This is a genomic window from Nocardioides yefusunii (genome assembly GCF_004014875.1).
Taxonomy (GTDB): domain Bacteria; phylum Actinomycetota; class Actinomycetes; order Propionibacteriales; family Nocardioidaceae; genus Nocardioides; species Nocardioides yefusunii.
Genome location: NZ_CP034929.1, coordinates 1,718,208 through 1,833,550, shown reverse-complemented (window position 1 = coordinate 1,833,550; position 115,343 = coordinate 1,718,208). Strand labels below are relative to the sequence as shown.

Here is a 115,343-nt window from a genome sequence, read left to right as displayed (position 1 = left end):
CTACGACTACTCGTGGTTCGTGCTGACCCAGAAGGTGATCGAGAAGGAGTTCGCACTCTCGGGCTCGGAGCAGAACCCCGACCTGACGGGCAAGGACGTCAAGCTCCTGCTGTCCCGGGTCGCAGGAGACGGGGCACCGGGGCCGGTCCAGGCGTTCGTCGACCACGGCGCCGACTTCGTGACTGCCAGCACTGTCGAAGAACTCGTCGAGGGGATGAACCGTGTCGGCACCGACGCGGTCGTCGACGCGGCGGACCTGCGCCGGATGTTGGAGGCCCGGGACCGTCAGCTCGACAACGCCTACGGCAAGGACACCCAGTTCACGTTCGTCCGTTCGCACCGCCAGCACCGCGGCGACAAGATTGTCCGCACCGCCAGGCCGCACAAGTTCCTCGCCCCCGAGAACGGACCTCTGATCGCGGTCCGCCTCAACATCCTGACCCGCAAGACGCTGGGCGGGCTGGAGACGGACCTCGAGGGTCGGTGCCTGCGCAGTGACGGAACGCCGCTCCCGGGGCTCTACGCGGCCGGTGAGGTCAACGGCTTCGGTGGGGGCGGGATGATGGGTTACAACGCGCTGGAGGGCACTTTCCTCGGAGGGTGCCTGTTCTCCGGGCGGGTGGCCGGCCGTGCCGCTGCTGCGGCGGTCGTCTAGACCCGCGGGCGCGCCCTTCCACTGGTGCGAGGACTCTCGCTCTGCCTCTGCAGACGTGGTGGACTGAACGGGTGGAGACAGCCCTGACCCGCGTCTGGCGACCCGGATGGCCGTGCCAGGTGGCTGCGGCGATGGTGCAGCACCGGCGCGGTGCGGCCGATCCGTCGTGGCGGCGCACCACCCGTGGGTGGTTCCGTTGTGCTGCGACGCCGCAGGGGCCGAGCACGCTCTTCGTCCGGCCTCTGTCCGGGGAAGGAGTCGTCGAGGCCAGCGCCTGGGGCCGGGGAGGGGAATGGGCGTTGGACCAGTTGCCCGAACTTCTCGGTGCCCTCGACCGCCCACCCCGGGACTGGGCACCGCACCCGGTCGTGGACGCCGCGCTCCGGGCCCGCCCGCACTGGCGCCGCGCGGGTTCCCGCCTCGTCCTCCAGGACCTCGTGCCGACCGTGATCGAGCAGAAGGTCACCGGGCAGGAGGCCTTCGGTTCGTACCGGACACTGGTGCTGCGCCACGGTAGCCCTGCGCCGGGGCCCGCGGGGGAGCGCGGCATGAAGGTGCCCCCGAGCAACGTGGAGTGGTCGCTGCTGCCGTCCTGGGCATGGCTGGGGGCCTCGGTCGACCATGCACGCGCTGGCGCGCTCACGCAGGTGTTGGCACGCGGGGACGCGCTGGAGCGCACCCTGGTGCAGCACCCCGAGCGGGCCGAGGAAATGTTGTGCGCCGTGCCGGGCATCGGGCGGTGGACGGCGGGCGAGGTGCGGCAACGAGCGTTGGGTGACGCTGACGCTGTTTCCTGGTTCGACTACCACGTCGCGAAGGACTTCGGCTGGGCGGTGAGCGGACGGGAGTTCGACGACGCGGAGATGGAGGAGTTCCTGACGCCGTGGGCTGGGTTCCGCGGCCGGGTGGTGACGCTCGTCCGTGCGGAGTTCGGTGGGCGCCCACGCCATGGAGCCCGGATGGCGCCGCGGCGTCACCTGCCTGACGCCCGACGCTGGTGAGTCAGCTCAGAGCAGCGGGCGCAGCGGCGCGAGCACGTACTCGGTGAACTTGCGGTGCAGGTCCCGGGCCTCCCACTCCTCGCTGCTGAGCGCGAGGGAGTTGGACTCGTCGACGGCGAAGATCCGCTCCATCAGGGCGGCGAGTTCGTCGTCGACGATCTCGAGGTTGATCTCGTAGTTGCCGCTCAGACTGAGCCGGTCGATGTTCGCGGTGCCCACGGTGGTCCAGCGCCCGTCCACGGTGGCGGTCTTGGCGTGCACCATCGCGCCCTGGTAGCGCAGGATCCGGATCCCGGCGTCGAGCATCTGGGAGTAGTAGCCCCGTGAGATCCAGTCAGTGACGATGTGGTTGGACTTCAACGGCACCAGCAGACGGACGTCCACGCCGCGACGGGCGGCGAGCACCAGAGCGTCGACGAAGTCCTGGTCGGGCAGGAAGTAGGCCTGGGTGAGCCAGATGCGCTCGCCGGCGCGGTCGATCACGTCGAGGTACATCGACCGGATCGGGAACATCATCAGCCGCGGCACGTTGCGGACCACGCGCACCGGCAGGTCCCAGTTCTCGGGGGGAGCGACGGTGAGGGCCTGGGCCGAGGGCCGCAGGCGGTTGCGTCGGTGCAGGTTCCAGAAGTCGGCGAAGGCCCGGCGCAGCTCACGGACCGCAGGACCGGTGACGGCGACGTGGGTGTCGCGCCACTGCGTCGCGTACTCACCGCCGATGTTGTAGCCGCCCACGAAGGCGACCTGTTCGTCGACGGTGAGGATCTTGCGGTGGTCGCGACCGTAGTGGCGGAAGTCGAGCATCCGCCAGCCGGCGGTGTAGATCGGGAACCTCAGGACCTGGATGTTCGAGGGGAACTTCTTGAACCTGGGGGAGACCACGAGGTTGGCGAAGACGTCGTAGATGACGTGCACCCGGACGCCGCGCTCGGCGGCGTTGACCAGGGCGCGCTTGAACACGTCACCGACCTCGTCGGCCTTCCAGATGTAGGTCTCGAAGAAGATCTCCTCGCGCGCGGAGTCGATCGCGGCGAGCATCGCGTCGTACAGGTCCTGACCGTAGGTGTAGACGGTCACGGAGCCGTCGTGGGTGCCGAGGTCGACCGTCTCGGGCTCGACCGTCGGGAAGGGGCGTGAGCGCTTGCCGCGGCGTCGGTAGGAGTCGACGACCGTCATCCAGATCGCGACCAGGAACGGCGTGAGGACGATGGTCAGGAACAACCGCTTGAAGAAGCGCACGTGCTCGTCTGGCGTCTGGTCCACGCCGTCACCCTAGCGGGGGCAGGTCCTTCAGCCGGTGGTGCGGAGCCCACGCAGGGTGCGCTCGAGCAGTTCCCGGCGGTCGTCGACCGAGGTGGAGGCGGTGATCGTGCGCTCGACGGCGAGGTGGCCTTCGGAGACGAGGTCGCCCAGGAGGACCCGGACGACGCCGATCGGGCGCTTCACCGCGGCGGACACCTCGGCCACGGACTTGCCGTCGCAGACGGCGACGATCTCGGCCTTGGGGCCGACGGGCCACATGCGGTGCCGCCCGGAGCTCTGGACCCGGACGACGGCTTCGAAGCCCAGATCGACGACCGGAGTGGCTCGGCCACCCGTCAGAGTGAAGGAACGCACCACCGAAGGGGCAGGCGTGTCGCCTTGACCGTGGCCGAAGTTGTGATGCATGGGCACATGATTACCCAAACTGGGGTAGTGCATTCAAGGGCTTGAGCAAAAAAGAAAGAGATGTGAGCCACAATCGCACTCAAGTGTGCTTAGAACTGACCCAACATGGGTAGGGCGCGGTCTGGTCCACTCCGGCGTCGACGTGTGAGATCCGCCGAACGGGGCCACGGTGAACGAACGAGGCCCCCGACCGATGGCGGGTTCTAGCGGTCCTCGCAACACCCAGTGATGGGAGTTGCGAGGACCGTGGTCATTTCGCAGGAGTTGAAGCAGGCGTTCTTTGATCGGCTGGACGTGGTGGGCAGTGTGACGGTCGCTGCGCGTGATGTCGGGCTGAACCGGCACACAGCGGCTGGCCTGGCTCGTCGCGCGGGTCGGCGTTCGGTGGCGGTGCGGCCGGGGCATCCGGGGCGCGTGTTGTACGAGGAGTTGCGGCGTTCCGGGGTGTCGCGCCGGGAGGCCGCTTCCCGAGTCGGGGTGCACGTGCGCACCGCGCAGGACTGGGATCACGGTGTCCGCCACAGCGGTGGGGCCAACGTGCGGATCTATCCCGATGGACGCCGTGTGGACTACACGAGCCGGCGGACCACTATGGGATGTGTGGCCCCTGTGTTGAGTGTTGTCGAGAAGCCGTTACACCCGCGGTTTCTGTCGCTGGCTGATCGCGAGCGGATCCGTGACCTGTTGAGCGAGGGGCGTTCACGTCGCGAGGTCGCTCGCCGGTTGGGGCGTGCACCGTCGACCATCACCCGGGAGATCGCGGCCAACACGGTGTCGGGTGTGTATCGGCCGTACGCTGCCCAACGGGCGTCGGCTGCACGCCGGCCGAGACCCAAGACTCGCAAACTGTTGCTCGACGGTCCGCTGCGTGAATTCGTGTCCCAGGGACTGCGCCAGGAGTGGTCGCCTGAGCAGATCAGTAACGCCCTTCGCAAGGAGCATCCCGATGACCAGGCCATGCGCGTGAGCCACGAAACGATCTACCAGGCGCTGTACTTCCAGGCCCGTGGCGGGCTCAAGAAGGAAGTCCAAGCCGCCATCCGGACCGGACGCACGCGCCGCAAACCGCACCGCGATCCGAACCAACGCACGAGCAGGTTTGTTGATCCGATGGTCATGATCAGTGAGCGTCCTGCTGAGGTTGCTGATCGTGCGGTCCCGGGACACTGGGAGGGCGATCTGATCACGGGCGCGTTTAACAAGACCGCGATCGGGACCCTGGTCGAACGCACCACCCGCTACGTCATGTTGCTGCACCTGCCGAACGGGCACACCGCTGAAGAGGTCAGGGACGCGTTGACGGCCCAGATCGAGACGTTGCCGGCGCACCTGCGGGGATCGTTGACCTGGGACCAGGGCGCGGAAATGGCAGGCCACAAGCAGTTCACGATTGCCACGGGTGTGCCGGTGTACTTCTGTGACCCCGCGTCACCGTGGCAGCGCGGGAGCAACGAGAACACCAACGGGCTCCTGCGTCAGTACTTCCCCAAGGGAACCGATCTGTCGATGTACGGGCCAGAGGATCTGGAGCACGTCGCGCAGAAACTCAATGGCCGTCCACGCAAAACGCTCGGCTGGGATACCCCAGCCGAGCGTCTGCGTGTTCTACTCACCAGCTAAGAAACCGGTCGGTGTTGCGATGACCCCTTGAAACCGCCGATCCGGTCGGGGGCCTCGTTCGTCACGGAGGTGAAGTCCGTGGTCACGCAGGTGTGATCAGCTCACGGGCACCTGGGCGGCGAGGCGCTCGAGGGCGTACTCGGTGACCCGGATGAGGGCACTCTTTGCGGAGTCGCGGTCGCGGGCGTCGATCCGCATCATCGGCACGTGCGGGGCCAGGGCGAGGGCCTCGCGGACCTGCTCGAGCTCGTACTGCGGGCCGGAGTCGAACTGGTTCAGCGCGACGATGAAGGGCAGCCCCTTCTCCTCGAAGTAGTCCAGCGGCGAGAACGCCTCGTCCAGACGGTTGGTGTCGACCAACACGATGGCGCCGATGGCGCCCAGGCACAGGTCGTCCCACATGAACCAGAACCGCTTCTGGCCCGGCGTGCCGAACAGGTAGAGGATCAGGTCCTCGCCGAGGGTGATGCGACCGAAGTCCATGGCGACCGTGGTGGTCGCCTTGGAGGGTACTGCCGACAGGTCGTCGATGCCTTCGGACTCGCCGGTGACGAGTGCCTCGGTTCGCAGTGGGTCGATCTCGGAGACGGAGCCGACCAAGGTGGTCTTGCCGACGCCGAAGCCGCCGGCGACGACGATCTTGGTCGACGCGGCGCCGCGGGTGTTAGAAGGCGCGAAGTCCACGGAGGGTCCTTTCGATCAGATCCCGACGCTCGTCACTGGAGGACTTGTCGGTGAGAGTGTTCTGGACGGCCACGTGGCCGGCTTCGACGAGGTCGGCGAGGAGCACACGGACCACGCCGATGGGCATGGAGACGAGGGCTGAGACCTCGGCCACGGAGCGGAGGTGGCACACGTCGACGACGTGGGCCACGGCCGCGCTGGGCCAGGCTCGGTCCTTGGCGTGCTCCTCCAGGCGGAGGGTCGCCTCGACCGGCAGATCGACCTTGGGACGGGTACGTCCTGCGGTGATCGTGAAGGGACGGACGATCCGCGGGGCCGGAGCGTCCTCCCAGTCTGGGTCATGGGTGGGCACGGGGGACATCTCAGACGGTGGGGAGGGGGACGCGGGCCTGTGCCTGGACCATGCGACCCACGCGGTCCACCAGGAGCGCCATCTCGTAGCCGACCTGACCGATGTCGGCGGAGTCCTGGGTGAGGACGGCCAGGTTGGAACCGTCGCCCACGCTCATGAGCAGCAGGTAGCCCAGCTCCATCTCGATGACGGTCTGCAGGACCGGTCCGCCCTCGAAGAGCCGCGAGGCGCCCACGGCCAGGGAGGCCAGACCGGACGAGACGGCCGCGACCTGCTCGGCGCGGTCGGCGGGGAGTCGGTCGCTGGCGGCCATCAGCAGGCCGTCGGCCGAGACCAGGACCGCGTGTGCGGTACCGGGGACCTCGGCGATGAACTTGCTGACGATCCAGTTCAGGCCCGAATCCGCGTTGGAGGTGTCGGTGGTCATGACTGGCCTTCTTCCTGTGCAGGGGTGGTGGGAGTGACGGTGGCGGTCCGTCCGCGGGAGACGCCGGCTGCGTGGGACGCGAGTCGGCGACGAATTGCTTCGGGGTCGCGCGGCGGCGTGGTCCGGGTGGGAGCGACTGCTCCCGGGACCAGTCGCTGACCGGGGCGACGCTGGGGGAGGCCGGCCTCGGTCCTGCGGGTCTCAACGTGCTTGGCGACCTGCTCCGCTGCGGCCCAGCCGGCGTCGGCGGAGCTGTTCACGAAACCGGTTCCCTGGCCGCTGAGCCAGGACGACGGGGCCTCCCCGTCGTGCTCCTCGCCCTGAGTGCCGTCGCCAGCCGGGGCTGCGGCGGACTGCGGGGAGGCGGTCGTGTCGGTCAAGGACGAACGCTCGGCGCGTGCGGAGCCCTTGGCGAGTGCGTTGAACATGCCCATCCGGGCGGCCGCGACGGGGTTGTCCTGGGGGTCACGGACCGGCAGGGTGCGGGTGTCGGCGCCAACGTCACCGAACATGCTCACGCTGTTGTCGGTGGTGGCCGGGGTGACCGGCTCGTCGACGTCGGCATGGGTGGCGCGCAACGCCAGGGGCGGAAGCTCCAGCGACGAGACGGACGCCCGGGTGGCCGGGGTCTCCGGCTCCACGACCCGCTCCTCGTCGCCCCGCTGCTCAGCGGCTTCCTCGGCCACCGGGGTGGCCTCGTGGTTGAAGTGGCCCGTGGCCGGGGTCAGGTCCTCGGTGAGCGTGGACGGGGTCCAGGCGACGAGCGGGACGATCTCTGCCTCAGGCACCGCCGTTTCCTCGACAGCCGGCTCGGCGACCTGCTCGACAGCCGGCTCGGCGACCTGCTCGACGATCGGGTCCGAGAGCGGGTCGGCGGCAGGAGCCGGGGAGGCGGGGGCGTTCTCGCTGCGGGAGAACAGTCCACCGCTCGGCTTGTCGCCTCCACCGAAGAGCGAGTCGCCCATCGGGTTCACAGCAGCCGTACGGTCGGGCACAGTCGCGCCGGGACGGCGCTTGGGCAGCAGCCCACCGAACGGTGACGGGGCAGGAGCCTTGTCGGCTACGGGGAGCGGTGGCAGCGGGTCCGTCAGCGGGTCCGTCAGCGGGTCACTGAGCGGGTCCGGTGCGGTGCGTGCGGCTGGCGCCCTGACCGGCTGGGCCTTGAACGGCTCGGCCTGGACCGGAGCAGAGGCCTTGGCCTCGTCGGCGAGCGGGGCGAACATGTCGACCGATGCCAGCGGGGCCACCGCGGCGGCCTCGTCGGCAACAGGGGCGCTCAGCGCGTCCGGAGCGTCGAAGACGGGGGCGTCGTTCACGGGGGCGTTGAGCACGGGTGCGGGCAGCCCGGCCGCGGGGGCCGCGTTCGGCGTGGTGAGCGTCGGCGTGGCACCCACGATCAGGGCGGCAGGGATCACCACGGTGGCGGTGACGCCGCCGCGGCCGTTCTCGCTGAGGGAGACGCCGAGATCGTGGCGGCGCGCGAGACGCGAGACCACGAAGAGACCCATCCGACGTGCGGCGTCAGGGGTGACGCCGACCTGCTGGGCGAGCATCTCGTTGAGCTGGCGCAGCATGTCGGCCGGCATGCCGAGACCGCCGTCGGAGATGGCGATCGTGACGGAGCTGCCGTCGGTGGTGGTGCTCACCTGGACCGGAGCGGTCGGCGGGGAGAACGAGAGAGCGTTGTCGATGAGCTCGGTGAGCAGGTGGACCACGTCGTTCGCGGCAGCGCCGACGATCTGTGTGGTGGTGGCACCACGGAGCTCGACTCGCTGGTACTCCTGCACGCCAGCGGTGGCTGCCTGCAGGGAGTCGGTGACCGAGAGCGGAGCGGCGTCACGCAGACGCACCGGGGCGTCGGACAGGATGACGAGCGACTCGGCGGTACGACGCATGCGGGCCGCGAGGTGGTCGAGACGGAACAGGCTCTCGAGACGACGCGGGTCCTGCTCGTCGCGCTCCAGCTCCTCGATCAGGCCGAGCTGCTGGTTGATGAGCGAGGTGTTGCGGCGCGAGAGCGTCACGAACATCTCGCCGACCTGGGAGCGCAGTCGTGCTTCACCCGAGGCGAGGCCGACGGCGGCGCGGTGCAGGTCGTCCACGGCGCGGGCCAGCTGGCCCATCTCCTCGTCGGTGGTGACGTCGATCGGGATGATCGCGTCCGGCTCCTCGCCGGCACGGATCTGGGCGACCGCTCGGGGGAGGGCGTCGTTGGCGACGTTCAGCGCGCCGTCGCGCACCCGGCGGACCGGGTTGACGATGAGGCGGGCGATCAGCCAGGCGAGCAGCATCGTGACGGCCAGTGAGCCGAGCAGGATGGCCATGTTGAGGAGCGCCTTGGCACGGGCCTCGGCAGCGTTCTCGTCGAGAGCCGCGAGGGCCTCGTCGACGGCGACGCGGTTGATGGAATTGTAGAGGTCGAGTGCCGGGGTGTAGCGCAACTCGCCGTTGCCCTGAGCCACGACGGGCGGGCGCTGGACGTTCTGCGAGGTGAGGCTGGTGGCGTCGGGGTCACCGGCGGGGCGGGCGTCGACGAGGGAGTCGATCGCGCCGCGTTCGATGCCGATCCACTGCAGCAACTCGGTCTGGTTGCGGATCTTGGTGCTGTCAGGCTCGGTGTAGATGCGCTGCATGGTCAGGCCGAAGTGGCCGTCCATCACGAACGCGATCTGTTGCAGCGACGCCTCGGGGACGACCTGGCCGGCGACGATGGTCTGGTAGTAGTCCTGGACCGCGTTGTGGAGCTGGGTCGCCTGCGACGTGGTCGCGGTGGTGACACGGCGGGCTGCGGGGTCCTGCAACTGCTCGGACCAGGCCAGCAGGGTGTTGATCTTCGAGCGCTGGTTCTCGTCGAGGGCGTCGCTGCCCTGGACCGCGGCGAGTGCCTGGGCGGTCTGGGTGACCTCGTCGACGGCAGCGAGACGCTCGGGCGAGCCGACCTCGGTGTGCAGCGTCTGGACGTAGGAGTTCTCGGCCGCGTAGAGGAAGTCGAGAGCGGGCGCGAGGACTCGGACCTGCTCGGCGGTCGCCTCGTGGGACTGCTGGACGAGGTAGGACTCGATCGCCTTGTCGGTGGCGAACCAGGACGCGGCGATCATCGGGAAGGCCAGGGAGAGCGCAATCTTGTTGCGCAGTCGCCAGCCGGAGATCTGGTACCAAGGGGCGCGGGAGGGGGAGTCCCCCGGGGACGCGAGGTCCTGGAGGACGTCCGCGGAGCCGTCGGGCTCGGACGGCGAGACGTCGGACGCGGACGACGGTTCGTCGTGCTTCTTCCTTGCCATGGGCTCTCCGGTTGTGATGTCTGGGGCGCCGTGCGCGGTGAGGCGCGGCGTGGGCCCGTTCGGTGGACCCGACCGACAACATAAGGAGAACGTGACGCGATTGTTCACGGAATCGAGGTTCTCACCTGCTGAATGTTGGGTACACCGTGCCACCTCACGTGCGGCGCCGCGACGCCGTTGGACCACTCCGCACCGGAGACGGGTGTCGGAGGGGCGACGTAGGCTCGATCCATGCGCCCTGTGACCGACCTCGAGCGCCGCGTCGCTCCCTTCGACGTGGTGTCGGAGTACCAGCCCTCCGGCGACCAGCCGACCGCGATCGCCGAGATCACCCGGCGGATCAACGACGGCGAGAAGGACGTGGTGCTCCTGGGTGCCACCGGTACCGGAAAGACGGCCACGGTCGCGTGGGTCGCCGAGCAGCTGCAGCGCCCGATGCTGGTGCTCCAGCCGAACAAGACCCTCGCCGCCCAGTTCGCCAACGAACTGCGTCATCTCTTCCCCGAGAACGCGGTCGAGTACTTCGTCTCCTACTACGACTACTACCAACCTGAGGCGTACGTCCCCCAGACCGACACCTACATCGAGAAGGACTCCTCCATCAACGAGGAGGTCGAGCGACTGCGACACTCCGCGACCAACTCGCTGCTGACGCGTCGCGACGTCATCGTGGTCTCCACCGTCTCCTGCATCTACGGCCTGGGCACGCCGCAGGAGTACGTCGACCGGATGGTGCGGCTCAAGGTCGGACAGGAACAGGACCGTGACCTGCTGCTGCGCCAGCTCGTCGACAACCAGTACGTCCGCAACGACCTCGCCTTCACCCGCGGCACCTTCCGGGTGCGCGGGGACACCTTGGAGGTGTTCCCGGTGTACGAGGAGATGGCGATCCGGATCGAGTTCTTCGGCGACGAGATCGAACGTCTGATGACGCTGCACCCAGTGACCGGCGACGTCATCACCACCGACGAGGAGATCCACATCTTCCCCGCCACCCACTACGTCGCAGGTCCCGAACGCATGGAACGGGCGATCGCCACGATCGAGGCCGAACTCGTCGAGCGGTTGGGAGAGTTCGAGCGCCAGGGCAAGTTGCTCGAGGCCCAGCGTCTGAGGATGCGCACCACCTACGACGTCGAGATGATGCGTCAGGTCGGGTCCTGCTCGGGGATCGAGAACTACTCCCTGCACATGGACGGACGCCCGCGCGGGTCCGCCCCCAACACCCTCATCGACTACTTCCCCGAAGACTTCGTCCTCGTCGTCGACGAGTCGCACGTCGCGGTGCCCCAGATCGGCGGCATGTACGAGGGCGACATGTCCCGCAAGCGCAACCTGGTCGACCACGGGTTCCGGCTCCCCTCCGCGATGGACAACCGCCCCCTGCGTTGGGAGGAGTTCCTGGAACGCATCGGCCAGACGATCTACCTCTCCGCGACGCCGGGCAACTACGAACTCGACCGGATCGGTGGCGCCGAGAACGCCGTCCAGCAGATCATCCGACCCACCGGACTCATCGACCCCGAGGTGATCGTCAAGCCCACCCAGGGCCAGATCGACGACCTCATCGGCGAGATCCGGCTCCGCGTCGAGAAGGACGAACGCGTCCTGGTCACCACCCTGACCAAGAAGATGTCCGAGGACCTCACCGACTACCTCCTCGACGCAGGCATCCGGACCCGTTACCTGCACTCCGAGGTCGACACCCTCAAGCGCATCGACCTGCTGCGCGAACTGCGGATGGGCGAGTACGACGTGCTCGTCGGCATCAACCTGCTCCGGGAAGGTCTCGACCTGCCGGAGGTGTCGCTGGTGGCGATCCTCGACGCCGACAAGGAAGGATTCCTGCGCTCGGACAAGTCCCTGATCCAGACGATCGGACGTGCGGCCCGCAACGTCTCGGGACAGGTGCACATGTACGCGGACAAGATCACCCGCTCCATGGAGAACGCGATCAACGAGACCAACCGTCGTCGTGAGATCCAGGTGGCCTACAACCTCGAGCACGGCATCGACCCGCAGCCGCTGCGCAAGAAGATCGCAGACATCACCGAGATGCTCGCCCGCGAGGACGAGACCACCCAGGAACTGCTCCAGACCTGGGCCGACGTCGGGCAGAAGGGTCGGGCCGGGGGTGTGAAGCCGAAGGTGGCCCCCACGCCGCAACTGGGCACCCTGCACGAGCGAAACCCCGACACCGCGGGCATCCCCAGCAGCGATCTGGCCGAACTGATCCAGCAGCTCACCGACCAGATGAAATCGGCCGCCGCTGAACTCCAGTTCGAGGTCGCGGCCCGTCTGCGCGACGAGATCGGAGACCTCAAGAAGGAGCTCCGCCAAATGATGGAAGCGACCCGCTGACGGATGTTTTGCTTCCGTACGAGAGGGTTGCTCGCGAGTCCGTTCGGCGGTTCCTCGTCGCCACCACCGTGTGACGCGTGATACAAACCGGTACCACTTCGTCAGGAAGGCATGCCTGTGCGCATCGCTCTGCTCTCCTACCGCAGCAAGCCTCATTGCGGCGGTCAGGGGATCTACGTCCGGCACCTCAGTCGGGAGCTCGTCGCTCTCGGCCACGAGGTGGAGGTGTTCTCCGGACAGCCCTACCCCGAGCTCGACGAGGGCGTGAAGCTCACCAAGGTGCCGTCCCTCGACCTCTATCGCGAACCTGACCCGTTCCGGGTGCCGAAGTTGCGCGAGTTCCGTGACCTGACCGACGTCCGTGAATTCCTCACGATGTGCGTCGGCGCGTTCCCCGAACCCCGCACCTTCTCCACCCGTGTCGCCAAGCTGTTGAAGGACCGCCGCGACGACTTCGACGTCGTCCACGACAACCAGGTCCTGGGCTACGGCATGCTCGACATAGAGAAGAACGGGCTGCCGCTGCTCACGACGCTGCACCACCCGATCACCTTCGACCGCCGCATCGACCTCGCTGCCGCGCCGAACTGGCGCAAGCGCCTTTCGCTGCGTCGGTGGTACTCGTTCCTGCACATGCAGGGCAAGGTCGCCCGCGCGGCCCGCAAGGTGATCACGCCTTCGGAGTCCTCCAAGCGCGACATCGTCACCGACTTCGGTGTCGACGCCTCCCGGATCGAGGTCGTGCTGCTCGGTGCCGACGAAGCGTTCGTGCCGCCCACCGAGCCGCGTGTGCCCGGACGCCTGCTCGCGATGGCCAGCGCCGATGCGCCCCTCAAGGGCATCAACACCCTGCTCGCCGCGTTCGCGAAGTTGCGCACCGAGCGCGACCTCGAGTTGGTGCTGGTCACCAAGCCCAAGGAGGGCGGCGTCACCGAACAGCTCATCGACGAGCTCGGCATCGGCGACCACGTCCGGTTCGTGCACGGCGTCAGCGACGCCGAACTGGTGAAGATCATGGGATCGGCCGAACTCGGTGTCGTGCCCTCGCTCTACGAAGGCTTCTCGTTGCCGACGGCTGAACTGATGGCGTGTGCGACCCCGCTGGTCGTCTCCCGGGCCGGGGCCATCCCCGAGGTCGTGGGTACCGACGGCAGTTGTGCGACGTTGGTGACTCCCGGAGACGTCGAGGAGCTCACCGCCGCGATCGCGGAACTCCTCGACGACCCCGACCGACGCGCCGCCATGGGAGCAGCGGGACGTCAGCGGGTGATCGACAAGTTCAGTTGGCGTGCCGTGGCCGAGGCCACCGCCGCCGCCTACGCCGAAGTGATTGACCAGTACCGGGCCGAGAAGGCCTGAGGGGGAGAACAGTTGTGCTGACCGTTGACTTCGACCGCCTGGGCATGAAGCCCGGAGACCGCGTCCTCGACATGGGCTGCGGCGCCGGACGCCACGCGTTCGAGATGTACCGCCGCGGCGGAGACGTCGTCGCCTTCGACATGGACGTCGACGAGCTCGCCGGCGTCAAGGACCTCTTCGTCGCGATGAAGGAGGCCGGCGAGGTGCCCGAGGGCGCCGAGGCCGACGTCAAGGAGGGCGACGCCCTGGCGCTGCCCTTCGGAGACGGGGAGTTCGACCGGATCGTGTGTGCCGAGGTGCTCGAGCACATCTGGAACGACGTCGACGCGATCAAGGAACTCGTCCGCGTGCTCCGCCCCGGCGGCACGATGGCCATCACCGTTCCCCGCTGGCTGCCCGAGGTCGTCAACTGGAAGCTGTCGCAGGAGTACCACAACGCTCCCGGCGGACACATCCGGATCTACACCGACCACGAGCTCATCGACAAGGTCACCAAGGCAGGCACCCCCAACGACGGCACGCCCGGTGACGTCATGGAGTTCACCGGCAAGGGCTACGCCCACGGCCTGCACACGCCCTACTGGTGGATCAAGTGCGCCGTCGGCGTGAACAAGGACGACCACCCCCTCGCCAAGGCGTACCACAAGCTCCTGGTCTGGGAGATCATGAAGCAGCCCAAGGCGTTGCAGCTCGCCGGCAAGGTGCTCGACCCGATGATCGGCAAGTCGATGGTGCTCTACTTCCGCAAGCCCGAGACCCCGGCGGTCGACGCGTGAACCTGCCCACCGCCGCGTGCCCGGTGCCCGCTGTCGAGGGAGTCCTCAGCGCCGACGACGTGCGGGCCACGGCTCGCTCCATCGTCGCCATGCAGGAACCCTCGGGAGCGATCCCGTGGACTCCCGGCGACAAGACCGACGTCTGGAACCACGTCGAGGCTGCGATGGCACTGCTGGTGGCCGGCGAGGTCGAGGCAGCCGAGAAGGCGTACGCCTGGACCCTGGGCCTGCAACGCCCCGACGGTTCCTGGCCGATGAAGATCGTCGAGGGAGTCGTCGAGGACGAATCCGCCGAGACCAACATGTCCGCCTACTTGGCCGTCGGCATCTGGCATCACTGGCTGGTACGGGGCGACCGCGACTTCGTCGAGACCTACTGGCCCGCGGTCAGCCGTGGACTGGACTGGGTGGTCGGGATGCAGCTGCCGTTCGGTGGGATCGCCTGGTCCCAGGAGTGGCGCGAGGGTCGGGCCGGGAGCGTGAACGCGGAGGCGTTGGTGGCGGGGTCGTCCTCGATCCACCATGCCTTCAAGGCAGGCCTCGCACTGGCCGGACTGCTCGACGACTCGCGTCCGGAGTGGGAGTTCGCCGCGGCCCGTCTGGCGCACGCGCTCCGTTTCCACCGCGACCTCTTCCTGGACAAGAAGCAGTTCTCGATGGACTGGTACTACCCGGTGCTCGGGGGCGCCGTCCGCGGCCCTGAGGCCGAGGTGCTGCTGGCCAGCACCTCGCCCGGCTGGGACACGTTCGTCGAGGAGGGTCTCGGTATTCGCTGCGTCTCGGAGAACCCCTGGGTCACCGGAGCAGAGACCTGCGAACTGGTGATGTCGTTGGAGGCCAACGGCGACCGGGAACGGGCGCTGCAGCTCTTCGCCGACATGCAGCACCTGCGTCATGAGAACGGTTCGTACTGGACCGGGTACGTCTTCCCCGACGAGGTCAACTGGCCCGGCGAGCAGACCACCTACACCGCTGCTGCGGTGATCCTGGCCGCCGACCAGCTCTCCCGCACGACGCCGGGCGCCGACATCATGCGCGGGGAGACCATGCCGCGCGTCGGCGATCTCGACTGCGGCTGCGAGGCTTCGCGAGCCGCGCAGTCCACCCAGTCCTGAGCCTCAGGCGACGCCGGTCAGGCTTCCGGCCTGACCGGCGGTCCGCTCCAGGACCCGGAGTGAACCGACGGCGTCGATCTCGGTGAACTCGCCGCTCTCCAGGGCGCGCAGGTAGACGTGGTACGGGGCCTGGCCGCCGTCCTCGGGGTGCTGGAACACGTCGTGGATCACCAGGATTCCGCCGGGCTGGACCCACGTGGCCCACCCTTCGTAGTCGGCCTGAGCGTGCTCCTCGGCGTGGCCGCCGTCGATGAAGACCAGAGCCAGCGGGGTGCGCCAGTGTCGTGCGACGACGGGGGAGTACCCCACGACGGCGACGACGTGCTCCTCGAGCCCGGCGTCCTCCAGTGTGCGCCGCAGGAACGGCAGCGTGTCCATCCGGCCGGTGCGCGGGTCGACGACGTCGGTGTCGTGGTGTTCCCACCCGGCCTGGTTCTCCTCGGACCCGTGGTGGTGGTCGACGGTGAAGAACGTGCTGCCGCACGTGCGGGCGGCGTCGCCGAAGTAGAGCGCAGACTTGCCGCAATACGAGCCGATCTCCAGGCCGGGTCCGTGGGGGAGTCGGGCCAGGGCGTGGCGGTGGATCGCAGCGCCCTCGTCCTCGGGCATGAAACCCTTGGTGGCGCGGACGAGGTCCATGAGCCCTGCCGGGACGGTGCTGGCGATCGCAGTCATGGCCCAGATTGTGCAGGACCGGTGACCCACGAGGGGCCACCGGTCCGCGGTGCGTCGTGACCTTTTCAGGTCAGGTGCAGAACGTGGTTCAGCGGTCGAGGGGCCAGCCGCGCTGCGCCCAACCCATGGTGCCCTCGAGGACGTTGACGGCGTCGCGGCCCTGGGCACGAAGGAGTTCGGTGATGCGGGCGGAGCGGTTGCCCGAGCGGCAGATGACGAGGACGCGACCCGCGGGGATCTCGTCGAGTCGCTGACCGACGAAGTTCATCGGGATGTGCACTGCACCGGGAACGTGACCAGCGGCGAACTCGTCGTCCTCGCGGACGTCGAGCACGTAGGCGCCCGCCTCGAGCTCCTCCTTGAACGCCTCGATGGAGATCTCGTCCTCGGCACCGGCCTGGGCCTGGTTCTCGGCCTCGGCGATCTGGCGGCGGACGTCGTCCATGTCGATGGCCTTGATGTTGCCCAGGAGCTCCTCGAGCGCCGGGGCGGGGAGGGCGCCTGCCTGGGAGAACAGCAGGACGCCGTCGCGGAACGCCATGATCGTGGGGATCGACTGGATCTGCGCCATGGCTGCGATCTCGCGCTGGGCCTCGGTGTCCACCTTGCCGAAGACGACGTCGGCGTGCTGCTCGCTGGCCGCTTCGTAGACGGGGGCGAACTGCTTGCACGGGCCGCACCAGTCGGCCCAGAAGTCGATCAGGACGATGCCGTTGCCGGTGATGGTCGACTCGAAGTTGTCGGTGGTGAGGTCCACGGTGCTCATGCACGCAGGCTAACAGCGTGCGGAGGGGAGCCCGACTGCTGCTTCCCGGATCTCGACCGAGAGGCGGGGGTCGGTGTCAATCGGGCGGCGTGATGCGCATCACTTCCCTTTTTCCTAAAGTTTTAAACAGTAAAATCGTATATCTTCTGTTTCGGATTCGGTTTGGATCATCACGGGTGCGCCGCTCGGGGACCGCCCTACTCGGACCGCTGTCACGGCAGCGGTACTTCGTCATGCCTTCGCGACACTGTCGCCGTCCCCTGGAGTTCTCCCATGTCTCTTCCCGCCCCCTCGCGTCGAGCCGTCATCGCCGGTGCGGCCTGGTCCGTTCCTGCTGTCTCGATTGCTTCGGCCTCGCCGGCCTTCGCCACCTCCCCTGGCAAAACACATCCGTGCACGACGTTTGTCTTTGACTGGGTTCGCGCGGGGTTGAAGAAGGAATCGGAGACGCAGGTCGATGGCCGTCCATCCACCACCTGGACGGCCCAGGCCCTCAAGTTGGAGTCCGACGGATCGATCAACACTGCAGTGAGCCGAAGTGTCATCATTAAAACCAACTTCGTGGGTAAGAACATGACAGCTGTGACGAATCTGAACATGAAGGTGGGCGAAAAGGCGACCTTCATGACGTCCAGCGGGCTGGTGTTGAAGGAAACTCTACGACTGCAGCAGGTTTTCGAGACGGCTGCCAAGTCGTCGAGTGGTTATCAGACGGTGGAGTTCAACTTCGGTGACGGAGAGTCCGTCTCAAATGTTGACTTGCTCATCCAAGATGTCGACTCGGCCCTGCCGAGTCACCCCGAACGAGTTGGCGAGACGGGCGGGTTTCATGACGAGTTCGCGATCATCTCGACGGGTAGTTTCGAAGCGTCCCTGCGAACCGCGGTCCCGAGGGGCTACTCGATGACGGCGCCCACGCTTGTCGGCGGCGACACCCTCAATGGGCCTTGGTACGTGAATCACCCGAGTTACAACACGCCTTATAACGATGTGACCGAGGTGGGAAGTCAGCTTCGGGTGACCCAACTATCCGGATCCATCTCGAGCTTCACTCTCAAGTATTCCAACCGAGTGGAATTTGCGACTGCTCAGACGGGGAATCAGGGAGCGTTCATCGGTCCCTTTACCTTCACTTCCGACGTATGCGTGTGACGGAGTCCTGAGGATGGCGGGCTCACCCGTGAAGGGTGGGCCTCGTCGGCTTTTGTGCTGACTTCGCGTCTGCTGGAGACATGAGCAACCTCGAACGCGTCACCGTCCTGGGCATGGGCGTCCTCGGCTCCCAGATCGCCTTCCAAGCAGCCTTCAGCGGCAAGCAGGTCACTGCCTACGACATCTCCACGGATGCGGTCGCGGCAGGTGAGCAGAAGCTCGCAGCGCTGCAGGACTCCTACCGCACCGACCTGCCCGGTGCGGAAGCGAAGTTCCCGGCAACGCTGGAACGGCTGCGCACCACCCATGACCTCGCCGACGCGGTGGCTGGCGCCGACCTCGTGATCGAGGCGGTTCCGGAGCGCCTCGACATCAAGCAGGACCTCTACGGCAAGCTCGCCGCGGTGGCTGACCCGCACACGCTCTTCGCCACGAACTCCTCCACGCTGCTGCCCTCCGACATCGCGCCCTCGACGGGACGTCCGGACAAGTTTCTGGCCCTGCACTTCGCGAACCAGATCTGGATCCGCAACACCGCCGAGGTGATGCCCGGCCCCGACACCGATCCGGCTGCCGTCGTCGCGCTCACGGAGTTCGCCGAGGAGATCGGGATGGTGCCGATCGTCCTGAAGAAGGAGAAGGCCGGCTACGTCCTCAACTCACTGCTCGTGCCGTTGCTGGACGCAGCCGGTGAACTCCTGGCCGGCGGCTACGCAGACGTCGAGACCGTCGACAAGACCTGGACGCTGGCCACGGGTGCCCCGCTGGGGCCATTCCGGATCTTCGACGTCGTCGGTCTCGTCACCGCCTACAACATCGCGTCGGCCAACCCCGCCCAGCAGGAGTTCGCCGCACTCCTCAAGCGCGACTACATCGACCAGGGCAAGACGGGCGTCGCGACGGGCGAGGGCTTCTACACCTACTGACGGACGCTGCCTGACGGACGCTGCCTGCCGGATGCTGCAGCGCGAGACGGAGCGTGGTTCACCAACCGCGGGCGCGCCACTCCGCGAGATGCGGACGCTGCTCGGCCAAGGTCGAGTCGCCGCCATGACCCGGGTAGAACCAGGCGTCGTCGAGGTGGCCGAAGATGCGGGTCTCCACGTCGTCGATCAACTGGGTGAACTTCTCCGCGTCCCCGAACGTCGCACCCACGCCACCGGGAAACAGCGTGTCGCCCGTCCACAGGTGCACGCCGTCGACAGGGTCGCGGTGCACGAGGCAGACCGAACCAGGAGTGTGACCACGGATTGCGATCACCTCCAACGTCACCTCGCCCACGCTCACTGTGTCGCCGTGCTCCAGGCGACGGGTCACCGTGACCCCGGTCTGCTCGGTGACGGCATCCGCGTCAGGCTCGCCGACCAGGACGTCGGCCGATGACGCAGTCACCACGTCGGCCAGCGCGCGGTGGTGGTCCCAGTGCTGGTGGGTCGTGACGACGGCGTCGAGGCGCTCGGGGTCGTAGAGCGGCGCCAGCGTCGCGGGCTCCGCGGCCGCGTCGACCAGGAGCTGCCGGCCGCTCGCGCGACAGGTGAGGACGTAGGCGTTGTTGGACATCTTCTCGTCCACCGCGACCTTGGTGATCGTCAGTGCGGAGAGTTCACGGGTCTGCGCCGGCGCACCGGGGGAGACCTGACCGTCGTAGCTGCTCATGGACCCATGATCCACGACGCAGGACGGGTCCGACGTCACGCCGTCAACCCGATGTGCCCATGACCCGATCGGGGATACACTGACGAACATCTGTTCGAACGCGTTCGAACGTCCCTGCCCCCCACACCAAGGACAGTCGTGATCGAGAAGCTCATCGTTCGTGGAGCCCGCGAGCACAACCTGAAGAACGTCTCGGTCGACCTGCCGCGCGACAGCCTGATCGTCTTCACGGGTCTGTCCGGTTCAGGCAAGTCCTCCCTCGCCTTCGACACGATCTTCGCGGAGGGGCAGCGCCGCTACGTCGAGTCGCTCTCAGCCTACGCGCGGCAGTTCCTGGGCCAGATGGACAAGCCCGACGTCGACTTCATCGAGGGGCTCTCTCCGGCGGTCTCCATCGACCAGAAGTCCACGTCGAAGAACCCGCGGTCCACGGTCGGCACCATCACCGAGGTCTACGACTACCTCCGTCTCCTCTACGCCCGCGCCGGCACCGCGCACTGTCCCACCTGTGGAGCGCCGATCGAGAGCCAGACCCCGCAGCAGATCGTCGACCGGGTCCTCGAACTCGAGGAAGGACGCAAGTTCCAGGTCCTCGCCCCCGTCGTGCGCGGACGCAAGGGCGAGCACGTCGACCTCTTCGCTCAGTTGCAGGCCGACGGATTCTCCCGGGTCCGCGTCAACGGCGAGACCCACCTGCTCGACGACCCGCCGAAGCTGGACAAGCAGAAGAAGCACACCATCGAGGCCGTCGTCGACCGTCTCCAGGTCAAGGCCTCGGCCAAGCAGCGCCTCACCGACTCCGTCGAGACCGCCCTCCGCCTCGCCGAGGGCATCGTCGTCCTCGACTTCGTCGACCTCGACGCCAAGGACCCGGGCCGGGAGATGAAGTTCTCCGAGAAGATGGCCTGCCCCAACGACCACATCGTCGACACCGACGACATCGAGCCCAGGTCGTTCTCGTTCAACTCGCCCTTCGGTGCCTGCCCTGCCTGCCACGGCATCGGCACCACCCAGGAGATGGACCCCGAGCTCGTGGTCCCCGACCCGCGCGCGACGCTCGGTGAGGGCGCCATCCAGCCGTGGAGCGGTGCCCACGTGCGTGACTACTTCCTCCGCCTGATGGGGGCCCTGGGTGAAGAGCTCGGCTTCGACCTCAACACCCCGTGGGAAGCGCTGCCGAGCAAGGCGCGCAAGGCGATCCTCGACGGTCACGCCACCCAGGTTCACGTCGTCACCCGCAACCGGTACGGACGCCAGCGCTCCTACTACGCCGAGTTCGAGGGCGTGAGCCAGTACATCGAACGTCGTCACCGCGACGCCGAGTCCGACACCAGCCGTGAGCGCTTCGAAGGCTTCATGCGCGAGGTGCCCTGCACCGCGTGCGGTGGCAGCCGAATCAAGGCCGTCTCCCGTTCGGTGACGCTGGGCGGTCTCTCCATCGCTGAACTGTGCGCGAAGACCATCGACGGCACTGCTGAGTTCCTCCGCGAGCTCGTGCTGGGCGAGCGCGAGGCGCAGATCGCCGCACGGGTCCTCAAGGAGATCCTCGACCGGCTCCAGTTCCTGCTCGACGTCGGCCTCGACTACCTCTCCCTCGACCGACCCTCGGGGTCGTTGTCGGGTGGTGAGGCGCAGCGCATCCGTCTGGCCACCCAGATCGGTGCCGGACTCGTCGGCGTCCTGTACGTCCTCGACGAGCCCAGCATCGGCCTGCACCAGCGCGACAACGAACGTCTGATCGAGACCCTGGTGCGGCTCAAGGACCTGGGCAACACCCTGATCGTCGTCGAGCACGACGAGGACACGATCCGCACCGCCGACTGGGTCGTCGACATCGGCCCCCTCGCTGGTGAGAACGGCGGTCATGTCGTGCATTCGGGTTCGCTCGAGGGGCTGCTCGCGAGCGAGGAGTCGCTCACCGGCGCCTACCTCTCGGGCCGGCGTCAGATCCCCGTGCCGGAGTTCCGTCGTGCGCGGACCAAGGGACGCGAGCTCGTCGTGCGGGGCGCCAAGGAGAACAACCTCCAGGGCGTCGACGTGCGGTTCCCGCTCGGCGTGTTCGTCGCGGTCACCGGAGTGTCTGGTTCGGGGAAGTCGACCCTGGTCAACGACATCCTCTACACCTCGCTGGCCAAGCAGTTGCACAACGCTCGCTCGGTCCCCGGACGTCACCGCACCATCGAGGGCGTCGACCAGGTCGACAAGATCATCCACGTCGACCAGTCGCCGATCGGGCGCACGCCGCGCTCCAACCCGGCCACCTACACCGGTGTCTTCGACAAGATCCGCACCCTGTTCGCCTCCACGCCGGAGGCGAAGGTCCGCGGGTACATGCCGGGACGGTTCTCGTTCAACGTCAAGGGCGGTCGCTGCGAGGCCTGCCACGGTGACGGCACCCTCAAGATCGAGATGAACTTCCTCCCCGACGTCTATGTCCCGTGCGAGGTCTGCCACGGCGCCCGCTACAACCGCGAGACGCTCGAGGTCCGCTACAAGGGCAAGACCATCGCCGAGGTCCTCGACATGCCGATCGAGGAGGCCGTCGACTTCTTCGGGGCCGTCACCTCGATCTCGCGGTACATGAAGACCCTCACCGAGGTCGGCCTCGGCTACGTCCGCCTCGGGCAGCCCGCCACCACTCTGTCCGGCGGTGAGGCGCAGCGCGTCAAGTTGGCGACCGAACTGCAGAAGCGGTCCACCGGACGCACCTTGTACGTCCTCGACGAGCCCACCACGGGTCTGCACTTCGAGGACATCCGCAAGCTCCTGATCGTCCTGGAGCGCCTCGTCGAACAGGGCAACACCGTGCTGGTGATCGAGCACAACCTCGACGTGATCAAGACTGCCGACTGGCTCATCGACATGGGTCCCGAAGGCGGATCGCGGGGCGGTGTCGTGGTGGCCGAGGGAACGCCCGAGGAGATCGCGGCCCACCCGGAGAGCCACACCGGACGCTTCCTGGCGCCGTTGCTCGCGGGCCGGGAGGCGACCGTGCGCCCGGTAACGTCGACAACGCCGGGAACGGCTGCCAAGCCGGCGAAGGCGACGAAGAAGTCCGCCAGCGCCAAGCGTGTCGCTGCCGGGTCCTGACCCCTTTCGACCTCACACCAGGAGTCCAGTTGTCCTCCACCTTCTCCCGACGTCAGGTGGTCGCCGCCGGTGCGGCGGTCCCCGCCCTCGGTCTCGTCACCGCCTGTGGCTCCGAAACCGGTGGAACCGAGGTCGCTGCCCCCGAGGTGGAGGCCGGCGAGCTGATCGGCGCGGCCTCCGACGTCCCGGTCGGAAGCTGCAAGGTCTTCTCGGACCCCAAGGTCGTCGTCACCCAGCCCACCGCCGGGGAGTTCAAGGCGTTCAGTGCGGTCTGCACCCACCAGGGCTGCCTGGTGAGCAGCGCGCCGGATGGCAACATCCCCTGCCGATGCCACATGTCGTTCTTCTCACCCACCGACGGCTCCGTGGTCGACGGCCCCGCCAAGGGACCGCTCACGGCCGTCGACATCACCGTCGCCGATGGGGAGATCCGGGTCGTCTGAGCCGTCCGTCAGGGGCTCGGCCGACGCCCTCTGGATGGGCGTCGGGCACAGCACCGGGCGTACCGTCGTCACTGACCTGGGACGTCGTCGCACGCGTCAGGTCATCCCATCGACCCCCGGTTGCCGGGGGATCACCGAAGATCAGAAGGTCAGTTCCACATGTCTGTCTCCCGTCGCGCAGTCGTTGCCACCGGTGTCGCCCTTCCTGCCCTCGCGGCCTGCGCCAACCCCTCCGAGGACCCGACGCTCACCCAGGTGGACCGCGCCGAACCCGGAACCTTCCTCGTCCACGCGAAGGACGTGCCGGTGGGCGGCTGCCACGTGATCGCCGGTGCCGCGACCGTGGTGACCCAGCCGACCGAGGGTGAGTTCCGTGCCTTCAGCGGCGTCTGCACCCACAAGCACTGCTTCCTCGCCTCCTCGCCGCTGGGCTACATCCAGTGCCCGTGCCACGGCAGCCGCTTCGACCTCAACGACGGCTCCGTCCTCCAGGGCCCGGCCGAGAAGGCGCTCGAGGAGTTCGACGTCGACGTCACCGACGGCAAGGTCACCCTCGTCTGAGACTCCCCGGCTCTGTTCCGCAGATCCGTCCCGACCAACGGAGGAAGTGATCCGTGGCCAATCCGGCGTCCTACCGTCCCGCCCCCGGGACCATCCCGACCGACCCCGGCGTCTACCGGTTCCGTGACGTCCACGGTCGGGTCATCTACGTCGGCAAGGCCAAGAACCTCCGTCAGCGTCTGGCGAACTACTTCCAGGACGTCGGCAACCTCCACCCCCGCACGGCCAGCATGGTCACCACCGGTGCCAGCGTCGAGTGGACCGTCGTCGGCACCGAGGTCGAGGCGCTGCAACTGGAGTACTCCTGGATCAAGGAGTACGACCCGCGCTTCAACGTCAAGTACCGCGACGACAAGTCCTACCCGTGGCTGGCAGTCACGGTGGGGGAGAAGTACCCGCGGGTGACGGTCATGCGTGGTGCCAAGAAGAAGGGCACCCGCTACTTCGGTCCCTACAGCCACGCCTGGGCGATCCGCGAGACCGTCGACCTGCTCCTGCGGGTCTTCCCGATGCGGTCTTGCTCGACCGGTGTCTTCCGACGGGCCGAGCAGAGCGGACGGCCGTGCCTGCTCGGCTACATCGACAAGTGTGCCGCCCCCTGCGTCGGCAAGGTCAGCGTCGAGGAGCACCGCTCGATCGTCGACGACTTCTGCGACTTCATGGCCGGCAACACCAACGCGTTCGTCAGTGCCCTGGAGCAGCAGATGTACGCGGCCTCCGACGACCTCGACTTCGAACGAGCCGCCCGCCTGCGCGACGACCTCGGCGCCCTGGCCAAGGTGCTGGAGAAGCAAGCTGTCGTCTTCGGCGACGCCACCGACGCCGACGTGATCGCGTTCGCCGACGACCCGCTCGAGGTGGCCGTCCAGATCTTCCATGTGCGTGGAGGTCGGATCCGGGGCCAGCGCGGTTGGGTCGCCGACCGCGCCGACGAGGGCGAGGTGCCCGACCTCGTCGCCGAGTTCCTGATCCAGACCTACTCCGGCGACCCCGACTCCATCCCGCGCGAGATCCTCGTCCCTGTCGAACCCTCCGACCGCGACACCGTCGAGGAACTCCTCTCCTCGGTCAAGGGCAGCAAGGTCCAGGTCCGTGTGCCCCAACGCGGCGACAAGAAGGCCCTGCAGGAGACCGTCGCCAAGAACGCCGCCCAGGCGCTCGTCCTGCACAAGACCAAGCGCGCCAGCGACCTCACCACCCGAGGGCTCGCGCTGGAGGAGATCCAGGAAGCCCTCGGCCTCGACGACGTCCCGCTGCGGATCGAGTGCTACGACGTCTCCAACCTCCAGGGCACCGAGGTGGTCGCCTCCATGGTGGTCTTCGAGGACGGACTGGCCCGCAAGTCGGAGTACCGACGCTTCGTGATCAAGGACGTCGAGGGCCAGAACGACGTCGCCTCGATGCACGAGGTGATCACCCGGCGTTTCCGACGCATGCTCGACGACCGCGCCACCGCCGTCCCGGCCGACCGTTCCGGCGACGTCAGCGGTGAGGGTCCGCTCCTGGTCGACCCCGACACCGGACGTCCGCGGAAGTTCGCCTACGTCCCCGGGCTCGTCGTCGTCGACGGTGGTCCGCCCCAGGTCGCCGCCGCCCGAGCCGCACTCGCCGACCTCGGGCTGGCCGACGAGATCCCCGTGTGCGGACTCGCGAAGCGCCTCGAGGAGGTGTGGCTGCCGGACGAGGAGGACCCGCTGATCCTGCCGCGCACCTCGGAGGGTCTCTACCTGCTGCAGCGGATCCGTGACGAGGCTCACCGGTTCGCGATCACGCACCACCGCGGGCGACGCTCCAAGGCGATGGTCGAGAGTGTTCTCGACGACGTGCCGGGCTTGGGAGAGGTCCGGAGGAAGGCGCTCATGCGACACTTCGGGTCGTTGAAGAAGCTGAGGGCGGCCACCGTCGACGAGATCCGTCTCGTCCCCGGCATCGGTCCGGCCACTGCCGAGGCGATCGCACGTGCGGTCGCCGGCACCGGACCGGGACCCCGTGTCAACACCGCAACCGGAGAGATCGAGGAGGACTGATGGCCGACGACGCCACCCTGCCCCCGGCAGACGCAGTGACGGACCCCGAGGTCAGGTCCGCGGACGAGACCCCCGACGCGGGGCTCGTCATCATCACCGGCATGACCGGTGCGGGGCGCAGCACCGCGGCCAAGGAGCTCGAGGACCTGGGCTACTTCGTGGTCGACAACCTGCCGCCGGCCCTGGTGCCCGAGGTGGTCAAGCTGGTCGACCAGAGCCGCGGGCGGCAGCAGCCGATCGCCGTCGTGGTCGACGTCCGTTCGGGTTCGTTCTTCGAGAGCGTCTACGACCACCGCCACCAGCACACCACCGGTCGCCCCACCACGATCGTCTACCTCGACGCCGCCGACGACGTCCTCGTGCGTCGCCAGGAGGCCGCACGTCGTCCGCACCCGCTGCAGGGCGACGGCCGGCTCCTCGACGGTCTCGAGGCCGAGCGCGTCGTCCTCGCGACCCTGCGGGGAATAGCAGACCTCGTCATCGACACCACCGCGCTCAACGTGCACCAGCTCACCAAGCGGGTGCGCCAGCACTTCGGTTCCGCGGAGTCGACGCGCCTCAAGACCACCGTGATCAGTTTCGGCTTCAAGTACGGCATCCCGGTCGACGCCGACTACGTCGCCGACATGCGTTTCCTGCCCAACCCGCACTGGATCCCCGAGCTCAAGCAGCACACCGGTCAGGACGCCCGCGTGGCCGACTACGTGAAGTCTCAGCCTGGCGCGGAGGAGTTCCTCGCCGGCTACCTGCCCCTGCTCGACCTCGTCTCCGAGGGCTACCTGCGCGAGGGCAAGCGGTTCATGACCATCGCGGTGGGCTGCACGGGTGGCAAGCACCGCAGCGTCGCGATGACCGAAGAGGTCGCCCACCGTCTGCGCGCCCTCGGCAGGGACGTCCGGGTGATCCACCGAGACCTCGGGAGGGAATGACGGTGCCGCTGCGTTCGATGACGCCCGAGGGCGGCCGTGACCGCGGTCCCAAGGTCGTCGCCCTGGGGGGAGGACACGGTCTCTACGCCACACTCTCGGCCCTGCGGACCCTGCACGAGCAGGGCAAGGTCTCCGAGATCACTGCCGTCGTGACGGTCGCCGACAACGGCGGCTCGTCGGGTCGGCTGCGCCAGGACTACGGCGTCCTTCCTCCCGGTGACCTCCGGATGGCGTTGGCTGCACTGTGCGGCACCGACGAGTGGGGCCAGACCTGGGCCGAGGTCTTCCAGCACCGGTTCGCCGGTGACGGCGACCTCCAGGGCCACGCCCTGGGCAACCTGCTGATCGTGGGCCTGTGGGAGCGCCTCGGCAGCCACGTCCAGGCGCTCGAATGGGCCGGTCGGCTCCTGGGCGCCAAGGGCAGGGTGCTCCCGATGGCCTGCAGCCCGCTCGACATCGTCGCCCAGGTACGGGAGTCGGTGGACGCCGAGGCGGTCGAGGTCCGCGGTCAGGTGCAGGTCGCGAAGGCTCCCGGTGAGATCGTGCGGCTCTCGCTCGACCCCGCCGACCCCGATCCGTGCGTCGAAGCGCTGGACGCGATCCGCGACGCCGACCTGGTCCTGCTCGGGCCGGGCAGTTGGTACACCTCGGTGCTGCCGCACCTGCTCGTCGACGACGTCCGCACCGCTCTGCAGGAGACCACCGCGCGTCGCGGTGTCCTGCTGAACCTGGTGCCGCAGGCCGGTGAGACCACCGGTTTCACTCCCCAGGACCACCTGAGGGTGTTGCACGAGCACGCACCCGGGCTGGTCGTGGACCACGTCCTGGCTGATCGCCACAGCGTCAGCGACGTGCCCGAGCTCTCCCGTGCGGTGGCCTGGCTGGGCGGTGAACTCGTCATGGCGGACCTGCGCGTGGGGGAAGACCCGCACCACGACCACGACCTCCTGGTCACTGCACTCGAGCACTTGGTGGCGCCGCCACGGACCGGCCTCGGTGCCGGCCGGGCCTCCGCCTGACGGGCGGGTCGAGGGCGTGGTCTGAGTTGCAGATCACGCCCTTGGCCCACTAGCGACACGCCGTGCGCGTGGGCGTGGCAGGATTCCGTGCATGGCGATGACGGCACAGGTCAAGGCAGAGTTGGCCAGCACCCAGATCACCAAGCCCTGCTGTCGCAAGGCCGAGGTGGCGACCCTCCTGCGTTTCGCGGGCGGGCTCCACATCGTGTCCGGGCGGATCGTGGTGGAGGCCGAGGTGGACACCGGTGCTGCGGCTCGACGCCTGCGCAAGGACATCGCCGAGGTCTACGGGCACCCGTCCGAGGTCGGCATGGTGCAGGGCAACGGCATTCGTAAGGGCACCCGCTACATCGTGCGCGTCGTGCGCGACGGAGAGTCGTTGGCCCGTCAGACGGGCCTGCTCGACGCCCGCGGCCGTCCCGTGCGCGGGCTTCCGCCGGCAGTCGTCAGCGGAGGTGGCTGCGATGCCGTCGCCGCGTGGCGTGGCGCCTTCCTGGCCCACGGTTCGCTGACCGAACCCGGTCGCTCCTCCGCGCTCGAGGTGACCTGCCCCGGACCCGAGGCGGCCCTGGCTCTGGTCGGCGTCGCCCGTCGCCTCGGCATCCAGGCCAAGGCCCGCGAGGTCCGTGGCGTCGATCGCGTCGTCATCCGCGACGGAGACGCCATCGGTGCGCTCCTGACGCGTCTCGGGGCACACGAGACGCTCCTGGCCTGGGAGGAGCGACGCATGCGCCGCGAGGTCCGTGCCACCGCCAACCGTCTGGCCAACTTCGACGACGCCAACCTGCGTCGCTCGGCCCGTGCTGCGGTGACGGCAGGCGCCCGGGTGGAACGCGCGATGGAGATCCTCGGCGACGAGGTGCCCGACCACCTCGCGCTGGCCGGTTCCTTGCGTCTGGAACACAAGCAGGCCTCCTTGGAGGAGCTCGGCCAACTGCACGAGCCCGTCCTGACCAAGGACGCGATCGCGGGCCGGATCCGTCGTCTGCTGGCGATGGCCGACAAGCGCGCCCAGGACCTCGGCATCCCCGACACCGAGTCGTCGCTGACCCCGGAGATGCTGGCCGACGAGGGCTGAGTGCCTGCCCGCGGAGCCTGCGGGATGTGATCCATGACCGTTTGCGGACCGTCCGTGTCGGTCCGAGGTCACGACCAGATAAAGTCGGTGTCGCTGTTCGACTTTGTCTACCCAGGAGTGACTGTGACTGTCCGCGTAGGAATCAACGGCTTCGGCCGCATTGGCCGCAACTTCTTCCGTGCCGTGGCGGCGTCGGGTGCCGACATCGAGATCGTTGCCGTCAACGACCTCACCGACAACGCCAAGCTGGCGCACCTGCTCAAGTACGACTCGATCCTGGGTCGCCTCGACGCAGAGGTCTCCTCCACCGAGACCTCCATCAAGGTCGGCGACAAGGAGATCGCTGCCTTCGCCGAGCGCAACCCGGCCGACATCCCGTGGGGCACCGTCGGCGTCGACGTCGTCGTCGAGTCCACCGGTTTCTTCACCGACGCCACCAAGGCTGCTGCTCACCGCGCCGCCGGCGCCAAGAAGGTCATCATCTCCGCGCCCGCCTCCAACGAGGACATCACCATCGTGATGGGCGTCAACGAGGGCCAGTACGACGGCGAGAAGCACCACGTCATCTCCAACGCGTCGTGCACCACCAACTGCCTCGGCCCGATGGCGAAGGCGCTCAACGACGCCCTCGGCATCGAGAAGGGTCTGATGACCACGGTCCACGCCTACACCGCGGACCAGAACCTTCACGACAACATCCACTCGGACCTGCGTCGCGCCCGTGCCGCCGCTCTGAACATCGTCCCCACCTCCACCGGTGCGGCCAAGGCCATCGCCCTGGTCCTCCCGGAGCTCAAGGGCAAGCTCGACGGCTACGCTCTCCGCGTCCCGACCCCGACCGGTTCGCTCACCGACCTCTCCTTCGAGGCCTCGCGCGAGACCACCGTCGAGGAGGTCAACGAGATCATCAAGAACGCCGCTGACGGCAAGATCCTGAAGTACTCGACCGACCCGATCGTCTCCTCCGACATCGTGACCGACTCCGCGTCCTGCATCTTCGACGCTCCGCTGACCAAGGTCATCGGCAACCAGGTCAAGGTCGCCGGTTGGTACGACAACGAGTGGGGCTACTCCAACCGCCTCGTCGACCTCATCGGTCACGTCGCCAAGTCCCTCTGATCCAGCACAGCTGCTGAATCACCACGCGTAGAGACGGAGTCATCCACACCATGAGCACCCTCGAGTCGCTCGGCGACGTCCGCGGCAAGCGCGTTCTGGTCCGCTCGGACCTGAACGTCCCGCTGGACGGCACCACGATCACCGACGACGGCCGCATCCGTGCGTCCGTCCCGACGATCAAGGCCCTTTCGGACGCCGGCGCCAAGGTCGTCGTCACCGCCCACCTGGGCCGCCCCCAGCGCGCCCCGGAGGCGAAGTACAGCCTCGCACCGGTCGCTGAACGTCTCGGTGAACTCCTGGGACGTCGCGTGGCATTCGCCACCGACACCGTGGGTGACTCCGCCTCCACCGCAGTGGCGGGTCTCGGCGAGGGCGACGTCGCCCTCCTCGAGAACGTCCGCTTCAACGAGGGCGAGACCAGCAAGGACGACGCCGTGCGCGGCGCGTTCGCTGACCAGTTGGCCGCCCTGGCCGACGCCTTCGTCTCCGACGGCTTCGGCGTCGTCCACCGCAAGCAGGCCTCCGTCTACGACGTGGCCACCCGCCTCCCGTCCGCCATGGGCGGACTGGTGCAGGCCGAGATCGACGTCCTGCGTCGTCTCACCGTCGAGCCCGAGCGTCCCTACGTCGTCGTCCTCGGCGGCTCGAAGGTCTCGGACAAGCTCGCGGTCATCGACAACCTCCTCGAGAAGGCCGACAAGCTGCTCATCGGTGGCGGCATGGTCTTCACCTTCCTCAAGGCCCAGGGCCACGAGGTCGGCAAGAGCCTGCTCGAGGTCGACCAGATCCCCACCTGCCTGGCCTACCTGGAGCGTGCGGCCGCCAACGGCGTGGAGATCGTCCTCCCGACCGACATCGTCGTGGACACCGAGTTCCCCGCCGGTCCCCGCACCCCGGAGCCGCAGGTCGTGGCCGCCGACGCCATCCCGGCCGACGCCCTCGGCCTCGACATCGGCCCCGCGTCCGGTGCTGCGTTCGCTGCTGCTCTCGCGGACGCCAAGACCGTCTTCTGGAACGGCCCGATGGGCGTGTTCGAGGTCGACGCCTTCGCCGGCGGCACCCGTGCTGTTGCCGAGGCCCTGACCAAGACCCCGGGTCTCTCGGTCGTCGGCGGTGGCGACTCCGCCGCTGCCGTGCGCGCACTCGGCTTCGACGAGGCCGCCTTCGGTCACATCTCGACCGGTGGCGGCGCCTCCCTCGAGTATCTCGAGGGCAAGGACCTCCCCGGCATCTCCGTCCTGGAGCGCTGAGCACGAGCGTCGACCCCCGGAACCTCTCCAGGCTCCGGGGGTCGACGCTCGTTGCACACCCGGTCGGACACCTCCTGGGACGCTCCGCCCGACACCCTGCACACCCACCTCACCACCCGGTCGAACCCTCGACCCTTGCGAGAAGAGGCACCATGGCTGCGAGCCGTACCCCGCTGATGGCGGGCAACTGGAAGATGAACCTCAACCACCAGGAGGCCGTCGTCCTGGTCCAGAAGCTGGCCTGGACGCTTGAGGACAAGAAGCACACGTACTCCAACGCCGAGGTCGTGGTGATTCCCCCGTTCACCGACCTGCGTTCGGTGCAGACCCTCATCGACGGTGACCGTCTCAAGGTGAAGTACGGCGCCCAGGACGTCTCCGTCCACGACTCCGGTGCCTACACCGGCGAGGTCTCCGCTGCCATGCTGTCCAAGCTGGGTGTCTCCTACGTCGTCGTCGGTCACTCCGAGCGTCGCGAGTACCACGCCGAGACCGACGCCGTCGTGAACGCCAAGGCGCACAAGGCCCTGGCTGCGGGCATGACGCCGATCGTCTGCGTCGGCGAGGGCCTCGACGTCCGCAAGGCCGGCGAACAGGTCTCCTACACCCTGGCCCAGGTCGAGGGCTCGCTGGCCGGCTTCACCGCCGAGCAGGTCGCTGGTCTGGTCGTCGCCTACGAGCCCGTCTGGGCCATCGGCACCGGCGAGGTCGCCACCCCCGAGGACGCCCAGGAAGTGTGCGGCGCCATCCGTGCCCGTGTCCGTGAGCTCCTCGGTGACGAGGCGGCCGACGGTCTCCGGGTCCTCTACGGCGGTTCGGTGAAGTCCTCCAACGTCGTCGGCATCATGGCCAAGGACGACGTCGACGGCGCCCTGGTGGGCGGCGCGAGCCTCGAAGCCGAGGAATTTGCGGGAATCTGCCGTTTCCGTGACCTGCCCGCGGTCTGAACGACCGACTCTGACGTAAGGTTCGACTCGTGGAACTCGTACTCCAAATCCTGCTCGTCCTCACGAGCCTTCTCATGATCATGCTCGTCCTGCTGCACAAGGGACGCGGTGGCGGTTTGTCCGACATGTTCGGCGGCGGCGTCTCCAGCTCCTTGGGCGGCTCTTCCGTGGCTGAGAAGAACCTCGACAAGTTCACGATCGCGACCGGCATTCTCTGGTTCGCGACCGTGGTGGGACTCGGCGTGGTGCTGGCGTACTGATGATCTGAATCCGTTGGATGCATTTCACTCTGGGAGGGGTTTGAGATGGCTGGTGCAGGAAATGCGATCCGGGGTAGCCGGGTCGGCGCTGGGCCCATGGGAGAGGCCGAGCGTGGTGAGGCAGCACCTCGACAGACGGTGACGTACTACTGCGCGAATACACACCACTCGGTGGTGGCGTTCGCGCGGGAAGCTGCGGTACCTGAGAGTTGGGACTGCCCCAAGTGTGGTCTTCCCGCCAGTCTGGACGCGGAGAACCCGCCTCCTGCACCGCGGATCGAGCCGTACAAGACGCACCTGGCCTACGTGAAGGAGCGCCGCTCCGACACCGAGGCCGAGGACATCCTCGAGGAAGCGATCCAACTGCTGCGCTCACGGCGCAAGTCAGGGGAGATCGTCTTCTGAGAACGGGCGAAGCCGCCTCACTCCGTCAGGAGAGAGGCGGCTTCGTCGTCGAGGAACCAGATCACGTCGGCGTCGTCCGCGCGTGCGGCTGCGCTCACCGTGCCCAGCGGCAGGTCTGATCCTGCCGACGCCAGGGCCACGGACTCGGCCTTGCCGGCCCCGGTGGCGAAGGCCCAGAGGCGCTGGGTACGGGCCAACCGCTCGGCCGTGAGGCTGAGACGCATGGGTGGTGGCTTGGGCGAGTCACGTACGGCCACGACGTCACCGTGGACGTCCTGGTCGGTGTGCCCGGGGAACAGCGACGCGACGTGCCCGTCGGGGCCGGTGCCCAGCATCACGAGGTCGAAGCATTCGGGGGCGCCGGACAGATCGTCAGCAGCAACGAGGGCTGCGGCGCTCAGCTCGGCTGCGCCGGCGCGCTCGGGGGCGGCAGGGAAAGGGTGCACCTGCTCGGGGCGCAGCGGTAGGACGTGCAGAAGGTCGTGGTGTACCTGGAGGTGGTTGCGTTCGGGGTCGTCGGCGCCCACGAATCGCTCGTCGCCCCACCACAGGTGCAGTGACGACCACCGGATCCGAGTGATCTGCTCGTCACCGACGCGCACCCGGGAGGCGAGGGCACGGTGCACGGTGGCGGCGACGGTCCCGCCGGTGAGCACCACGTCGACGCGGTCCCGCATCGGGGTCAGGTCGACCAGCAGTGCGACGAGTGCGTCGGCCACGGTCGAGGCGACGCCGTCGGGGTCGGAGCGGACGACGTGGGTCACGGCAGCAGCGCTCACGAGTCGCCCTCCACCGCGTCCCGCAGCCGGACCAGACGCCGTGCAGTGTCGGCGTAGACGTCGTCCTCGTCGAGGTGGCGCAACTCCTCGCTGAGGAGCTCGTCGGCAGTGCGCCGTGCCAGCGGCACCGGACGGGTCGGTGAACCGGGGATGCTCAGTTCGGCGACTCGCTCGTCGAGACGTCGCACCACCACGTCGCCGTCCGCGGTCTCGATCACGACTGCCGCGATACCGGTGCCCTGGGAACTCTCCCGAGCGACCGGCACCCGCAGGCGGTCGGTCAACCAGGCGACCATCAGTTCGGTGGACGGGCTGATGCGTTCACCGATGACGGTCGCACCGGTGACCTTGCTGGTGTGCTGGTCGAGTGCAGCAGCCAGAAGGGCCCGCCACGGGGTGAGCCGGGTCCAGGCGAGGTCGGTGTTGCCGGCGGCGTAGGAACGGCACTGGTGGGCGATCGCCGTGGTCTTCTGCTTGGTGACCGCCGCGGCGTCGGTGATGCGGCGTTGGGCCAACTGACCGATCGGATCGGCAGCGGGGTCGGTGGGAGCGTCGACCGGCCACCAGACGACGACGGGGGAGTCAGGGAGCAGGAGCGGCAGGACGACGGACTCGGCATGCCGCACCACTTCGCCCTTGAGTCGGATCAGGGCGGTCTCGCCGGCGCGACCCGATCCGGTGCTGATGTCGGCGTCGACCCGGGCTGCTCCACGTCCGTCACCCATGACCAGGGCCAGGACACGTGCTGGGTGCTCCTGTGAGGCCCGCTGGGCGATCTCCATGGCCTCGGCGGCCGCGTCCTCCCGAGCGACCACGACCAACGTCATCACCATGCCCATCGCAGGGCTTCCGGCGTCACGACGGGCCCGGACGAACTGGGCAGCGATCCTGCTGGCGGTGGTGTTGTCGAGAGTGATCATGGACGTCTCCAGAGCCGGTCGGTGCGTTGCAGCATGGTGTCGGCCGACGCCGGACCCCAGGTGCCGGCCGGGTAGCCCTCCGGACGTCCCTGGCCGGCCCAGTACTCCAGGACTGGGTCGAGGATCTCCCAGGAGAGCTCGACCTCCTCGTGCCGCGGGAACAGCGGCGGGTCGCCGAGAAGGACGTCGAGGATCAGACGTTCGTAGGCCTCGGGGGAGTGCTCGGTGAACGTGCCGCCGTAGGCGAAGTCCATGCTGACGTCGCGGATCTCCATCGCGGTGCCCGGCACCTTGGACCCGAATCGGACCGTCATGCCCTCGTCGGGCTGGACCCGGATCACGACGGCGTTCTGGGTGAGGTCCTCGGTGGACTCCTCGGTGAACGGGACGTGAGGCGCGCGCTTGAAGACCACCGCGACCTCGGTGACGCGGCGGCCCAGACGTTTGCCGGCACGGAGGTAGAACGGCACGCCCGCCCAGCGCCGGTTGTCCACCTGCAGGGTGATCGCCGCGTAGGTCTCGGTGACGGAGTCGGCGCTGATGCCCTCTTCCTCCAGGAACCCGGGAACCTTCTCGCCACCGGCCCAGCCAGAGGTGTACTGACCCCGGGCGGTGGTGCGGTTCAGCGGTCGGGAGAGCTGTACCGAGGAGAGCACCTTCTGCTTCTCCTGCCGCAGGAACTTCGACCCGAAGGAGCTCGGTTCCTCCATCGCCACCAGGGCGAGGAGCTGCAGGAGGTGGTTCTGGATGACGTCCCGGGCGGCACCGATGCCGTCGTAGTAGCCCGCACGACCACCGATGCCGATGTCCTCGGCCATCGTGATCTGGACGTGGTCGACGTAGTGGGAGTTCCAGATCGGTTCGAAGATCGTGTTCGCGAACCGCAGCGCCAGGATGTTCTGGACGGTCTCCTTGCCCAGGTAGTGGTCGATCCGGAAGACCGCACTCTCGGGGAAGACGTCAGCCAGCACCTGGTTGAGTTCACGCGCGGACTCGAGGTCGCGGCCGAACGGTTTCTCGACGACGACGCGACGCCATGCGTCTCCACCGTCGACGAGTCCGTACTCCTTGAGCTGACCCACCACCGAGCCGAACATCCCCGGCGGGATGGCCAGGTAGAAGGCGTGGTTGCCGCCGGTCCCGCGCTCCTGGTCGAGGTCGCTCAGGGTCGTACGGAGCTCGGCGAAGGCAGCCCCGTCGTCGAACTCGCCGGAGACGAACCGGAACCCCTCGGAGAGTTGGTCCCAGACCTCCTGACGGAATTCAGTACGTGCGTGGTCGCGCACGGCCTGCTCGACGATCACGGCGAAGTCCTGGTCCTCCCAGTCACGACGCGCGAAGCCCACCAGGCTGAATCCCGGCGGCAGAAGACCACGGTTCGCGAGGTCGTAGATCGCCGGCATGATCTTCTTGCGCGAGAGGTCGCCCGTCACGCCGAAGAGCACCATGCTGCACGGCCCAGCAATCCTGGGGAGTCGTCGGTCGCGGGGGTCCCTCAGCGGGTTGCGTCCATGGTCACTGCCCAGGCCTGCTGTCATACAAGTGCCTCCATGAGGTCTCTCAGCGCGAAGGGGCCGTTCACGTGCAGTCGTAGCACAGGACGTCCGCGCGTGGCCAGTACCTCGGCGTCACCCTGCGCCTGTGCGTCGATGAACTCCCCGAGGGTGAAGGGGCGTCCGGGGACCTGGACGTCGCCCTGCGGAGCCACCGTGATCTGCAGGTACACGCCGGTGGCGGGCCCACCCTTGTGGTACTGGCCGGTGGAGTGCAGGAAGCGGGGTCCCCAGCCGAAGGTGACCGGGCGCCCGAGCTTGACCGCGAGACGTTCGCGGACCTCCTCGAAGCGGTGGTCGCGCAGTCGGTCGCTGTACACCTGGATGGCGAGGTAGTCGCGCGGTTCGCGCACCAGGGAGTAGAGCGTCTCGACGGCCGCCTCGACGGTGCGTGTGCTGTTCGGGAGCAGATCGGGGGAGGTGAAGACCTCGACCTCGTCGACGACGAAGGACGGTGAACGACGTTCGACGTCGCCGTCGAGCATGGACCGTGCGGCGAGCTTGGCGCTCTCGACGTCCGGCTGGTCGAACGGGTTGATCTCCAGCAGGTGGCTGGCCACGGCCGTGGCGGCCTCCCACAGGAGGAACTGGGCGCCGAGCGAGGCGCGGACGTGTGCAGACCATCCCGAAAGAGCCGGGACGTCGGGCACGAGGTCCCCGAAACTCACCAGGAGGCCGTCCGGGGTGGACTCGGCGAAGCCGGCTGCGGCGGGGGAGCCGACCACGACCGGCAGCAGGCCGGTGCCGTGCTTGCCGGTGGACTCGGCCACGAGCTGCTCGATCCAGACCCCGAGGGTCGGGGCGTCGGAGTCGCTGGGCGCGAGGACGAGCTTGTCGACGCCGCTTCGGACGGCCTCCCCCATCAACGCACCGAGGCGCAGCACGGGGTTGTCGGGGGAGTCGGAGGCGAAGGCGGTCGAGACGGCCAGTGCCTGGGCCAGGAGGGCGTCGACGTCGACGCCGGCCAGGGCCGAGGGAACGATGCCGAAGGCGCTGAGCGCGGAGTAGCGTCCTCCGACCTCAGGGTCGGCACGGAAAACGGTGTACCCGGCCTCCTGGGCTGCGACGTCGAACGGCGAGCCCGGGTCGGTGATGACCACGATGTGCTCGGCCGGAACGAGTCCTGCGTCAGTGAACGCCTGCACGAAGATGCGACGGTGCGAGTCTGTCTCGACGGTGCCACCGGACTTCGACGCGATCACCACGACGGTGTGTGACAGGTCCTGGGCAACCACCTCGGCGACCATGTCGGGGTGCGAGGAGTCGAGGACGACGAGTTCGCGTCCGGTCGACTCGCAGATGACCTCAGGTGCCAGCGACGAGCCGCCCATGCCGCACAGCACGACGCGGTTGATGCCGCGTGCGTGCAACGTCGATGCGTGTTCCCGTGCGGCCGTGGCGACGCTGGTCGCGCGACTGGCGAGGTCGACCCAGCCGAGACGTTGTGCAGCCTCGGCCTCAGCGTCGGCCCCCCACAAGGTGGCGTCGCGACCGAAGAGCCGCGATGCCACCTTGTGCTGGACCAAGGAGTCCAACGCAGATGCGTAGGACGATCCGTGGGGATTGCGCGTCTCCAGGTCCGCCCCCTCGTTCCCGGAGAACGTGGTGATCACGAGATGGTGACTCCGTCCAGCTTGGCCTGGACCGTGTCGAGCAGTTCGCCCCACGAGACGACGAACTTCTCGACGCCCTCGGTCTCCAGCTTGTGGATCACGTCGGCGAGGTCGATGCCTGCCTCCGTGAGTGCGGCGAAGTCCGCCGCGGCGCCATCGTAGAGAGTGGAGACGGTGTCGCCGGTCACTTCTCCGTGGTCGGCGAAGGCGTTGAGCGTCGCCTCGGGCATCGTGTTGACGGTGCCGGGGGTGACGAGCTCAGAGACGTAGAGCGTGTCGGGGTAGGCCGGGTTCTTGACGCCGGTGGAGGCCCAGAGTGGGCGCTGTGCCTGGGCGCCCCGGGCGGCAAGGGCCGTCCAGCGCTCGGATGCGCTGACCTCGGCAAACGCCTGGTGAGCCAGTCGGGCGTTGGCCAGAGCGGCCTTGCCCTGCAGGGCGACGTCGGCGCCGAGCGCCTCGAGGCGGGCGTCGACCTCGCTGTCCACCCGGGAGACGAAGAAGCTCGCGACCGAGTGGATGGTGCTGAGGTCCTTGCCGGCCGCGGCTGCGGCCTCGATACCGGCCAGGTGGGCCTCGAGAACCTGGCGGTACCGGTCCAGACCGAAGATCAGGGTCACGTTGACGCTGATGCCCTCGGCCAGCACCCGGGTGATGGCCGGGAGACCCGCGTCGGTGGCCGGGATCTTGATCATCGCGTTGGGGCGGTCGACGCTCTTCCAGAGCGCGAGGGCCTGGGCGACCGTGCCCTCCTCGTCGTCCGCGAGAGTGGGGGAGACCTCGATGGAGACGCGACCGTCACGACCCTCGCTGGCGGCGTACACGTCGGCCAGGACGTCACACGCGTTGCGGACGTCCTCGGTGGTGAGGTCGAAGACGACCTCCTCCACACCGGTTCCGGCCTTGGCGTGCGCAGCCACGGCAGCGTCGTAACGCTCGCCCTTCGACACCGCCCCGGCGAAGATGCTCGGGTTGGTGGTCACGCCGACGATCGAACCGTCAGCCACGAGCGCGGCGAGGTTGCCGCTCTCGAGGCGCTCACGGGAAAGGTCGTCGAGCCACACCGAAACGCCAGCTGCGCCCAGTGCCTTGAGTCGTGCGGTCACGTCTCCTCCTCGGAGGTGTTCCGTTGGTGGGGGGATCAGACCTGCGCGGCAGCGATGCTGTCGCGAGCAGCCTGCGCGACGGCCTCGGCGGTGATGCCGTACTGGGCGAACATCGTCGAGGCATCGGCGCTGGCGCCGTAGGTCTCGATCGAAACGATACGCCCGGCGTCGCCGACGACCTCGCGCCAACCCAGGGCAATTCCGGCCTCCACGCTGACGCGAGCCTTCACGTCCGCGGGGATGACGGATTCCTTGTACGAGCTGTCCTGCTCGTTGAACCACTCGATGCAGGGCATGGAGACGACGCGGGCGGCGACGCCCTCGGCGGCCAGGGCCTCACGGGCGGCGACGGCCAGCTGGACTTCGGAACCGGTGGCGACCAGGACGACGTCCGGGGTGCCCTCGGTGTCGAGGAGGACGTATCCACCCTTGGCGACACCCTCGGTGGTGGCGTAGCCCTGCTCGCCACGCGGGAAGGTCGGGAGGTTCTGGCGGCTGAGCGCGAGACCGGCGGGGCGGTCGGTGCGCTCCATGACGGCCTTCCATGCGGCGGCGGTCTCGTTGGCGTCGGCCGGGCGAACGACGTCGAGGCCCGGGATGGCGCGCAGGGCGGCGACGTGCTCGATCGGCTGGTGGGTCGGGCCGTCCTCGCCGAGGCCGATGGAGTCGTGGGTCCAGACGTAGGTGACCGGGAGACCCATCAGGGCCGCGAGGCGGACCGAGGGACGCATGTAGTCGGCGAACTGCAGGAAGGTGCCGCCGAAGACGCGGGTGCCACCGTGCAGGGTGATGCCGTTCATGATCGCGCCCATGGCGTGCTCACGGATGCCGAAGTGCAGCACGCGGCCGTACGGGTTCCCGTTCCAGTGGCTGGTGGTGTGCTGGACCGGAATGAAGGAGTCCGCACCCTTGATCGTGGTGTTGTTGGACTCGGCGAGGTCGGCCGAGCCGCCCCACAGCTCAGGGAGCGTCGCGGCGAGGGCGTTGATGACCTCACCGGAGGCCTTGCGGGTGGCGAGGCCCTTCGCGTCGGCCGGGTAGACCGGCAGGTTGTCGGCGAAGCCCGCGGGCAGCGTGCGGGTCGAGATGCGCTCGAGCAGGGCCGCACGCTCGGGGTGGGCAGCAGCCCAGGCGGCGAACGCCTCGTCGAACTCGGCCTGCAGCGCCAGACCGCGGGTCACGGCGGAGCGGGTGTGGGCCAGGACCTCGTCGGAGACGGCGAAGGTGGCCTCGGGGTCGAACCCGAGGAGCGCCTTGGTGGCCTTGATCTCGTCGTCGCCGAGGGCGGAACCGTGGGAGGCACCGGTGCCCTGGGCCTTCGGGGCGGGCCAGGCGATGATCGTCTTGAGGACGATGAAGGTCGGCTTGTCGGTGACGGCCTTGCCGGCCTCGATGGCGTCGAAGAGCTCGGCGACGTCCTCGACGTACTCGGCGCCGTTGCGGTTTCCGGCCCAGTCGACGACGCGGACGTCCCAGCCGTAGGCCTCGTAGCGCTTGGCCACGTCCTCGGTGAAGGCGACGTCGGTGTCCTCCTCGATGGAGATCTGGTTGGCGTCGTAGATCAGGGTGAGGTTGCCGAGCTGCTGGTGACCGGCGATGGAGGAGGCCTCGGCCGAGACACCTTCCTGCAGGTCACCGTCGGAGGCGATGCAGAACACGTGGTGGTCGAAGATCGACTCGCCCACGGGGGCCTCGGGGTCGAGCATGCCGCGCTGTCGACGGGCGGCCATGGCCATGCCGACGGCGTTCGCGATGCCCTGGCCGAGCGGACCGGTGGTGGTCTCGACGCCGGCCGTGTGGCGGTACTCGGGGTGTCCCGGGGTGAGGGAGCCCCAGGTGCGGAGTGCCTTGATGTCGTCGATCTCGAGACCGAAACCGGCCAGGAACAGCTGGTTGTAGAGGGTCAGCGAGGTGTGTCCGCAGGAGAGGACGAAGCGGTCGCGCGCGATCCAGTGGGGGTCGGCAGGTGAGTGCTTCATCACCTTCTGGAAGAGGAGGTGCGCGACCGGCGCAAGGCTGACGGCGGTGCCGGGGTGGCCGTTGCCGACCTTCTGCACGGCGTCCATGGCAAGCAGGCGGGCGGTGTCGACCGCCTTCGCGTCGAGGTCGGTCCACTCGAGAGTGGTCTTCGAGTTGGTGGCAGTGGTCACGTGCGTCCTCTTCGTGGGCGGGGGGAGGTCTACGGCAAGTCCGAGCCTACTGGTGCGGCGGGCTAGACTCGATACCGCATCACTCCCCAAGCACCGAGGTTCTTCACCGTGACCTACGTCGCCCGCTCGGCTTCGACCGCCGAGAACCCCTCCCAGAATTCCGAGGAGGGAACCGACAGGGGTAGAGCGACCGTCAAGGACGTCATCGCTGCGTACGTGGGACTGACGAAGCCCCGTGTCATGGAGCTGTTGCTCCTGACGACGGTCCCCGTCATGTTCTTCGCCCAGCGAGGCGTGCCGGCCCTCGACCTCGTCCTGTGGACCGTCCTCGGCGGTGCGATGAGCGCCGGTTCCGCCTCGGCGTACAACTGCATCTACGACCGCGACATCGACGAGCAGATGCGTCGTACGCGTCGTCGCGCCCTGCCGGCACACGTCGTCAGCCCGGTCTCGGCGCTGATCTTCGCCACGATCCTGGCGGTCGGCTCGACGCTGGTCCTGTGGTTCGGCGTGAACCCGCTCTCGGCGATGCTCTCGCTCGGTGCGAATGCGTTCTACGTCTTCGTCTACACGATGCTGCTCAAGCGTCGCACCACCCAGAACATCGTCTGGGGCGGCATCGCTGGTTGCTTCCCCGCGATGATCGGATGGACGTCGGTCACCGGCGAGCTCGCCTGGGAGCCCTTCGTGCTGTTCCTGGTCGTCTTCTTCTGGACCCCGCCGCACACCTGGGCCCTCGCGCTCAAGTACCGCGAGGACTATGCCCAGGTCGATGTCCCGATGCTTCCCGTCGTGGCTCCTGCCCACGTCGTCGGCAAGCAGATCGTCATGTACTCCTGGGTGATGGTCGCGGTCTCGATGAGCCTGTGGCCGATCGCTGACACCGGTTGGATCTACCCGGTCGTGGCGGGTGTCCTGGGTGCGTACTTCCTCCTCGAGGCGCACAAGCTGTACGGCCGGACCAAGAAGTCCAACCACCTGGCGGACATCGCGCCGATGCGCCTGTTCCACAACTCGAACCTGTACCTCTCGCTGCTCTTCGTGACGCTGGCGATCGAGCCGCTGCTCACCTGAGGCCCAGCAGCACGACGAAGGCCCCCTCCCAGATCGGCGGTTTCAAGGGGTCATCGCAACACCGACCGGTTTCTTAGCTGGTGAGTAGAACACGCAGACGCTCGGCTGGGGTATCCCAGCCGAGCGTTTTGCGTGGACGGCCATTGAGTTTCTGCGCGACGTGCTCCAGATCCTCTGGCCCGTACATCGACAGATCGGTTCCCTTGGGGAAGTACTGACGCAGGAGCCCGTTGGTGTTCTCGTTGCTCCCGCGCTGCCACGGTGACGCGGGGTCACAGAAGTACACCGGCACACCCGTGGCAATCGTGAACTGCTTGTGGCCTGCCATTTCCGCGCCCTGGTCCCAGGTCAACGATCCCCGCAGGTGCGCCGGCAACGTCTCGATCTGGGCCGTCAACGCGTCCCTGACCTCTTCAGCGGTGTGCCCGTTCGGCAGGTGCAGCAACATGACGTAGCGGGTGGTGCGTTCGACCAGGGTCCCGATCGCGGTCTTGTTAAACGCGCCCGTGATCAGATCGCCCTCCCAGTGTCCCGGGACCGCACGATCAGCAACCTCAGCAGGACGCTCACTGATCATGACCATCGGATCAACAAACCTGCTCGTGCGTTGGTTCGGATCGCGGTGCGGTTTGCGGCGCGTGCGTCCGGTCCGGATGGCGGCTTGGACTTCCTTCTTGAGCCCGCCACGGGCCTGGAAGTACAGCGCCTGGTAGATCGTTTCGTGGCTCACGCGCATGGCCTGGTCATCGGGATGCTCCTTGCGAAGGGCGTTACTGATCTGCTCAGGCGACCACTCCTGGCGCAGTCCCTGGGACACGAATTCACGCAGCGGACCGTCGAGCAACAGTTTGCGAGTCTTGGGTCTCGGCCGGCGTGCAGCCGACGCCCGTTGGGCAGCGTACGGCCGATACACACCCGACACCGTGTTGGCCGCGATCTCCCGGGTGATGGTCGACGGTGCACGCCCCAACCGGCGAGCGACCTCGCGACGTGAACGCCCCTCGCTCAACAGGTCACGGATCCGCTCGCGATCAGCCAGCGACAGAAACCGCGGGTGTAACGGCTTCTCGACAACACTCAACACAGGGGCCACACATCCCATAGTGGTCCGCCGGCTCGTGTAGTCCACACGGCGTCCATCGGGATAGATCCGCACGTTGGCCCCACCGCTGTGGCGGACACCGTGATCCCAGTCCTGCGCGGTGCGCACGTGCACCCCGACTCGGGAAGCGGCCTCCCGGCGCGACACCCCGGAACGCCGCAACTCCTCGTACAACACGCGCCCCGGATGCCCCGGCCGCACCGCCACCGAACGCCGACCCGCGCGACGAGCCAGGCCAGCCGCTGTGTGCCGGTTCAGCCCGACATCACGCGCAGCGACCGTCACACTGCCCACCACGTCCAGCCGATCAAAGAACGCCTGCTTCAACTCCTGCGAAATGACCACGGTCCTCGCAACTCCCATCACTGGGTGTTGCGAGGACCGCTAGAACCCGCCATCTGGGAGGGGGCCTTCGTCGTCGTACTAGCGGCGGCAGTCCGGGGTCAGGCTTCGTCGGTGCGAACGAAGCGGACCTTGGTGGGACGAGCCATCTTCTTGATCTCGCGGGTGACCCGGCGGGAGTTGTTGTCGTCACGCATGGGGAAGGTCTCCTCGATGCGTGCTCGCCAGGGCTCGCGGCTCTCGCGACCGTGCTCGACGGTGGCGCGGATCTCGGCCTCCGCCTCGGCGATCTCGTGGACCACGGGACCGAAGCCGTCGCGGGCGTAGTCGAAGTAGCCGGGGAGGCCGACGTGGCGACTCTCCTGGCCCGGCTTCTGGTCGAACTGGAAGTACACGACCGGGCGACCGATGTAGGCCGAGTTGAAGGCCGTCGAGGAATAGTCGGTCACCAGCACGGCAGCACGGGCGAAGATCTCGCGCACGTCGACGTCGGAGTTGAAGCTGAAACGCTTCACGTGGTCGGGGAGTTCCATGGCCTCGAGGGCCTCGTCCATGTTGGGGTGCGGCAGCAGGGCGACGCTCAGGCCCTGTTCGCGGCCCAGGCGCTCGAGGTCCTCGGAGAGGATCAGGCCCGACCAGTTCTGCCAGTACGGAGTCTCGGTGATCCAGTCGTAGGCGCTCCGGCGCTGGCTTCCGGGGCGCAGGGGTGCGACGAGGTTGTCGCGCCAGGTGGGGGAGATCAGGATGAGATCGCGCTTCTCCGGGGGGAACGCGGCACCGGCGCGGTGCAGCATGTCGAAGCGCGGCAGACCGGTCAGCACCGTCTCGCGGGAGGTGAAACGGTAGGCGGTGTGGTCGTCGACCACGGAGTTGTACTCGCCGTGGGTGCTGGTGACGAAGAGATCGATCGGGCGGCCGTTGAGCCATCCCGAGAGATCGTCCTTGATCACGCCGTGCTGGAGGAAGACGAACTTGGCCTTCGGCGAACCGAAGGCGCGCAGGGCGGGCGGTCGCACGATGGCCTGATCGGCATGGCTGGAGATCAGACGCGTCGCATTGAGCATGAGCAGCTTCCACGTGTCGCTGCCGTGGGCCACGATCCGGTTGCCGTACTCGGCCCGCAGGCGGTGCCAACAGGGGGTGTCCTCCTCGACCACGAACCAGGCGTTGATGTCGGGCTCCTCTGCGCGCAGGTGCTTGAAGAGGTGCTCGGCGCTGTCGTCGGAGTTGTGGACGCGGTCGATCAGGACCCAGGCGTCGCGGTACTTGTCGCGCACTGGCTTGGAGTGCGCCAGCGTCAAGGTGATGCGGTCGCGCACGCCGAGCGGACCCGTCCTCGCTCGGGAGCGGTGGGCGAGAGGGTCCTTGCCGAGGTCCTGGGGCCGCAGCACGGGGTGTGCGAGCGGAGGATCAGCCGGCAGGAACTGGGCCGGACGACCGTCCAGCTCGACGCGGACGCGCTTGAGGGGGATCCAGATGATGCGTTCATGGACGACGGCGCGGCCCTGGATCATGACGTCGCGGACCTTGGCCGCGGTCGGCTCGACCTGACGCTCGCCGAGCATGATCCGCTCCTGCGGTGCTGCGCCGGTGTAGCGGTAGCTGATCCGGACCAGGTCGCGACCGGTGTCATGGTCACTGGCCACGACGTAGGGCTGGACCCACGGCTCGGAACGCCAGCCGTGCTCGAGCGCCACGCGGGTGGTGGTGCTCATCGAGGTGCGTCGGTACGAGCGGATCGCGACGGGGTCGAGCAGCGCGGTGATCTCGGCGAGCAGGGCGTGGAACTCCTCGCGCACGTCGAGCGGAGCCAGGGTGCCGACAGCTGCGTCCTCGCGGCCCACGTAGTAGGAGAGCTCGTAGAGCACGAAGTTCTGCAGCCACAGCGGGACGTGGCCGCGCACGCGCACCGCCTCGGTGAGCACGGACAGGTAGCCGTGGCGCAGGACGTCGCTGTAGCGACGACGATCGCCGAGGGCGTTCTGCAACGTCGAGGAGCCGTCGGCGCGCTTGCGGTAGTGGTAGCGGGTGGTGAGGAAGGCGACCTTGGGCTCGGCCACGCTCAGGAGGTACCGGGCGCTGAAGTGCCCGTCCTCGAAGTTGGGGCGGATCCGGCCGTCGAAGGTGAGACCCTCGGTGCGGATCCGGTCGGTGCGCATGAACGACGCGACCGCGCCACCGTGGAAGAACGTGTGGTTGACGGCCAGGTTGTAGACGCCCTCGGACCGGAACTGCGCGCGCAGCGGGTGCACGTCGGAGAGCCCGCCGGTGTGGTCGTTGAGGAGCCACCGACTGGTGGCGACCATGTGGATCTTGGGGTGACGGCGCACTGCGGCGGCGGCCCGGCTGAAGTAGTCGGGGTCGAGGACGTCATCGGGGTCGGGGAAGGTGATCCACTCGCCGGTGGCCTGAGCCATGCCGGTGTTGCGAGCAGCACCCTGGCCAGCGTTCTCCTGCGTGATCACCCGAACGACGCCGGGACGACGCTCTGCCCAGGCGTTGAGCACCTGCAGGGTGTCGTCGCTCGAGCCGTCGTCGACCATGATCACCTCCAGCAACGCGGGATCGACGTCCTGGGCGTCGATCGAGGCGATGAAGGCGGGGAGGTAGCGCGCAACGTTGTAGCAGGCCGAGACGACCGTGAACAACGGAGGGCGCGCGGGGGAGGCAGAGGGCACGGATACTCCAGCAAGCAGGCAGGCAGGTAGTGGGTGTGGTGAGCAGAAGTGAGATCAGGAGCGGTACACGACGACCTTGTCGCCCAGTCGGACGATGTCGTCGAAGAGCTTCACGATCGCGGCGCGGTCGCGGACGTTGACGCATCCGTGCGAGGCGCCGTTGTAGCCGCGAGCTGCGAAGTCGCTCGAGAAGTGCACGGCCTGACCACCGGAGAAGAACATCGCGAACGGCATCGGGGAGCCGTAGAGGCTGGAGACGTGGTCACGCGACTTGCGGAAGACCGTGAACTCGCCCTCGCGAGTGGGGGTCTTGGTCACGTTGCCGAAGCGGACGTCGATGGAGGTCTTGGTGGCGCCGCCGGCCTTGAAGGAGGTCACGACGCCGTCGACGACCCAGCGCATCGAGTTGGTGGACTTGTCGATGCACAGCACTCGGCCGGTCTTGCACCGGGCGTCCAGTGCCGAACCGTGAACCGTGAGGTTGAAGAGCTCGGTGCGGTTGGGGGTGCGGGTGCGCGCCTCGAGCTTGGCCAGGGTGCGGGCGTCGACCTTGCCGGAGACGGGAATCTTGACCTTGGCCTGGAACTTCTTCACGGCCTTGACGGTCTTCGCGTCGTAGGTGGCGTTGACCTTGCCCGAGAAGACCTTCTGCTGCTTGAGGCGCGCCTCGAGGGTACGGACCCGGGTGTTCTTCGAGCCCTTCTTCAGCAGCACCTTGCCGACGGTGTAGTCGTTGCGCAGCTCGGCCTTGCTGGGGGCGCGGGTGACGGCGTAGAGCTTCTTCCACACCGTCTTGCCGGCCACGCCGGAGGCTCCCTTGAGCTTGTTGCGCTTCTGGAAGACGGCGACTGCGTGCCGGGTGTCCTCGTCGAAGGTGGCGGTGATGTAGTCGTCGTGGAGGCCGAGCTGGTTGAGACGGCTCTGCAGGATGCGGACGTCGGAACTCTTGGTGCCCAGGCGGACCTTGCCCGGGAGGGCAGGCGCGGTCGGCGCGGTGGCCTCGGGGGCTCCGGCCGCCGGCGCGGCGTGTCCGGGGGTGGTGCTGAGGAGGACGAGGGCGGTGGCCGTGGCGACGACGCCGAGACGACGAGCGAGGCGGAGGGTCTTCATGGGGTTCACTTCCCGGACGGAGATGGGACCGACGACCAGTCAGTCTAGGGGTGGCGCGAGCTCAGCGGAGCGGCTCGTCGGAGCCGGCGGACGTGAGGGTGCCCACGAGGACGCCTCCGTCGGAGTGTTGCGTGGCCAGGACCACCCACGTGACGGCGGCGGAGAGGAGGCCGGCGCCGAGCATGTGCGCGATCACGAGCACTTCGGGCAGACCGTTGAAGTACTGCACGTACCCGACAACGCCCTGGAACAGTTCGACCCCGAGCAGGACGAGGCCGGCGCGCAGCACCAGGGTGAGGCCACGACGACGCGACAGCCAGAGCAGGACGACGGTGCCCAGGCACAGGAGGTAGACCGTCCAGGCATGGATCTTGGCGGTGTTCTCGGGGCTGAGCCCGTTGCGCTTGGCGTCCACGTCTCCGGCGTGCGGGCCGGAGCCGGTCACGATGGTGCCGAGGTAGAGGATCACCCAGCCGAGCAGCAGCAGGGCCCAGGCCAGACGTCCCAGCAGGGCGGGCGCAGCGGGCCGGGCGGAACCGGAGAGGTGGTCCAGAGCGAGGACGCAGAAGGCGATCATGAGCATCGACGCCATGAGGTGCAGCGAGACCACCCACGGGTTGAGGTCGGTGAGCACAGTGATGCCGCCCAGCACCGCCTGCAGCGGGATCCCGACGGCGACGAGCACCGACAGGATGCGGGTGCGACGGTCGTTGGACTTGAAGGCTGCCACCACGAACGCGATCGCGAGTGCGACCAGGATCCAGGTGAGCATGCGGTTGCCGAACTCGATCGCCCCGTGGATGCCGGTCTCGGCGTGCGCGGTGTAGCGGTCCTCGGTGCACTTGGGCCAGGTGTCACAGCCCAGTCCTGAGCCCGTCAGGCGCACGATGCCGCCGGTGACGACGATGAGGATGTTCGCGACCAGGTTGGCCAGGGCCAGGGGGCGGAGCCAGCGCAGGGCCCACGGGGAGGCGGTGAAGCCGGTCGTTGCGGTTCCGACGACGTTGTCGCGGGTGTTCACGGAAGAAGTCACTCCCACTTGAAGTAGCGCGAGGCGAGCATCGCCCCGATGACGGCCCAGACGGCCAGGACGAGGACGGAGAAGGAGGCCTGCTGGCCGTCGAGCAGAGCGGTGCGCAGGCCTTCGCCCAGGGCTCCGCTGGGGAACCACAGCAGGAAGTTGGAGACGACCCCGTAGTTGGCGACCGGGACGAGCACACCGCCGCCGGCCATCAGCAGCAGGTAGACGAGGTTGGAGATGGCCAGGGTGGCCTCGGCACGGACGGTGCCGGCAAGCAGCAGCGCCCAACTCGCGAACGCCGCGCTGCCGAGGAGCCCGACCGTCAACCCCCACAGGGCTCCCTGCGCCGAGGGAGGGTTCCAGCCCATGGCGAGCGCGACGGAGCAGATCACGACGACCTGCAGCACCTGGACGCTGACGAGCGCGAGCATCTTGCCCATCAGCAGTCCGTGGCGCGGCAGCGGAGAGGCGCCCAGGCGCTTGATCAGGCCGTAGCGTCGTTCGAAGCCGGTGGCGATCGCCAGTGCGGTGAAGGCGGTGGACATCAGGCCGAGGGCCAGGACGCCGGGGGTGAGCACGTCGATCGTGGTGTGGTCGAAGTCGAGACCGGCCTTGTCGGCACCGGCGACGCCGACGACGAGGGCCAGCAGCGGCACGAAGATCGCCACGCCCACCTGCTCGCCGTTGCGCATCATGAGCTTGGCCTCCATGACCGCTTGCGTGCGGACCTGGCGCCACAGCGGCGCGCTGCCGGGGGCCGGGCTCAGGTCGAGGGCGCTCATGCAGGGGCCTCCTGGAGGGCGGAGCGGGAGGTGAGCTCGAGGTAGACGTCCTCGAGGGTGCGCTGTCCCAGGCTGAGGCGCTGGGTCTGTACCTCGTGGGTCGCGGCCCAGGACAACAGCACCGAGAGGGTGCCGGTGCCCGGTGCGACCCGTCCGGTGAGGCTGTGCGCGTCCACGCGTCGTACCTGTCCGCCGTCGTGGGCGAGGAGGCGGCCGAGGTCGCTCACCGCGTCGTCGTGAAGGGGAGCGACGCTCGTGAGTCGCAACTCGGCGCTGCCCTGTCCGGTGATCTCGGCCGGAGTGCCCGAGCGGACCACGCGGCCGTGGTCGACGATGTGCACCACGTCGCTGAGGCGTTCTGCCTCTTCGAGGTAGTGCGTGGTCAGGACGACGGTGACGCCGCTGTCACGCAGTTCTTCCAGGAGCGCCCAGGTCTGGCGTCGGATGGCAGGGTCCATGCCCGCGGTGGGTTCGTCGACGAAGACCACCTCGGGGCGACCCACGACGGCCATCGCGAGGCCGAGGCGCTGCTGCTGTCCTCCGGACAGGCGCCGGAACGGCGTCCGACCGCACTCCTCCAGTCCGAGACGCTCGGAGAGAGCACCGATGTCGAGGGGGTTCGCGTGCAGCGAGGCGACGTGGCGCAGCATCTCGTCGGCGCGGACACCGGACCAGGCGCCGCCGCCCTGCAGCATCACCCCGATCCGGGGCAGCAGGGCGCGGCGGTCGGCGACGGGGTCGAGCCCCAGCACCCGGACGCGGCCGGCGTGGGGACGTCGGTACCCCTCGCAGGTCTCGAGGGTGGTCGTCTTCCCGGCGCCGTTGGGACCCAACACCGAGGTGATGGTCCCGCGCTGGACGGTGAGCGAGAGGTTGTCGACTGCCGTCTTGTCGCCGTACTTCATCACGAGCGATTCGACGAGCACTGCGGCGTCGGCTGTTGGCACCTCGTCATTCTAGGGAGCAACCCCATGAGGCCGGTCCTCGGGAGGCGTGACTCCATCGCGAGGCGCCCGCATCCCACCGCATGACGAGACGCGAGTGTGAGTCACGCCACGTCGTGGGCACCCCTCATGCGGGGGTGCCGTCCGCACTTAGGAGGGCCTTACTTGAAACGTGTCCTCCATTAAAGTGACAATTGTGTTGTGGAATTCGTCCGTAGCCCTGCAGTCGCCGTCGGCGACGCCTCCACCCGTGACCGGGTGGTGCGGTCGATCCTGGAGAACGGACCGTCCACGACGGCCGAACTTGCTGCCCGGCTCCGCCTGACCGCAGCTGCTGTGCGACGCCACCTCGACCATCTCGTCACCGACGGGATCCTCGAGGGTCGCGAGCAGAAGGTCTACGGATCACGCGGACGCGGACGCCCGGCGAAGGTCTTCGTGATCACCGCCGAGGGGCGCGAGCAGTTCGAGCAGCGCTACGACGACCTCGCCGCCCAGGCTCTGCGTTTCCTGCGCGAGACCTCCGGCGAGGAGGCGGTCGTGGAATTCGCACGACGTCGCGTGGCGTTCATCGAACGTGACTACGCCGTCGTGACCCGTTCCCACCCCGACCTGAGCCCCGCCGAGGCGCTGGCGAAGGTCTTCACCGACGAGGGCTACGCGGCCAGTGTCCGCCAGCTCCCCGTCGTCGGCGTGGGTGACCAGCTGTGCCAGCAGCACTGCCCGGTCTCCCAGGTCGCCCACGAGTTTCCCCAGTTGTGCGAGGCCGAGACCGAAGCCATCGGCAAGGTCCTCGGCACCCATGTGCAGCGTCTGGCCACGATCGCCCACGGTGACGGCGTGTGCACGACCTGCATCCCGAAGAGCAAGGAAGAAGGCTGAAATGACGTCCATCGAAGAACTCAACCCCGGGTTGAAGGACATCGGTCGGTACGACTTCGGTTGGTCCGACTCCGACGAGGCCGGACAGAAGGCCAAGCGCGGTCTCAACGAGGACGTCGTCGCCGACATCTCGAACAAGAAGTCCGAGCCCCAGTGGATGCTCGACATGCGCATGAAGGGCCTCAAGCTCTTCGAGCGCAAGCCCATGCCGACCTGGGGCTCCGAGCTTGGCGGCATCGACTTCGACAACATCAAGTACTTCGTGCGTTCGTCCGAGAAGCAGGCTGCTTCGTGGGACGAGCTGCCCGAGGACATCAAGAACACCTACGACAAGCTCGGCATCCCCGAGGCCGAGAAGCAGCGCCTGGTCTCCGGTGTCGCGGCCCAGTACGAGTCCGAGGTCGTCTACCACTCGATCCGTGAGGACCTCGAGGAGCAGGGCGTCATCTTCGTCGACACCGACACGGCGCTGCGTGAGCACGAGGAGCTCTTCCGGGAGTACTTCGGCACGATCATTCCCACCGGCGACAACAAGTTCTCCGCACTGAACACCGCCGTCTGGTCGGGTGGCTCGTTCATCTACGTGCCCAAGGGCGTCCACGTGGACATCCCGTTGCAGGCGTACTTCCGCATCAACACCGAGAACATGGGTCAGTTCGAGCGGACGCTGATCATCGTCGACGAGGACGCCTACGTCCACTACGTCGAGGGTTGCACCGCCCCGATCTACTCCTCGGACTCGCTGCACTCCGCGGTCGTCGAGATCATCGTCAAGAAGGGTGGCCGCTGCCGTTACACGACCATCCAGAACTGGTCGAACAACGTCTACAACCTCGTCACCAAGCGCGCTGTCTGCGAAGCCGGCGCGACCATGGAGTGGGTCGACGGCAACATCGGTTCCAAGGTCACCATGAAGTACCCGGCCGTGTACCTGATGGGTGAGCACGCCAAGGGCGAGACGCTCTCCATCGCGTTCGCGGGCGAGGGACAGCACCAGGACGCCGGCGCCAAGATGGTCCACGCCGCCCCCAACACCTCGTCGTCGATCCTGTCGAAGTCGGTGGCCCGTGGCGGTGGCCGCACCTCCTACCGTGGCCTGATCCAGGTCAACGAGGGTGCCCACGGCTCCAAGTCCAACGTCCTCTGCGACGCTCTGCTCGTCGACCAGATCTCTCGTTCGGACACGTACCCCTACGTCGACATCCGCGAGGACGACGTGCAGATGGGGCACGAGGCCAGCGTCTCGAAGGTCTCCGACGACCAGCTCTTCTACCTCATGTCGCGAGGCATGGAGCAGGACGAGGCGATGGCCACCATCGTGCGTGGTTTCGTCGAGCCGATCGCCAAGGAGCTCCCGATGGAGTACGCCCTGGAGCTCAACCGCCTGATCGAGCTGCAGATGGAGGGCGCGGTCGGCTGACGCCGGCCCCCTTCTCCCTCGCAGGCTTACGGGGTGCACCGGCCCGGCCCGTCCGGGTCGGTGTCCCCGCACCACATCGAAATGGAAAGAACTCTCGTGACTGTTACTGACACCGCCCGCGACACGGTCGCCGCGGCTCTCGAGCAGGGCAAGGTGGAGTCCCACCTCCACCCGACCGGCTCGTACGACGTCGCCGACCACGCTGCTCCCACGGGCCGTGAGGAGACCTGGCGCTTCACCCCCCTGAAGCGACTCAAGGGTCTGGCTTCCGACGCCGTCTTCAACGCCTCCACCACCGACGTCTCCTTCAACACCCCCGAGGGTGTCCGGGTCGAGAACGTCACCGGTGACGAGGCCGCCGCCCTGCGCGGCATCTCGGGCTTCAAGCCCGCCACCCTCTTCGGCGCCCGCATTCTCGACGAGGTCACCGACACGCTGCTCGTCGACGTCCCGGCCGAGGCCGAGATCGCCGAGCCGATCGTCATCAACCTCGTGGGCGAGAACGCCGACAACACCGAGGCCGGCCACGTCGTCCTCCGCTTCGGCAACTTCTCCAAGGCCGTCGTCGTGCTGCGCCACACCGGCTCCGCCGCGCTGGCCCAGGTGGTCGAGATCCGCGTGGGTGACTCCGCCCAGGTCTCCGTCGTCTCCCTGCAGGACTGGGCCGACGACGCCACCCACCTGACCCACACCGAGGCCCTCGTGGGCCGCGATGCCGCGTACAAGCACACGGCCGTCACCTTCGGTGGCGACCTGGTCCGCATGGACGCCAACGTGCGCTACTCCGGTCCCGGTGGCTCCGCCGAGATGCTCGGTCTGTACTTCGCCGACGCCGGCCAGCACATCGAGCACCGTCTCTTCGCTGATCACAACCAGCCGAAGACCTCCTCCAACGTCGCCTACAAGGGCGCGCTGCAGGGCGAGGGCGCGCACGCGGTCTGGATCGGCAACGTCCTGATCCGCAAGGCTGCCGAGGGCATCGAGACCTACGAGGAGAACCGCAACCTCATCCTCACCGACGGCACCCTGTGCGACTCCGTGCCGAACCTCGAGATCGAGACCGGTGAGATCGCCGGTGCCGGCCACGCCTCCGCCACCGCCCGCTTCGACGACGAGCAGCTCTTCTACCTCCGCTCGCGCGGCATCAGCGAGAAGGAGGCCCAGCGCCTGGTCGTGCACGGCTTCTTCAACGACCTGATCCGCAAGATCGACGTCCCCGCGATCGAGGAGCAGCTCGTCAAGACCGTCGAGGCCGAGCTTTCCAAGAACGTCATCGGGAAGTCCATCTGATGGCCTTCCAGCGTGCAGCTGCCGTCGCGGACTTCCGTGACGGCGCCGCCCTGAGCGTCACCCTCGACGGAGTCGACGTGGCCCTGGCCCGCGAGGCCGGCGAGTACTACGCGATCAAGGACGAGTGCTCGCACGCGATGGTGGCCCTCTCCGAGGGCGACGTGGAGAACTGCGCGATCGAGTGCTGGGCCCACGGAGCCACCTTCGACCTGCGCACGGGCGAGCCGAACTGCCCGCCCGCGACCGAGCCGGTGGCCACCTTCCCGGTCCAGGTGGACGGCGACGACGTGCTCGTCGACGTCACCCGGACCCTCAACGGCGTCACGCCGTAAGACACAGACTTTCGAGACAGAGAAGAGAAACAACTCATGAGCACTCTTGAGATCAAGGACCTCCACGTCACCGTCGAGACCGACGAAGGCGCCAAGGAGATCCTGAAGGGCGTCACGCTCACCATCAAGGACGGCGAGACCCACGCGATCATGGGTCCCAACGGTTCGGGCAAGTCGACCCTGGCGTACACCATCGCCGGTCACCCGAAGTACACCGTCACCGGCGGCGAGATCCTGCTCGACGGTGAGAACGTCCTCGAGATGTCCGTCGACGAGCGCGCCCGCGCCGGCCTGTTCCTGGCCATGCAGTACCCGGTCGAGATCCCCGGCGTGTCGGTGACCAACTTCCTGCGCACCGCCAAGACCGCGATCGACGGCGAGGCTCCCAAGCTCCGCACCTGGGTCAAGGACGTCAACGCCGCCCTGGCCGCCAACGGTCTCGACGCCACCTTCGCGCAGCGCTCGGTCAACGAGGGCTTCTCCGGTGGTGAGAAGAAGCGTCACGAGATCGCTCAGCTCGAGCTGCTGAACCCGAAGGTCGCCGTCCTCGACGAGACCGACTCCGGCCTCGACATCGACGCCCTCAAGGTCGTCTCCGAGGGCGTCAACCGCTTCTCGGCCAACGGCGACAAGGGTGTTCTCCTCATCACCCACTACACCCGCATCCTGCGCTACATCAAGCCCGACTTCGTGCACGTCTTCGTCGCCGGCCGCATCGCTGCTCAGGGCGGCCCCGAGCTGGCCGACCAGCTCGAGACCACCGGTTACGACGAGTACGTCAAGGCTGCGAACTGACCATGTCGCTCCCCGGTCTGCTCCCCGAGCTCGAGGTCATCAGGAACGACTTCCCGATCCTCGAGCGCACGGTTTCGGGCGGCAAGCGTCTCGTCTACCTCGACAGCGCGAACACGTCGCAGAAGCCGCAGGTCGTCATCGACACGATGGTCGACCACCTCGAGCACCACAACGCCAACATCGCGCGAGCGATGCACGCGCTGGGGGCCGAGTCGACGGAGGCGTTCGAGGGAGGCCGCGACAAGGTCGCTGCCTTCCTGAACGCCCCGTCGCGGGACGAGGTCATCTTCACCAAGAACGCCTCCGAGGCGCTCAACCTGGTCGCGAACACGCTCGCGTGGCGCGGCCCGCTCCAGGTGAAGGAGGGTGACGAGATCCTCGTCACCGAGATGGAGCACCACTCCAACATCGTCCCGTGGCAGATGCTCGCGGAGCGGACCGGAGCGACCCTGCGCTGGGTCGGACTGACCGATGACGGCCAGCTCGACCTGTCGAACATCGACGAGATCCTGAACGAGCGCACCAAGGTGTTCGCGTTCACGTGGGTCTCCAACATGCTCGGCACCGTCAACCCGGTGGCGCAGCTGGCGGCCAAGGCCCGCGCGGTCGGAGCCGTCTCCGTCGTCGACGCCTCCCAGGCTGCCCCGCAGCTCACGGTGGACGTCCAGGCCGTCGGCGCCGACATCGTGGTCTTCACCGGCCACAAGGTCGTCGGCCCGACCGGCATCGGCGTCCTCTGGGGCCGTACCGAGGTGCTCGACGCGCTGCCGCCGTTCCTCGGTGGTGGCGAGATGATCGCCACGGTCACGATGGCGAAGTCGACCTACGCCCCGATCCCGCACAAGTTCGAGGCCGGTACTCCGCCGATCGTCGAGGCCGTCGGTCTCGGTGCCGCGGTGGACTACCTCAGGGCCGTCGGGCTGGACGCGATCCACGCCCACGAGCAGGCCATCACCGCCTACGCGCTCGAGGGTTTGTCCAGCATTCCGGGCCTCAAGGTCCTGGGTCCGCTGGACGCTGCCCTGCGTGGCGGTGCGATCTCGTTCGAAATGGCAGGCGTCCACCCGCACGACATCGCTCAGGTGCTCGACACCCGTGGCATTGCCGTGCGTGCCGGACACCACTGTGCGAAGCCGGCCCACGCCCGCTTCGGCGTCCAGGCCTCCACCCGCATGTCGTCGTACCTGTACACGACTCCGCAGGAGATCGACGCGCTCATCGAGGGCCTCAACTACACCCGCTCGTACTTCAAGGTGGACTGATAGCAGTGTCTGCTGAGCTCGACGCGCTCTACCAGGAAATCATCCTGGACCACTACAAGAACCCGTTGAACGCAGGTCTGCGTGACCCGTTCGGCGCCGAGGTGCACCACGTGAACCCCACGTGTGGTGACGAGATCACGCTGCGTGTGCAGCTCGACGGTGACAAGGTCGCCGACATCTCGTACCACGCCGAAGGGTGCTCGATCTCCCAGGCGTCGACGTCGGTCATGACCGACCTGCTCATCGGACTCGACAAGGACGCCGCGCTGGCGATCCACGAGAACTTCCTCACCCTCATGCAGGGCAAGGGGAAGATCGAGCCGGACGAGGACGTTCTGGGAGACGGCATCGCCTTCGCAGGCGTCGCCAAGTTCCCGGCGCGCGTCAAGTGCGCCCTGCTCTCGTGGATGGCCTTCAAGGACGCGACCGCCCAGTCGCTGACCGGCTCCACCGACACCACCCAGGAAGCGTGATGCACCCCAACTCGCTCAACCCGGAGAACGCGCCGGAGGCCACCGAGCCTGCCGAGGCCGCTGCGGGCACCCACACCCACGCCGACGGTTCCGAGTGCGGCCACGACCACTCCGACGCGGGTCACTCCCACGCCGGTCATGGTCACGCCCACGCCGAGCCCCAGCCGGGTCTCGGCCACCAGGGCCATTCCTCGGAGGGTGAGGCCTTCACCAGCCTGTCCACCGTCGACATCGACGACGTCGTCGAGGCCATGCGTGACGTCGTCGACCCCGAGCTCGGCATCAACGTCGTCGACCTGGGTCTCGTCTACGGCATCCACGTCGACGAGAACTCCAACGCGGTCATCAACATGACGCTCACCTCGGCGGCCTGCCCGCTGACCGACGTCATCCAGGACCAGACCGAGATGGCGCTCGAGGGCCTCGTCGCCGACGTCGCGGTCAACTGGGTCTGGATGCCGCCGTGGGGCCCGGACAAGATCACCGACGACGGTCGCGAGCAGCTGCGCGCGCTCGGCTTCAACGTCTGAGCCTGACCTTCGTAGGGTCGTTCGACCACTCACCTGAGGACCTCCGGTGGTGTGTGGCGCTAGCCTCGTTCTCATGGAGAGCGAAGCGGTGCTGCACCCCGACCCGGTGGTCCTCAGGCGTTTCTGGGAGACCCACCGTGCCAAGCTCCACCTCAACGACCTGGAGGCCTACCAAGGTGTCTCGGGGCTCCAGGCGCTCACGCCGGGTGCCTGGAGCTACGGCGCCACCCGCGCCGAGGCCGACGACTTCGTCACCGAACTCCTCACCCAGGGGAGTGTCACGCTGGTCACGCCCCTGGATGCGTACGGTGACGAGGATCTGCCCGTGGCCGGCACCCTGTCGATCCTCTGCGACGGCGAGGGACGACCGGCGGTGATCCTGGTGGTCGACGCCGTGGACGTCTCGGCGCAGGCCGTGGCGGAGACGTTGCGTGCCGTGGTGGGGAACGAACTGCGGTGACGACCCTTGAGGTGCCCGACGCACGTCTTCCGCGGTGGGTGGAGAATTTCGTCGCGCGCCACGGCGAGGTCGTCGACTCCGGCTCCGGCGACAGACGACCGGGAACCGTGCACACCGCCGCGGACGGTTCGTGGTTCCGCATCGGCTCGTACTTCGGTGCCGCGACGAGGCTGCCCGACGACGTGCCCCAGGACTGGGGTGTGCTCGTGGTGCGCAAAGGCGGTTTCGCGGTCGCGCGGATGGCGAAGGACCAGATCGTGACGAGCAAGGTGGGACGTCGTCACGTCCAGGGCCGATCGAAGGCCGGCGGCCAGTCCCAGCAGCGCTTCGCCCGGCGCCGCGACAACCAGGCCCGCGCGGCCTACGAAGCAGCAGCGGAGTACGCCGTTGAACACTTCGCCGGGTTGCAGGGTCCGGTGGTGGTGGGTGGGGACGCGGATGCGATCCGTGAGGTCCTCACCGCTGCTCCTTTGAAGAAGTTCACCACGATCGACGGTCCCCGCGACGTCGACGAACCCCGCCGCGCCACCCTCGAGGAGTTCGTCAAGCGAACCACGTCCTGGCAGGTCGAGGTCGAGAACGCCCCCGGTACCTGAGTCGTTCTGCCACGATGGCCGCATGTGGCAGCCGGATCCGGGCTGGAGACGCCTCGGGGGAGCAGGGCCGGGGTCGCGTGGCGTCTGGGAGGTCCCCGGTCTGTCGCCACGGGTGCTGAAACGTCTGGTGCGTCCCGGCCCCGAGGATCCCGACGAACGTTCCGACCCCACCCATGGTGCCTGGTGGCGGCGCGAGGCAGAGATGGCCGCCCAGCAGGTGTTCGCTTCCACGGTTGGTCTGCGTTCGCCGCCCTGCCTGGAGATCCGTGAGGACGACGAGGGGATCACTCTGGTCCACGCCCGGGTGCTCCGTCACGACGTCGCACCGGTCGAGGTCGCGACTGCTGCGGGTCGTTTCGCCACCGCAGGGCTGGGGCCCTGGGGGAGCGAGGCCTTGGCGAGCAGCGATGCGCAGGCCGCAGGTGCGGCGGCGAGGAACCAGTTCGATGAACGTCTGCGGATGGTTGCACGGGGAGGAGGGTGGACGGCGCTCCTGGCTCACGGCGGGTTCGCCGACGTCATCCGGGTCTGGGCACGCCGGGAGACGATCCGGGCTGCGGTGGCGGCGGCACCGCGCTCGCTGTGCCACGGAGACCTGACTCCGGACAACGTCGTCGGGATCTCGCACGGGCACGTGCTCGCCGTGGACTGGGCTCAGAGCGGGGTCGCGGCTCGTGGCACCGATCTGGGCTATCACGCCGCCGCCGCGGGAGTGGCCGTCGACGCCCTGCTTCCGGCCTACGTCCACGGCGCGGAGTTCGGCGGCGTCACGTGCGAGATTGCACAGGTGAAGGACGTGGCCTGCGCGGTGGCCGTCTTCACGGTCGCCACCCGAACCGACCGCGTTCTGGCTGCGGGGTGTGCACCTGAGCTGGAACGACGACACCTCGCGGCCCTGGCGGGCAGGGCCGACGAGGTGTCGTGGTTGTTGCGGCGCTTCTGATCCGCGGCGGATCTGGACCGGGGTGAGGTCAGAGGGTGCGGGCCGCGAAGGTGTCACAGGACTTCAGCGAACCGGTCTCGTAGCCGGTCATGAACCAGTTCATCCGCTGCTGCGACGAGCCGTGGGTCCAGCCGTCGGAGTTGACCTTGCCGCCCGAACGCTGCTGGATCCGGTCGTCGCCGACCGCCTTGGCCGAATCAAGTGCTTCGGAGATGTCGCTGCGGTCCAGTTCCTCGATGATCGCGACCCCGTCGTCGCCGGCCAGACCGGCGGCCGATCGGGCCCACATGCCGGCGTAGCAGTCGGCCTGCAGCTCGAGGCGCACGGCGTCGGAGTCGGCACCTTGCTGGGTGCGGACCTTGTTCATGGTGCCCAGCAGGTTCTGGATGTGGTGGCCGTACTCGTGGCCCAGGACGTAAGGCTCGACGAAGTCGCCCCCCTGGCCACCCAACTGGCCCTCCAGGACGTCGGAGAAGAAGGTGGTGTCGAGGAAGATCTGCTGGTCGGCCGGGCAGTAGAACGGACCCATCGAGCTGCTCGCGGCGCCACAGGCGGTGGAGACGTTGCCGGAGAAGGTGTTGACCACCGCGGGACGGAACTTCTTGCCCTGGGCGGTGAACTCGTCGTCCCAGAAGGCGTAGAGGGAGTTCTCGACCGCGACGCGGGCGCAGTCGACCGACGAGTTCGCGTCCTCGCCGGTCTTGCAGGAGGCGTAGCGGGCGGAGTCTTCACCGGCCATCCGCGACACGTCGGTCCCTGCGCTCTGGCCGAAGATCTGGTCCAGCCCCGCGCCGCCGACACCACCGGTGCCGCCACCCCCGCCGAGGCACGACGTCGCGAGCACGACGAGGAGCACGATCACGACGCCAGCGCCACCGCCGGCCTTGAGGCTGCCGGGCAGGGGAACGGAGCCGCCGCCGAGACCGCCTCCGAGCCCTCCGCCCCCGGAACGCCCCCGGTCGCTGGTACGGCTGGTGTCCAGATTCGCCTTGGGGTTGAAACGCATGGGGTCTCCTCGGGGATGCGACGGGCTGGCTGTGAGGTGCGGCCGCAGGCCACGCAGGCCCTGTGACACAGCCTAAGGGGCGGCGTCGTCGAGTCGGGGGAAGGTCAGGTCCGCGCGTAGGATCGCGCTGTCGCGCCGCCTGCGCGACATGCACCGCCGCCAGGCCCTGTTGCACGTCGGGCCGTTCGGGCCGGCGCTGCCATGCCGTGCCGCAAGTTGAGAGACGCTGATGATCACCGTTCATGACCTCGAGATCCGTGTGGGCGCCCGCCTCCTGATGGAGGGCGTCAACTTCCGTGTCGCCGCCGGCGACAAGGTGGGTCTCGTGGGGCGCAACGGCGCCGGCAAGACCACCATGACCAAGGTCCTGGCCGGGTGGACCACCCCGGACGGTGGCACCGTCTCCAAGAGTGGCGACGTCGGTTACCTGCCGCAGGACCCCCGCGCCGGTGACCCGGAGGTCATCGCCCAGGACCGGATCCTCTCGGCCCGTGGGCTCGACGACGTGGTGCGCCGCATGCGTCAGGCCGAGATCGACATGACCAGCGACGACGAGAAGCTGCGTGACAAGGCGATGCGTCGGTACTCACGTGCCGACGACGAGCTGCACGCCAACGGTGGCTACGCCGCCCAGTCCGAGGCCGCCACGATCGCGGCCAGCCTGGGCATCGAGGAGCGGATCCTCGCCCAGCCCCTGAAGACCCTCTCGGGTGGTCAGCGTCGTCGTGTGGAGCTTGCCCGCATCCTGTTCTCCGGCGCCGAGACCCTGATCCTCGACGAGCCGACCAACCACCTCGACCACGACTCGATCGTCTGGCTGCGTGAGTTCCTCAAGAACCACAAGGGCGGATTCATCGTGATCTCCCACGACAACGAGCTCATGGAGTCGGTGGTCAACAAGGTCCTGTACCTGGACGCCAACCGCGCCACGATCGACGTCTACAACATGGGCTGGAAGCAGTACATGACGCAGCGCGAGACCGACGAGCGTCGTCGTCGTCGCGAGCGTCAGAACGCCGAGTCCAAGGCCAAGGTCCTCACCGACCAGGCCAACAAGATGCGCGCCAAGGCGTCCAAGGCCACAGCTGCCCAGTCGATGCTCAAGCGCGCTGAGAAGATGATCTCCGGTCTCGACGCCGAGCGTGCCCAGGACAAGGTCGCCGCGATCAAGTTCCCCGCTCCCGCCCCCTGCGGCAAGACCCCGCTCATGGGCGAGGGCCTCTCGCGCTCCTACGGCGCACTGGAGATCTTCACCGGCGTCGACCTCGCGATCGACAAGGGTTCGCGCGTCGTCATCCTGGGCTTCAACGGTGCCGGCAAGACCACGATGCTGCGCATCCTCGCCGGCGTCGACGAGCCCAACAGCGGCGAGATCATTGCCGGACACGGACTCAAGGTCGGCTACTACGCCCAGGAGCACGAGACCCTCGACACCTCGCGCACCGTCCTGGAGAACATGCAGCGTTCGGCGCCGCAGCTCACCGACACCGAGGCCCGCTCGGTCCTGGGATCGTTCCTCTTCTCCGGTGACGACGCCCACAAGCCCGCCGCGGTGCTCTCGGGTGGCGAGAAGACCCGACTGGCTCTGGCCGCGCTGGTCGTCTCCAGCGCCAACGTGCTGCTCCTCGACGAGCCCACGAACAACCTCGACCCCGCCTCGCGCGAAGAGGTCCTGAACGCCATCCGCTCCTACGAGGGCGCGATCGTCCTGGTCACCCACGACGAGGGCGCCGTCCGCGCACTCGACCCCGACCGCGTGCTGCTCCTGCCCGACGGCGACGAGGACATCTGGAACGACACCTACCTGGACCTCGTCTCCCTGGCCTGAGCCCTCGCTGCTCGCAGACCCCACCGGTGTGAGTCGTGAAATGACCCGTTTCGCGACTCACACCGGTGGGGTTCACTGCGCCAGAAGGGCTACCGGTGAGTAGCAAGCGGCCCTAGGATCGCGCCATGACTGCTGCGACCGAGCCCACCACCCGACCTGCCGCACCTTCCGCCGAGGAGCTCGCGGCCGTCGGCCTGCGTTACGAGGTCGAGGGTCCGGTGGCGACCATCACCCTCGACCGCCCCGAGGTCCGCAACGCCCAGACGCCGGCCATGTGGCGGGCACTCGGTGCGCTGGGACGAGCGATCGGCGACGACGTGCGGGTGGTCGTGGTCACCGGGGCCGGGGGCACGTTCTCCTCCGGGCTCGACCGTCGGATGCTCGACCCCCGCGGCCCCGGGGACGGTCAGGAGAGCGTCGTGGCGCTGTTGGCCGGCACCGACGAGGCGATGGCCGACACGATCGGGGAGTACCAGGAGGGCTTCACCTTCCTGCGAGACCCGCGCTTCGTCTCGATCGCCAAGGTCTCCGGCCACGCCGTGGGCGCCGGCTTCCAGCTCGCGCTCTCGTGCGACTTCCGGATCGTGGCCGACGACGTCGCGTTCGCGATGAAGGAGTCCGCGCTCGGCCTCGTCCCCGACCTCACCGGCACCCAGCCGTTGGTCGAGGCGGTCGGCTACAGCCGGGCGCTGGAGATCTGCCTGACCGCCCGGACGGTCGGGGCCGAGGAGTCGGTCCGCCTCGGGCTGGCGTTGCAGGCGCACCCCGTGGCCGAGCTCGACGAGGCGGTCGCCACGTTCGCGGCCGCGATCTGCACCCCGATGCCCGGCGTGGCCTCCGCGACCAAGACAATTCTCCAGGGCGCGCAGCAGCGCGACCTCGACACCCAGCGACGCATCGAGCGCACCGAGCAGGTCCAGCGCTTCCGTGCCGTCGCAGCGGCCCTGGGACAGGGGCGCTGACCCCTCGAAGGACGTGAACGTGCGATGAACGCACCGGCCATGGGACACGGGCACCTCGCCCAGGACCGTTCGGTCAAGAAGGCCAAGGTGGAGCGCACCGCGCTGCGGCGGGTGCTCTCCTTCGCCGGTCCGCACCGCCGCACCATCGGGTTCTTCCTCGCCCTCACCGTCCTCGACGCACTGCTCGTCGCGGTGCCGCCGTTGCTGATGCAGCGGATCATCGACGACGGCGTCGCCGACGGAGACACGCGGCTCGTGGTGTGGCTGGCCGTCGCGGTCGGTGTGGTCGCAGTCGTCAGCGCGCTCCTCACCGTCGGATCGGGGCTGCTGTCCAGCCGGATCGGCGAAGGTCTGATCTACGACCTCCGCACCAAGGTCTTCTCCCACGTCCAGCGGCTGCCGTTGGCGTTCTTCACCCAGACCCAGACCGGTGCACTCGTCTCCCGCCTCAACAATGACGTGATCGGTGCCCAGCGTGCCTTCACCTCCACGCTGCAGAGCACGGTGGCGAACCTGATCGGCGTCGTCGTCGTGGGTGCCACGATGCTCGTCCTGAGCTGGCAGGTCACCCTGGCCTGCGTGGCGATGGTGCCGTTCCTGCTGATCGCCTCGAAGTGGGTCGGCGGGAAGGTCTCTGGGCTGACGCGCGCCCAGATGGACGGCAACGCCGACATGGGCAACACCATGACCGAACGCTTCAACATCGGTGGCGCCCTGTTGCTCAAGCTCTTCGGTCGCCCCACCTTCGAGGACGCCCACTACGCAGGCAAAGCAGCCGTGGTCCGCGACCTCGGCGTGAAGATCTCCCTCTACACGCGCTCCTACATGGCCGTGATGGCGCTGGTGCCGGCGCTGGCCACTGCACTCGTCTACGGCATCGGTGGCGTGATGGCGATCAACGCCTCGCTCACCGTCGGTACCGTCGTGGCGCTCTCCATCCTGCTGACGCGACTGCTCGGACCGCTGCAGGCGCTGGCCAACGTGCGGATCGACATCATGACCGCCCTGGTCAGCTTCGACCGGGTCTTCGAGATCCTCGACCTGCCCAGTTCCATCACTGAGAAGCCCGACGCGATCACTCTGGCCGGAAACCGGGCCGGGGTCGAGTTCCGCGACGTCCACTTCGCCTACCCGGCGTCCGGATCGGCTCCCGCGCCGTCCCTGGGAGCCGTGGCCCAGACCCGCAGCGACGCCGGTGTCCCCGTACTGAACGGCGTCAGCTTCACTGCCCGCCCGGGCGAGATGATCGCGCTGGTCGGTCCTTCGGGCGCAGGCAAGTCGACCCTGACCCACCTGGTGGCGCGCCTCTACGACGTCGACTCCGGTCAGGTCCGCGTGGGCGACGTCGACGTGCGTGACCTCACCTCGGCGTCCCTGACCGACACCGTCGGGTACGTCACCCAGGACGCGCACATGTTCCACGACACGATCCGCGCCAACCTCGCCTACGCCCGCCGTGACGCCGACGAGGCAGCGATGTGGGACGCGCTGGAGCGCGCCCAGGTCGCTGACCTGGTGCGCAACCTTCCCGCCGGGCTCGACACCGTCGTCGGGGACCGGGGCTACCGTCTCTCCGGTGGTGAGCGTCAGCGCCTCGCGATCGCGCGCCTCCTGTTGAAGTCGCCCGCCGTCGTCGTCCTCGACGAGGCCACCGCCCACCTCGACTCCGAGTCGGAGGCAGCGGTCCAGCGTGCCCTCGACGCTGCTCTGGAGGGACGCACCTCGTTGGTCGTCGCGCACCGCCTCTCCACCGTGCGCAACGCCGACCAGATCCTCGTCGTCGACGGCGGGAAGATTGTCGAGCAGGGCACCCACCTCGACCTGCTCGGACAGCGTGGCCTCTACGCCGAGCTGCACGCGACCCAGTTCGAGGGTCAGTCCGCGGTCTGATCGGGGCGTGGTTAGCCTCGACGCATGGATCTGTTGCTGACCGACCGCGTCCACATCGTCACCGGAGGCACCCGCGGCCTCGGCCGGGCCAGCGCCGAGGCGCTGGTGGCCGAGGGTGCGAAGGTGGTCATCTCCTCACGTGACGCCGATGCCGTGGCGCGCACCGTGGCTGCCCTCGGTGCCGACAACGCCGTCGGACTGGCCTGCGACAACGCCGACCCGGACACGCCGCAGGCGCTCGTCGACCTCGCGTTGGCCCACTTCGGACGACTCGATGGCGCCCTGGTCAGCGTCGGTGGTCCAGCAGCCGGCACCGCGCTCAGCGCTGCCGACGAGGACTGGCGTTCGGCGTTCGAGTCGGTCTTCCTGGGCGCAGTGCGCCTGGCCCGCGAGGTCAGCGCTCACCTCGGCGACGGCGGCGCGATCGCGTTCGTGCTCTCCACCAGCGTGAAGTCGCCGGTGGCGGGCCTCGGCATCTCCAACGGTCTGCGCCCCGGCCTGGCGATGGTCGCCAAGGAGATGGCCGATGAACTGGGTGCCCGTGGCATCCGGGTCAACACCCTGCTCCCCGGACGCATCGACACCGACCGGGTCCGTGAACTCGACGCCACCCGTCCCGACCCGGACGCAGCGCGGGCCTCGTGGGAGCAGAAGATCCCGCTGGGTCGCTACGGACGTCCCGAGGAGTTCGGTGCAGCTGCGGCGTTCCTGATGTCGCCGCGCGCCGGGTTCGTCACCGGCGTGCAGCTGCCGATCGACGGCGGGCTGCTGCCGGTCTGAGACCGGCCCGCTCGGGAGCCGGGCGTCCTGGTCTCAGGCGTCCTCGGGGTCGGGGGAGCCGCCTGCGACGTCGTCGCCGGTGCTCTCGTCCTGCTGGTCACGCCACTCGTCCCACAGCAGGTAGCCGAAACCAGCCACGGCCAGGAACCCGAAGAACCACCACTGGATGCCGTAGAAGAAGTGCGGCCCCTCGTTGAGTTCAGGCTTGCTGGGCAGGGTCAAGGACTCCGCCGGGGCCGGCGTCTCGGTCTCGACCTGGACGAACCCCTGCAGGAACTCCATGCCGTCGAGGTCGAGGGACTTCGCGATCTCGACACTGTTGACGGCGCGGGTCGAGTGGTCCTTGACGGCAGTGGAGTCGCCCTCGGCGTCGACGCGCACCCAGCCGTCGACGGTCACCTCGCCCGAGGGGGGAGCAGGCACGTCGTCGGGCACGGCGCCGCGGTTCGCGGTGCCCCACCAGCCACGGTCCACGATCACGGCGGTGCCGTCACCGAGGTCCATCGGGACCAGCACCTCGACGCCAGGTGCGCCCTGCGCGCCGGTGCGGTAGCGCACGTGCACGGTCTCCTCGGGCAGGTAGGTGCCGGTGGCGGTGACGTGGCGCCACTCGGTGTCCTCGGCGACCGGGTGCTCGACCGAAAGGACGTCCTCGACCGGATCAGCAGCCAGAGCCTCGTTGCGCAGCACCGAGGCGTTGCGTTCCTTGCGGTCCTCGAGACGCCCGAACTGCCACTGGCCCAACCACACGGCCAGCCAGGTCAGCAGGACGACGGCGACGAGGAAGAGGGCCCACCGCTTGGAGAGAAGGAACTTCAGACGCTGCACCGCACGAGCCTAGCCCGGCGGGTGAAGGAGTCAGGCGTCGGCGGGGGAGGCTGCCGGCGTAGACGTGGGGTGTGCCACGACGTCCTTGAGGAAGCCGCGGGCGGTGAGGAAGCCCGACAGGCTCACGCGGTGTTCGTCGCAGGCCAGCCACGTCTTGCGACGCTCAGGCGTGTGGATCTTGGGGTTGTTCCACAGCAGCGCGTGCAGGGCCGGTGCGGTGCAGCCCTTGGCCGAGCACGGGTCGACGTCGTCGTGCCCGGTCGTGGTGCCGAGGCCGGCGAAGATGTCCATCAGTCCTGAGTCCTGTTCGTTGCTTCGTTCGCGTCGCCCAGGTCGGTCGTGGCGTGGATGACGGGACGCTCACCGCTGCCACCGAGCTGGAACTGCGGGCTGACGCCGTCGAGCTCGAACTCGTCACGACGCATGTCCTTGGAGTTCGCACCCACCACGGCGACGTAGGGCAGGAAGACGGCGCCGGCCAGGAGAACCCACATCGGCCACTGGGGAGCGAACGCCGCAGCGCCGAGGAAGCAGACCAGACGGATGCTCATCGAGATCACGTAGCGACGCTGACGACTCGACAGATCGGCCTCGGGATCGGGTGCCGCCGTGGTGATCCGAACCACGTCGTCGTGCTTGCCAGCCATGCTGGCGAGAATACCCGCAGGCGGGTGAGGCATCCCCCTCGCCGCCTACTCGCGAGTAGCCCGAGGGAGCGCCGGCGACGCCGTGAACAGGCGTTTCGGATACCGAACGGTAATCATTACGGTCAAGCCCCGTGACCGAAAAGAGCCTCACCCCCGACGTCGACGCCGCCGCCACCCCGGCCGAGCAGGCGCCCGTCCACACTCCCCGTAGCGTCCTGGTGACCGGCGGAAACCGTGGCATCGGCCGCGCCGTCGCCGAGGCGTTCCTCGCCCAGGGCGACAACGTGGCCGTCACCACTCGCACCGGCGGCGCCCCCGAAGGTGCCCTCGACATCCGTTGCGACGTCACCGACCCTGCCCAGGTGGACGCCGCGTTCGCCGAGGCCGAGGCCGCCCACGGGCCCGTCGAGGTCCTGGTCGCCAACGCCGGCATCACCCGCGACACCCTCGTGCTCCGGATGAGCGACGAGGACTGGGACGACGTGATCGCCACCAACCTCACCGGATCGTTCCGCCTCGCCCGCCGCGCGTCGAAGTCGATGCTGCGTCTGCGTCGCGGCCGGATCGTCTTCGTCTCCTCCGTCGTCGGGCTGCTCGGCTCGGCCGGACAGGTCAACTACGCCGCCTCCAAGTCCGGCCTCGTCGGCATGGCCCGCTCGCTGGCCCGTGAGCTCGGTTCCCGCGGCATCACTGCCAACGTCGTCGCCCCCGGCTTCGTCGACACCGACATGACGGCCGTCCTCAGCGACGACCAGAAGGCCGGCATCAAGCAGCAGGTCCCGTTGGGGCGCACCGCGCGACCCGAGGAGATCGCCGCCGCGATCACCTTCCTGGCCTCGGAGCAGGCCGGCTACGTCACCGGTGCCGTGATCCCGGTCGACGGTGGCCTCGGCATGGGTCACTGACCCACCCCTTCCTTCTCCCCACTCACTCGGCGTCGTCGTGGCGCCAGACGAAAGGCCCTCTCATGGGAATCCTCGCAGGCAAGCGCATCCTCGTCGCCGGAGTCACCATGGACTCCTCCATCGGTTTCGCGACCGCCAAGGTCGCCCAGGAGCAGGGCGCCGAGGTGCTCATCTCCAACTTCGGCCGCGCCCTCAACATCACCAAGCGGATCGCGAAGCGCCTCCCGGTGGAGCCTCCCGTCCTGGAACTCGACGTCACCAATCCCGAGCACCTCGCCGGCCTGGCCGACCAGGTCCGTGAGCACGTCGACGGCCTCGACGGTGTCGTCCACTCCATCGCCTACGGCAACCCCGAGACGCTGCTGGGCGGCAAGTTCCTCGACGGTCCCTGGGACGACGTCGCGCAGGCCGTGCACGTCTCGGCGTACTCGTTGAAGTCGCTCGCCGTGGCCACCCGCGAGCTGATGGCTCCCGGCGGCTCGATCGTCGGCCTCACCTTCGACGCCACCGTCGCCTGGCCCGCCTACGACTGGATGGGCGTGGCCAAGGCCGGTCTGGAGTCCACCAACCGCTACCTCGCCCGCGACCTGGGCCCCGAGGGCATCCGCTGCAACCTCGTCTCCGCCGGTCCGCTGAAGACCCTCGCTGCCAAGGCGATCCCCGGCTTCGAGGACCTCGAGTCGTCGTGGAAGGACAAGGCCCCGCTCGGCTGGGACGAGTCCGACCACACCCCGACCGCCAAGGCCGTCGTCGCGCTCCTGTCCGACTTCTTCCCGGCCACCACCGGTGAGATCGTCCACGTCGACGGTGGCTTCCACGCGATGGGCCTCTGAGACCCAGGTTGGAGCCCAGTGACAGGGTGAGGGTGGGAGGCACATCGCCTCTCGCCCTCACGCACGTACGGAGGGCACGCCGTTCTCCCTCGGAGCACATCTGATGACCACGCCCGCGCCCACCCAGCGTCGCCTCGTCCTGATGCGGCACGCCCAGGCAGAGTCGTTCGCCGACGACGACCACGGCCGTGAACTCACCGCTCGGGGCACTGCCGACGCTGGGGCCGCCGGCACCTGGCTGAGCGAGCAGGGGATCGTGGTCGACCATGCCGTCGTCTCTTCCGCGACGCGGACCCGGCAGACTTTCGCTGCGATGCGGGCAGGGGCCGGGAGTTTGCTCGAGCCCGACATCCGGATCGACCTCTACTCGGCCGGACCCGAGTCCGCGCTCGACGAGCTGCGCCTGTGCCCGGACGAGAGCACGACGCTGCTTCTGGTGGGGCACAACCCGACCGTCGCCCTGCTCGCGAACCTGTTGCAGGACGGCGCCGGTGACCCGGTGGCCGAGGCCCGGCTCGCGCAGGGGTATCCGCCGGCGACGATCACCGTCCTGACCTTCGACGGCAACTGGGACCAGCTCTCGTTCGGCGACTGCCGACTCCTCGACGTCCACACGGCCCGGGCCTGAGACGCCTGCACCTCTCGACGCGACGATGGCCCCGCACCCATGGGTGCGGGGCCATCGTCGTTGGCTCAGAGGTGCGGATCAGGCGTGGCGGGTCAGGCGTGCACGGGCGGGGCCGGAGTGACGATGCCAGCCTCGGCGTCTGCGGCCTCGATCTCCTCGCGCGAGATGCCGAGCAGGTACATGATCGTGTCGAGGTAGGGAACGTTGACCGCGGTGTCGGCAGCCGACTGCACCACCGGGCGGGCGTTGTAGGCCACGCCGAGTCCGGCGGCGTCGAGCATGTCGAGGTCGTTGGCGCCGTCACCGATCGCGATCGTGGCCGCCTCACTGATCTCCAGCTGCGCCGCGAACTCGCGCAGCGCGGTGGCCTTGCCAGCACGGTCGACGACCTGGCCGACGATGCCGCCGGTGAGGTGACCGTCGACGATCTCGAGCTCGTTGGCGCGCTGGAAGTCGATGCCGATGTCGGCGGCGAGGCGCTCGGTGATCTGGCTGAAGCCACCCGAGACGATCGCGAACCGGTAGCCCAGACGCTTCAGCGTGCGGACCATCGTGCGGGCGCCGGGGTTGAACTGGATCTGGGCGTAGACCTCGTCGATCACGGTCGCGGGAAGGCCCTTGAGCAGCGCGACGCGGTGACGCAGCGACTGCTCGAAGTCGAGCTCGCCACGCATCGCGGCCTCCGTCACCCGGGCGACCTCGTCCTCGACACCGGCGTGGGCGGCCAGCATCTCGATGACCTCGCCCTGGATCAGGGTGGAGTCGACGTCCATGACGATCAGACGACGTCCGTGACGCAACATCGAGTCGGCCTGCACCGCGATGTCGACGCCACGCTCTGCAGCCTCGAGGGCGAGGTGGCGACGCAGGCGCTCGGGCTCGACGCCGGAGACGTTCAGGTCGATCGCGGTGACGGGGTAGCGCGCCATCCGGACGATCCGGTCGATGTTGCCGCCGAGGTCGGAGATGCGACCGGTGATCGCGGCCAGCGCCGACGCCTTCAGCGGCGCGCCGATCACGGTGACGTGGCTGCGGCCCGAGGCCCGCACCTGGTTGTCACCGGTGCCGCGCTCGACCTCCACCTGCATGCCCAGGGACTCGCCCTCGGCCTCCAGATGGTCGCGGAGCTTCTTCCAGTCCCGGGGTGCGGTGACGAGGATCCCGAGGACGAGACGGCCGCGCAGCACGATCTGCTCGAGGTCGATCACCTCGACCCCGGTCCGTGCCAACGCGGACAGCACAGCGGCGGTCACGCCGGGCTGGTCCTTGCCGGTGAGCGTGATGAGCAGGGTCTTGGGTGCGACGTCGTCCATGGCACTCCAGAGATTACCCGCGCCCTGCGGCGCCGCTTCGGGCCGGGGGATGTCACGGACCGATCACGAAGGTGTCTCCGTCTCAGACAGGCGGCCAGGCGTCGGCGGAGCAGGACGCCACCAGGGCACGTCGTGCGACCCGGGCGAGATCCACGAGGACGTCCTCGCGCAGCATCGCCTCGGTCGCGCTGACGGAGCCACCGGTGCCGTCGGCGGTGGCCACGTCGATGATCTCCAGCACCAGGTCTGCGCGCGCCGCCAGTGTCACCGCGCGGGCGGGCACTCCGGGTGGGTGCGGGAAGTCGCGGGCGTGGTCGAGGTTGAGCAGACCGTCCACGGCGTCCGGTGACCACGACGCGATGTCGAGGGCAGCGAGCCGGTCCGCTGAGGCGGGCACCGCACGACGCAGCTCCCGATCCGCCTCCCCGAGATCGGCCGGCGGACGGGGTGCGGCACGGTGCACGAACCACTGGGTCCCGGCCCCGATGGTGACCGGCACCGCAGCGAGGAGGACCTCGCCAGGGCGCTCACCCAGGCCCAGCAGAACCTCACCGGCGTCCAGCGCAGCACGGTTGAGCGGGGGAGGACCGGCCAGTCCGAAGAGGTCTCCGGGCACCGGGAGCGAGCAGGCGGTGCGACGTACCCCGGCTCGGGCGAACGACTCCAGCAGCCAGTCGAACCCGACGCCCTCGACGTCGTCGGTCAGGAGGGTCCCGGTCTCGCCGCTCGTGATGGTGTGCACGGGGGAGTGCCAGGTGACGTGCTCCTGCACCTCGCTCAGCGCCACGTCCCCACGCAGCCATGCGGTCGACCACCAGGACGCAGAAGCACACAGGGGAAGGGCACGGCTCACCGGGGGAGCCTACCGACCCGGCGGGGACGGGTGACTAGGCTGCCGCTCATGACCAGCGTGATCGACTTCTCCGGTGTGACCGTCCGCAAGGGTGGCAACGTCCTGCTCGACGACGTGACCTGGACGGTCGAGGAGGACGAGCGCTGGGTGATCCTCGGCCCGAACGGTGCCGGCAAGACCACCCTGCTCCAGATCGCCTCCGCGCAGCTGCACCCCACGGCAGGCGTCGCGGGCATCCTCGACGAGGTCCTCGGCGCCGTCGACGTGTTCGAGCTGCGTCCGCGCATCGGCATCACCAGCGCGGCGCTGGCCGACCAGCTCCCCAAGCGTGAGAAGGTCTCCGACATCGTCGTCTCCGCGGCCTACGGCACCTACGGCCGCTGGCGCGAGCACTACGAGGATCTCGATCACGACCGTGCGGCAGAGCTCCTCAACGAGGTCGGCGCCGCACACTTGGCCGACCGCTCGTTCGGCACCCTGAGCGAGGGCGAGAAGAAGCGCGTCCAGATCGCTCGCGCGCTCATGGCCGACCCCGAGATGCTGCTCCTCGACGAGCCTGCTGCCGGTCTCGACCTGGGTGGTCGTGAGGACCTGGTCTCGACGCTCTCCTCGATCGCGCTCGACGCCGACTCCCCGGCCACCGTCATGGTCTCCCACCACGTCGAGGAGATCCCGCCGGGCTTCACGCACGCGCTGATGCTGCGTCAGGGGCGCGTCGTCGCGCAGGGTCCTCTGCACCTCGTCGTCACCCAGGAGCACCTCTCGGAGACCTTCGGGATGCCGCTGCTGGTCACCGAGGCCGACGGTCGTTACGCGGCCCGACGTCGTCCGCCGGCTCGCGCCGCAGCCCGAGTCTGAGCTCACTCACCGAGCGGGAAAGTTCCCCGGCGCAGGTTCGCTGCGACCCTCGATCGCCTAGGTTGTGCCCATGGACTGGATCTCCGACCACCTCTGGGAGAGTTGGCTCGCGCTCGCGGTGGTGCTGCTCGTCGCCGAGGTCCTGAGCCTCGAGCTCGTGCTGATGATGCTCGCGGGCGGTGCCGTGGTCGGGATGGCAGCCGATCTCGTCGGCCTGCCGCTGCCGTTCCAGGTGCTGGCCGCCTGCGTGGCTGCGGTCGCAGCGCTCGTCCTGCTGCGTCCTCCGGTGTTGCGCCGGCTGCGTCAGGGCCCCGAGCTCACCCAGGGACACGCTCGCCTGCTGGGTGCCCAGGGCGTTGTCCTGCGTGAGGTCTCGGTGCACGCACCGGGTCTGGTGGCGTTCGGTCAGGACGAGTGGACGAGCGTCCCCTACGACGAGACCGTCGTCATCCCGGTGGGAGCCACCGTGGAGGTCTTCGAGATTCGCGGGGCCTCGGCCGTGGTTCACCTCGTGCGCGGTCCCGAACTGGCGCCCGGCGCCTGACCCGTTCGGGTGTGCACCACCACGCCCGTGCCTCCGGCCCACGCACTAGGGTCCTCCCCAGACGCGTGCCCGTCGCGGGCCGCTCACAACGAGAGGGGAGGAACCGATGACCCCCATCATTCTGGGAGTCGTGGCCATCCTGGTCGTGATCGCCCTGTTCAAGGCGGTCCAGATCGTTCCGCAGGCCCAGACGGCCGTCGTGGAACGTTTCGGCAAGTACAAGGCGGCCCTGCCGGCAGGCCTGAGTGTCGTGGTCCCGTTCATCGACGTGGTCCGCTACAAGATCGACTTGCGCGAGCAGGTCGTCAGCTTCCCGCCGCAGCCGGTGATCACCGAGGACAACCTCGTGGTCTCCATCGACACCGTCATCTACTTCCAGGTGACCGACCCGGTGGCTGCGACCTACGAGATCGCCAACTACATCCAGGCCGTCGAGCAGCTCACCATGACGACGCTGCGCAACATCGTCGGTGGCATGGACCTCGAGGACACCCTCACCAGCCGCGAGTCGATCAACTCCGGCCTGCGTGGCGTCCTCGACGAGGCCACCGGGCGCTGGGGCATCCGCGTCAATCGTGTCGAGATCAAGGGCATCGACCCGCCGCCGTCGATCAAGGACGCGATGGAGAAGCAGATGCGGGCCGACCGTGACAAGCGTGCCGTGGTGCTCGTCGCCGAGGGTCAGCGCCAGTCTGCGATCCTCACCGCCGAGGGAAACAAGACCTCCGCGATCCTGAACGCCGAGGGTGAGCGCGAGTCGTCCATCCTGCGTGCCCAGGCCGAGCGGGAGTCCGCGATCCTGCGGGCCCAGGGTGAGGCCGAGGCGATCCAGACGGTCTTCCAGGCCATCCACGACGGGCGTCCCGACCAGGGGCTGCTCGCCTACCAGTACCTGCAGATGATGCCGAAGATCGCCGAGGGTGACGCCAACAAGCTGTGGATCGTCCCGAGCGAGATCGGTGAAGCCCTCAAGGGTCTCGGCTCGGCGTTCGGCCAGCTTCCCGGTGGCCAGGTTCCGGGCGTTCCTGCTCCCGCCGCCGACGAGGTGCCGCGCCAGCAGTGAGCGTCTTCGAGATGGTGGCCGTCCTCCTCGCGGGGACGGCCGCCGGTACCATCAACACCATCGTCGGGTCGGGCACACTGGTGACCTTCCCGACCCTGCTCGCCATCGGCGTCCCTCCCGTGGTCGCCAACGTCTCCAACACCATCGGCCTCGTTCCCGGCTCCGTCTCCGGAGCCTGGGGTTACCGTCGTGAGCTGGCCGGTCAGCGCAGCCGGGTGCTGCGCCTGGCCTCGGCCTCGGTGATCGGTGGCCTGATCGGCGCCGGTCTGCTGCTCGTACTGCCCGAGGACGCCTTCGAAGCGATCGTCCCGGCGCTGATCCTGCTGGGCATCACCCTGGTGGTGTGCGGCAAGCGGATCTCGCGGTGGGTCGCGGCCCGGCACGCCGACACCGGCGGGATGCCGTTCCACGGTGCTTGGTGGGTCTGGCCCGCGATCCTCGCCGCCGGCATCTACGGCGGCTACTTCGGGGCCGCCCAGGGCGTCATCCTGATGGCCGTCCTCGGCATCGGCTTCGACGAGGCGCTGCAGCGCCTCAACGGGATCAAGAACATCCTGGGCGCCGTCGTCAACGGCGTCTCCGGGCTCGTCTTCGTCTTCGTCGCTGACGTCGACTGGCTGATCGTCGCGCTCATCGGCATCGGCGCCGTGATCGGTGGTCAGATCGGTGCGGGTGTGGGCCGCAGACTCCCCGACGCATGGTTGCGTGGCGCGATCGTCGTGGTCGGCGTGAGCGCGCTGCTCTACTTCCTGTTCGGACGCTGAGCAGGCTTCCGGTCGACGGATCACCCGGCGCGTGAACGGCCCGACACCCGCGTGGGTGTCGGGCCGTTGCGCTGGTCCTCGGAGGTCAGGTGGCGGCAGCGTCCTCGACGTAGGTGCGCAGCCACGCCCCGATCTGGTCCATCGCGGCGTCCCGCACCGGTTCGCGCGAGAGCACGATGTCGTGCATCGCGCCGTCGATCGCGACCGAGGTGACATGCGGACCGAGGCTGGTCGCCCACCGGCGGATCTGGGTGACGTCGAGGACGGTGTCGGTGGACATCGCGTCCTCGTCGACGTCGTCGGGGGTGGTGGACCGGGACGAGGAGAGCACGAGCACGGGGGCGCGGACGTCGAGCCCGGTGTGCACCTGGTCGTGTCCGCGGCGCACCGCCGCGAGCCATCCGGTGCGGGCCGGGAACGAGTCGAGCGGCTTCCAGTCGGTGTTGAACTCCCACTCGCCCTGGACCGAGCGGTGGATGCTGCGCCCGTAGACGCCGCTGACCGAACGCGGCAGCACGTCGCGCGGACGCAGGGCGCCCCACTGCTTGATCAGTGCGGTGGCGGGGTTGCGCATGATCCAGCCGCCCTGCATGTCGAGCCAGGGGGAGTTGAGGACGACACCGGCGACGGCGGGGCGGTGCTCGTGCAGCCACAGCGGCACGATGAGGCCGCCGGTGGAGTGTCCGGCGACGACGACGGCCTCGTGCCCGTCGCGCTGGGTGATGCGTCGGTACGCCTCGTCGAGCTCGGGGAAGTGCTCCGAGAGGTCCTCGACGTGGTTCGGGCTCTGGTGATCGGCCAGGGAACGCCCGTACTTGCGCAGGTCGATCGCGTAGAACGTGTACCCGCGGTCGGTCCACCACTGGGCGAAGTGCTTCTGGAAGAAGTAGTCGCAGAACCCGTGGACGTAGAGCACGGCGGCATTGGTGGGGCCGTGGGTGGGCGCCTTGACCAGAGTGGCGGTCACCGGGCCTTCGCGGTCGCTGCCGAGATCGATGGTCTCGCGGGTGAAGGGCGCGCCCAGGACGTCCTCGGTGGCCTCGGCGGACTCAGGGGGTGTGGCGTCGCGCTGCCTGTCGTCGGCCTGGGTGTCGTCGTGCTGCCTGTCGTCGTGCTGCCTGTCGTCGTGCTGCATGGCGTCATCCTGCCACCGGGAGGACTGTGGGACCGGTGTGGTCCGGTGAGCGTGTCCGAGGCGGGGTGCGGTGTGATGCTGAGAGCGAGGCCCGACGTGAACCCTGACTGGTCCGGACCGGGGGAATAGTTCCGTGCACGTCCCTGTTGTGCATGGTGATTCGGCTTTCAACTACCTACTCGGAATTCAGGAGCCCCAGATGCAGTTCGGAATCTTCACCGTCGGTGACGTCACCCGGGACCCGCTGACCGGTCACATGCCCAGTGAGAACGAGCGCATCAAGGCGACCGTGGCGATCGCCAAGCACGCCGAGGAGGTCGGCCTGGACGTGATGGCGTTCGGCCAGCACCACAACCCGCCGTTCGCTGCGTCGTCGCCGACCACGACGATGGCCTACGTCGCCGCACAGACCGAGAACATCGTGCTCTCCACCTCGACCACCCTGATCACCACCACCGACCCGGTGCGGATCGCGGAGGACTACGCCCAGCTGCAGCACCTGGCCGACGGACGGATGGACCTGATGCTCGGTCGTGGCAACACCGGCCCCGTGTATCCCTGGTTCGGCAAGGACATTCGCGACGGCATCGAACTGGCCGTGGAGAACTACGCCCTGCTGCACCAGCTGTGGCGTGAGGACGTCGTGAACTGGCAGGGCAAGCACCGCACGCCGCTGCAGAACTTCACCGCCACCCCGCGTCCGCTCGACGGTGTCGCGCCGTTCGTGTGGCACGGCTCCATCCGCAGCCCCGAGATCGCCGAACAGGCCGCGTACTACGGCGACGGTTTCTTCCACAACCACATCTTCTGGCCCGCTTCGCACGCTGCGCAGATGATCAACCTCTACCGTCGCCGCTTCGAGCACTACGGCCACGGCAAGGCACACCAGGCGATCGTCGGCCTCGGCGGACAGGCTTTCCTGGCCAAGAACTCCCAGGACGCCGTGAGCCAGTTCCGTCCCTACTTCGACAACGCGCCCGTCTACGGACACGGTCCGTCGCTGGAGGACTTCATGGCCGGTACCCCGCTCAGCGTTGGCTCCCCGCAGCAGGTGATCGAGAAGACCCTCGGCTTCCGCGACTACGCCGGCGACTACCAGCGTCAGCTCTGGCTGATGGACCACGCCGGACTGCCGCTCAAGACCGTCCTGGAGCAGCTCGACATCCTCGGCGGCGAGGTCGTCCCGGTGCTGCGCGAGGAGTTCGCGAAGATGCGTCCCGCCGACGTCCCCGACGCTCCCACCCACGCCTCGCTTGTTGCGGCCCAGGGCGGCGGACGTGACGCCACGGTGCACGCGGCCGGCGACGACGTCACCGGCCAGTCGCCCACCGCCTGAGCGTCCACCGCGAACCGCAGCCACCATCACTCACCTCTCGGAACCTCCAGGCAGGACCCCATGACCTTCCGCATCGCCGTGCTCAGCGCCGGCCTCTCCAGCCCGTCGACCACCCGCCTCCTCGCCGACCAGCTCGCCGCGTCGGTCACCGGGGCGCTGAGGGACCTGGGGCACGACCCGACCGTGCAGGTCGTCGAGCTCCGGCCACTCGCGCACGCCCTCGCCGACAACCTGCTCACCGGTTTCGCCGCCGGTGACCTGGCCGACGCGATCCGGGTGGTGGAGGAGTCCGACGTGCTCGTCGCGGTGACGCCAGTCTTCTCGGCGTCGTACTCGGGCCTGTTCAAGACGTTCTTCGACGTCCTGACGCCGGAAGCGCTGGCCGGCAAGCCGCTCCTCATGGGCGCCACCGCCGGGACCGCACGTCACTCGTTGGTCCTCGAGCACGCGCTGCGCCCCCTGTTCTCCTACCTCAAGGCGAGCGTCATCCCCACGGGCGTCTTCGCCGCGAGTGAGGACTTCGGGCCCGCCTCCGACGGCTCGGTCCAGGCGCGCGCAGACCGCGCCGGACGCGAGGCAGCAGCGTTGCTCACCGCAGGAGGGGTGAAGGTGGAGCGCCGGGCCCGCACGGTGGAGGAGGAGTTCGACGCACCCACTCCGTTCGCCGAACTCCTGGGACGCCTGGGGCACTGAGAGGCCGTGACCTGGCCCACGAACCGGGCACGGTGCAGCGCCGGCGGCGGGGCCGGGGGAGAATGGCCGGCATGAACGACTTCCCCCCTTACCCCGCCGGTCTGCGCCTCGCCGGCCGACGCGTCGTGGTCGTCGGAGGCGGTACGGTCGCCCAGCGCCGCATCCCCCCACTCATCGACGCCGGTGCCCGGGTGGAGGTCGTCGCCCCCGAGGTCACCCCCGCGATCGAAGGCATGGCCGAGGAGATCACGCTCACCCTGCGTGGCTTCGCCGAGACCGACCTCGACGAGGCCTGGTACGTGATCGCCGCGACCGACGACGCCGAGGTCAACGCCCGCGTCGGCGCTGCAGCCGAGGAACGCCGGATCTTCTGCGTCCGCAGCGACGACGCCACCGCCGCCAGCGCCTGGACGCCCGCCGTCGGACGCCACGGCTCGGTGACCGTCGCGGTGCTCGGCGCCCGCGAACCGCGGCAGTCCGCGCGCCTGCGCGACGACATCGTCGAAGCACTGCGTGAAGGCGTCCTCACTGCCTCCGGTGCCCTCGACCACAGCCCCGGCGTCGTGCTCGTCGGCGGAGGCCCCGGTGACCCGGGTCTGCTCACCGTCGCCGCCCGTCAGGCGTTGGCGTCGGCCGACGTCGTCGTCGCCGACCGTCTCGCACCCCGTTCCGTCCTCGACGAGCTGCACGCCGACGTCGAACTGATCGACGTCACCAAGCTCCCGCGCGGGCGCAGCGCTCGTCAGGAGCAGATCAACGAGGTCCTCGTCGAGCGCGCCCTCGCCGGCAAGCGCGTCGTCCGGTTCAAGGGCGGCGACAACTTCGTCTTCGGTCGCGGTTTCGAGGAGATCCAGGCCTGCCGCGCCGCCGGTGTGCCGGTGAGTGTCGTTCCCGGTCTCACCTCCTCGATCTCCGTGCCCGGTCTGGCGCAGATCCCGGTCACGCACCGTGGCGTCGCGCACGAGTTCACCGTCATGAGCGGCCACATCCCGCCCGGCCACCCGGACTCCCTCCTGGACTACGCCGCGCTCGGCCGCCTGCGCGGCACCCTGGTGATCCTGATGGGCGTCGAGAACGCCGCCGCGATCGCCGCCGAACTGCAGCGTCACGGTCGGGCCGGGAGCACCCCGGTCGCCGTGATCCTGGACGGCTCGATGCCGACCGAACGTCAGGTGCTCTGCACCTTGGCGAGCCTGGAGGAGACGATCGAGGCTGAGGGCGTCCGCCCGCCCGCGATCATCGTCATCGGTGACGTCGTCGCCGTGGCCCACCCCGAGCGCTACGACGCAGTGCCTGCCGGTGCCGGCGTCGCGCTGACGTCCGAGGAGGCCTGAGATGGCGACCCTGATCGAGATCACCGACGCCGGCGACCCGCGCCTGGGCGACTACCGCGACCTGCGTGACGTCCAGCTGCGCAAGTCGCTGGAGTCCGAGCACGGCCTCTTCCTCGCCGAGGGCGAGAAGGTGGTGCGTCGTGCCGTGGAGTCCGGCCACGCGCCGCGCTCGTTCCTGATGGCCCCGCGGTGGATCGAAGGCCTGAAGGACGTCCTCCACACCACCGACGCCCCCTGCTACGTCCTCAGCGAAGAACTCGCCGAAGAGGTCACCGGGTTCCACGTCCACCGTGGCGCCCTGGCCTCGCTGCACCGCATCCCCACCCCGCCGGTGGCCGAGGTGATCCAGAACGCCCGCTCGGTGCTGGTGCTCGAGGACGTCGTCGACCACACCAACGTCGGGGCGATCTTCCGCTCCGGCGCCGCGATGGGCTTCGACGCCGTCCTGCTGTCGCCGCGCTGCGCCGACCCGCTCTACCGTCGTTCGATCAAGGTCGCGATGGGGGCTGTCTTCACCATGCCGTGGGCCCGGATCGAGGACTGGTACGACGCGATGCCGCACCTGTCGGAGGCCGGGTTCACCACGATCGCGCTCACGTTGGCCGACGACGCCACCCCGATCGAGGAAGCCGTCGCCGGCGTCGACAAGGTTGCGCTCGTCCTGGGCTCCGAGGGCCCGGGCATCTCCGAACGCTGGCAGCGGTCGGCCGACAAGCGCGCGATCATCCCGATGGCTGAGGGCATCGACTCCCTCAACGTCGCAGCCGCGTCCGCGGTGGCCTGCTACGTCGCCGCCCGTCGCTGAGACGAACTACGCCGCAACGCCAGACCCCACCGGTTCGAGTCGCATTCGAGGACGAATGACGACCCGAACCGGTGGGGTCTGCGGCTGTGAGGCGTCGGGGATCAGACGGCCGGCCAACCCACCGGGTAGTGGCGGCGTGCCTTGACGTGCTTCTTGTCGAGCTTCTTGCGCATCTTGTCGTCGAGGTGGTCGCCGAAGACGGTGCCGACGGTGTGGTCGGTCTCGTGCTGCAGGCAGCGGGCCAGGAGGCCGTCGCCCTCGAAGTGGACCGGCTCGCCGTCCAGACCGACACCGTCGACAGCAGCCCAGTCGGGACGCTCGCAGTCGACGAAGGCACCGGGGAACGAGAGGCACCCTTCCTCGTCCTTGTCGAGGCGCTGCTTGCGCTTCTCGGGCAGGGTCAGGACGGGGTTGCAGACCACGCCGACGGTGTGGACGCCTTCGGCGTCGGGGCAGTCGAAGACGAACATCGCGACGTCCTCGCCGATCTGGCACGCAGCCAGGCCGACACCCTCGGCGGCCTCCATGGTGGCGACCATGTCGGCAGCCAGTGCACGCAGCGCGTCGTCGAAGACCTCGACCTTCGCCTGGGGACGGTGCATGACGTCCTCGCCCCAGCGCGTGATCGGGCGGACCGAGCCTCCGGTGGGAAGCGGACCGTGGGGGGCGTTGACGTGCTCACTCATGCGCCTGAGTCTATGGCGTACTCCCCGCATCCCCGACTCCGGTGATACGCGCGGTGCAGCTCCGCCGACACGCCGCCGAGGGGGTGGCGCCGTGTGTAACTCCTAGTTACAGTCCCGCCCATGTTGTTCTCATCACAGCGGGCGTCCGCCAGCCGCCACGGCGTGGCCACGTCCGAGACCCGAGCACCGATCGGCTACGCGGTCGCGGCGCTGAACAAGCTCGCGCAGAGCGACCTCCTCGACAAGACCGGCCTGCGCAAGCAGACCGAGCACCTCGTCTACACCACCACGCGCGGCGGTTTCCGGACCGCAGCCGCCGCCGGACGTGCGTTCGCGAAGAAGAAGAGCTCCGCACCGGGCGTGCGCAGCGCCACCGCGACCAGCAGCGGCCTTTTCGATCTCACGCCCACCGAGGACGAGCAGATGCTCGTCGACGTCGTCGGCCAGCTGGCCGCCGAGGTGGTGCGTCCCGCAGCCTCCGCCGCCGACGACGCCTGCGCCACTCCCGACGACGTGCTGGCGGCGGGCATCGAGCTCGGGCTCCCGGTGCTCGGAGTCCCGGAGAAACTCGGCGGGATCAGCGACGAACGTACCGCGGTCGCCACCACCCTGGTCGCCGAAGCCCTCGCGAAGGGGGACATGGGCATCGCGGTGGCGACCCTGGCCTCCGGTGCTGTCGCCACAGCGATCTCGCTGTGGGGTGACGACGGCCAGCAGCAGACCTACCTGCCCGCCTTCGCCGGCCCCACCCCTCCGGTGGCGGCCCTCGCCCTGAGTGAACCGACCGTCCTCTTCGACGCCCTCTCCCCGAGCACCGTCGCAACGCGCGCGGACAGCGGCTACACCCTCAGCGGCACCAAGTCGGCCGTCGTCCGGGGCGACGAGTGCGAACTCTTCGTCGTCGGTGCGCTCCTGGACGGACGCCCAGCCCTCTTCCTGGTTCCCTCTGACCCGACGACGATCCAGGTCGAGGCCGACCCGTCGATGGGTGTGCGCGCCGCCGGCATGGCGAAGGTGACCTTCGACGCCGCTTCGGCCGAACTCCTCGGCGACACCGACGCCGCTGCCTACACCGAGGCGGTCCGGCTCTCCCGGATCGGCTGGTGTGCCCTCGCCGTCGGCACGGCCCAGGCCGTCCTCGACTACGTCACGGTGTACGTCAAGGAGCGCGAGGCGTTCGGTGAGCCCATCGCGCACCGTCAATCGGTCGCGTTCATGGTCGCCGACATCGCCATCGAACTGCAGGCGATGCGCCTGCTGACGTGGCGGGCTGCGTCCCGCGCCGCCGCGGGCGAGGAGTTCGCCCGTGAGGCCGCCCTCGCGCGCCGCGCCTGTGCCGAGAAGGGCATGAAGATCGGCCTCGACGGCGTCCAGCTGCTCGGTGGCCACGGCTTCGTCAAAGAACACCCCGTCGAACGGTGGTACCGCGACCTGCGGGCCGTCGGAGTCATGGAAGGAGGCGTTCTCGTCTGAGGACGGGACACGTCACATGATCAATCTCGAGACTCCCAGGAAGCACCGCGCCCTGGTCGACCAGGCCCATCAGGTCGCGATGAACATGCTCCGCCCGATCTCCCGCAAGTACGACTCCGCCGAGCACGCGTACCCCAAGGAGCTCGACATGCTCGCCGCGCTCATCGACGGGCTCTCGGACTCCGGGACCGCTGAGGGTGCCGGCGCCACGTCCATGAGCACCGAGCTCGGCACCAAGAAGGTCGCTGACCCCTCGAAGGTCCGCAACGGCGCCAACCTCGCCTCCATCCTGTCGGTGGCCGAGATGTGCTGGGGCGACGGTGGCCTGCTGCTCTCGATGCCGCGTCAGGGTCTGGGCAACGCCGCGATCGCCTCGGTTGCCAGCCCCGAGCAGCAGAAGCGGTTCGCCGGCGTGTGGGCCTCGATGGCGATCACCGAACCCTCGATGGGGTCGGACTCCGCAGCGCTGACCACCACGGCGGTCAAGGACGGCGACCACTACGTCATCAACGGCGAGAAGATCTTCGTCACCTCCGGAGAACGCTCCGACGCCGTCGTCGTGTGGGCCACCTTGGACAAGAGCGCAGGGCGCGCGGCGATCAAGTCCTTCGTCGTCGAGAAGGGGACACCCGGCCTCAAGGTCGAACGCCTCGAGCACAAGCTCGGCATCCGAGCCTCCGACACGGCCGTCATCACCTTCACCGACTGCCGGGTCCCGGCCGAGAACCTGCTGGGATCGCCGGAGATCGACGTCAAGGCCGGTTTCGGAGGCGCGATGGCGACCTTCGACAACACCCGCCCGCTGGTCGCCGCCATGGCGATCGGTGTCGCGCGAGCCTCCCTCGACCTCACCCGCGACCTGTTGGAGAAGGCCGGGATCGTCATCGATTACGACCGTCCCGCCCTCACGCAGTCTGCTGCCGCTGCGAAGTTCCTCGAATTGGAGGCCGACTGGGAAGGTGCCCGACTGCTCACCATGCAGGCTGCGTGGATGGCGGACAACAAGAAGCCGAACTCGCTCGAGGCGTCCATGTCGAAGGCCAAGGCCGGACGTGCGGGATCGGCCGTCACCCTCGGTTGTGTCGAACTCGCAGGAACGCTGGGCTACTCCGAGTCCGAACTCCTGGAGAAGTGGTCGCGCGACTCCAAGATCCTCGACATCTTCGAGGGCACCCAACAGATCCAGCAGTTGATCGTCGCTCGTCGAGTGCTCGGGCTCTCCAGCGCGCAGTTGAAGTGACCGGCGAAGTGACCGGCGAAGTGACCAGCTGACCCGGCCACACCGGGCAAGGCCCCGTCGTCCGACTCAGAGGAGTCGGGTGGCGGGGCCCTCGGCGTCTCCGATCAGGAACCGCGGTGTGTTCCAACCGCGCTCGGCGAAGGCGTCAGCCACCGCAGCGATCAAGGTCTCGGTGAGTTCGCGCGGGACCAACGCGATCGCGCACCCTCCGAAACCACCACCGGTCATCCGGGCGCCGAGTGCGCCTGAGGCCAGAGCGGTCTCGACGACGACGTCGAGTTCGGGGCACGAGACGCCCAGATCGTCACGCAGGCTCCCGTGCGACGCGGTCATGACGGCACCCACGCCGCGCCAGTCACCGCTCACCACGGCGTCGACGAACTCGTCGACACGGGCGATCTCACTGGTGACGTGACGGTGGGCGGCAGCGAGGTCGGAGGGGAGCGCGGTGGGGTCCTTGGCCGCCATCGCTTCTTCAGAACGGGAGCGGACGCGGGCGAAGGCACCGTCGTCGTTGGCGTGCTGCACGCCGGTGTCGACGACGAGCACCTGCAGGCCGGCCGTGCCCGGCAGCCACGGGACCTGCACGTGACGCCCGGTGGAGAAGTTCAGTCGCAACGCTTGGCCCACGGTCGCGAGCAGCGAGACGGTCTGGTCCATCCCGCCGCTCGGGACGCCGACGCCGTCGGTCTCGGCGCGGATCGCAGGAGCCACGAGGTCGTGGTCGGAGCGGTCGTCCACGGCGCGCAGCACCGCACAGATCAGGGCCGCGGAGCTGGAGAGTCCGGCGCCCACGGGAACGGTCGAGGTGACGTGCAGGTCGACACCGCCGTCGTGGGTGGACTCATTCAACGCGGCCAGGACGTAGCGCGCCCACCCCTCAACGCCGCCGGAGACCAGATCGCCCCGGCGTCCGGTCCACGGCTCGTGTCCTGCGGAGGTGAGCCGCACGACGTCGTCCTCGCGCAGGGTCGCCGCCACCCAGGTGGCGTAGGGGATCGTGATCGGCAGGCAGGTGCCGCCGAGGTAGTCGACGTGCTCGCCGATCAGGTTGACCCGACCGGCGGCTCGCGCGACCCGGGTGGGTGCGGTCCCGTGGGTGTCGGTGAAGACCGACATCACCTCGTCGGTCAGGTCCTGCGGGGCCGTCAACTGCGCGTGGGTCACGAGCGAACTCTAGGCTGGCGACGCGCCCCGACCGGGCGCACCCCCGTCGTTCCAGGAGTCGCACCGTGAGCTCGTCCAGCACCCCCTCCGTCCTCGTCGTCGCCGCTGTCGTCGGCGAGGCCGCCCACGTCCCCGAAGGCATTCCGGTGGTCATCACCGGCATCGGCAAGACTGCTGCCGCAGCACGTCTAGCCCGGGCCCTGACCGAGTTCGACGAGATCCCCGACCTCACCGTCCTCAACATCGGCACCGCGGGTGCTCTCCGTGACGGCGTGAGCGGCCTGCACGTCGTGGGCACCGTCTTCAACCACGACATGAACGGCGACGACATCCGCGCCCTGGGCCACGAGCCGCACGACGTGCTGGAGCTCAGTGACTCCGAGATCATGCTGGCTTCGGGCGACCTCTTCGTCAATGACCCCGAGATCCGCGAGAGCCTCGGCGAGGAGGCCCACCTGGTCGACATGGAGGCCTACGCCGTGGCGTGGACCGCCCGTGAGTTCGGCCGCGAGGTCGTCGTCGTCAAGCACGTCTCCGACAACGCCGACGAGGCCGCCAAGGACTGGGCCGCGGCCGTCGACACCAGCGCCCGCGAGCTCGGGGCCTGGGTGACGCAGTACCTCGCCCAGCACTGACCCGTACGGCACGTCACAGGCCCGCACCCTCAGGGTGGCGGGCCTGTGACGTCGCTGGGTGGGATCAGCGCGAGCTGCGGGTGGTGCGGCCGCGCACCACGCCGACGAACGCCTGGGTGCGCTCGCCGTCGTCGACCTTGCGCCACGCGAGCGCCATCCGCGTCGTCGGGAGATCGGTGACGGCGACGGCCTTGACGTCCTTGCGCTGGTAGAGACGGGCCACCGACATCGGGACCTGCACGACGGCGGTGCCGGAGGCCGCGACCTCGATCGCGTCCTTCCACGTCATCGGCGGGAACGGGAGCTGCTCGACGCGGGAGGTGATGCCCTCGGGCACGCCCAGTGCCCACTGCTCGTCGGCGAACTCGTCGGCGGTGAGCTCGTCGTAGGCGGCCGCAGGGTGTTCCTTGCCGACCACGACGACGGGCTGCTCCTCGTAGAGCGGGATGCAGAAGAGGTCGTCGCCCTCGATCGGCATCCGACCCAGCACCATGTCGACGCGGTCCTCGTCGAGAGCGGCCCGCGGGGTGTCGGTCTCCTCCAGCAGGATCATCTCCAACGGCTCCGGGGAGCGGTCGCGCCAAGCGCGAGCCCACTTGTCAGGGGTGGCTCCGGGAACGAATCCGAGTCGCAGCGTCATGGTTCGAGATTAGTCGCAGGGGCGGGACAACTCGACACTCGCCTGACTGGGTGACCCTGATCACCTACGGTGTGGCCATGGAGGGAACGCAAGCACCCGCAGGGGTGCCGGCGACGGCAGATCGGGGGCTCCGGGGAGGTCGCCCCTGGGATGCCGACGTCATCGTCATCGGCAGTGGTTTCGGGGGCGCCGTCACGGCGCTGAGGCTGAGCGAGGCAGGGCATCGCGTCCTGGTGCTCGAGCAGGGACGACGCCTCAGTGACGCCGACCTCCTGCGTGCCCGCACTGATCCGCGCGCCTACCTCTGGCAGCCCGGGCTCGGGATGCGTGGCTTCTTCTGGCAGCGGATCCTGCGCCATGTCGCGGTGATCGGCGGGGCCGGCGTCGGGGGAGGGTCGATCGTGTGGGCCGGGGTCCTGCTCGAGGCAGGGGACGACTTCTACGCCCAACCCGCACTGACACGCCTGGGGCCGGACTGGCGTGCCGAACTCAGCGGACCCTACGCACTCGCCGCGCGGATGTTGGGCCGTGTGCAGACCCCGCACCGCGACGTCATGGACGACAACCTCCTGGCCACCGCGGCCGCCATGGGGCGCGAGCACACCTACGGACCGGTGCCGGTCGCGATCCACTTCGGGCAGCCGGGAGTCACCGAGCCCGACCCGTTCTTCGGGGGAGAGGGGCCTGCCCGCACGGGCTGCCGACTCTGCGGCGAATGCCTGCTGGGCTGCCCCTACGGCGCCAAGAACCAGTTGACGCGGAACTACCTCCACCTCGCCGAGCACACGGGGACCACGATCATCCCCGAGCAAACCGTTAACCGCATCACTGAGCTCGTCGACGGTGGGTACGTGCTGCACGCCGCACACCCCTGGCGACGAGGGGAGGAGCGCACCTACGCCGCACCGCGCGTCGTCGTCGCTGCCGGCGTCCTGGGAACCGTCGAACTCCTCGCCCGCAGCCGCGTCGCAGGAGGTCTCCCTCGGGTCTCCGAGCGGCTCGGGCAGGGGGTGCGGACCAACTCCGAGGCGATCACGGCCGTCCTGCACCCGCCCGGCAGCGACCTCTCGCGCGGTCCCACTATCTCGAGCGACTTTCATCCCGACGACGACACCCACACCACCCAGAACCGCTACATGGGCGGGTGGCACATGCGCGCCCAGGTCGGTCCGTTCGTCGACGACGACGCCCCCGTTCGTCGCCGACGTCGGGTGCTCGGCGCTGTGGTGCGTCACCCGTTGGTGCACCTGCGCACCGGTGCGGCGAAGGATTTCCTGCGTCGCCTGACGGTGCTCACCACCATGCAGCGCCATGACAGTGAACTCGCCCTCGAGCTGCGCACGACGAAGCTCCTCGGTGGCCGCGGCGTGCTCACCTCACGTCTCGTTGGCGGGTCGCGACCGCCCAGCAATCTCTCGATCGCCAACCGGGTCACCCGTACCTACGCCGAACTCACGGGATCCACGCCGCTCAACCTCCTCGGAGAGAGCGTCGGCGGACTCTCGATCACGGCCCACGTGCTCGGTGGCGCGGCGATGGGTCGTGACGCCTCCGAAGGAGTGGTCGACGTCGACCACGAGGTCTTCGGCCACCCAGGTCTCCACATCGCTGACGCCAGCGTGATTCCTGCCAACCTGGGCGTGAATCCGTCGCTCACCATCACCGCCTTCGCGGAGCGGTTCGCTGCCCGATTCCTCGAGCGCCATCCGGCGTCTCCTGTCCGGTCCCGAGCATCGACCCACGCTGCCGATGCCACCCCCACCCTTGGAGTGCCCGTGCCCCACCGCTCGATGTTCGCTGCCCGCCGCGCCTGGTCAGGGCTCGATCCGGTCCGGGTCGCCGACCTGGTGGGTGACCACGAGGCGTCGTTCCTCGCGCCCCTGACGCGCGTGGCGCCGCGGGGTCTCGCCCTGGTGGGCCTGCCCCGGTGGTACGGCAAACGGATCGCGCTCGACGCCGACGGGCACGCGCACGGGGTCAACCTGCTGCGAGCGCGGGTCGGTGGGGGAGTCGAAGAAGTCATGCCGATGGTCCTGCGCGACGGGGTCTCGCTGATCGACGGTCTGCCGGTGGGGGTCGTCGAGTACGCCCCGGGTACGCGCAAGCCCTGGCCGTGGGTGCGTGACGAACTGCGGCGACTCGACGCCGAGACCGTCCTGGGCATGACGGTCGTCGACGTCTGGGGGCTGCGTGCCCTCGGCGGGACGCCGTTCCTGCTGCACCGGCGCTGAGTCGTCAACGGCCGGAACCAGAAGAACCCCGGTTCTCCGTGGAGGAGAACCGGGGTTCTTGTTCTGTGTCCGAGGGGGGACTTGAACCCCCACGCCCTAATACGGGCACTAGCACCTCAAGCTAGCGCGTCTGCCTATTCCGCCACCCGGACAGGGTGTCTGTCGTGCTGACAAAGAGAACATTACCCATGGCTGGCAGAAGTGAAGAATCGGGGGGTTTTCGGCTGCTGGGAGTAGCGGAAACGAGCACGTTCTCGGCGTGGTGCGAGCGGTTCCTGCGGTCTTCACCGCGTGGCGATCTAGCGTGGGGCGCGTGAACACTGTGACGACCGCGGCGGCCGCCGAAGACCTGGCCAGGAACGTGACCGACGCAGGACGTACCCGGGTGGTGGTGGTCCTGACCGCGCCGCCCGGTGAGGCGCAGCCGTGGTTCGACGTCGAGGAGATCCTCACCTCGCTCGGTGGGGATGCCGACGTGCACCTGCTGGCCACCGGTGAGGCGGTCTGGGCGTTCTGTGCGCGTATCCCCGAGGCAGCGCAGGTGCTCGGTGGCGCAGGACGGGTCTACCCGCCGGGGCGCGCCTGGCTCGACGACCCCACGCGCTTCCCGCTCCGGTTCCCTGCCGTCCCCGCGGACGCCGTGGCCACCGCCGTTCTGGTCGACGACGCCCTCGCGATGGTGGCCCGCGCCAACTGGCGCAGCGGCCGGATCGCCGCCGGACGTCGTCGGGTGACCGGGGTGGTCAAGGGAGCGGTCGCCAACCGTGCTCTGGTCCGCCTCGACGCCGGCGGTTTCGCCAGCATCACCCCTGCTCTCACGGTGCCCGGCATTCCGCTGGAACGACTCGTCTCCGAGGGGCAGCAGGTCACCGGACTGCATGACCCGGCCAGTCGATGGCTCGATGTCCACGACTCCCTGCGCCCCGCGTCGCAGTTCCTCAAGGCGTACAAGGTCGGTCGGGTGGTGCTCGTCGAGGTGGCGCGGGTGGAGCAGGACCATCTCGTGGTCCGACTGCACCCCGACGTGGAGGTCCGGGTGGAGGGCGCTGACGCCGCCCGGGGGAACGCAGCTCTGGTGACGCTCTACAGCCCCGGTGACGTGGTGCGTGCCGTGGTCGTGACGCGACCTCCTGCCTGGGCCGTGCGTCTGGTCGACGTCCCTGTCGAAGAACCGGTGCGCGCAGCAGCTCTCCTCCCGGGCGGGCCGGCGTGGCTCGTCGAGCGCGCGCCCGAACAGGGCGCGGCTTCGGTGCCCGCGGCCGCGCCTGGCGCTGTGATGCCCCGTCCGGCCGTTCCGGCGCCGCCGCGCAAGCGTCCGGGGGTGCCCGGAATCCCGCGATCCGCGACGACTCCGTCGAAGCGGGAGCTCGACACTGTTCGTCGTGCGGAGCGCGAGACCGGTGAACCCCCGGCTGTCCCGGTGGCCGCCACGCCCGCCGCTCTGGTGGGGCGTCGGCCCGTGCCGCTCACGGCCACGCCGGTGGTGATGACGCCGGCTGCCGCCCCCAAGACTGCCGCCTCCAAGTCTGCTGCGCCGAGCCCTGGTTTCCCGAGCCCTGGTGTCCCGAAGCCAGCGACGCCGCGGCCTACCGCGACGCCGCAGCCGGTGCACAGCACGTCACCCGCCGGCGCGGTGCGTCTCCCGCCGGCCGGCCTGAAGCCGCCGACGCGAGTGGGGAAGAGCGGTGGTGGCGCAGGAGCCGCTGAGTTCGCCGCCCTGCTGCAGGAGTTCGCCCTCCTCGAACGAGAACGCGCCCGGCTGGAAACGCGCGTGGAGTCATTGAACGAACAACTGCGCGACCAGCGGTCCCAGCTCCGCAAGGCGGTCGCCGAGCGTGCCGCGGACGCGCCTGCGGTCTTCGCCGATCCTGAATTCGGGTTCAGGCATGCGGTGCTCGGTGCGTGGGCGCGTCGGATTCCGGTGGCTGAGCAGGCGTCGGTGCCGTTGGGTGACTTCCGGATCGGTGAGCAGTTCCTGGCCAGCGTCGAGCGCCTCGGCGCGTCGTATCGTGACAAGGTGCTCTCGGTGACGGTGGAGATCGTCTGCGGGCTCGCGCCGTCCCTGCCGAGTCGTGAGGTGCATCGCTACCGCGAGTCCGAGTCCGGCGGTAGTCCGTACGTCACCCGCGCCGATGGCGCTGCGCTGTGGCGCGCCTCGTTGCAGGCCGGGACCGCGGCCGCGCGTCGGATCCACTACTGGATCCTGCCTGGCGGACTCGTCGAGCTGTGCCACGTCGGCGTGCACGACGAGCGTCCCCCTCACTGACGGACTCATTCCCCTTTCTCCTCCTCGCGGATCGAAGCGGGGAGGGGAAAGGGGAGGGACCCTGAAATGCAGAAAGATCCGGTTCCTGTTTCCAGGAACCGGATCTTTATCTGTGTCCGAGGGGGGACTTGAACCCCCACGCCCTAATACGGGCACTAGCACCTCAAGCTAGCGCGTCTGCCTATTCCGCCACCCGGACTGGGTGTCTGTCGTGCTGACAAAGAGAACATTAGCAACGGGACGCGGACTTGGGAAAACGGGGGGTCCCTTGTGGTGCCAGAAGGGACCAGGGCGGAGGATGGATGGCATGGCTGACGATGCTCTGACCTCCACGAACGGCACCGGCGAAGGATTTTTCTCCCGCGACCCCGGACGTGAGGTCGTGGACCTCGCCCGTGACCTGATCCGTATCGACTCCTCCAACTACGGCGACGGAAGTGGCCCCGGAGAACGCGGAACGGCTGAACACGTCGCTGCGCTGCTCGACGAGGTCGGCATCACCCCCGAGATCGTCGAGCTCGCTCCGGGGCGCGCCAACGTCGTGGCTCGTTTCGGTGGGCGTCCCGGTGGACGCGAGGACGCTCTCCTGGTCCACGGCCACCTCGACGTCGTCCCTGCGCAGGCCTCGGACTGGACTTACGATCCGTTCGCTGGCGAGATCGCCGACGGCTACCTCTGGGGTCGTGGAGCGGTCGACATGAAGGACTTCGACGCGATGGCGCTCTCCGTCGTCCGTGAGCGTGCCCGCACCGGTGCGTTGCCCGAGCGTCCCGTTGTCCTCTGCTTCACCGCGGACGAGGAGGCCGGTGGTCACTTCGGTGGCGAACTCCTCGTCGCCCAGCGTCCCGAGCTGTTCGAGGGGTGCACCGAGGCGGTCGGTGAGGTCGGCGGCTTCACCACGACCGTCCGCGGCCAGCGGATCTACCTGATCGAGGCCGCCGAACGCGGCATGGCGTGGATGAAGCTCACCGCCCGCGGCACCGCCGGACACGGCTCGATGGAGAACGCCGACAACGCCGTCACCCGGCTCGCCGGGGCGGTCGCCAGGGTGGGAGCCCACCAGTGGCCCGTCCGCCTTACCCCGGCGATGGAGGTGCTGCTCGCCACCGTCGGTGAGATCGCAGGCGTCGCACCCACCCCGGAGAACGCCGAGGCCCTGGTCAGCGAGTTCGAGTCGTCGGCGCAGATGCTCGCTGCCGTGCTGCGCAACACCGTCAACCCGACCATGCTCGGGGCCGGCTACAAGGTCAACGTCATTCCGTCGGAGGCCACCGCACACCTCGACGGCCGCTTCCTGCCCGGCTACGAGGACGAGTTCTTCGCCACTCTGGACAGCCTGCTCGGCCCCGGCGTCGAGCGCGAGTTCGTCAGCCACCAGCGTCCGTGGGAGTCACCGACCGATTCGGACCTGATGGGGGCGATCAGTCGCTCCATCCTCGCCGAGGACCCCGATGCGCACGTCGCGCCGTTCCTGCTCAGCGCCGGCACCGACGGCAAGCACTTCGGCAAGCTCGGGATGCAGACCTACGGCTTCGCGCCGCTGCGTCTGCCCGCCGACCTCGACTTCGGTTCGTTGTTCCACGGTGTCGACGAGCGAGTCCCGCTCGACGCGCTCCGTTTCGGTGCGCGGGTCTTCGACCGGTTCCTCGATGAGGCCTGAGCCGTCTCAGGAGAGGCGTGATCAGGCGGTGCGCACGACCCGGATCACCTTGCGGCGCAGCAGCACGCTGCGGGTCCCGTCAGGAGCGATCCGGGTACGGGACAACTCCCAGCCACCCAGTTCGGCCTGCTCCACCAGGAGCCGTGTCACTGCGCTGCGGGACAGGTCGCGTTCGTAGCGCAGCGAGCGATACTCCCACTCGGCGGCGTTCGCACGCTGACGGGCCTTGATGACGTCGAGGGCAGGGATACGGGCCACAGGACTCTCCTGACGCAGGCAGTGCGGACGAACGGGTGGATCAGAGGCGCGGGACCTCGGCGGAGACGTCGTCCAGGGCCGCGATCAGCTCCGGCGGCAACGCCAGGTCCTCACAGGCCAGGGCGGGCGAGATCTGCGACGCAGTACGCGCACCCACGATGGGTGCGGTGACACCGAGACGGTCCCGGACCCACACGAGGGCGACCTGGAGCGGGCTCCAGCCCAGACCCTCGGCCGCCTTGGTGACGGCCTCGACGATGCCCCGTCCTCGCTCGTCGAGGTAGGGGTGGACGAACGCTGCATAGGTGTCGGACGCCGCGCGCGAGTCCGACGGCAGACCGGTGCGGTACTTGCCGGTCAGGACACCGCGGCCCAGCGGCGACCACGGCAGGACACCCAGACCGGTGGCGCGAGCAGCCGGGATGACCTCGTCCTCCACGGAACGCTGCAGCAGCGAGTACTCCACCTGGGTGCTGGCCAACTGGACACGGCCGGGCACGGCGCGCTGCCACGTGGCGGCCTGGGCGGTCTGCCAACCGGAGTAGTTCGAGATGCCGACGTAGCGGGCCCGGCCGGTCTGGACGGCGAAGTCGAGGGTCGCGAGCGTCTCCTCGATCGGGGTCTCGTCGGACCACACGTGCACCTGCCACAGGTCGACGTGGTCGACCTTGAGGCGACGCAGCGAGGCGTCCAGGTCGTCGAGCAGCGTCCCGCGCGAGGCCGACGGCACTCGCTGGTGGCCACGACGTCCCACGCCGCCCTTGGTCGCGATGACGACGTCCTCACGGCGCACCACGTCACCGATGAGGGAGCCCAGGAGTTCCTCCGAGAGCCCGTCGCCGTAGCTCGCGGCGGTGTCGACGAAGTTTCCGCCGGCCTCCACGTAACGCCGGAACTGGTCCCTGGCCTCGTGCTCGTCGGTCTCACGACCCCAGGTCATGGTGCCCAGACCGAGGCGGGAGACGAAGAGACCGGTACGACCGACGGAGCGCTGCTGCATGGCGTCACGTTAACCACCCGGCGTGGGCGAACCCACCCCGGCTCGCCGTCAGGGTGCACCCGCGGGCGTGACGCAGGCGTCGAGCCCTAGTGTTGGGCCCCATGTGGGACATGTTCAAGGCCGTGGTCCTCGGAACCCTCCAGGGGTTGACCGAGTTCCTCCCGATCTCTTCCAGTGCGCACCTGCGCATCTTCCCTGAGCTCTTCGGGTGGGAGGACCCGGGCGCGGCCTTCACCGCGGTGGTGCAGATCGGCACCGAGCTCGCGGTGCTCATCTACTTCCGCAAGGACATCTGGAACATCGCCACCAACTGGGTGCGGGCCGCCGTGACCGGGCTGATGCTGATCGCGGTGCGTCTCAACAACCGTGTGGCTCGCCGGTGGAACATCGGCACGGTGCGGGCCGACTCCGGTCTGGCCCGCGAGAGCAGCACGATGAACAAGACCCTCGAGGTCCGCATGGGCTGGTACATCATCTTCGGCTCGATCCCGATCGTCCTGCTGGGCATCTTCTTCAAGGACCTCATCGAGGAGGACCTCCGCAACCTCTGGATCGTGGCCACGATGCTGGTCGTCATGGGCGTGGTGCTCGGCATTGCCGACCGGATCGGTCGCAACGCCCGCCCGGTCAGTGAACTGACCCGCAAGGACGCCCTCGCGATGGGTCTGGCCCAGGCGATGGCGCTGATCCCCGGCGTCTCCCGCTCCGGCGCGACGATCTCGATGGGTCTCTTCCTCGGCCTCGAGCGCGCTGCAGCCACCCGGTTCGCATTCCTGCTGGCCATCCCCGCCGTGGTCGGCGCCGGCATCTTCACGCTGCCCGACATCGGTGCCGGTGACAACCCCTACGGCTGGGGTCCGACCGCCCTGGCGACCGTGATCTCGTTCGTCGTCGGCTATGCCGCGATCGCCTGGCTGCTGCGTTACGTCTCCACCAAGTCGTACACCCCGTTCGTGATCTACCGGATCGCGCTCGGACTGGTCGTGATGGTGCTGCTCGGGACCGGCGTCCTCGCCGCCTGACGCCCGCTCCACCTCGTACCCTCCGGTACCTCCTGCGCAGGGGTCGACCGTCATGGTCGGCCCCTGCTGCCGTTCCGGGCGCCGACAGGGTGAGCCTCAGAACCACCCGATCCGACGGAACGCCACCCACATGCCGGAGACGCTGAGCACCATCGCGCCCAACGCCATCGGGTAGCCCAGGGCCCAGTGCAACTCCGGCATCCCGTCGAAGTTCATGCCCCACACGCCCGCCAGGAACGTCGGCACCACCACCAGTGCGGCGCCCGCGGAGATGCGACGCATGTCCTCGTTCTGCTGCACCGAGACCCGGGCGACGTGCGCGTCGAGGATGGAGGAGAGCAGTTCGTCCAGCACGTCGACGTTCTCGCTCACCCGGTGCAGTCGTTCGACCACGTCCAGTGCCCCCGCGTGCTCCCACCAGACCTGCAGCGTCGGGTCCTGGCGTACGTCGTGCTCCAGGACCCCCACCAGCGGAGCCACCGCCCGACGGGCCTCCGCGACCTCCCGCTTGAGGGTGTAGATCCGTTCCGCGTCCCCGGTCCGGCTGGGGGAGAAGACCGAGAGCTCGACCTCGTCGACGTCCTCCTGCAACTGCCCCGCGACCCGCTCGTAGTCGTCGACGCAGCGCAACAACACCTCGTGCACGACGTCCACCGGTGTGCGGACCACACAGGTGCACGCCTGTGAGTCGGGATCCTCAGGGTCCGCCAGGCACGACCCCACCCCGAAGGGTGACTCACCGTGCCGGTGCGCCACCAACGCGTCACCGGGGTGAGGCAGTTCCGCCCCCTCGGGGGCACGGGTCACCGAGACCACCTGGGCGCCCCGCACGATCACCCATTCCTCGCCCGACTCCACCGCGTCGGTGGGGTCGTCGTAGTCGAGGAGCCGCAACGACAGCGCCACCGTCTCACCGTGGCGACGCAGTGAAGGCCGACGTGTCCCGCCCGGTGTGGCCCGCAACAGCCGACGGGTCGCAGCCGGCTCCACCCCGGCCCGCTCGAACAGCACCGGCAGCAGGTCGTCGCGATCAGCCTCCGAAGGACCCACGATCCACGTCCAGTGCACCCGTGACGTGCCCGGAGCGTCGTCCTCGGGCCGGGTCGTGACGTCGGCCGGCTGTCCGTCGACGAAGAGTCGTTCGTGCACCTCCATGGGCCGAGGCTAGCCGTCCTGCCCCGTCCCCGACAGGAGAGAACTACGCTCTCGTCATGGCAACCGTGGTGCTCGTCCGACACGGCCGTTCGACGGCCAACACCTCCGGCGTCCTGGCGGGGCGCACGCCGGGCGTCCTCCTTGACGACCACGGTGAGGCGCAGGTCGCCGCGCTCGGCGCCCGACTCACCGACGTCCGCTTCGCCGCAGCCGTCACCAGCCCCCTCGAGCGCTGCGTGGCCACTGCCACCGCCGCGCTGTCGCAGGTGCCCGACGACCTCCGGCCCTCCCTCGTCCACGACCCGGCCGTCCTGGAGTGCGACTACGGCGAGTGGCAGGGACGCACCATCGCCGAACTCGCCAAGGAACCGCTGTGGAGCGTCGTCCAGGCCCAGCCCTCTCGCGTCACCTTCCCAGGAGGGGAGTCGATGGGAGAGATGAGCCACCGCGTCGTCCGCGCTGTGCGCGAGCACGACGCCCGGATCGAGGCCGAGCACGGGCCGGGGGCGGTCTGGCTGCTCGCCAGCCACGGCGACCCGCTCAAGGCGGTGCTGGCCGATGCGCTCGGGATGCACCTCGACCTGTTCCAGCGCGTCATGGTGGACCCCGCCTCCGTCAGCGTGGTCCGGTACTCGGCGGCGCGCCCGTACGTGGTGACCATGAACAGCGCCGCCGGGGACCTCGGGTGGCTCACCCCGCCACCGAGCCCCGACGACACCCCTCACGTCGCTCCCCATGGTGGGACCACGGCGAGCGACGACGCCGTGATCGGTGGGGGAGCGGGCGCACCCACCGGCGGCAGTGCGGCCTAGGCTCGACCCATGCCAGTCGTGCACGCATACGTCCCCCCGGAACGCTTCGTCGTCGGAACCGTCGGCCAGCCCGGCCAGCGGACCTTCTTCCTGCAGGCCCGCACCGGAGCCCGGGTCACCTCGGTGGCTCTGGAGAAGCAGCAGGTTCTCGCCCTCGCCGAACGGATCGAGCAGATGTTGGACGACCTGCTCACGCTCCCGCAGTACCGCAGCACGGTGCCTGCCGTCGCGCCCCAGCACCTGGTTGACTCCAGCCCGCTGGAGCAGCCGATCGTGGAGGAGTTCCGGGTCGGCACCATGACGTTGTCGTGGGACGAGGAGACCTCCGAGGCCGTGCTGGAGATCTTCCCCGTCGACGGCGGTCCTGCCTTCGTGGAGATCCAGGACGAGGACGTCGCCAGCGAGCCCGCCCCGGAGGCGCTGGCCACCCACGACTTCCTCGACGACGACCCCGAGATGGACGAGGACCTCGCCAGCTCCCTGGCCGACGCCCTCTCCGACGTGCTCGGGGAGGAGGAGTACGAGGAGATGATGTTGGTGCGGATGCCCGCGGGGCAGGCCCGTGCGTTCGCCGCCCGGGCGCAGCGCGTCGTGGAGGCCGGCCGGCCCACCTGCCCGTTCTGCAACGAAGCGATGGATCCCTCGGGGCACCTCTGTGTCCGGGCCAACGGGTTCCGTCGCCGACTGTCGTGAACCCTGACACCGTCGTGAGTTCTGACTCGGTCCGTTCGCGCCGCCTGCCCGAGGAGTTCGCGCCCTCGGACGTGGTGGTGCTGGGGCGTCTGGCCGACTCCTCCAACGCGACTTTCCTCGTGGAGGTCGCAGGGGTGCGGGCGATCCACAAGCCGATCGCGGGCGAGCGACCGCTCTGGGACTTCCCCGACGGCACCTTGGCGGCCCGCGAGCACTGCGCTTGGCTGGTGGCCCAGGCTCTGACCCGTCATGACGCGGGCTGGGACCTCGTCCCGCACACGGTGCTGGCCGAGGGGCCGCACGGCCCCGGTTCGTTCCAGGTCTGGGTCGAGGAGCAGGACGAGCCCGTCGTCGACCTCGTCCCGACCGTGCAGGCGGCGTCGCTGGGTGAGCATTGGATCGCGGTGCTCAGCGGCGAGGACGAGGACGGCGAGGAGGTGACGGTCGTCCACGCCGACCGATCCGACCTGCGACGCCTGGCCCTGCTCGACGTCGTCCTCAACAACTCCGACCGCAAGGGCGGCCACGTGCTCGTCGCCCCCGACGGCGGTGCCGGGCTCGTGCGCGGGATCGACCACGGCCTCACCTTCCACGTCGAACCCAAGCTCCGCACGGTGCTGTGGGGATGGACCGGTCAGCCGCTCGACGAGGTCGAAGTCGCCGGACTCGGTGCGTTGGTCCAGGAGCTTGCCTCCGACGCGCCCGAGGCGTTGGGGCACCGCCTCGCCGCCCTGCTCTCACCCGAGGAACGTGACGCAACTCTCGCCCGCGCGGCGGCGTTGGTGGCCTCCGGCACCTTCCCGTTGCCCGATCCGAGGTGGCCATCGATTCCTTGGCCTGCGTTCTAGGTAGGCTTCGCGTCATGCGCGCTTGGTCTGCTCCGGATGTTCCCGTCCTGCCGGTCTCCGGTCCCGAGGTCTCGATCCACGACACGGCCACCGGTCGCCGGGTCACCCCCCTCCCCGAGGGCCCCGCGCGCCTCTACGTCTGCGGCATCACGCCGTACGACGCCACCCACATGGGCCACGCGGCGACCTACGTCGCCTTCGACCTGCTGAACCGCGCCTGGCGCGCCGCCGGTCACGACGTCACCTACGTCCAGAACGTCACCGACGTCGACGACCCGCTCCTGGAGCGCGCGACCAAGGTCAACGTCGACTGGGTCGAACTGGCCGAGCGTGAGACCGAGCTGTTCCGTCAGGACATGCTCGCCCTGCGCGTGCTGCCCCCGGCTCACTACATCGGTGCCGTCGAGTCGATCCCGCTGGTGATCTCCTACATCGAGGGTCTGCAGGCCAAGGGCGCGGTCTACGAACTGGAGGGCGACCTCTACTTCCGTGCTGCGGCCGACCCTGCCTACGGCCAGGTGTCGCACTACTCCCACGACGAGATGCTGGCCATCTTCGCCGAGCGCGGTGGCGACCCGGAGCGTCCTGGCAAGGAGAACCCGTTCGACTCGATCGTGTGGCTGGCCGAGCGTCCGGGTGAGCCGTCGTGGGAGAGCCCGTTCGGCAAGGGACGTCCCGGCTGGCACATCGAGTGCACCGCGATCGCGCAGCAGCACCTGGGTGACTCCTTCGACGTCCAGGCCGGAGGGTCCGACCTCGTCTTCCCGCACCACGAGATGTGCGCCTCCACCGCGGCCGTCGCTTCGGGCAAGCCGTTCGCCGAGGCCTACGCCCACGCCGGCATGGTGGCCTACGACGGCGAGAAGATGTCGAAGTCCAAGGGCAACCTCGTCTTCGTCTCCCAGCTGCGCAACAGCGACGTGGACCCGATGGCGATCCGCTTCGTCCTCCTCAACCACCACTACCGCAGCGACTGGGAGTGGCAGGACGCCGACCTCTTCGGCGCCGTGGACACGCTTGAGCGCTGGCGTCGTGCACTCTCCCTGGGCGCCGGGGCGCCGGCCGCTCCCGTCGTCGACGCCGTCCTGGCTGCGATGGCCGACGACCTGGACGCGCCCGCCGCGATCAGGATCGTCGACGAGTGGGTCAACGAAACCCTCGGCACCGCCGGCCTCGCGGACGCCTCCGACCCGGACGCCGCCCACGTGATCCACCGTCTCCTCGACGCCAGCCTGGGCCTCTCCCTCTGAGGTGAGCATCCCCTGAGTGTCCGCGGGGCGCTCAGGGGACGGACATGACGAAGGGGCCGACACCGTGAGGTGTCGGCCCCTTCGTCTTCTCCCCGGTTCTGGGGGAAGGTCAGTCCTGGTCGTCGCGGCGCCGCAGGTAGCGCTCGAACTCGCGTGCGATCGCGTCCCCGGAGGCTTCCGGTAGGTCGGCTGCATCACGGCTCTCCTCGAGTTCGCGCACGTAATCGGCGATCTCGGGGTCCTCGGCGGCCAACTGGTTGACTCCGCGTTCCCAGGCGCGTGCCTCCTCGGGCAGTTCGCCCAGGGGGAGCGGGCGGCCGAGGAGGTCCTCCACCTTACCCAGCAGAGCCAGGCTGGCCTTGGGGCACGGCGGCTGGGACACGTAGTGCGGGACCGCCGCCCAGAACGACACGCACGGGAGGTCGAGCTGTTGGCAGGCGTCCTGGACGACGCCGAGGATGCCGGTCGGGCCCTCGTAGTTGGGCTGTTCCAGCCCGAGCCGCTCCTGGATGCCCTTGCCCATCGCGCTCGACGTCACCGGGACCGGGCGCGTGTGCGGGGTGTCGGCAAGCAGTGCGCCGAGGGTGACGACGATCTGGGCGCCCAGGTCCTCGCAGGCCTGCAGGATCTCGGTCACGAAGCTGCGCCAGCGCATGTTGGGCTCGGTGCCGCTGACCAGGATGACGTGACGTCCGAGCTCGGGCGGCGAGGCCACCGCGATCCGGGCGCTGGGCCACGACAGGGTGCGGACGCCGTCCTCGGTGGTGACCACAGGACGGTTCACCTGGAAGTCGTAGTAGGACTCGGGATCGATCTCGGCAACCACCTCGACATCCCATGCCTCGTGCAGGTGAGCCATGAGGCCGCTGGCCGAGTCACCGGCGTCGTTCCAGCCGTCGAAGGCCATCAGGACCACGGGGTCGATGAGTTCTGTGGGTGCGTCGACGTCCATCACCCCACAAGCCTAGGACCGTTCACGATTTCAGACCCCAACGCCGCGAGTGTCACGATTCGGGATGTCTGTCCAACAATCGGACAACGGAACTTACCGTGGTGCGATCGGGCAGAAGTCCGGTCCCATCTGGCGAGGAGCCCCGTGCCCACTGCAAACGCACCCCTGCACCGTCCCGACTGCACCGATGCGCTCACTGCGTCACTGCGCGAGCGGATCATGGTGATCGACGGTGCGATGGGCACGGCCATCCAGCGCGACCGCCCCGACGAGGCCGGCTACCGCGGCGAACGCTTCGCCGACTGGCACTGCGACGTGCAGGGCAACAACGACCTGCTCTCGATCACGCAGCCGCACATCATTGCCGGCATCCACCGGGAGTACCTCGAGGCCGGCGCCGACATCATCGAGACCAACACGTTCAACGCGAACTCGATCTCGCTGGGCGACTACGACATGGCTGACCTTGCCTACGAGGTCAACCGCACCTCCGCAGAGCTGGCCCGCGCCGAGTGCGACCGGATCGAGGCGCTCGACCCTTCGCGTCCGCGCTACGTCGCGGGTGCCATCGGTCCCACCACCCGCACCGCATCGATCTCCCCGGACGTCAACGACCCCGCGGCCCGCAACATCTCCTTCGATCAGCTGGTCGCCGCCTACGACACCGCCGCGCGCGGTCTGCTCGACGGCGGCGCGGACCTGCTGATCATCGAGACGATCTTCGACACCCTCAACGCCAAGGCCGCGATCTTCGCCGTCGACGCACTCTTCGAGGAGATGGGCCGCCGCTGGCCCGTCATCATCTCCGGCACCATCACCGACGCCTCGGGTCGCACCCTCTCGGGACAGACGACCGAAGCGTTCTGGAACTCGATCCGTCACGCCAAGCCGCTGCTGATCGGCCTCAACTGCGCCCTCGGTGCTGCCGAGATGCGTCCCTACGTCGCCGAGCTCAGCCGGATCGCGGACACCTTCGTCTCCGCCTACCCCAACGCCGGTCTCCCCAACGCCTTCGGTGAGTACGACGAGACCCCGGCACAGACCGCTGCCGTGATCGAGGAGTTCGCCGCCTCGGGTCTGGTGAACCTCGTCGGTGGTTGCTGCGGCACCACCCCGGCCCACATCGCCGCGATCGCCGCCGCCGTCGCGGGCAAGACCCCGCGCGTGGTCCCGGAGGTCTCCGGCGCGATGCGCCTCTCGGGCCTGGAGCCGTTCAACATCACCGGCGAGAGCCTCTTCGTCAATGTCGGCGAGCGCACCAACATCACCGGCTCGGCCCGCTTCCGCAAGCTGATCAAGGACGGCGACTACGACACCGCCCTCTCGGTCGCGCTGCAGCAGGTCGAGAACGGTGCGCAGGTGATCGACGTCAACATGGACGAGGGCATGATCGACGGCGTCGCCGCGATGGACCGCTTCCTGAAGCTGATCGCGGCTGAGCCCGACATCTCTCGCGTCCCGCTGATGGTGGACTCCTCCAAGTGGGAGGTCATCGAGGCCGGCCTCAAGTGCGTCCAGGGCAAGCCGATCGTCAACTCGATCTCGATGAAGGAGGGCGAGGACGCCTTCCGTGAGCACGCCCGCCTGTGCCGCCGCTACGGCGCCGCGATCGTGGTCATGGCCTTCGACGAGGACGGCCAGGCCGACAGCCTGGAGCGTCGCAAGCAGATCTGCGAGCGCGCCTACCGGATCCTGGTCGACGAGGTCGGTTTCCCGGCCGAGGACATCATCTTCGACCCCAACGTCTTCGCGGTCGCGACCGGCATCGAGGAGCACGCCTCCTACGGCCTCGACTTCATCGAGGGCACCCGTTGGATCAAGGAGAACCTCCCCGGTGCCCTGATCTCGGGCGGCATCTCCAACGTCTCGTTCTCGTTCCGTGGCAACAACCCGGTGCGCGAGGCGATCCACGCCGTCTTCCTCTACCACGCGATCAACGCCGGCCTCACGATGGGAATCGTCAACGCCGGTGCGCTGGTGGTCTACGACGAGGTCGACGAGAAGCTCCGGGACCGGATCGAGGACGTCGTCCTCAACCGTCGGCCCGACGCCGCCGAGCGCCTGTTGGAGATCGCCGAGGAGTACAACCGCGCCAAGGGCGAGGTGGACGAGTCCGTCGACGAGTGGCGCACCCTCCCTGTCGGCGAGCGGATCACGCACGCCCTGGTGAAGGGCATCGACGCCCACGTCGAGGCCGACACCGAGGAACTGCGTGCCGAGATCGCTGCGCGCGGCGGTCGACCGATCGAGGTCATCGAAGGCCCGCTGATGGCCGGCATGAACGTCGTCGGTGACCTCTTCGGTGCCGGCAAGATGTTCCTGCCCCAGGTGGTGAAGTCAGCCCGTGTGATGAAGAAGGCCGTCGCCTACCTGATCCCCTTCATCGAGAAGGAGAAGGCCGCCGATCCGTCGCTGGCCGGCGCCGACACCAACGGCACCATCGTGATGGCGACCGTGAAGGGCGACGTCCACGACATCGGCAAGAACATCGTCGGCGTGGTGCTGCAGTGCAACAACTACGAGGTCATCGACCTCGGCGTCATGGTCCCGGCCCAGAAGATCCTCGACACCGCCCGCGAGGTCAACGCCGACATCATCGGCCTGTCCGGTCTCATCACCCCCTCGCTCGACGAGATGGTCACGATGGCCTCGGAGATGCAGCGCCAGGGCTTCGAGATCCCGCTCATGATCGGCGGCGCGACCACGTCGCGCGCCCACACCGCGGTCAAGATCGACCAGAAGTACGACGGCCCCGTCGTCTGGGTCAAGGACGCCTCGCGTTCGGTCCCGGTGGCCGCCGCACTGCTCAGCGACGCCCAGCGTCCCGGCCTGATGGCCGGCGTCAAGGCCGACTACGACGCCCTGCGGGCCCGTCACGCCGGCAAGTCCGAGCGACCGATGCTGACGCTGGACGCCGCCCGCGCCAACGCCACTCCGATCGTCTGGGAGGGGTACGTGCCGCCGGCGCCGAACAAGCCGGGCGTCACGGTGCTGCGTGACTACGACCTCGGTGAGCTGCGCGAGTTCATCGACTGGGTGCCGTTCTTCAACTCCTGGGAGATGAAGGGGCGCTTCCCCGACATTCTCAACAATCCCGCCACCGGCGAGGCCGCCCGCAAGCTGTACGACGACGCCCAGGAGATGCTCGACCGCATCGTGGCGGAGAAGTGGCTCACCGCGGACGCCGTCATCGGTCTCTTCCCGGCCAACTCGACCGGCGACGACACCGTCATCTACACCGACGAGACCCGTACCGAGGTGCTCACCACGCTGCACCACCTGCGTCAGCAGGGCGAACACCGTCACGAGGTCCCGAACCGCTCGCTGGCCGACTACGTCGCGCCGGTCGAGTCCGGTCTGGCCGACCACGTCGGTGCGTTCGCCGTCACCGCCGGCCACGGCAGCGCCGAGCGGGTCGCGGCGTTCAAGGCCGAGCTCGACGACTACTCCGCGATCCTGTTGGAGTCGCTGGCCGATCGCCTCGCGGAGGCGTTCGCCGAGCGGTTGCACCAGCGGGTGCGCACTGAGTTCTGGGGTCACGCCGCGGGCGAGCAGCTCAGCAACGAGGACCTGATCGGTGAGAAGTACACCGGCATCCGCCCGGCACCGGGCTACCCGGCCTGCCCTGACCACACCGAGAAGCAGACCCTGTGGGAGCTCCTCGACGTCGAGGCCAACACCGGCATCACCCTGACCGAGTCGATGGCGATGTGGCCCGGTGCCGCGGTGTCGGGCTGGTACTTCTCGCACCCCGAGTCGCGCTACTTCCCGGTGGGACGTCTGGGTCGCGACCAGATCGCCGACTACGCCGACCGCAAGGGGTGGAGCCTGGCCGAGACCGAGCGCTGGCTCTCGCCCAACCTGGGCTACGACCCCGAGGACTGAGCCGAGAGGCTCACACCCGGCATGAACGCCCCGGATCCTGCACCGACGTGCAGGATCCGGGGCGTTGTTGCCTCGCCCGTGGCTCACCAGTCACCGTGCAGGCCGAGCATCAGCACGGGCACGGCGGTGACGCAGACGGTGGCGATGCAGGAGAGCACCAGCACCCGCCCGGGCAGGGGCCACAGCTGACGCAGCACGATGCCGAGGCCCATGCCGAACATCCCTGCACCCAGGCACCACTGGGTCAGTACTGCGGTGGTGCTCAGGACGGCGTCGGGCAACATTCCGGTGGAACGGACCAGGACGGCGACCACGAAGAGGGTGAGGAACCAGGGGACACCGGCGCCGCGTCGGGAGGGCTGGTCCGTGTCCGGTGCCACGGCCCGGGAGACGGCCCGGGAGACGGCCCGGTGCACGGGGACCAGCATCAGCACGCGACCCAGCTTCACGCTCATCGCCACAGCGACAGCGGCGGGACCGATCAGGGAGGCGGCGGCAGCGACCTGGGCGACCTCGTGCAGGCTCGCGCCCGCCCAGATCGCGGTGGTGCGGTCGCTGAAGCCGAACGCGTCGCCGGCGAGGGGCAGCGCGAACATCAGCACGGTGCCGTGGAGGGTCACGAGTGCCAGCGCCAGGGCCAGCTGGTTGCTGCGGGGACGGACGGCTCCCTCGACGGCAGCGATCGCGGCGGCGCCGCAGACGGAGAACCCAGAGGCGACCAACTGCACCGCTTCGGGTTCGACGCCCATCCGGGTGCCGATCCAGCGGGTGAGCAGGAACGTCGAGGCCACCGTCACGACCACGACCGCAATCCCGAACACACCGATCGAGACGATCTCGCCGAGCCCCAGGCCCAGACCGAGACCGGCGACACCGAGCCAGAGCAAGAACTTCGTGCTCGGCATCCATGCGTCCACACGTCGCTCGGAGCCCGCGGGCAGGTTCACCACGACGGCTCCGACGAGCAGCGCCAGGACCAGGGGGCTGGCGGCAGGAATGCTGCGGCACACCGCCCACGACGCCACGGCCACGAGAAACGGGACGCCTGCGTGGTGGGCGCCGTCGAGCAGCCGAGCGGCACGGCTGTGAGTGGGGGTGTCGGTGCTGGGGAGGAGTGAGGTGCTCATGCTTCGAGCCTCGTCCCGGAACAGCACCGGCAGTAGACGCCAGAACCGGGGCGGGTCATAGTCAACGGTGATGACCGACATGGACCCAGCGGCGATGACGACAGCGCCGATCACGCCCGAAGCGCTGCCCGACCTCGAGACGCTCGCCCTGCTGGTGGCGATCGACGTGCAGGGCAGCATCGGTGCAGGAGCTCGCGCCCGGGGGATCAGCCAACCGGCAGCGAGCGCGAGGATCCGCGAGGCCGAGGCCCGGTGGCGTCTCCGTCTCCTGGAGCGGTCTCCTCGCGGGTCCCGTCTCACCTCCGAGGGACGCACGGTGGTGGCGTGGTCCCGCCGTGTGCTGGACGAGGTACAGATCCTGACCACGGGAGTCGCGTCCTTGCGGAGTGATCGTGAGGCCACCTTGCGGGTGGCCGCCAGCCTGACGGTCGCGGAGTTCCTGCTGCCGCGCTGGCTGGGACGTCTCAACGCCCGGGTGCCGGACCTGCGTCCGCGGATGCTCGTCGTCAACAGTGCTGGAGTCGAGGAGTTGGTGCGCTCCGGCGCAGCCGACGTGGGGTTCGTCGAGTCCACCGTGGTCGCGCGGGACCTGCTGGTGCGTCGCGTCGACACCGACGAACTCTGTGTCGTGGTGTCCCCCGAGGATCCGTGGGCAGATCGGGCCACGCCGCTGTCCGGTGCCGACGTCCTGTCCCGTCGCTGGGTGCTGCGCGAACCCGGAAGCGGGACCAGGCGCACGTTCGAGGACGCGGTGGGCGGAGAGCCTGCGTGCGCTCTCGAGGCGGGCTCGACGGCCGCTCTGCTGGGGGCGGTGGTGGCGGGCCTGGGACCCGGGGTCGTGTCACGTCGTGCGGTGCAGGCAGCAGTGGAGGCAGGGACGGTGCGTGAGGTGTTCACCGATCTCGACCTCACCCGTCCCGTGCACGCCGTTCTGCGCCCCGGCAGACGCCACCACGGCCACGTCGACACCCTGGTGGGCATCGCCGCGGCCGTCAGACGTGAGTCGTGAGGAGCGGGGGTCACATGTTCCAGGCACGCACCCAGTCGACCGTCAGGGTCGAGTTCCTCAGTGAGATCGCGCCGCGGTTCTCGTAGTCGGCCACGAAGTTGGACAGGATGAGGCCGCCCAGGTTGTTGTCCTTCGCGCCGCGCGCCTTCGTGGTGGCGACGTGGTTGCCGTCGACGTAGAACTGGTACTCGGCCGCAGTGTCTCCAGCCTTGGGGATCCAGCGGACCGCGAAGATCGTGTACTGCTGCGACCACTTCTTCGCCTTCGACGACGTGGGAGTGGAGTGCAGCGTCAGGTCGCGTTTCTCCATCTCGCCGAACCCGTCGCAGGTGCTGAGGTCGTAGTGCTTGGTGGCCACGGCGCCCTTGCTGTTGCGGTGGGCGCTGTCGGCGAGACGGTTGTCGCCCATGTACTCGAAGACGTCGATCTCGCCGCCACGGCAGTAACCGGCGTTGAACCAGAACGAGGAGTGCGTTCCGCCCTGGTGGTCACCCGCGGTGCCGGCCTGGAGCTTCACCCGGGCCGCCATCCAGGCCGACGTGCCGGGGGCCGGTGCCGCGATCTTGTTGTTGGTCACGATGTGCGGGACCTCGACACACTCCGAGCCTCGACGCGTGGCCTCGCCCGAGGCCTGCTCGCACGGGGAGCAGGCGGCGTTGGGGGTCGAGCCGGCCTTGAGACGCGGGGTCAGCTTCGCGGTGCCGCCGGAGACGGTCACGGTGTCGAGCGAGGGAGTCTGGTAGGCGCAGCGGTTCTCGCCGCGCTGGTTCCACTTGGTCATGTCGAGCCTGGTGCCGTCGAACTCGTCGGAGAAGATGACGCGTCCGGCCGTGGGGGTCATCGCGGCGGAGACCGTCGAGACGCCGGTGGTGTAACGGAAGACGGCGCGGTACTGCGCGTTCGCGGACGCTCCGGTCTTCGGGTACCACGTGCCGGTGCGCCGGGCCCCGAGGGTGGACGAGGTCTCGACGTCACGCCACGTGGTGGCCTTGCCACCGGTGACGCGGCGCTCCTGAAGGATGGCGACGCGTCGTGCGGGACCGGTCGCCCAGTTCACACGAAGCAACTGAGCTGCTGCTGAGGCGCGCTCCGGAGAGGTCTGGGCGCCGGTCTCGACGATCGCGGGTGAGAAGGTCGAGACCTTCAGCGCGTCCGGGGCCGCGTGCTGGGTGTAGGTGGCCACCGTTGCCCGGGAGGCTGTGCGTCCGGTGATGACCTTGACGCCGTAGACGGCGGTGTTGACGCCCTTGGGCAGCTTGGTGGAGAAGGCGAACTTCGTGGCCCGGGCGGTGGTGCGAACGGTCTTGACGACGCTGAACTTCTTCTGCTTCGCGGTGCGGCGCAGCAACTGGACGCGGGCGGCACCCTTCGTCCTGCTGCGTCCGGTCACCTTGATCGTGGCGTTCGGGGCGACTGGCTGGGGGGTGTCTGCCGCAGCGATCGTGCCGGAGGTGCTCGAGGCGACCGTGAGGGCCTGGGCGCTGGAGGTCGCCACGGTGACGTGGCGGGTGGAGACGGCCTTGGTCTTCGTGGTGGTGGTGGTGGCGGCGACGCGGGGCGTGGATGTGGCGGCGGCGCTCGCGGCAGGCTCGTGCGAGGTGGGGACGGTGGTGGGGACGGTGGTGGTGGGGGCGAAGGTGCTGAGGACGGCGGCGCTCAGGGCGACCAGGGCCACCCGTGGGACGGTCATCGAATCGACTCATTTTCTTCTCGGGGGGGAGTGAGTCGGGCACGAGGTGGGTGATGCGGGGTCCCTGGAGGTGTGCGCTGCAGATCATCGACTCGCGTTGGGATGAAGTGACGCGAGTGAATGATGTGACTCATGAGAACAATGTGATCGTCCCAAAGGCTTAATTGAAAAGACCACTGAAAGCGCCTGTGAGAAGCGATTCACTGCATCAGTGATGTCATTTATTGTCCGGATGTGGGTGTCACATCTATTTGACCCCCATTTCGATGACTTCTCCACTCGATCGTCGCTCTGAATTCATCTGGATTCATTCAATTGACCTTGAGTCTTTCTGCGTCATTTCCCTGTCGTTCTGGATGGTTTGCAGTGGTTTGCCGTGGTTTTCAATGACGCAGGGTGCCCGCGGCGGACGGCCCCGAAATGCGCAGAAGGCGCTGGGCCACGTGGCCCAGCGCCTTCTGCGCGGTGATGTGTCGTTCTCCCGGGTCAGACGACCTGGTCGTTGGGGTGTGCCTCGTTCCAGGCCAGGATCACTCGTCGCGGGATCCGCCCCCGCTCGGCGAATCCGAGTCCCTGGGCGCGCGCCCACGTGCGGATGCGTTCGCGCTGAGCCGGGGTTGTCTCAGGGACCACGCGCTGCTTCTCCAGGTGCGGGGGAGTGATGCGACGACCTGCCTGCATGTAGATCTGCAGGGCGTCGCTGAGCTGGTGTTGCTCAAGGGGAGTGAGGTCGACCTCGTACCACGCTTCACCGAGGGCGAAAGTGATCGTCTGGGCCCCACTCGTGCCACTGATGTCGGAATCAATGACCTGAATCGTGCGTATGGCCATGGTGGCATTTTCACACAGGTCAATCGTCACTCCAGTACTCAGGACACGTGTTGCGCATCGCTGGAAATGAATTCTCTGTGTTTGAATCTATTTGCCATTGCTTGACGTCATTGGAAGGTGACTCAAAGGTGTCGCGGGTGCTGCTGGACACCGGTGGCGATGTCGGGCTGCCGGCTCGTGCTGCCTAGGGTGGAGCGGTGGGGGAGACGACGACGCCGGAGGAAACCGTGAGCACCGCACCTGTCCTGAACGCCAGCCCTGTTTCCGGTGTCGACGCCCGGCACCTGCCTGCCGCGGTGCTGTGGGACATGGACGGAACCCTGGTCGACACCGAGCAGTACTGGATCGCCACCGAGTTCGAGATCGTCGAGGCGCACGGCGGCACCTGGTCGTTGGAGCACGCCCATCATCTCGTCGGCAACGCACTCATCGACTCCGCGCGCTACATCGCCGAGCACGGGCCGGTGCCGCTGCCGGCCGAGCAGATCGTGGAACTCCTGCTCGACGGCGTGGTCGACAAGTTGCGCCAAGGCATCCCGTGGCGCCCCGGCGCCCGGGAACTCCTCGGCTCCCTCGCCGACGCCGGTGTCCCGTGCGGCCTGGTCACCATGTCCTACCAGCGCTTCGTCGACCCGATCCTCGAGGTGCTCGGCGGTCACGGTTTCGACGTCGTCGTCACCGGCGATGCGGTGAAGCACGGCAAGCCCCACCCCGAGCCCTACCTCGTGGCCGCCGCGCAGTTGGGTCTCGAGCCCGCTGAGTGCCTCGCGATCGAGGACTCCGGCACCGGCACCAGGTCTGCGCAGGACGCCGGCTGCGCCGTGCTCGTCGTGCCCCTGCACGTCCCGGTCGAGCAGGGCGAACGCCGGATCTTCCGCGACACCCTCGACGGCATCGACGCCGCCGAGGCAGGACGCATCCACCGTGAGGCGTTCGCCGGTCGGGGCTGACCGCGTCCGCTCGGCTAGGGTCTGGTCGTGTCGCACTCTCCGCAGGACCCGCATCCCGAACCGGGTCGCCCCACCCCTGAACCACAGCGGGATCCCGTCCCCGGGCCACCGCCGCGTCGCCCTGCCGGCACCATCCGGCTCGGCAGCATCGCGGGTGCCGACGTCCTGGTGACGTCGTCGTGGTTCATCGTCGCGGCACTGGTGTCGTGGATCGTCTCCCCGCGGATCGAGCAGGTCCAGCCGGGCATCGGTGCCTGGAAGTACGTGGCCGGCTTCGCCTTCGCGGTGATCCTCTACCTCGCGATCCTGCTGCACGAGGCGTCGCACGCACTCATGGCGCGTCGTTTCGGTGCCCGCGTCACCAGCATCACCCTGCACTTCCTGGGCGGCGCGACCGCCGTCGAGGGCGAGGCACGCACCCCCAAGCAGGAGTTCTGGGTGGCGGTGGTCGGTCCGATCACGTCCTTGGCCATCGGTGCACTCGGTGTGGGTCTGTGGTTCCTGACTCCCGAGGGAGTCCTCCGTGTGGGCGTGGAGGGGCTGGCCGGTGCGAACCTGCTGATCGGCGTGCTCAACCTGCTGCCGGCCCTGCCCCTCGACGGCGGTCGGGTGCTCAAGGCCGGCGTCTGGAAGCTCACCGGGAACCCGCACCGGGGAAGCCTGGTCGCGGGATGGTGCGGCCGGGTGCTGGCCGTGCTGATGCTGGCCTATCCGTTCCTGCTCGGGGCCGTCCTCGACATCACCCCCGGCGTCATCGACTTCGTCCTGGCCGCAGTCGTGGCGATCTTCCTGCTGGGAGGCGCCAACGCCGTGGTGGCCCGGGCCCGCATGATGGAGAAGCTCCCCGCACTCGTGGTCCGCGACCTGGCCCGCCGAACCTGCCTGGTCGACTCCCAGATGCCGCTCAACCTCGCCGTGGCACGGGCCCAGGCCGAGCAGGCCGGTGGCATCGTGACCGTCGACGAGCAGCGCCGTCCGGTCGGGATCGTCTCCGAGGCCGCGCTCCTCGCGGTTCCCGAACATCGCCGGGCCTGGATGTCGGTCAGCGAGGTCGCCCGCAGTGTCGGGCCGGGGGCGGTGCTCCCGGTGACGCTGGTGGGTGAAGACCTGGTCCGGGCCATCGGCAGGAGCCCGCTGAGTGAGTACCTCGTCGTCGACGCGACCGGTGCGGTCCACGGCGTCCTGTCGACCGCCGACGTCGATCGCGCGTTCCGCGGCACCCCCGCCTAAAGTTCACCCCATGAGTGACGCCCTGACGCCGACCCCCGACGTTCCTGCCGAAGCCTGGGCGGGGGTGCACCGTGGCCCCCTCCGTGAGGGCGAGTGGGTGCGCCTGACCGACCAGAAGGGCCGTCGCCACAACTTCGAGCTCGTTGCGGGCAAGATGTTCTTCTCCAACAAGGGCCACCTCGCCCACGACGACATGATCGGTCGCGAAGAGGGCTTCACCATCAATTCCTCCGCCGGCGGCCAGTACCTGGTCTTCCGCCCGCTGCTGAGCGAGTTCGTGGTCTCGATGCCCCGCGGTGCCGCGGTCATCTACCCCAAGGACTCGGCCCAGATCGTCTCCTCGGCCGACGTCTTCCCCGGCTCGATCGTGGTCGAGGCCGGCGCCGGTTCGGGTTCGCTCTCCTGCACGCTGCTGCGTGCGGTGGGTCCGTTCGGCAAGGTGATCTCGTTCGAGCGTCGCGAGGAGTTCCTCGACGTCGCCCGCAAGAACGTCACCCAGTACTTCGGTGGGGAGCACCCCAACTGGGACCTCCGTCTGGGCGACCTCGCCGAGGAACTGCCCAAGCTGGAGCACAAGGTCGACCGCGTCATCCTCGACATGCTCGCCCCCTGGGAGTGCGTCGACGCCGTGGGTGAGGCCCTGGTTCCCGGAGGCATCATCTGTGTCTACGTGGCCACCACCACCCAGCTCTCGCGTGTCGTGGAGACGCTGCGTGCGCACGGCGGATTCACCGAGCCGCACGCCTGGGAGAGCCTCGTGCGCGACTGGCACGTCGAGGGTCTGGCCGTGCGCCCCGACCACAAGATGATCGGCCACACCGCCTTCCTGGTGACCGCACGCCGCATGGCCCCGGGCGAGCGTCCGCCGGTCAAGAAGCGTCGTCCGGCCCCGGGCGCGTACGGTCCTGACTACACCGGCCCGCGTCCCGCAGACCTCCCGGCCGCCGTGTTCGAGGAGTCCGCCGACTCCTGAACTACCCCGTGACCGGCGACTGACCGGCGACTCACTGGTCATCGGTCAGTCACGTTCGACCCAGCAGGGCCCCGACCTCGACGTCGGGGCCCTGCTGCATTCCGCCGCTGCACGTTTTCCAATCGTGATCGGGTCGCCGCTCAGGGGACTTCCGCAGTGCCCCCGAATGGGTAGGGTCGCAGTGACTGGAGGTGACCCCATGACCTACCCCGACGGTGGACCAGCACGGCACGACGAGGACGACTCGACGCGCCCCGGGGCGGAGGGGGCGGACGCGGTCGAGGCCCTGACGCGGCGCATCCACACCCTGGAGTCCGAACTGCGCCAGGTGCGCGACTCGCATGCCTGTGCGCCGGACCGGACCCGTCAGTTGGAGCGGAGTCTGGAGGAGACCCGGCGGCTCCTGGACGGAACGACCGCCCACAACGAACAGCTGCGGACGACGCTGCGTCAGGCCCGTGACCAGATCACCACGCTGCACGCGGAGGTGGAGAAACTGGCCCAGCCGCCGTCGGGTTTCGCGGTGTTGGTGACTCTCCACCCCGACGGCACCGCCGACGTCCTGCAGGCCGGGCGGAAACTGCGGGTCGAGGTCAGTCCCGACGTGCGGTCCGAGGACCTGACCCCAGGCCGTGAGGTGCTGCTCAACGAGGCACTGAACGTGGTCGCGGTGCACGAGCACGAGGACACCGGCGAGGTCACGCTGGTCAAGGAGATCATGGCCGGGGGAGACCGGGCACTGGTCGTGGGACACAGCGACGACGAACGCGTCGTCCGGCTCGCGACGCCGATCCTGGGCGAGGTGAAGGTGGGCGACTCCCTCCTCGTCGACACCCGCAGCGGATTCGCCCTCGAACGGGTCCCGAAGTCGGAGGTGGAAGACCTCGTCCTGGAGGAGGTTCCCGACATCGCCTACGAGTCGATCGGTGGTCTCGGTGGCCAGATCGAGCTGATCCGTGACGCCGTCGAGCTCCCGTACCTGCACCCCGAGCTCTTCGCCGAGCACAAGCTCCGTCCGCCCAAGGGGATCCTGCTCTACGGCCCTCCCGGGTGCGGCAAGACGCTGATTGCGAAGGCGGTCGCGAACTCCCTCGCGAAGAAGGTCGCCGAGCGCACCGGAGCCGAAGGACGTTCCTACTTCCTCAACATCAAGGGGCCCGAGCTCCTGAACAAGTTCGTGGGCGAGACCGAGCGCCACATCCGTCTCGTGTTCCAGCGTGCCCGGGAGAAGGCCTCGATGGGCACCCCCGTCATCGTCTTCTTCGACGAGATGGACTCCCTCTTCCGCACCCGCGGCTCCGGCGTCTCCTCCGACGTGGAGAACACCATCGTTCCGCAGTTGCTCAGCGAGATCGACGGCGTCGAGACCTTGGAGAACGTCCTCGTCATCGGTGCCTCCAACCGCGAGGACATGATCGATCCCGCGATCCTGCGGCCCGGACGACTCGACGTGAAGATCAAGATCGAACGTCCCGACGCCCAGTCGGCCCACGACATCTTCGCCAAGTACCTCACCGCCGATCTTCCGCTGGCCGAGGACGACCTGGCCGAGTTCGGCGGAAGCCGTGATGCCTGCGTCGACGCGATGATCCGCACCACCGTGGAGCGGATGTACCGCGAGACCGACGAGAACCGGTTCCTGGAGGTGACCTACGCCGACGGCGACAAGGAGGTCCTCTACTTCAAGGACTTCAACTCCGGGGCGATGATCCAGAACATCGTCGACCGCGCCAAGAAGAGCGCGATCAAGGACCTGATCGAGACCGGACGCCGTGGCATCCGGGTCCAGCACCTGCTCCAGGCCTGCGTCGACGAGTTCAAGGAGAACGAGGACCTGCCCAACACCACCAACCCCGACGACTGGGCTCGGATCTCGGGCAAGAAGGGCGAACGGATCGTCTTCATCCGCACGCTCGTCACCGGCAAGCAGGGCACCGAACCCGGACGGTCGATCGACACCGCGACGAGCACGGGCCAGTACCTGTGACCGTCCGCCGGGTGATGGGGAGCGAGGTCGAGTACGGGATCCAGGTGCTCGGCAATCCCGGCGCGAACCCGATGCAGAGCTCCTCCTGGGTGGTGAACGCCTACGCGGCGGCCGAACTCAACGCCCGGCGCGCCCGCTGGGACTTCGAGGAGGAACATCCGCTGCGTGACGCCCGTGGCCACGAGATCGCGCGGGAGAACGCCGACCCCAGCCAACTGACCGACGAGGACCTCGGGCTGGCCAACGTCATCCTCACCAACGGCGCCCGGCTCTACGTCGACCACGCACATCCGGAGTTCTCCTCACCCGAGGTGACCACGCCGATCGACGTCGTCCGGTGGGAGAAGGCCGGCGAGGAGGTGATGCGGCGCGCGGCTGAACTGGTCAACGCCCGGGGCGGACCGTCGGTGGTGCTCTACAAGAACAACACCGACGGCAAGGGCGTCTCCTACGGCACCCACGAGAACTACCTGATGGCGCGCGCCACCCCGTTCCGCAACATCGTCAAGCACCTGATCCCGTTCTTCGTGAGCCGCCAAGTGGTCTGTGGCGCAGGGCGGGTGGGGATCGGACGCGACGGGCGCCATCCGGGGTTCCAACTGAGCCAGCGGGCCGACTTCTTCGAGGTCGAGGTCGGCCTCGAGACCACGATGCGCCGCCCGATCGTCAACACCCGCGACGAACCGCACGCCGACCCCTCCCAGCACCGACGTCTCCACGTCATCGTCGGTGACGCGAACCTCGCTGAGGTGTCCACGTTCCTCAAGTACGGCACCACCGCCCTGGTCCTGGACATGATCGAGGCCGACGTCATGCCCGACGACCTCGCGCTGCGGCACCCCGTCGCCGAGCTGCGCGCGGTCTCCCACGACCCGTCGCTGGCCCACCGCGTCGAACTCGTCGACGGCCGCCTCATGACCGCCCTCGACCTGCAGTGGATCCACCTCGAACGGGCCCGCGACCACGTCAAGCGCACCGGCGCTGACGAGGATCCCCAGACCGTGGCGGTGATGGAGCGTTGGGAGAGCGTCCTGACCCGTCTGGAGACCAACCCGATGCTGTGCGCGGGAGAGCTGGACTGGGTCGCCAAGCTCAAGATCCTCCAGCGCTACCGCGAACGTGACGGGCTGGCCTGGGACCACCCCAAACTGGCCCTGGTCGACCTGCAGTACGCCGACCTGCGCACAAGCAAGGGACTCCACCACAAACTCGTCGCCGGCGGTCACATGGAACGCCTCGTCGACGCCGAGGCCGTCCTGCGTGCGGTCACCGAACCCCCGGAGGACACTCGCGCCTGGTTCCGTGGGCAGTGCCTGCTGCGCTACCCCGACGAGGTCGCCGCCGCGTCTTGGGACAGCGTCATCCTCGACCTCCCGGGCCGCTCCTCGCTGCAGCGCATCCCCACCCCCGACCCCCTGCGCGGCACCAAGGCGCGGGTCGGCGGACTCCTTGACCGCCACCGCACTGCCGCGGAATTGTTCGCTGCTCTCACCGCCGACCACAGATAGGGGTTCCACCATGTCCCAGGAACAGAAGCAGACGCGGAAGTCCACCCAGGACGGCGAGCAGGTCGACGCCGCCACCGACAGCGACGTCGCCGAGCGCAAGGAGGCCCTGGACGACGACGTCGACGCGATCCTCGACGAGATCGACGAGGTGTTGGAGTCCAACGCCGAGGACTTCGTGCGTTCGTTCGTGCAGAAGGGAGGTCAGTGAGTGCCCCACAACACCCCCTCCTCGCACCAGGCCCGGATCCCCGGCGCCTTCATGGCTCCGGGGACGTCCAGCTTCTCCGACTTCCTCACCACCCAGGCCCCTGACCTGCTGCCGCACCTGCC

At 68.7% G+C, this 115,343-nt stretch carries 104 protein-coding genes, 2 tRNA genes and 3 pseudogenes (2 of these 109 cut by a window edge); 68 read left to right on the top strand and 41 right to left on the bottom strand.

Going from position 1 to position 115,343, the window contains the following annotated elements; genetic code table 11:
* Both EOV43_RS08340 and EOV43_RS08335 read left to right on the top strand, forming a co-directional pair.
* Window positions 1-655 carry the 3' end of an FAD-binding dehydrogenase gene (locus EOV43_RS08340; protein ID WP_128220878.1) on the top strand. Its footprint begins 998 nt before the window's first position, so only the last 655 of its 1,653 coding nucleotides appear in the window; the start codon falls outside the window, past its left edge; the stop codon is at window positions 653-655.
* 71 nt (window positions 656-726) lie between these two features.
* A complete protein-coding gene (locus EOV43_RS08335; protein ID WP_239022031.1) occupies window positions 727-1,656 on the top strand; it encodes a DNA-3-methyladenine glycosylase family protein in 930 nt (309 codons plus the stop codon).
* Window positions 1,657-1,662: 6 nt separating this feature from the next.
* Here EOV43_RS08335 and EOV43_RS08330 read toward each other — a convergent pair whose 3' ends face one another.
* Together EOV43_RS08330 and EOV43_RS08325 are read right to left on the bottom strand one after the other, a co-directional pair.
* Window positions 1,663-2,919, bottom strand: a complete 1,257-nt coding sequence (locus EOV43_RS08330; protein ID WP_239022030.1) for a phospholipase D-like domain-containing protein — start codon at window positions 2,917-2,919, stop codon at window positions 1,663-1,665.
* A gap of 27 nt (window positions 2,920-2,946) precedes the next feature.
* Entirely contained in the window at window positions 2,947-3,324 is a 378-nt protein-coding gene (locus EOV43_RS08325; protein WP_164878806.1) for a DUF742 domain-containing protein, read from the bottom strand.
* A 444-nt stretch (window positions 3,325-3,768) separates the two neighbouring features.
* Between EOV43_RS08325 and EOV43_RS08320 the strand changes: the two genes are divergently transcribed.
* Window positions 3,769-4,944 (top strand): IS30 family transposase, encoded by a 1,176-nt coding sequence (locus tag EOV43_RS08320; RefSeq protein ID WP_128222061.1) that lies wholly within the window; start codon window positions 3,769-3,771, stop codon window positions 4,942-4,944.
* A 96-nt stretch (window positions 4,945-5,040) separates the two neighbouring features.
* On the opposite strand, the gene EOV43_RS08315 is transcribed toward EOV43_RS08320, so the two are convergent.
* The 4 genes from EOV43_RS08315 to EOV43_RS08300 are packed head-to-tail and all read right to left on the bottom strand — an operon-like array spanning window position 5,041 to window position 9,688.
* On the bottom strand, window positions 5,041-5,628 hold the full coding sequence (locus EOV43_RS08315; RefSeq protein ID WP_128220876.1) for a GTP-binding protein: 588 nt from the start codon (window positions 5,626-5,628) through the stop codon (window positions 5,041-5,043).
* Complete coding sequence (locus tag EOV43_RS08310; protein ID WP_239022029.1) at window positions 5,609-5,980, bottom strand: DUF742 domain-containing protein; 372 nt, start codon at window positions 5,978-5,980, stop codon at window positions 5,609-5,611. Before EOV43_RS08310 ends, EOV43_RS08315 begins: the two co-directional genes overlap by 20 nt.
* 10 nt (window positions 5,981-5,990) lie before the next feature.
* Window positions 5,991-6,407, bottom strand: a complete 417-nt coding sequence (locus tag EOV43_RS08305; protein ID WP_128220874.1) for a roadblock/LC7 domain-containing protein — start codon at window positions 6,405-6,407, stop codon at window positions 5,991-5,993.
* Window positions 6,404-9,688, bottom strand: a complete 3,285-nt coding sequence (locus EOV43_RS08300) for an ATP-binding protein (RefSeq protein WP_128220873.1) — start codon at window positions 9,686-9,688, stop codon at window positions 6,404-6,406. Before EOV43_RS08300 ends, EOV43_RS08305 begins: the two co-directional genes overlap by 4 nt.
* A gap of 231 nt (window positions 9,689-9,919) precedes the next feature.
* Between EOV43_RS08300 and uvrB the strand changes: the two genes are divergently transcribed.
* The 4 genes from uvrB (at window position 9,920) to EOV43_RS08280 (ending at window position 15,299) form a co-directional block, all read left to right on the top strand.
* Window positions 9,920-12,049 carry an excinuclease ABC subunit UvrB gene (gene uvrB / locus EOV43_RS08295; RefSeq protein ID WP_128220872.1) on the top strand — a complete coding sequence of 710 codons (2,130 nt, stop codon included), beginning with the start codon at window positions 9,920-9,922 and terminating at the stop codon, window positions 12,047-12,049.
* Between the two features lie 111 nt (window positions 12,050-12,160).
* Window positions 12,161-13,408 (top strand): glycosyltransferase family 4 protein, encoded by a 1,248-nt coding sequence (locus EOV43_RS08290; protein WP_239022028.1) that lies wholly within the window; start codon window positions 12,161-12,163, stop codon window positions 13,406-13,408.
* A gap of 14 nt (window positions 13,409-13,422) precedes the next feature.
* On the top strand, window positions 13,423-14,184 hold the full coding sequence (locus EOV43_RS08285; RefSeq protein WP_128220871.1) for a class I SAM-dependent methyltransferase: 762 nt from the start codon (window positions 13,423-13,425) through the stop codon (window positions 14,182-14,184).
* Window positions 14,181-15,299, top strand: a complete 1,119-nt coding sequence (locus EOV43_RS08280; RefSeq protein WP_239022027.1) for a prenyltransferase/squalene oxidase repeat-containing protein — start codon at window positions 14,181-14,183, stop codon at window positions 15,297-15,299. Before EOV43_RS08285 ends, EOV43_RS08280 begins: the two co-directional genes overlap by 4 nt.
* Before the next feature lie 3 nt (window positions 15,300-15,302).
* On the opposite strand, the gene EOV43_RS08275 is transcribed toward EOV43_RS08280, so the two are convergent.
* The 3 genes and pseudogenes from EOV43_RS08275 to trxA form a co-directional block, all read right to left on the bottom strand.
* Window positions 15,303-15,974, bottom strand: a complete 672-nt coding sequence (locus tag EOV43_RS08275) for a class I SAM-dependent methyltransferase (protein WP_206611295.1) — start codon at window positions 15,972-15,974, stop codon at window positions 15,303-15,305.
* 88 nt (window positions 15,975-16,062) lie between these two features.
* Window positions 16,063-16,332 (bottom strand): annotated as a pseudogene (locus EOV43_RS15700) (rhodanese-like domain-containing protein); the annotation flags it as partial.
* Between the two features lie 45 nt (window positions 16,333-16,377).
* Window positions 16,378-16,740: pseudogene (trxA, locus tag EOV43_RS15585) on the bottom strand (thioredoxin); the annotation flags it as partial.
* A 273-nt stretch (window positions 16,741-17,013) separates the two neighbouring features.
* Here trxA and EOV43_RS08265 point away from each other — a divergent pair.
* Window positions 17,014-17,892: a hypothetical protein gene (locus EOV43_RS08265; protein WP_128220869.1), complete on the top strand. Its 879-nt coding sequence runs from the start codon at window positions 17,014-17,016 to the stop codon at window positions 17,890-17,892.
* Between the two features lie 80 nt (window positions 17,893-17,972).
* Complete coding sequence (locus EOV43_RS08260; protein ID WP_128220868.1) at window positions 17,973-18,818, top strand: 3-hydroxyacyl-CoA dehydrogenase; 846 nt, start codon at window positions 17,973-17,975, stop codon at window positions 18,816-18,818.
* A 58-nt stretch (window positions 18,819-18,876) separates the two neighbouring features.
* Here the strand turns inward: EOV43_RS08260 and EOV43_RS08255 are convergent, their stop codons facing one another.
* Window positions 18,877-19,548, bottom strand: a complete 672-nt coding sequence (locus tag EOV43_RS08255; RefSeq protein ID WP_128220867.1) for an MBL fold metallo-hydrolase — start codon at window positions 19,546-19,548, stop codon at window positions 18,877-18,879.
* A gap of 138 nt (window positions 19,549-19,686) precedes the next feature.
* Between EOV43_RS08255 and uvrA the strand changes: the two genes are divergently transcribed.
* The 12 genes from uvrA (at window position 19,687) to EOV43_RS08195 (ending at window position 32,676) form a co-directional block, all read left to right on the top strand.
* The gene (gene uvrA / locus EOV43_RS08250) at window positions 19,687-22,638 is read left to right on the top strand and encodes an excinuclease ABC subunit UvrA (RefSeq protein WP_128220866.1); all 2,952 of its coding nucleotides are present in this window, start codon (window positions 19,687-19,689) and stop codon (window positions 22,636-22,638) included.
* 29 nt (window positions 22,639-22,667) lie between these two features.
* Window positions 22,668-23,081, top strand: coding sequence for a Rieske (2Fe-2S) protein (locus EOV43_RS08245; protein WP_128220865.1), 414 nt, complete (start codon window positions 22,668-22,670; stop codon window positions 23,079-23,081).
* A 159-nt stretch (window positions 23,082-23,240) separates the two neighbouring features.
* Entirely contained in the window at window positions 23,241-23,642 is a 402-nt protein-coding gene (locus tag EOV43_RS08240) for a Rieske (2Fe-2S) protein (RefSeq protein ID WP_128220864.1), read from the top strand.
* 53 nt (window positions 23,643-23,695) lie between these two features.
* Complete coding sequence (uvrC, locus tag EOV43_RS08235) at window positions 23,696-25,669, top strand: excinuclease ABC subunit UvrC (RefSeq protein ID WP_128220863.1); 1,974 nt, start codon at window positions 23,696-23,698, stop codon at window positions 25,667-25,669.
* The gene (gene rapZ / locus EOV43_RS08230) at window positions 25,669-26,598 is read left to right on the top strand and encodes an RNase adapter RapZ (RefSeq protein WP_128220862.1); all 930 of its coding nucleotides are present in this window, start codon (window positions 25,669-25,671) and stop codon (window positions 26,596-26,598) included. Before uvrC ends, rapZ begins: the two co-directional genes overlap by 1 nt.
* A gap of 17 nt (window positions 26,599-26,615) precedes the next feature.
* Window positions 26,616-27,617: a gluconeogenesis factor YvcK family protein gene (locus EOV43_RS08225; RefSeq protein WP_378529119.1), complete on the top strand. Its 1,002-nt coding sequence runs from the start codon at window positions 26,616-26,618 to the stop codon at window positions 27,615-27,617.
* A 91-nt stretch (window positions 27,618-27,708) separates the two neighbouring features.
* Window positions 27,709-28,695 carry a DNA-binding protein WhiA gene (whiA, locus tag EOV43_RS08220; protein WP_128220860.1) on the top strand — a complete coding sequence of 329 codons (987 nt, stop codon included), beginning with the start codon at window positions 27,709-27,711 and terminating at the stop codon, window positions 28,693-28,695.
* A 123-nt stretch (window positions 28,696-28,818) separates the two neighbouring features.
* Entirely contained in the window at window positions 28,819-29,814 is a 996-nt protein-coding gene (gap, locus tag EOV43_RS08215) for a type I glyceraldehyde-3-phosphate dehydrogenase (RefSeq protein WP_128220859.1), read from the top strand.
* 50 nt (window positions 29,815-29,864) lie between these two features.
* Window positions 29,865-31,064: a phosphoglycerate kinase gene (locus EOV43_RS08210; protein WP_128220858.1), complete on the top strand. Its 1,200-nt coding sequence runs from the start codon at window positions 29,865-29,867 to the stop codon at window positions 31,062-31,064.
* A gap of 152 nt (window positions 31,065-31,216) precedes the next feature.
* A complete protein-coding gene (gene tpiA / locus EOV43_RS08205) occupies window positions 31,217-32,011 on the top strand; it encodes a triose-phosphate isomerase (RefSeq protein ID WP_128220857.1) in 795 nt (264 codons plus the stop codon).
* Between the two features lie 29 nt (window positions 32,012-32,040).
* Window positions 32,041-32,271: a preprotein translocase subunit SecG gene (gene secG / locus EOV43_RS08200; RefSeq protein WP_128220856.1), complete on the top strand. Its 231-nt coding sequence runs from the start codon at window positions 32,041-32,043 to the stop codon at window positions 32,269-32,271.
* A gap of 45 nt (window positions 32,272-32,316) precedes the next feature.
* Window positions 32,317-32,676, top strand: coding sequence for an RNA polymerase-binding protein RbpA (locus tag EOV43_RS08195; protein WP_128220855.1), 360 nt, complete (start codon window positions 32,317-32,319; stop codon window positions 32,674-32,676).
* Window positions 32,677-32,693: 17 nt separating this feature from the next.
* Here EOV43_RS08195 and pgl read toward each other — a convergent pair whose 3' ends face one another.
* From pgl to tkt, 6 genes are read right to left on the bottom strand one after another with little or no spacing between them, the layout of a single operon-like run.
* Complete coding sequence (gene pgl / locus EOV43_RS08190; RefSeq protein WP_164878815.1) at window positions 32,694-33,455, bottom strand: 6-phosphogluconolactonase; 762 nt, start codon at window positions 33,453-33,455, stop codon at window positions 32,694-32,696.
* Window positions 33,452-34,375 (bottom strand): glucose-6-phosphate dehydrogenase assembly protein OpcA, encoded by a 924-nt coding sequence (locus EOV43_RS15420; RefSeq protein WP_164878814.1) that lies wholly within the window; start codon window positions 34,373-34,375, stop codon window positions 33,452-33,454. The genes pgl and EOV43_RS15420 overlap by 4 nt, the downstream gene beginning before the upstream one ends.
* Window positions 34,372-35,913, bottom strand: a complete 1,542-nt coding sequence (gene zwf, locus EOV43_RS08185; protein WP_128220853.1) for a glucose-6-phosphate dehydrogenase — start codon at window positions 35,911-35,913, stop codon at window positions 34,372-34,374. Before zwf ends, EOV43_RS15420 begins: the two co-directional genes overlap by 4 nt.
* Complete coding sequence (locus tag EOV43_RS08180; RefSeq protein WP_206611294.1) at window positions 35,910-37,541, bottom strand: glucose-6-phosphate isomerase; 1,632 nt, start codon at window positions 37,539-37,541, stop codon at window positions 35,910-35,912. The genes zwf and EOV43_RS08180 overlap by 4 nt, the downstream gene beginning before the upstream one ends.
* The gene (tal, locus tag EOV43_RS08175; RefSeq protein WP_128220852.1) at window positions 37,538-38,644 is read right to left on the bottom strand and encodes a transaldolase; all 1,107 of its coding nucleotides are present in this window, start codon (window positions 38,642-38,644) and stop codon (window positions 37,538-37,540) included. Before tal ends, EOV43_RS08180 begins: the two co-directional genes overlap by 4 nt.
* A gap of 35 nt (window positions 38,645-38,679) precedes the next feature.
* Window positions 38,680-40,794, bottom strand: a complete 2,115-nt coding sequence (gene tkt / locus EOV43_RS08170; RefSeq protein WP_128220851.1) for a transketolase — start codon at window positions 40,792-40,794, stop codon at window positions 38,680-38,682.
* A gap of 108 nt (window positions 40,795-40,902) precedes the next feature.
* Here tkt and EOV43_RS08165 point away from each other — a divergent pair, with 108 nt between their 5' ends.
* Window positions 40,903-41,868, top strand: a complete 966-nt coding sequence (locus tag EOV43_RS08165; protein WP_128220850.1) for a heme o synthase — start codon at window positions 40,903-40,905, stop codon at window positions 41,866-41,868.
* A gap of 73 nt (window positions 41,869-41,941) precedes the next feature.
* On the opposite strand, the gene EOV43_RS08160 is transcribed toward EOV43_RS08165, so the two are convergent.
* The 6 genes from EOV43_RS08160 to EOV43_RS08135 form a co-directional block, all read right to left on the bottom strand.
* Window positions 41,942-43,117, bottom strand: coding sequence for an IS30 family transposase (locus tag EOV43_RS08160; RefSeq protein WP_128222061.1), 1,176 nt, complete (start codon window positions 43,115-43,117; stop codon window positions 41,942-41,944).
* Window positions 43,118-43,413: 296 nt separating this feature from the next.
* Window positions 43,414-45,990: a bifunctional glycosyltransferase/CDP-glycerol:glycerophosphate glycerophosphotransferase gene (locus EOV43_RS08155; RefSeq protein ID WP_128220849.1), complete on the bottom strand. Its 2,577-nt coding sequence runs from the start codon at window positions 45,988-45,990 to the stop codon at window positions 43,414-43,416.
* Between the two features lie 54 nt (window positions 45,991-46,044).
* The gene (locus EOV43_RS08150) at window positions 46,045-47,100 is read right to left on the bottom strand and encodes a L,D-transpeptidase family protein (protein ID WP_128220848.1); all 1,056 of its coding nucleotides are present in this window, start codon (window positions 47,098-47,100) and stop codon (window positions 46,045-46,047) included.
* Between the two features lie 61 nt (window positions 47,101-47,161).
* On the bottom strand, window positions 47,162-48,121 hold the full coding sequence (locus tag EOV43_RS08145) for a COX15/CtaA family protein (protein WP_239022025.1): 960 nt from the start codon (window positions 48,119-48,121) through the stop codon (window positions 47,162-47,164).
* Between the two features lie 8 nt (window positions 48,122-48,129).
* A complete protein-coding gene (locus EOV43_RS08140; RefSeq protein ID WP_128220847.1) occupies window positions 48,130-48,903 on the bottom strand; it encodes an ABC transporter permease in 774 nt (257 codons plus the stop codon).
* Window positions 48,900-49,850: an ABC transporter ATP-binding protein gene (locus tag EOV43_RS08135; RefSeq protein ID WP_128220846.1), complete on the bottom strand. Its 951-nt coding sequence runs from the start codon at window positions 49,848-49,850 to the stop codon at window positions 48,900-48,902. Before EOV43_RS08135 ends, EOV43_RS08140 begins: the two co-directional genes overlap by 4 nt.
* Before the next feature lie 198 nt (window positions 49,851-50,048).
* Here EOV43_RS08135 and EOV43_RS08130 point away from each other — a divergent pair, with 198 nt between their 5' ends.
* The 11 genes from EOV43_RS08130 (at window position 50,049) to EOV43_RS08080 (ending at window position 58,830) form a co-directional block, all read left to right on the top strand.
* Window positions 50,049-50,729, top strand: a complete 681-nt coding sequence (locus tag EOV43_RS08130) for a helix-turn-helix transcriptional regulator (RefSeq protein WP_128220845.1) — start codon at window positions 50,049-50,051, stop codon at window positions 50,727-50,729.
* 1 nt (window position 50,730) lies between these two features.
* Window positions 50,731-52,149 carry a Fe-S cluster assembly protein SufB gene (gene sufB / locus EOV43_RS08125; RefSeq protein ID WP_128220844.1) on the top strand — a complete coding sequence of 473 codons (1,419 nt, stop codon included), beginning with the start codon at window positions 50,731-50,733 and terminating at the stop codon, window positions 52,147-52,149.
* A 96-nt stretch (window positions 52,150-52,245) separates the two neighbouring features.
* On the top strand, window positions 52,246-53,439 hold the full coding sequence (sufD, locus tag EOV43_RS08120; protein ID WP_239022024.1) for a Fe-S cluster assembly protein SufD: 1,194 nt from the start codon (window positions 52,246-52,248) through the stop codon (window positions 53,437-53,439).
* Window positions 53,439-53,771 (top strand): non-heme iron oxygenase ferredoxin subunit, encoded by a 333-nt coding sequence (locus tag EOV43_RS08115; RefSeq protein WP_128220842.1) that lies wholly within the window; start codon window positions 53,439-53,441, stop codon window positions 53,769-53,771. Before sufD ends, EOV43_RS08115 begins: the two co-directional genes overlap by 1 nt.
* Before the next feature lie 36 nt (window positions 53,772-53,807).
* On the top strand, window positions 53,808-54,566 hold the full coding sequence (gene sufC, locus EOV43_RS08110) for a Fe-S cluster assembly ATPase SufC (protein ID WP_128220841.1): 759 nt from the start codon (window positions 53,808-53,810) through the stop codon (window positions 54,564-54,566).
* Window positions 54,567-54,568: 2 nt separating this feature from the next.
* On the top strand, window positions 54,569-55,828 hold the full coding sequence (locus EOV43_RS08105) for a cysteine desulfurase (protein WP_128220840.1): 1,260 nt from the start codon (window positions 54,569-54,571) through the stop codon (window positions 55,826-55,828).
* A 5-nt stretch (window positions 55,829-55,833) separates the two neighbouring features.
* The gene (sufU, locus tag EOV43_RS08100) at window positions 55,834-56,301 is read left to right on the top strand and encodes a Fe-S cluster assembly sulfur transfer protein SufU (protein WP_277745804.1); all 468 of its coding nucleotides are present in this window, start codon (window positions 55,834-55,836) and stop codon (window positions 56,299-56,301) included.
* Between the two features lie 215 nt (window positions 56,302-56,516).
* Window positions 56,517-56,831, top strand: a complete 315-nt coding sequence (locus tag EOV43_RS08095; RefSeq protein WP_128222210.1) for a metal-sulfur cluster assembly factor — start codon at window positions 56,517-56,519, stop codon at window positions 56,829-56,831.
* 73 nt (window positions 56,832-56,904) lie between these two features.
* The gene (locus EOV43_RS08090) at window positions 56,905-57,291 is read left to right on the top strand and encodes a hypothetical protein (RefSeq protein WP_128220839.1); all 387 of its coding nucleotides are present in this window, start codon (window positions 56,905-56,907) and stop codon (window positions 57,289-57,291) included.
* On the top strand, window positions 57,288-57,887 hold the full coding sequence (locus EOV43_RS08085) for an acVLRF1 family peptidyl-tRNA hydrolase (protein WP_128220838.1): 600 nt from the start codon (window positions 57,288-57,290) through the stop codon (window positions 57,885-57,887). The genes EOV43_RS08090 and EOV43_RS08085 overlap by 4 nt, the downstream gene beginning before the upstream one ends.
* Before the next feature lie 22 nt (window positions 57,888-57,909).
* A complete protein-coding gene (locus EOV43_RS08080; RefSeq protein ID WP_128220837.1) occupies window positions 57,910-58,830 on the top strand; it encodes a phosphotransferase in 921 nt (306 codons plus the stop codon).
* A gap of 28 nt (window positions 58,831-58,858) precedes the next feature.
* Here EOV43_RS08080 and ypfJ read toward each other — a convergent pair whose 3' ends face one another.
* A complete protein-coding gene (gene ypfJ / locus EOV43_RS08075) occupies window positions 58,859-59,836 on the bottom strand; it encodes a KPN_02809 family neutral zinc metallopeptidase (protein ID WP_128220836.1) in 978 nt (325 codons plus the stop codon).
* A gap of 229 nt (window positions 59,837-60,065) precedes the next feature.
* On the opposite strand from ypfJ, the gene EOV43_RS08070 reads away from it, so the two are divergent.
* From EOV43_RS08070 to EOV43_RS08055, 4 genes are all read left to right on the top strand, one after another.
* On the top strand, window positions 60,066-61,664 hold the full coding sequence (locus EOV43_RS08070; RefSeq protein ID WP_128220835.1) for an ABC-F family ATP-binding cassette domain-containing protein: 1,599 nt from the start codon (window positions 60,066-60,068) through the stop codon (window positions 61,662-61,664).
* Window positions 61,665-61,789: 125 nt separating this feature from the next.
* Window positions 61,790-62,626, top strand: coding sequence for an enoyl-CoA hydratase/isomerase family protein (locus EOV43_RS08065; RefSeq protein ID WP_128220834.1), 837 nt, complete (start codon window positions 61,790-61,792; stop codon window positions 62,624-62,626).
* Window positions 62,627-62,650: 24 nt separating this feature from the next.
* A complete protein-coding gene (locus EOV43_RS08060) occupies window positions 62,651-64,516 on the top strand; it encodes an ABC transporter ATP-binding protein (protein WP_206611293.1) in 1,866 nt (621 codons plus the stop codon).
* 24 nt (window positions 64,517-64,540) lie between these two features.
* A complete protein-coding gene (locus tag EOV43_RS08055) occupies window positions 64,541-65,296 on the top strand; it encodes an SDR family oxidoreductase (protein WP_128220833.1) in 756 nt (251 codons plus the stop codon).
* Between the two features lie 33 nt (window positions 65,297-65,329).
* Here EOV43_RS08055 and EOV43_RS08050 read toward each other — a convergent pair whose 3' ends face one another.
* From EOV43_RS08050 to EOV43_RS08040, 3 genes are read right to left on the bottom strand one after another with little or no spacing between them, the layout of a single operon-like run.
* Complete coding sequence (locus EOV43_RS08050) at window positions 65,330-66,124, bottom strand: SURF1 family cytochrome oxidase biogenesis protein (RefSeq protein ID WP_128220832.1); 795 nt, start codon at window positions 66,122-66,124, stop codon at window positions 65,330-65,332.
* Window positions 66,125-66,154: 30 nt separating this feature from the next.
* A complete protein-coding gene (locus EOV43_RS08045; RefSeq protein ID WP_128220831.1) occupies window positions 66,155-66,415 on the bottom strand; it encodes a hypothetical protein in 261 nt (86 codons plus the stop codon).
* Window positions 66,415-66,771, bottom strand: coding sequence for a DUF3099 domain-containing protein (locus tag EOV43_RS08040; protein WP_128220830.1), 357 nt, complete (start codon window positions 66,769-66,771; stop codon window positions 66,415-66,417). The genes EOV43_RS08045 and EOV43_RS08040 overlap by 1 nt, the downstream gene beginning before the upstream one ends.
* A gap of 215 nt (window positions 66,772-66,986) precedes the next feature.
* Here EOV43_RS08040 and fabG point away from each other — a divergent pair, with 215 nt between their 5' ends.
* The 3 genes from fabG (at window position 66,987) to EOV43_RS08025 (ending at window position 69,137) form a co-directional block, all read left to right on the top strand.
* Window positions 66,987-67,676: a 3-oxoacyl-[acyl-carrier-protein] reductase gene (fabG, locus tag EOV43_RS08035; protein WP_239022297.1), complete on the top strand. Its 690-nt coding sequence runs from the start codon at window positions 66,987-66,989 to the stop codon at window positions 67,674-67,676.
* Between the two features lie 62 nt (window positions 67,677-67,738).
* On the top strand, window positions 67,739-68,509 hold the full coding sequence (gene fabI, locus EOV43_RS08030; protein WP_128220828.1) for an enoyl-ACP reductase FabI: 771 nt from the start codon (window positions 67,739-67,741) through the stop codon (window positions 68,507-68,509).
* A gap of 103 nt (window positions 68,510-68,612) precedes the next feature.
* Entirely contained in the window at window positions 68,613-69,137 is a 525-nt protein-coding gene (locus tag EOV43_RS08025; RefSeq protein ID WP_128220827.1) for a SixA phosphatase family protein, read from the top strand.
* A 92-nt stretch (window positions 69,138-69,229) separates the two neighbouring features.
* Here EOV43_RS08025 and serB read toward each other — a convergent pair whose 3' ends face one another.
* Entirely contained in the window at window positions 69,230-70,450 is a 1,221-nt protein-coding gene (gene serB / locus EOV43_RS08020; RefSeq protein WP_128220826.1) for a phosphoserine phosphatase SerB, read from the bottom strand.
* A gap of 82 nt (window positions 70,451-70,532) precedes the next feature.
* Window positions 70,533-71,303, bottom strand: coding sequence for a hypothetical protein (locus tag EOV43_RS08015; RefSeq protein WP_128220825.1), 771 nt, complete (start codon window positions 71,301-71,303; stop codon window positions 70,533-70,535).
* A gap of 48 nt (window positions 71,304-71,351) precedes the next feature.
* Here EOV43_RS08015 and EOV43_RS08010 point away from each other — a divergent pair, with 48 nt between their 5' ends.
* The 4 genes and pseudogenes from EOV43_RS08010 (at window position 71,352) to EOV43_RS07995 (ending at window position 74,532) form a co-directional block, all read left to right on the top strand.
* Window positions 71,352-72,161 (top strand): ABC transporter ATP-binding protein, encoded by an 810-nt coding sequence (locus EOV43_RS08010; protein ID WP_128220824.1) that lies wholly within the window; start codon window positions 71,352-71,354, stop codon window positions 72,159-72,161.
* Window positions 72,162-72,231: 70 nt separating this feature from the next.
* Window positions 72,232-72,705, top strand: a complete 474-nt coding sequence (locus tag EOV43_RS08005) for an NfeD family protein (protein WP_128220823.1) — start codon at window positions 72,232-72,234, stop codon at window positions 72,703-72,705.
* A gap of 106 nt (window positions 72,706-72,811) precedes the next feature.
* Window positions 72,812-73,711: pseudogene (locus tag EOV43_RS08000) on the top strand (SPFH domain-containing protein); the annotation flags it as partial.
* A 53-nt stretch (window positions 73,712-73,764) separates the two neighbouring features.
* The gene (locus EOV43_RS07995) at window positions 73,765-74,532 is read left to right on the top strand and encodes a sulfite exporter TauE/SafE family protein (protein WP_128220821.1); all 768 of its coding nucleotides are present in this window, start codon (window positions 73,765-73,767) and stop codon (window positions 74,530-74,532) included.
* A gap of 85 nt (window positions 74,533-74,617) precedes the next feature.
* Here EOV43_RS07995 and EOV43_RS07990 read toward each other — a convergent pair whose 3' ends face one another.
* Window positions 74,618-75,667 (bottom strand): alpha/beta hydrolase, encoded by a 1,050-nt coding sequence (locus EOV43_RS07990; RefSeq protein WP_128220820.1) that lies wholly within the window; start codon window positions 75,665-75,667, stop codon window positions 74,618-74,620.
* A 199-nt stretch (window positions 75,668-75,866) separates the two neighbouring features.
* On the opposite strand from EOV43_RS07990, the gene EOV43_RS07985 reads away from it, so the two are divergent.
* The 4 genes from EOV43_RS07985 to EOV43_RS07970 all read left to right on the top strand — a co-directional run bounded on the left by EOV43_RS07985 (window position 75,867) and on the right by EOV43_RS07970 (window position 79,835).
* Entirely contained in the window at window positions 75,867-77,003 is a 1,137-nt protein-coding gene (locus EOV43_RS07985) for an LLM class flavin-dependent oxidoreductase (RefSeq protein WP_128220819.1), read from the top strand.
* Window positions 77,004-77,063: 60 nt separating this feature from the next.
* Window positions 77,064-77,696: an FMN reductase gene (locus tag EOV43_RS07980; protein ID WP_128220818.1), complete on the top strand. Its 633-nt coding sequence runs from the start codon at window positions 77,064-77,066 to the stop codon at window positions 77,694-77,696.
* Between the two features lie 71 nt (window positions 77,697-77,767).
* Window positions 77,768-79,030, top strand: a complete 1,263-nt coding sequence (cobA, locus tag EOV43_RS07975; RefSeq protein WP_128220817.1) for a uroporphyrinogen-III C-methyltransferase — start codon at window positions 77,768-77,770, stop codon at window positions 79,028-79,030.
* 1 nt (window position 79,031) lies between these two features.
* Window positions 79,032-79,835: a TrmH family RNA methyltransferase gene (locus tag EOV43_RS07970; RefSeq protein ID WP_128220816.1), complete on the top strand. Its 804-nt coding sequence runs from the start codon at window positions 79,032-79,034 to the stop codon at window positions 79,833-79,835.
* 101 nt (window positions 79,836-79,936) lie between these two features.
* Here the strand turns inward: EOV43_RS07970 and def are convergent, their stop codons facing one another.
* Window positions 79,937-80,521 carry a peptide deformylase gene (def, locus tag EOV43_RS07965; RefSeq protein WP_128220815.1) on the bottom strand — a complete coding sequence of 195 codons (585 nt, stop codon included), beginning with the start codon at window positions 80,519-80,521 and terminating at the stop codon, window positions 79,937-79,939.
* A 120-nt stretch (window positions 80,522-80,641) separates the two neighbouring features.
* Here def and EOV43_RS07960 point away from each other — a divergent pair, with 120 nt between their 5' ends.
* Window positions 80,642-81,994, top strand: coding sequence for an acyl-CoA dehydrogenase family protein (locus EOV43_RS07960; RefSeq protein ID WP_128220814.1), 1,353 nt, complete (start codon window positions 80,642-80,644; stop codon window positions 81,992-81,994).
* 16 nt (window positions 81,995-82,010) lie between these two features.
* Window positions 82,011-83,234: an acyl-CoA dehydrogenase family protein gene (locus EOV43_RS07955; RefSeq protein ID WP_128220813.1), complete on the top strand. Its 1,224-nt coding sequence runs from the start codon at window positions 82,011-82,013 to the stop codon at window positions 83,232-83,234.
* 66 nt (window positions 83,235-83,300) lie between these two features.
* Here the strand turns inward: EOV43_RS07955 and EOV43_RS07950 are convergent, their stop codons facing one another.
* Window positions 83,301-84,401 (bottom strand): galactokinase, encoded by a 1,101-nt coding sequence (locus tag EOV43_RS07950; RefSeq protein ID WP_128220812.1) that lies wholly within the window; start codon window positions 84,399-84,401, stop codon window positions 83,301-83,303.
* Between the two features lie 65 nt (window positions 84,402-84,466).
* Between EOV43_RS07950 and EOV43_RS07945 the strand changes: the two genes are divergently transcribed.
* Window positions 84,467-85,036 (top strand): nucleosidase, encoded by a 570-nt coding sequence (locus tag EOV43_RS07945; RefSeq protein ID WP_128220811.1) that lies wholly within the window; start codon window positions 84,467-84,469, stop codon window positions 85,034-85,036.
* A 64-nt stretch (window positions 85,037-85,100) separates the two neighbouring features.
* Here EOV43_RS07945 and EOV43_RS07940 read toward each other — a convergent pair whose 3' ends face one another.
* Window positions 85,101-85,676: a LysR substrate-binding domain-containing protein gene (locus EOV43_RS07940; protein ID WP_128220810.1), complete on the bottom strand. Its 576-nt coding sequence runs from the start codon at window positions 85,674-85,676 to the stop codon at window positions 85,101-85,103.
* A gap of 50 nt (window positions 85,677-85,726) precedes the next feature.
* On the opposite strand from EOV43_RS07940, the gene EOV43_RS07935 reads away from it, so the two are divergent.
* The gene (locus tag EOV43_RS07935) at window positions 85,727-87,907 is read left to right on the top strand and encodes an FAD-dependent oxidoreductase (protein ID WP_206611292.1); all 2,181 of its coding nucleotides are present in this window, start codon (window positions 85,727-85,729) and stop codon (window positions 87,905-87,907) included.
* A 66-nt stretch (window positions 87,908-87,973) separates the two neighbouring features.
* Here the strand turns inward: EOV43_RS07935 and EOV43_RS07930 are convergent.
* Window positions 87,974-88,059 (bottom strand) — tRNA-Leu (locus tag EOV43_RS07930).
* A 161-nt stretch (window positions 88,060-88,220) separates the two neighbouring features.
* Here EOV43_RS07930 and EOV43_RS07925 point away from each other — a divergent pair.
* On the top strand, window positions 88,221-90,173 hold the full coding sequence (locus tag EOV43_RS07925; RefSeq protein WP_128220809.1) for a hypothetical protein: 1,953 nt from the start codon (window positions 88,221-88,223) through the stop codon (window positions 90,171-90,173).
* Between the two features lie 113 nt (window positions 90,174-90,286).
* On the opposite strand, the gene EOV43_RS07920 is transcribed toward EOV43_RS07925, so the two are convergent.
* Window positions 90,287-90,372 (bottom strand) — tRNA-Leu (locus EOV43_RS07920).
* Between the two features lie 108 nt (window positions 90,373-90,480).
* Between EOV43_RS07920 and EOV43_RS07915 the strand changes: the two genes are divergently transcribed.
* On the top strand, window positions 90,481-91,833 hold the full coding sequence (locus EOV43_RS07915; RefSeq protein WP_128220808.1) for a M20/M25/M40 family metallo-hydrolase: 1,353 nt from the start codon (window positions 90,481-90,483) through the stop codon (window positions 91,831-91,833).
* A gap of 21 nt (window positions 91,834-91,854) precedes the next feature.
* Here EOV43_RS07915 and EOV43_RS07910 read toward each other — a convergent pair whose 3' ends face one another.
* Entirely contained in the window at window positions 91,855-92,091 is a 237-nt protein-coding gene (locus tag EOV43_RS07910) for a DUF5703 family protein (RefSeq protein ID WP_128220807.1), read from the bottom strand.
* A 40-nt stretch (window positions 92,092-92,131) separates the two neighbouring features.
* On the bottom strand, window positions 92,132-93,091 hold the full coding sequence (locus EOV43_RS07905) for an aldo/keto reductase (RefSeq protein WP_128220806.1): 960 nt from the start codon (window positions 93,089-93,091) through the stop codon (window positions 92,132-92,134).
* Window positions 93,092-93,192: 101 nt separating this feature from the next.
* Between EOV43_RS07905 and EOV43_RS07900 the strand changes: the two genes are divergently transcribed.
* Window positions 93,193-94,113: an undecaprenyl-diphosphate phosphatase gene (locus tag EOV43_RS07900; RefSeq protein WP_128220804.1), complete on the top strand. Its 921-nt coding sequence runs from the start codon at window positions 93,193-93,195 to the stop codon at window positions 94,111-94,113.
* Window positions 94,114-94,209: 96 nt separating this feature from the next.
* Here the strand turns inward: EOV43_RS07900 and EOV43_RS07895 are convergent, their stop codons facing one another.
* Window positions 94,210-95,268 carry a CorA family divalent cation transporter gene (locus EOV43_RS07895; RefSeq protein ID WP_128220802.1) on the bottom strand — a complete coding sequence of 353 codons (1,059 nt, stop codon included), beginning with the start codon at window positions 95,266-95,268 and terminating at the stop codon, window positions 94,210-94,212.
* Window positions 95,269-95,324: 56 nt separating this feature from the next.
* On the opposite strand from EOV43_RS07895, the gene EOV43_RS07890 reads away from it, so the two are divergent.
* Genes EOV43_RS07890 through mshC form a run of 4 tightly spaced genes read left to right on the top strand, consistent with a single transcriptional unit; the run spans window position 95,325 to window position 98,871 of the window.
* Window positions 95,325-96,080: an MSMEG_4193 family putative phosphomutase gene (locus EOV43_RS07890; RefSeq protein WP_128220800.1), complete on the top strand. Its 756-nt coding sequence runs from the start codon at window positions 95,325-95,327 to the stop codon at window positions 96,078-96,080.
* Window positions 96,081-96,089: 9 nt separating this feature from the next.
* Complete coding sequence (locus tag EOV43_RS07885; RefSeq protein WP_128220798.1) at window positions 96,090-96,773, top strand: DUF3090 domain-containing protein; 684 nt, start codon at window positions 96,090-96,092, stop codon at window positions 96,771-96,773.
* A 14-nt stretch (window positions 96,774-96,787) separates the two neighbouring features.
* Window positions 96,788-97,621, top strand: a complete 834-nt coding sequence (locus EOV43_RS07880; protein ID WP_239022023.1) for an SCO1664 family protein — start codon at window positions 96,788-96,790, stop codon at window positions 97,619-97,621.
* Window positions 97,622-97,635: 14 nt separating this feature from the next.
* Entirely contained in the window at window positions 97,636-98,871 is a 1,236-nt protein-coding gene (gene mshC / locus EOV43_RS07875) for a cysteine--1-D-myo-inosityl 2-amino-2-deoxy-alpha-D-glucopyranoside ligase (RefSeq protein ID WP_128220796.1), read from the top strand.
* A 109-nt stretch (window positions 98,872-98,980) separates the two neighbouring features.
* Here mshC and EOV43_RS07870 read toward each other — a convergent pair whose 3' ends face one another.
* Complete coding sequence (locus EOV43_RS07870; protein WP_338323512.1) at window positions 98,981-99,823, bottom strand: PAC2 family protein; 843 nt, start codon at window positions 99,821-99,823, stop codon at window positions 98,981-98,983.
* A gap of 144 nt (window positions 99,824-99,967) precedes the next feature.
* Here EOV43_RS07870 and metH point away from each other — a divergent pair, with 144 nt between their 5' ends.
* Complete coding sequence (metH, locus tag EOV43_RS07865) at window positions 99,968-103,708, top strand: methionine synthase (protein WP_128220792.1); 3,741 nt, start codon at window positions 99,968-99,970, stop codon at window positions 103,706-103,708.
* 83 nt (window positions 103,709-103,791) lie between these two features.
* Here the strand turns inward: metH and EOV43_RS07860 are convergent, their stop codons facing one another.
* Complete coding sequence (locus EOV43_RS07860) at window positions 103,792-104,835, bottom strand: YeiH family protein (RefSeq protein WP_164878757.1); 1,044 nt, start codon at window positions 104,833-104,835, stop codon at window positions 103,792-103,794.
* Window positions 104,836-104,905: 70 nt separating this feature from the next.
* Here EOV43_RS07860 and EOV43_RS07855 point away from each other — a divergent pair, with 70 nt between their 5' ends.
* Window positions 104,906-105,844 carry a LysR family transcriptional regulator gene (locus EOV43_RS07855; protein ID WP_128220788.1) on the top strand — a complete coding sequence of 313 codons (939 nt, stop codon included), beginning with the start codon at window positions 104,906-104,908 and terminating at the stop codon, window positions 105,842-105,844.
* Window positions 105,845-105,854: 10 nt separating this feature from the next.
* On the opposite strand, the gene EOV43_RS07850 is transcribed toward EOV43_RS07855, so the two are convergent.
* The gene (locus EOV43_RS07850) at window positions 105,855-107,534 is read right to left on the bottom strand and encodes a glycoside hydrolase family 16 protein (RefSeq protein ID WP_128220786.1); all 1,680 of its coding nucleotides are present in this window, start codon (window positions 107,532-107,534) and stop codon (window positions 105,855-105,857) included.
* A 486-nt stretch (window positions 107,535-108,020) separates the two neighbouring features.
* Window positions 108,021-108,365: an Lsr2 dimerization domain-containing protein gene (locus tag EOV43_RS07845; RefSeq protein ID WP_128220784.1), complete on the bottom strand. Its 345-nt coding sequence runs from the start codon at window positions 108,363-108,365 to the stop codon at window positions 108,021-108,023.
* Between the two features lie 227 nt (window positions 108,366-108,592).
* Here EOV43_RS07845 and EOV43_RS07840 point away from each other — a divergent pair, with 227 nt between their 5' ends.
* The 7 genes from EOV43_RS07840 to prcB all read left to right on the top strand — a co-directional run.
* Window positions 108,593-109,315 (top strand): HAD family hydrolase, encoded by a 723-nt coding sequence (locus tag EOV43_RS07840; protein ID WP_239022022.1) that lies wholly within the window; start codon window positions 108,593-108,595, stop codon window positions 109,313-109,315.
* Window positions 109,316-109,342: 27 nt separating this feature from the next.
* Window positions 109,343-110,545, top strand: coding sequence for a site-2 protease family protein (locus tag EOV43_RS07835; RefSeq protein ID WP_128220782.1), 1,203 nt, complete (start codon window positions 109,343-109,345; stop codon window positions 110,543-110,545).
* Between the two features lie 10 nt (window positions 110,546-110,555).
* Window positions 110,556-111,518, top strand: coding sequence for a tRNA (adenine-N1)-methyltransferase (locus EOV43_RS07830; RefSeq protein WP_128220780.1), 963 nt, complete (start codon window positions 110,556-110,558; stop codon window positions 111,516-111,518).
* Window positions 111,519-111,717: 199 nt separating this feature from the next.
* Window positions 111,718-113,505 carry a proteasome ATPase gene (gene arc, locus EOV43_RS07825; RefSeq protein ID WP_128220778.1) on the top strand — a complete coding sequence of 596 codons (1,788 nt, stop codon included), beginning with the start codon at window positions 111,718-111,720 and terminating at the stop codon, window positions 113,503-113,505.
* Window positions 113,502-115,013: a depupylase/deamidase Dop gene (gene dop / locus EOV43_RS07820; RefSeq protein WP_338323509.1), complete on the top strand. Its 1,512-nt coding sequence runs from the start codon at window positions 113,502-113,504 to the stop codon at window positions 115,011-115,013. Before arc ends, dop begins: the two co-directional genes overlap by 4 nt.
* A gap of 10 nt (window positions 115,014-115,023) precedes the next feature.
* A complete protein-coding gene (locus tag EOV43_RS07815) occupies window positions 115,024-115,221 on the top strand; it encodes a ubiquitin-like protein Pup (RefSeq protein ID WP_128220773.1) in 198 nt (65 codons plus the stop codon).
* Window positions 115,222-115,272: 51 nt separating this feature from the next.
* Window positions 115,273-115,343 carry the 5' end (the start) of a proteasome subunit beta gene (prcB, locus tag EOV43_RS07810; protein WP_128222205.1) on the top strand. Its footprint extends 748 nt past the window's final position, so the window shows 71 of its 819 coding nt (coding positions 1-71); the start codon lies at window positions 115,273-115,275; its stop codon lies beyond the right edge, outside the window.

Bases quoted from the DNA above. Each gene is read 5' to 3' on its own strand.
- EOV43_RS08325 (WP_164878806.1), bottom strand. From the start codon at position 3,324: ATGCATCACAACTTCGGCCACGGTCAAGGCGACACGCCTGCCCCTTCG.
- EOV43_RS08305 (WP_128220874.1), bottom strand. From the start codon at position 6,407: ATGACCACCGACACCTCCAACGCGGATTCGGGCCTGAACTGGATCGTC.
- EOV43_RS08300 (WP_128220873.1), bottom strand. From the start codon at position 9,688: ATGGCAAGGAAGAAGCACGACGAACCGTCGTCCGCGTCCGACGTCTCG.
- uvrB (WP_128220872.1), top strand. From the start codon at position 9,920: ATGCGCCCTGTGACCGACCTCGAGCGCCGCGTCGCTCCCTTCGACGTG.
- EOV43_RS08290 (WP_239022028.1), top strand. From the start codon at position 12,161: ATGCCTGTGCGCATCGCTCTGCTCTCCTACCGCAGCAAGCCTCATTGC.
- EOV43_RS08275 (WP_206611295.1), bottom strand. From the start codon at position 15,974: ATGACTGCGATCGCCAGCACCGTCCCGGCAGGGCTCATGGACCTCGTC.
- EOV43_RS08265 (WP_128220869.1), top strand. From the start codon at position 17,014: ATGTCTCTTCCCGCCCCCTCGCGTCGAGCCGTCATCGCCGGTGCGGCC.
- EOV43_RS08260 (WP_128220868.1), top strand. From the start codon at position 17,973: ATGAGCAACCTCGAACGCGTCACCGTCCTGGGCATGGGCGTCCTCGGC.
- EOV43_RS08255 (WP_128220867.1), bottom strand. From the start codon at position 19,548: ATGAGCAGCTACGACGGTCAGGTCTCCCCCGGTGCGCCGGCGCAGACC.
- EOV43_RS08240 (WP_128220864.1), top strand. From the start codon at position 23,241: ATGTCTGTCTCCCGTCGCGCAGTCGTTGCCACCGGTGTCGCCCTTCCT.
- rapZ (WP_128220862.1), top strand. From the start codon at position 25,669: ATGGCCGACGACGCCACCCTGCCCCCGGCAGACGCAGTGACGGACCCC.
- EOV43_RS08225 (WP_378529119.1), top strand. From the start codon at position 26,616: ATGACGCCCGAGGGCGGCCGTGACCGCGGTCCCAAGGTCGTCGCCCTG.
- whiA (WP_128220860.1), top strand. From the start codon at position 27,709: ATGGCGATGACGGCACAGGTCAAGGCAGAGTTGGCCAGCACCCAGATC.
- EOV43_RS08210 (WP_128220858.1), top strand. From the start codon at position 29,865: ATGAGCACCCTCGAGTCGCTCGGCGACGTCCGCGGCAAGCGCGTTCTG.
- tpiA (WP_128220857.1), top strand. From the start codon at position 31,217: ATGGCTGCGAGCCGTACCCCGCTGATGGCGGGCAACTGGAAGATGAAC.
- EOV43_RS08195 (WP_128220855.1), top strand. From the start codon at position 32,317: ATGGCTGGTGCAGGAAATGCGATCCGGGGTAGCCGGGTCGGCGCTGGG.
- EOV43_RS15420 (WP_164878814.1), bottom strand. From the start codon at position 34,375: ATGATCACTCTCGACAACACCACCGCCAGCAGGATCGCTGCCCAGTTC.
- zwf (WP_128220853.1), bottom strand. From the start codon at position 35,913: ATGACAGCAGGCCTGGGCAGTGACCATGGACGCAACCCGCTGAGGGAC.
- EOV43_RS08150 (WP_128220848.1), bottom strand. From the start codon at position 47,100: ATGAAGACCCTCCGCCTCGCTCGTCGTCTCGGCGTCGTCGCCACGGCC.
- EOV43_RS08140 (WP_128220847.1), bottom strand. From the start codon at position 48,903: ATGAGCGCCCTCGACCTGAGCCCGGCCCCCGGCAGCGCGCCGCTGTGG.
- sufB (WP_128220844.1), top strand. From the start codon at position 50,731: ATGACGTCCATCGAAGAACTCAACCCCGGGTTGAAGGACATCGGTCGG.
- EOV43_RS08115 (WP_128220842.1), top strand. From the start codon at position 53,439: ATGGCCTTCCAGCGTGCAGCTGCCGTCGCGGACTTCCGTGACGGCGCC.
- sufC (WP_128220841.1), top strand. From the start codon at position 53,808: ATGAGCACTCTTGAGATCAAGGACCTCCACGTCACCGTCGAGACCGAC.
- EOV43_RS08105 (WP_128220840.1), top strand. From the start codon at position 54,569: ATGTCGCTCCCCGGTCTGCTCCCCGAGCTCGAGGTCATCAGGAACGAC.
- EOV43_RS08090 (WP_128220839.1), top strand. From the start codon at position 56,905: ATGGAGAGCGAAGCGGTGCTGCACCCCGACCCGGTGGTCCTCAGGCGT.
- EOV43_RS08080 (WP_128220837.1), top strand. From the start codon at position 57,910: ATGTGGCAGCCGGATCCGGGCTGGAGACGCCTCGGGGGAGCAGGGCCG.
- ypfJ (WP_128220836.1), bottom strand. From the start codon at position 59,836: ATGCGTTTCAACCCCAAGGCGAATCTGGACACCAGCCGTACCAGCGAC.
- EOV43_RS08070 (WP_128220835.1), top strand. From the start codon at position 60,066: ATGATCACCGTTCATGACCTCGAGATCCGTGTGGGCGCCCGCCTCCTG.
- EOV43_RS08065 (WP_128220834.1), top strand. From the start codon at position 61,790: ATGACTGCTGCGACCGAGCCCACCACCCGACCTGCCGCACCTTCCGCC.
- EOV43_RS08060 (WP_206611293.1), top strand. From the start codon at position 62,651: ATGAACGCACCGGCCATGGGACACGGGCACCTCGCCCAGGACCGTTCG.
- EOV43_RS08055 (WP_128220833.1), top strand. From the start codon at position 64,541: ATGGATCTGTTGCTGACCGACCGCGTCCACATCGTCACCGGAGGCACC.
- EOV43_RS08045 (WP_128220831.1), bottom strand. From the start codon at position 66,415: ATGGACATCTTCGCCGGCCTCGGCACCACGACCGGGCACGACGACGTC.
- EOV43_RS08040 (WP_128220830.1), bottom strand. From the start codon at position 66,771: ATGGCTGGCAAGCACGACGACGTGGTTCGGATCACCACGGCGGCACCC.
- fabI (WP_128220828.1), top strand. From the start codon at position 67,739: ATGGGAATCCTCGCAGGCAAGCGCATCCTCGTCGCCGGAGTCACCATG.
- EOV43_RS08025 (WP_128220827.1), top strand. From the start codon at position 68,613: ATGACCACGCCCGCGCCCACCCAGCGTCGCCTCGTCCTGATGCGGCAC.
- serB (WP_128220826.1), bottom strand. From the start codon at position 70,450: ATGGACGACGTCGCACCCAAGACCCTGCTCATCACGCTCACCGGCAAG.
- EOV43_RS08010 (WP_128220824.1), top strand. From the start codon at position 71,352: ATGACCAGCGTGATCGACTTCTCCGGTGTGACCGTCCGCAAGGGTGGC.
- EOV43_RS08005 (WP_128220823.1), top strand. From the start codon at position 72,232: ATGGACTGGATCTCCGACCACCTCTGGGAGAGTTGGCTCGCGCTCGCG.
- EOV43_RS07990 (WP_128220820.1), bottom strand. From the start codon at position 75,667: ATGCAGCACGACGACAGGCAGCACGACGACAGGCAGCACGACGACACC.
- EOV43_RS07985 (WP_128220819.1), top strand. From the start codon at position 75,867: ATGCAGTTCGGAATCTTCACCGTCGGTGACGTCACCCGGGACCCGCTG.
- EOV43_RS07980 (WP_128220818.1), top strand. From the start codon at position 77,064: ATGACCTTCCGCATCGCCGTGCTCAGCGCCGGCCTCTCCAGCCCGTCG.
- cobA (WP_128220817.1), top strand. From the start codon at position 77,768: ATGAACGACTTCCCCCCTTACCCCGCCGGTCTGCGCCTCGCCGGCCGA.
- EOV43_RS07970 (WP_128220816.1), top strand. From the start codon at position 79,032: ATGGCGACCCTGATCGAGATCACCGACGCCGGCGACCCGCGCCTGGGC.
- def (WP_128220815.1), bottom strand. From the start codon at position 80,521: ATGAGTGAGCACGTCAACGCCCCCCACGGTCCGCTTCCCACCGGAGGC.
- EOV43_RS07960 (WP_128220814.1), top strand. From the start codon at position 80,642: ATGTTGTTCTCATCACAGCGGGCGTCCGCCAGCCGCCACGGCGTGGCC.
- EOV43_RS07955 (WP_128220813.1), top strand. From the start codon at position 82,011: ATGATCAATCTCGAGACTCCCAGGAAGCACCGCGCCCTGGTCGACCAG.
- EOV43_RS07940 (WP_128220810.1), bottom strand. From the start codon at position 85,676: ATGACGCTGCGACTCGGATTCGTTCCCGGAGCCACCCCTGACAAGTGG.
- EOV43_RS07915 (WP_128220808.1), top strand. From the start codon at position 90,481: ATGGCTGACGATGCTCTGACCTCCACGAACGGCACCGGCGAAGGATTT.
- EOV43_RS07905 (WP_128220806.1), bottom strand. From the start codon at position 93,091: ATGCAGCAGCGCTCCGTCGGTCGTACCGGTCTCTTCGTCTCCCGCCTC.
- EOV43_RS07900 (WP_128220804.1), top strand. From the start codon at position 93,193: ATGTGGGACATGTTCAAGGCCGTGGTCCTCGGAACCCTCCAGGGGTTG.
- EOV43_RS07895 (WP_128220802.1), bottom strand. From the start codon at position 95,268: ATGGAGGTGCACGAACGACTCTTCGTCGACGGACAGCCGGCCGACGTC.
- EOV43_RS07890 (WP_128220800.1), top strand. From the start codon at position 95,325: ATGGCAACCGTGGTGCTCGTCCGACACGGCCGTTCGACGGCCAACACC.
- EOV43_RS07885 (WP_128220798.1), top strand. From the start codon at position 96,090: ATGCCAGTCGTGCACGCATACGTCCCCCCGGAACGCTTCGTCGTCGGA.
- mshC (WP_128220796.1), top strand. From the start codon at position 97,636: ATGCGCGCTTGGTCTGCTCCGGATGTTCCCGTCCTGCCGGTCTCCGGT.
- EOV43_RS07870 (WP_338323512.1), bottom strand. From the start codon at position 99,823: ATGGACGTCGACGCACCCACAGAACTCATCGACCCCGTGGTCCTGATG.
- EOV43_RS07860 (WP_164878757.1), bottom strand. From the start codon at position 104,835: ATGAGCACCTCACTCCTCCCCAGCACCGACACCCCCACTCACAGCCGT.
- EOV43_RS07855 (WP_128220788.1), top strand. From the start codon at position 104,906: ATGACCGACATGGACCCAGCGGCGATGACGACAGCGCCGATCACGCCC.
- EOV43_RS07850 (WP_128220786.1), bottom strand. From the start codon at position 107,534: ATGACCGTCCCACGGGTGGCCCTGGTCGCCCTGAGCGCCGCCGTCCTC.
- EOV43_RS07845 (WP_128220784.1), bottom strand. From the start codon at position 108,365: ATGGCCATACGCACGATTCAGGTCATTGATTCCGACATCAGTGGCACG.
- EOV43_RS07830 (WP_128220780.1), top strand. From the start codon at position 110,556: ATGAGTGACGCCCTGACGCCGACCCCCGACGTTCCTGCCGAAGCCTGG.
- arc (WP_128220778.1), top strand. From the start codon at position 111,718: ATGACCTACCCCGACGGTGGACCAGCACGGCACGACGAGGACGACTCG.
- EOV43_RS07815 (WP_128220773.1), top strand. From the start codon at position 115,024: ATGTCCCAGGAACAGAAGCAGACGCGGAAGTCCACCCAGGACGGCGAG.